The organism is Rahnella sp. WP5 (assembly GCF_000745615.1).
GTDB lineage: Bacteria > Pseudomonadota > Gammaproteobacteria > Enterobacterales > Enterobacteriaceae > Rahnella > Rahnella aceris.
In genome coordinates this window covers 173015-288357 of the sequence record NZ_JQJR01000010.1, presented here as the reverse complement: position 1 = coordinate 288357, position 115343 = coordinate 173015, and the positions used below count along the sequence as shown (strand labels likewise).

Below are 115343 nucleotides of genomic sequence, written 5' to 3'. Positions count from 1 at the left end.
CAAGGGTAAGGCGCAGCATTTCAGCAATCCGGCGGTAATGTGGGAACAACAGACGTGGGACGGACATTGCGAACTGTACAGTCTGATTTTCGATAAATCTGACTATACAGACAATAATGCGGCCCTTCTATAGTAGTGCCGAACCCGAGCAATCAAGGAGGCATTATGCATAGCGACAACTTTGACCTTTCTACTTATTTCCGTCGTATAAACTACACCGGGCATGCAGCCGCCGATACCGCCACGCTGCACGCGCTCATGCGTCATCAACTCTTTTCGGTGCCCTTCGAGAATCTGGATGTACAGGCTGGCAAAGTCGTCTCCCTGGTACCCGAAGACATTGCAGACAAGCTGCTACAACGAGGTCGTGGTGGATACTGCTATGAGGTCAATGGGCTATTTGCAATGGCGTTGGGCGCTTTAGGTATTACCTACCGTTTCGTTGCAGCTCGTCCGATGTTCTACCCGGCACGCCGACCGAAAACGCATATGGCATTAATTGCTGAAGTCGATGACCGCCTGTGGCTTTGCGATCTAGGGTTCGGCAGCTACGGTATTCGCGCACCGATCGCCATAGACATGCCAGATACCGACATCGAACAGGATTTCGACACTTTCCGACTTATCCGTGACGGTAATAACGAGTACCTGCTACAAGCGAAGGTGGAGGGCGAATGGGCCAATCAATACAGTTTTGATCTGTCACCCCAGGAGTGGATTGATTTCGTCCCGGCCAACTACCTCAACTCCACCCATCCTGATGCCATCTTTGTGCAGAAGTTACTGATCGTGCAGCACGTCCCCGAGGGTCGGCTGATTTTGCTAGGGAATGTGCTGAAGACGATCACCGCAGAGGGCGTAGAAAAGCAGCAACTGACGGAAGACGATATTGCCCATGTCCTGAAAAACCGCTTTGCTCTGCCTGCACCGCAATACATCGGGAAGACAGTGTAATCCTGAGCACAGCCTTCCCTCTATTTATCCTCATGAAATATACAGAGGGCTGGCTGGTATACCTGTCGCAGACAACTCATTCAACACAGGATGGTCTGGAGGTGTTTTTAATTCAGTTGCAACACTGATGCTAATAGACCCTTCATTGAGCAGGCAATTAATGTCTGCTCTTTGCTTGTAGCTGCCCTTTGGTACTCCTGTGCCAAAAGCGGAAGTTACCTCTCGGGGGCATTAAAGATTAGCCTTGGTTATTATGATAAATTCATTCAACTGTCAGGGTTCAATTAGGGTGAGAAAAATGCTCTTGGAAAAGCTGAAAGCACTTGAATGCAGTCTTCACGGTGTCCGGCGGAATGATCGGAAATGGCTTGAACAGATATTGCATCCCGAATTTCGGGAAATCACACGGTCAGGTGTAATAGTTGACCGCGCGGAGACGATAGCATCTTTGACTGGCGAATTAAGTCCAACGATCATTCTTAGCAGTGATTTCCGGCTGATCAGCATGGGAGAGTACTGCGCCATTCTGCACTACAAGACGTTTAATTCGGACGGCAGCCGAGCATCCCTACGTTCTTCTTGCTGGGTGTATTCTGACAAGGGGCAATGGGAGTTGGCTTTCCATCAGGGAACACCAGAGGCGGGTGCGGTATAATTTTGGCAATGACACGCTAAAAAACCATCAGCCCGGTGGGTATCTCTTACAGGCATGAAAAGCCAATGTCAGCTCCCCGCTCAAAGCTGAAACTCACCAAAGCCAACGTCGCTTGGGTTCTTGCCAGGCCCCCTGCCAAAGGTCAAAACGCTTGAGTTGTTCAAGTTTCTGTAGAACAACATCTTCACCCACGGATGAGAGAATTCGCTCTGGAATTGAAATGCCGAAAAGGTCTTCAGCGACCGGGAATATTTCACATTCTGATGTAAGTGACCCCAACGATTTTTCTATCTTCTTACGCTCTGCTTTTACAATTAACTGAAGTCCCATCAGCATTTAAACTCCACAATGGCTGCCTGCTCAAACGCTTGTCTGACCTGGGGCAGGACCTGGTCAGGGATTGATTGTCCTCTAATATCATAGACGACCCGGCAAGTTCGAATGTGCGATGGAAGCTGTGATAGTCCGTAAGATATTCTGGCAATATTGTACGCAATACTGAGTTTTATAGATTCCGGGGATGCCAGGCTGTGGCTGGCTACAAGTAGAAACTCTCCATGTTCATCATTAATAAACTCTGGGGTAAACATCACACCTCCCTTTTATTACCTTCGCCGATTTCTATCAATTGAATGCCTTTTCATCAAAAATTTATCATAGCAGGTATCCTGACCGAAAAACGATGTCCGCTTCTCACTGTGCCGGAGGCGGACATCACAAGCAGCACAGCGTATTAGTTGTCGATGGTGAGGAGGCGATGTCCGGATGGCGTGACAAAATATCTCTATTAGTGAATGCTCCGGTTAAGCGGGATACTTACGTATGCAAGCCAGATTTCTTATTCGACACGCTTCACCTCCGGATGACGCTCTGTTGCCGCCTCATGTAAAATGTCATCAAGCCAACCTGGAATTTCTGCCTCTGTCAGATCGTTCGGAATTGCGATGTCGTAAAGCCGGGAAAATTTTCGTTCTGTCAGGTCTGCGCGGAATACCAGCCAGCGCTCCCCCTCACGTTTGATACCAAGGTGTCGTCCAAAAACGTTGTAGATCAGCATTATTAATCTCCTGGCATTTTCATCAAAGTAAAGGTGACAAATTCACAGAGTTTTTTTATTTTAAGCTGATACTATTATTTTTCGCCCATTTTCTTAATCTGCCATTAGCATTGGCATAGGGAGATGATGTGTTAAATGAGATCATTCGCCCCATAGTCCATTTTGTGTACCATGGTTTAGCATACAAAGCGTCATCAGTGAGCCCATCAATAAGTTTCACTATTTCATCTTTTACTTCCTCGAGCTCAGTAATTAACGCGTTATAATCCAATTCGCTATAATCAGAGTAAAATTTTTGCGCCAGAAGCCCAAGTTGATTCCACTTAAAACCGGTTTCTGGAAAATTAACAGGCAATCCTTTCCCGTCGGAAGTGATCCACTTTACAACCAGAGTGTTCCACCCGAGCAGATAGGAAACCAGATCGCGAACACTCATTTCCGTGCCCTTGCAGTGTCCATCCATTGAGTTATCTAAGGTGAGTTCGGGGGGGATGGCATTAAGATAACTGATTAATTTATTGAAATTTTTATCGATTGCTAAAAGCAATTCAGATTTTGTTTGCGGCACATTCATACAGAGTTACCCCGCACTTCAGAAGAGATCCATAAAGACGCCATGTGGTGTTTAAATATCAATCAATTATGTACTTCCTGGCACGAAAGGGGAAGTCCCTGTAAACAGCTATCTCTTTGTTCAAGGCACATGAATCACTCGAGGTTTGAGGCTATCAGGGGCTGCGACAGCAGCCCTGTGCCAGAGGCGGAAATCAAGGTATTTTCGATACATTAAATACTAGGGAGTCGGTTAACTTGCTTTCAAGTATGTTAATGATCAAATCGAGTGGGAAGATTATTTCATCGGTATGTCTGAGCTCTTCTATTGTCCACCAGTAATGATCGCGAATAACATTTTTTTCGTTGCTACTCCACCTTGAGCGATCAATATCTGATTTATTTGTATTAATAATAAAGAAATGCTCTTCAGCAAGAACAGTCTCCCCACCTGGTAGCATCATTGTGAAGGTTCTGGATGCTATCTGCGGTCCTGCATCTGTTCTTATCAGCCCCGTTTCTTCAAGTAATTCGCGTAAAGCAGCCTGCTCGAAAGATTCATTGTGTTCAAGTCCTCCACCTGGAGTTGCCCAGTATTTCTTGCCGCTCAAAGCATCATCTTTATGGCAGAAGTTAAAGAGCAAGACGTGATTTTCAGGCGAAAGAACTATTAACCGAGATGATGGACGAGTTCGCACAAATCCCCCTTAAATAAAGTATTAACCCTGACTTTTGAATTTATATATAACCATAATTTTCAGCCTTCATGGCCTAATAGAGCGGTATTTTCTTGCTGCTATAACCGCATTCAAAGTCTGCTCTTCGCCCATAGCTGCCGGTGGTCTTTCTAGGGCTGCAGAGCGATTTTACTAAAGCTGATAATATATCAATGGGTTGGAAAAGGTGTGCTCGACTCTTTTTCAGAAGCGGACAGAGTAAATCAAAAGTTATCAGCCATAGGATTAAGTCTATGATGAAAAATAGTTTAGGATTTATGTTAAAAGGTAGTGAATGACTGACCATAAAATATACAGAGTGAATGCAATCTGTAGCACCTTAAATGGATATCTTATATAGCGCCATTCGTGGCGTTCTCTGGCGTTGGCTTTTGAGATTGAAGCTTCTAAATTTGGTTTTTTTTTCCTTCTTTTCCGCAGCTCAGCACAACCCCAAACTAAAAGAAGTACTACCACCACAATTTTAAGAAGTACTGAGCTGTCTATATTGAAATGTGTTTCCCAAGTCCAATTAGTATTGTTCATCCTTTCTGACCTTTTACATTTTAGCCTGATCTCAAAGAGTTATAACAAGTAATGACTTGCATATCCACTCAAACAAAATGGTTAATCAAAATTCTTAGCAATGATCATGTCCTTAACAAGTTGCATAGTGAAGTCAGATTCGTGTTGGGTAAATGACTTTCCTACCTTTTTGGGCACGATATCAGGCCCCCGCTCATAGCAGACCTTCAGCGTCACGTGTTTGTCTGCTGCGTGCCAACAGCGGACATTATTTACATCACGGTATTTTAATTGATGAGAGCAGATTCAACGGATATTTTAGAAAATTCATGTGGCCAGCATGAGTCTATTCAATAATGGAGATGCATATATGGATAAACACTTTTTTGTGTGTATTTTCGCGCTTGTCGCTTTTTCTTTGGGTGCTGCAGATGGTGGTGCGGGAGGTAAGGGGGCGTATGGTGGAAACGGTGGGTCTATGTCACAACCTGGTAAACCAGGTGCAGACGGAGGGAGGGGCTCTGACGGCGGCAGTTCAGATAATTCACCAGGTAGGGCAGGATGCCCAGGAGGAACGGATCCTGCTGAGAATGGCACTTTTTATCTCCCAGGAACAAAAGAACAATGCAATCCAGGTCCACAGGACTCAACGAAAAGTGCAAATTTGCTGTAATGCATCCTCGTCGTAACTGATTTTATAATTAATCCGACTGGCTGACAGACTCGGTCGAGGATCCTCATTGGAGATAAAAAATTTGGATATGGAACTCAGTATCCGAGAAGCAATACGTTCTGATCTTGCGATCATTAGTGATTTGGCTCGCGAGCTCAATATCATCCATCATAAAGCGCGCCCAGATATTTATGCTGATGTGACTTTGAATGAGGGAGCAGATGAACCCCATTGGATGGAATTTATTGAAACTGATGATCATGTTGCGTTTATAGCCCGGCATAACTCTCTTCCCATCGGGTTTATTACAGCGAACATATCAATACCAACAAGTCCACTTCTGAAGCCAGTCCCTGGTTGTAGGATTTGCTCAATATGTGTTCTTGAAACATACAGAGGGCAAGGAGTGGGTAAAGTATTGATGAACAGAGTGCGTGAATGGGCTTTGGCACGTAACGCGCAGGAACTCCGACTGGCTGTTTGGCATTTCAACAAGGCAGCAATCCGCTTGTATGAGGAGTTTGGTTTTGAAGTGCGTGCGCTTGAAATGGGCATGCCGATATCTTCTAAGGGGAAGGCCTGAGCGTCGGCTTCGCTCACAGTGGACAGTCCGTCTGCGTGGGGCTGCTATGTGACAGAAACGGGCAGAGCGCGAGTAAATACTCATCAACAAGATGATATTGGGGAACTAACTACCCCTGGTTATATTTGCCAAAATTTAAGATGTCCTATAATGATTTTTTCATAAAAATACGGCTTGTTCCTTCCGGTTGACAGTCAATACGCCCGAACTCTTCCCAGCCATACTTTTTATAAAAATCAGGAGCCTGAAAGCTTATTGTATAGAGAAACGCAGCAGAGCAGCCTCTTTTTCGCCCTTCATCTTCAAAGCGATGAAGGATGTCTGAACCTATCCCCATTTTTCGCAACCCGGGTGGAAGATAAAAAAGATCTATAAACAGGAGTCCCAGCGATGACCGCCCTTGCATTCCGCCAAGTACCTTACCCGTGCGGGTTGATCTGACCAATACAGACAGTGGCTTACGATCGTTTATACCCGTCATAAGATCGTTAAATTCATTGAGCCCTTCTTCAATTAGCAGCAATTGCGCTGCATCTGAATCTTCACCTACCTCAAGACTGATTTCTTCCGCTAAGCTGACCATTCCCTATGCCCTTTCAAAAGTGACAGACCCAATGCCTGAGTAGCCAGTGAGGTTAGCGCGGACAACCTGGATTTACCAGTTGCCCGCCTTTTCAGAATGCATAAACACCTGCCAGGTAATATGAGGTCTTAATGATTTTAACTACCACACCGCGACTCATTATTCGCGCATTCAAACAGAAAGACGCATCGGCACTTTTCGATTACCTGTCTTCACCCCGCACACCTTGTTTTCAGGACGAGAAACTCAATTCACTGGAAGATTGAGGTTGACAGGAGAGCCCGTGATACCAGCCAGTTCGCTGTATGCCTAAAAGAGACTGATGGCATCATCCAGCCTGTTTAATTCAATTCGACGCATTTCTCCCAGCCCATCTGGCCAGCGAACTCAGGCCAGAAAGCGATAAAAGATTCTCATCTTGTTGGATTTTCGCCAAACGAAAACGATCTTCGTGCTAACCCCTGCTGTTCAGCAAAATCGCAAGGCATCGACCGTTTTGTGATCTACATTGCAGTACATAATTAATGCTTTGTACTACAATTTTCATCAAGGTTAAGAACAATAATTGTGAATTGTGCGGTGATCTTGCGACGCATAGGCTCGATACAGGTAAAGTACCCGGCAACTTTTCCTTTTAGTCTTTTGTGGAGCATCTATGAGTAGCCAGGAGTTGAGCAAAACCGATCGCATTATTCTCGAGATAGGGCAGCAAATCGTCACTGGCAAATATGCCCCGGGGTCTGCGCTGCCAGCGGAAACGGAGTTGTGCGAAGAGTTCCAGACGTCACGGAACATCATTCGTGAAGTGCTTCGCTCGTTGATGTCGAAGCGGCTGGTGGAGATAAAGCGTTATCGCGGTGCTTTTGTGGCTTTACGCAACCAGTGGAATTATCTGGATACCGATGTTTTGCAGTGGTCGTTGGCGAATGATTATGACCCGCGGCTGATCCCGGCGATGAGCGAGGTGCGTAATCTGGTTGAACCGGTCATTGCCCGTTGGGCTGCGGAAAGGGCGACCTCCAGCGAATTAGCGGTTATTGAAAAAGCGCTTAACGATATGATCGCCGATCACCAAAATCGTGACGCCTTCAATGAGGCTGATATCCGTTTTCACGAAGCGGTACTGGCGTCGGTGCATAACCCGGTGCTGCAACAACTCAGTGTGGCGATAAGTTCCTTACAGCGTGCCGTATTTGAACGGACCTATATGGCCGATGAAGCCAACATGCCGCGCACATTGAAGGAGCATCAGGATCTGTACGATGCGATACGGCATCAGAACGCAGATGCAGCAGAACAGGCGGCACTGACAATGATCGCCAGCTCGACCAAAAGGCTGAAGGATATTACATGAGAGAAAGTTATATCGCCATTGACTGGGGCTCGACCAACTTGCGCGCCTGGCTCTACCTGAACGGTGAATGTACCGATCACCTGGAGTCAGAAGCGGGGGTTACCCGGCTCAATGGCCGTACTCCTGAACAGGTTTTCCGCGACACACTTTTACCCTGGCAAGCTCATCAGGTACCGGTTCTGATGGCGGGAATGGTTGGCAGCAATGCAGGATGGATGACGGTACCGTATCTGCCTTGCCCGACGCGGCTGACTGATTTCTCCAGACAGTTAACGCGGGTGGAGCAGGCGACACCGTTCAACGCGTGGATTATTCCCGGTCTGAGTGTGGTCAGCGAGGGGAATTGCAATGTCATTCGCGGTGAAGAAACACAGTTAATCGGTGCTTATACAGAATGTCCGGCTTCGCTTTATCTGATGCCGGGAACGCACAGTAAATGGGTACAGATGGACGGTAGCGAGATTGTTGATTTCCGTACCGTCATGACCGGCGAACTCCACCATTTGCTGATGCACCATTCGCTGATTGGTATCGGGCTGACTGAGCAACAGGCAAATCCGGCGGTATTCCAGCAGGGGCTGGAGAGTGGTTTCAAAGAAACCAACATTATTCGCAGTCTTTTTGAGACCCGCGCGGCGCATGTGTTAGGGCAATTAGATAAAAGCGCCGTCAGTGAATGGCTGTCGGGGTTGTTGATCGGCAATGAAGTGTCGCAAATGCAGCGGCAATACGGCATCACTGGCGATCAGCCCATTACCTTAATTGGGAGTCCCAAACTGACCGCACGTTACCAGCAGGCATTGAAGTTTGCCGGACTGACCTGGCAAACGCTGGAAGGCGATCGCGCTTTCCAGGCAGGTATAAGGAGTATTATCAATGAGTTGGAATACTGAACTTCCGTTAATCGCCATTCTGCGCGGTATCACGCCACAAGACGTTCAGGCGCATGTGACAGCATTGCTGGAGGCAGGCTTTGATGCCGTGGAGATCCCACTCAACTCGCCTGACTGGCAGCGCAGCATCAGTGAAACGGTGAAAGAGTTCGGGCATCGGGCGCTGATTGGTGCCGGGACGGTTTTACAACCTGCGCAAGTTGATGAACTGAATACGATGGGCAGCCGTCTGGTGGTCACCCCTAATATTCAGCCGGAAGTGATTCGCCGGGCTGTGGGGTATGGCATGACCGTCTGCTCTGGTTGCGCGACCGCGACGGAAGCCTTCAATGCACTGGATGCGGGCGCTCAGGCGCTGAAAATCTTCCCTTCCAACGCCTTTGGACCGGATTACATCAAAGCGTTGAAAGCGGTGCTACCGCCAGAAATTCCGGTCTTTGCCGTGGGGGGTATCACTCCTGAAAATTTACATCTCTATCTTAATGCCGGTTGTATCGGTGCAGGGCTGGGAAGTGATCTCTACCGTGCCGGACAGTCTGTTGAACGTACGGCACAACAAGCCAACGCCTTTGTTAAAGCTTATAAGGAATCAACCCGATGAAAGTGACTAAACTAACCACCTACCGGCTGCCGCCGCGCTGGATGTTCCTGAAAATAGAAACTGATGAAGGCATTGTCGGTTGGGGAGAGCCGGTTGTTGAAGGCCGTGCCCGCAGTGTGGAGGCTGCTGTGCATGAGCTGTCTGAATATGTGATCGGACAGGATCCGGCGCGCATCAATGACATTTGGCAGACCCTCTATCGCGGTGGATTTTATCGCGGTGGTCCGATTCTGATGAGCGCGATTTCCGGCATCGATCAGGCACTGTGGGACATTAAGGGCAAAGCCCTGGGCGTTCCTGTTTATCAACTGCTCGGTGGTCTGGTTCGCGATAAGATTAAAGCCTACAGTTGGGTTGGCGGCGACCGCCCGGCAGATGTGATTGAAGGCATTAAAAAGTTGAAAGGCATTGGTTTTGATACCTTTAAACTCAATGGCTGCGAAGAAATGGGCATGATAGACAATTCACGTAAAGTTGACGATGCCGTCGCCGTCGTGGCGCAAATTCGTGAAGCATTCGGTAACAGCATTGAGTTCGGACTCGACTTTCATGGCCGCGTCAATGCACCTATGGCGAAGATTCTGATCAAAGAGCTCGAACCTTACCGTCCGCTATTTATTGAAGAACCGGTACTGGCCGAACAGGCAGAATACTATCCTCGTCTGGCTGCTCAGACACATATTCCCATTGCTGCCGGTGAACGCATGTTCTCGCGCTTTGAGTTCAAACGTGTATTGGCCGACGGTGGTTTAGCCATTATCCAGCCGGATTTGTCGCACGCAGGTGGGATCACGGAATGCTTCAAAATTGCGGCGATGGCAGAGTCTTACGATATTTCGCTGGCACCGCATTGTCCGTTGGGGCCGATCGCACTGGCTTCTTGCCTGCATCTGGATTTTGTGGCGCGTAATGCGGTATTCCAGGAGCAGAGTATGGGTATCCATTATAATAAGGGTGCCGAATTATTGGATTATGTCATTAATAAAGAAGACTTTACCATGACGGATGGTTATTTCTATCCGCTGAATAAACCCGGACTGGGCGTTGAAATTAATGAGGAGTTGGTGATTGATCGCAGTAAGAATGCCCCTGACTGGCGCAATCCAATTTGGCGTTATGAAGATGGCGCTGTCGCCGAATGGTAACCTGCTCTATATATTTCAAATAACAGAAGTATCAGGTAAAACTATATCAATAAAGCAATTAATAATAATATCGATATATCCGTATTTGTTTTTCAATCCACATTACGTGGAATGGCCATCTTATGCCCTGACACCAGAGCAGACTCATTAAGGTGATAATAATGAACATCGATCTGTGCTCTACAACACTAAAAAAATTAAACGCAAAAATAATACCTTTCATTATTATTTGCTACTTTGTTGCCAATCTGGATAAAACCAATATATCCGTTGCGGCACTGCAAATGAATGCCGATTTGGGCCTGTCTGCCAGTATGTATGGCCTGGGTGTCGGTATGTTCTATATCTCCTACATTATTTTTGAAATACCCAGTAACGTCATTATGACGCGGGTTGGTGCACGTATCTGGATTGCGCGCATCATGATTACCTGGGGGGTTGTCAGCGCCGGGATGTCACTGGTCCATACGCCGACACAACTGTACGTGATGCGCTTTTTGCTGGGTATGGCAGAAGCCGGATTTACACCGGGGATTATCTACTATATCTCCTGCTGGTTTCCCAAGAGCAACCGCGCCCGTGCCATGTCGTTCTTCTATATGGGATCGGTGCTGGCGTCAGTGATTGGATTACCGATTTCCGGCAGTATTCTCAATATGCACGGCATTGCCGATATCGCGGGCTGGCGCTGGCTGTTTGCGATGGAAGGCATCCCGGCCATCATTCTCGGCTGTCTGGTACTGTTACGTCTGCCGGATACGCCAAATCATGCCACCTGGTTGAGTGCGGACGAGAAAAAATGGCTGAACACCCGGTTACAACAAGAGAATGGTGACGTAGAAGTAGGGAAACATCATTCATGGGCCAGTGCGCTCAGGAATAAAGTGGTATTGATGTTGAGTCTGGTGTGGTTCCTGCAAGCATTTTGCTCAATTGGTATTACACTCTTCCTGCCGCTCATTATTAAAAGTGTGGCTACAGAACAGAGTAATTTCGTTATTAGCGTTTTGTCGGCCATTCCTTTTGCCTTTGCCGCGATATTTATGTACGTGAATGGACGTCATTCGGATCTCACCAAAGAGCGTTCGCTACATCTGGGGGTGCCGTTAATTATTTCCGGCTTACTGCTGGCTGCCTCGATATATACCAGTAACCTCTTTATTGCCTATATTATGCTGGTATTGACCGTCGGCTTTAACTTCGCGCTGACCCCGATATTCTGGGCGGTAACGACCGAAAAATTAGCAGGTGTTGCTGCGGCGGCGTCTATCGCCTTCATTAATGCCATTGCCAACTTTGCCGGTCTGGGATTGCCGCCATTGCTGGGAAAAATAAAGGACGTCACCGGCAGTTTCCATTATGGCTTATTGATCATTGCTACGGCACTGGTTATCGGCGGCATCGTGGGTATTTATGTCGGCCGTCCGGCTAAAGTAATAGCGACAAAATCGTCAGCCTCATCATTATCGCAACACTAAGGTCTTGTTATGAAGAATATCGCGGTTAAACAGAAAATATTGAAGCAGGCATCGCTGCCAGATCAGTTGAATGCACAACTGAACGCGCTATACGATGTGTATGAATACAACGACATGGCCGCCGGGGAGTTTGACCGGTTAGCCGCCGAGTTTCGTGTAGTACTCACTAACGGCGAAGCCGTGGTCAGTCGCGAATTTATGGGACGGCTACCTAACCTTGAACTCATCAGCGACTTTGGTGTTGGCTATGACGGTATTGATGTTGCCGCAGCAAGAGAACGTGAGATCGCTGTGACCCATACTCCCGGCGTACTGACGGATGACGTCGCCGACCTGGCCATGGGGTTGATACTGGCAACGTCACGCCAGATCCCCGCAGCACAACGCTTTATCGAACAGGGAGCATGGCAGAAGGGCGGTTATCCCTGGACCCGTAAAGTCTCAGGGGCGCGGTTAGGCATTATTGGCATGGGGCGTATTGGGCGTGCTATCGCCAAACGCGCTGCGGCATTTAATATGTCGATCGCCTATACGGATCGCGCTGCACTTGCCGACACGGATTACACCTTCCATGCAACATTACTATCGCTGGCCGGGGCGAGTGATTTTCTGGTGGTCTGTACCAACGGTGGTGCCGAAACCCGCGGCCTCGTTAACCGCAATGTATTGAATGCTCTGGGCGCGGAAGGCATTCTGATCAATATTTCCCGTGGTTCGGTAGTCGATGAGCGGGCGCTGATTGAAGCCATCGAAGAGGGGACACTCGGGGGAGCCGGTCTTGATGTTTTCACCGACGAACCGCACGTCCCGCACGCATTGTTACACCGGGCAAATGTGGTGGTCACGCCGCATATGGCCAGTGCTACCTGGGCGACGCGCAAAGAGATGTCGCGTCTGGTGCTGGAAAATGTCAACGCCTATTTTGCTGGCGAGCCGTTGGTGACACCTGTTCCGCAGTAAGCGAGTGAAAACGTATTCTGCATGTAAATCAAAGCGCGGCGTTACGTCGCGCTTATTTATTGCCAGCGTTAAACCCCCATCCGGGAGGGGATAATTGTCCCGGAGCGGAGGGAAGACTGGAAATGCCTGAGGTATTCAATGGCAGAGGCCTTGCCGTAAAGATATAGACAATGTCTATATCGCTTGCGAATAAATCGATTTCACTTTGTTGAACGTCAGACTTATGCTGCTGCGGAAACATTAAGGGCTATCAGGAGAGAATATGGAAACCCAACAACTGGCAGCGTTAGTTGTTCACTCAATTGGCGGCGCGGATAACCTCACTAAAATGACCTACTGTGCCAGTAGGATCCGGATGCAGGTTCGCGATGCTTCCCGGCTCGACAGGCAGGCATTAGAAGCACCGGAGGCCATTCGGGCTGTACTTGAAGTAGAAACACCACAATGCGACACGGAGTATCACCTGGTGGTCGGACCGGGCAATACCCGGTCGCTGTATCAGGCGCTGACGGCGTTAACTCAAAAATAGTCAGACCAGCAGGTGGCTGACCCGCGCCAGATGCTCTTGCATCAATGCCTGCATCTGCACCACGTGCGCCGCATCCATCTTCTCCCGCATCATATAAAAGCCCACGTTATAGCGCGGGCTTTGTTGCGTGGTTTGCAGCGGTATAATGCCGTAAGGCGCAAAGTAGTCCGCCATGCACGTCGGATAACTCAGCATGATGGCGTCGGAATCATTGACCATGTCTATCGCCGCCATCATCGAGTTAGTTGACCAGATCACCCTATCTTCAAGATGCATCTGGTTGCGCGCCAGCCTTTTGGGTTGCATATCTTCGACCATGTGTTGAAAACGCCCTTCATCCGGCGTCAGTTCAACGCAAGGATAGTCTTGCAGCTGGAAGGGGTCGATGACGTTGTTGCCTAACGGATGCCCGCGTCGGACAAACAGGCTGTCGGTGACGCTGAACAGCGGCACAAAGGTGATGCCTGCCCTGGAATTCAGCCCCTGAATCTCATGCCCGATAAAGAGATCGATATCACCGCCAAGCAGTAAGTCCATCAGTCGCAGGTGATTTCCCTGATCAATATGGATATTTACCGTGGGATGCAGCGTGCGGTAAGTGTTGAAACTGTCGCGTACAAACATGTGCCACCAGGCATGCCCGGTGCCCATCCGCAGACTCTGCACCTGACGCGCTTTGATAAGCGCCAGTTTACTCAGCGTATTTTCATAAATACGCTGCATCATCTGCGCCTGCTCCAGCAAAAGATCGCCGTACTCGGTCGTTTTCACGCCCGTTGAGGTGCGCACAAGCAGCTGCACGCCCAGATTCTCCTCCAGCTTCTTCATATTATGCGTAAGTGTCGGCTGACTAAGGCAAAGTTTGTTTGCTGCATGACTCACATTTTTGAACATCGCCACTTCGATAAACTGCCGCAGAATTTTATCCAAGATCACACATTCCTCTAGTGGTATAGATAATTTTTATACCTTAGCAGTGAAAATCAATTTCCACCAATGTCTCCGCTTCGCTATTTTCCTCCTATGACGGTATTCCCGCCACGACCTGAGAGTAAGCCATGAGACGAGTAATCCCGGGACTGGTTGCAGCCACGCTGACCCTGACATCGAGTCTGGTTCATGCCGACACCCTGCGTATGGAATGTCCGCCTGGCAAGGAAAGTCGTCAGTTCTGTAACGACATTAAACAGCAGTTTGAAGCGCAGACCGGTCACACGCTGGAATTTATCGATCTTCCACCGGCCTCGAATGAAAAATTGTCGTTGTTTCAACAGATATTTGCCGCCAAAGATTCGGGCGCGATCGATCTCTTCCAGGCCGACACCGTCTGGATCGGTGTGCTGGATAAACATCTGCTGGATTTAACAGATAGCGTCAGTGATATCCGCAATGATTTTTTCCCGAACGCGTTCCAAAACGACATCGTTAACGGTCGTGTCAAAGCCATTCCCGCTTACATGGATGCAGGCGCGCTGTTTTATCGCAAAGATTTATTGGCGAAATACGGCCAAAAGCCGCCTGTGACCTGGCGCGAGCTGACGCGTATTGCCACGCTGGTTCAACAAGGTGAGCGTGAAGCGGGACATCAAAACTTCTGGGGGCTGGTGTTTCAGGGCAAAGCCTATGAGGGGCTGACCTGCAATGCGCTGGAGTGGGTGGAGTCGCAGAAGGGCGGCAGTTTTATTGATACTAACGGCAATATCACCATCAACAATCAACGCGCCGCACAGGCGCTGGATATGGCCGCGGCATGGATCGGGAAAATCGTTCCACCGGGAGCATTAGGTTACATGGAAGAGGAGTCCCGTCCGGTCTTCCAGAACGGTGATGCCCTGTTTATGCGCAACTGGCCTTATGCCTACACGCTGGCGCAAGACCGCAGCAGCCCGATCCGTGGCAAAGTCGGCGTCATTCCGTTACCCCGGAGCGAGGACGGCACCTCTGTTAGCACCATGGGCGGCTGGCACTGGGCGATCAGCGCTTACACCAAAAATCCGAAAGCCGCGCTGGCGCTGTTAAAAATTGTCAGCAGTGCCGAATCACAGAAGAAAGGGCTGACGCTGATGGGCAGGGCACCGTCGCGCACCGCGCTGTATGACGATCCTGACGTCCTGGCGCAGGCACCCTATCTCGCCGAGTTTAAAGAGATCTTCCTGCTGGCCAGGCCTCGCCCTGCATCGCAGACCAAACGCCAGTACGCGCAGGTATCCAAAGCGATTTATAACGCAACTTACAACGTGCTGCGTGGCGACAGCGACGGGGCGACCGCAGTGGCAGAGTTGCAGCAGCGGCTGGAGAGAATTAAAGCCAGAGGATGGCGCTGAGTTCAGCGTCCCCATTAACGGTCCGGAGTTTGACGCATGAAGCCAGAAACACCCTCACTATCACTTCCTGACGATAACGTTGGCAGCCGCGCGGTGAAGCGCAGCAAGCCCGGTTATCAGCTACGCCGCAGCCGTATCGCCTGGCTGCTGGTGGCGCCATCTCTTCTGTTACTGGCCGCCGTTGCAGGCTGGCCGCTGTTCCGCACACTGTTTTACAGCTTCACCGATGCCATGCTGGATTCGCCCGATGATTACCGTTTTGTCGGCTTCACCAACTACATTGACCTGGCCGACGGTGCCCATTATTACGGCGTCCTGGCCGATCCGCTGTGGTGGAAGGCCGTTGGTAACACGCTGCGTTTCAGTGTGATGTCGGTGTCGCTTGAACTGGTGTTCGGCATGCTGCTTGCCCTGCTGATGAACCAGAAGTTTCGCGGTCAGGGGCTGGTGCGAACCGCCATTCTGGTGCCGTGGGCGATCCCGACGATTGTGTCCGCCAGAATGTGGAGCTGGATGTTCCATGACCAGTATGGGGTGGTGAACAATCTGTTGCTCAGGCTTGGGGTTATTCACTCCCCGCTGGCGTGGGTAGCAGACCCGGGGTTATCCATGTGGGCGGTGGTCATCGTCGATGTCTGGAAAACCACACCGTTTATGGCGCTGATGCTGCTGGCCGCATTGCAGCTGATCCCGCGCGATCTGTATGAAGCGGCGCGGATTGACGGGGCCAATACCTGGCAGCGTTTTCGTCGAATCACACTGCCGTTGATTATGCCGGCAATGATCGTCGCGCTGATTTTCCGCGTCATGGATGCGCTACGGGTGTTTGATCTGATTTATATCCTGACCTCCAACAGTGAAGCCACTGTGTCGGTGTCGGGTTATGCACGAGATTTGCTGGTGAGTTATCAGGAAATGGGATCCGGTTCCGCCGCGTCGGTACTGGTATTCATGATGGTGGCAGGGATTGCAGCCTGCTTCCTGATGCTGGGTCGCCGCCGCAATGGAGAGGAATAATCATGAAACTGAATCGTCAGCAGCAAAAACTCGCACAGCGTTCACTGATTTTTGCAGGATCTGCATTTGCCTGTTTGATCTGTCTGTTCCCGTTCTACTACGCGATTATCACCTCGCTACGTTCGGGGGCAAATCTGTTCACCGTGATCTGGTTGCCCGATGAAATGAACTGGGGGAATTACGTGACCGCGCTGATGGATAACGGCATTGCCCGCAGCCTCTTTAACTCGGCGGTGGTGGCAACGCTCACTGTTGGTCTGTGTCTGCTGGTGTCAATCACGGCTGCTTTTGCGCTGTCGCGCATTCGTTTTACAGGGCGAAAGTATCTGCTGTTTACCATTCTCTGTGTGTCCATGTTCCCGCAGGTGGCTGTGCTGTCAGGTATGTTTGAGCTGGTGCGGTTTATGGGGTTGTATGACTCGCTTGGCGCGCTGGTCCTGTCCTACACCACCTTTTCATTACCCTTCACTATCTGGGTGCTGACCACCTTTATGAAGGCGATTCCCGTCGAGCTGGAAGAGGCGGCAATCGTCGATGGTGCCAGCACCTGGACCATTATCAGCCGTATCTTTGTGCCCATCATGGGGCCGTCGCTGGTGACGACCGGACTGCTGGCGTTCATCGGCGCCTGGAATGAATTTATGTTTGCTCTGACGTTTGTGATTTCCGGCGACAAGCGAACCGTTCCCGTGGCGATCAGTATGTTGCAAGGATCTTCCCAATTCGAACTTCCATGGGGCGCCATCATGGCTTCCTCAGTCATCGTCACGCTTCCCATTGTGGTGCTGGTGCTTATTTTCCAGCGACGCATTGTCAGTGGATTAACCAACGGCGCAGTCAAAGGCTGATGCCTCAATCAGTATCGTCAGGAGACCCGAATAATATGGCTACAAAAATTGTTTTAGTGGGCGCAGGCAGTGCGCAGTTTGGTTACGGTACGCTGGGTGACATTTTCCAGAGCACCGCGCTGTACGGCAGTGAAATCGTACTCCATGACATCAATCCTGCCTCGCTGGCGGTAACGGAAAAGACGGCCCGTGATTTCCTGGCAAAAGAAGATCTCCCCTTTATCGTCAGTGCGACCACTGACCGTGCCACGGCGTTGCGCGGTGCCGGGTTTGTGATTATCTCGATTGAGGTGGGCGATCGTTTTGCCCTGTGGGATCTTGACTGGCAGATCCCGCAGCAGTATGGCATTCAGCAGGTCTACGGAGAAAACGGCGGCCCGGGGGGATTGTTCCATGCGCTGCGTATTATCCCGCCTATTTTGGACATCTGCGCCGACGTGGCCAACATTTGCCCTGACGCCTGGATATTTAATTATTCCAATCCGATGAGCCGCATCTGTACCACCGTGCATCGTGCTTTCCCTGAGCTGAATTTTGTCGGCATGTGTCACGAAATAGCGTCCCTTGAGCGCTATCTGCCTGAAATACTGGGAACCTCCTTCGATAATCTGAATCTGCGTTCGGGTGGCCTCAACCACTTCAGCGTGCTGTTAGAAGCCCGGTATAAAGACAGTGGTAAAGACGCGTATGCCGACGTCAGGGCCAAAGCCCCGGACTATTTCGCAACTTTGCCGGGTTACAGCGACATCCTGGCGTATACCCGCTCCCACGGTAAGTGGGTGGAAACTGAAGGCAGCACCGAACGTCATGCGCTCGGCGGCAAAGACAGCTCGTATCCCTGGGCAGACCGTACGTTATTCAAAGAGATCCTTGAGAAGTTTCATCACCTGCCTATCACCGGCGACAGCCATTTTGGCGAATACATCAGCTGGGCGGGCGAGGTCAGCGATCATCGCGGCATTCTCGACTTTTATACTTTCTATCGTAACTACCTCGGTGAGGTGCAGCCGAAGATTGAGCTTAAGTTGAAGGAGCGCGTGGTGCCCGTCATCGAAGGGATTCTGACCGACTCAGGTTATGAGGAGGCCGCCGTCAACATTCCGAACCGCGGATTTATCAAACAACTGCCAGCGTTTATCGCCGTGGAAGTGCCTGCGATTATTGACCGGAAAGGTGTACATGGGATCCAGATCGATGTCCCGGCCGGTATCGGCGGGTTACTCAGTAATCAGGTTGCCATCCACGACCTGACGGCGGAGGCCATCCTTGAAGGGTCCCGCGATCTGGTGATTCAGGCACTGCTGGTTGACCCGGTGAACAACAAATGCCGTGCTATTCCAGAACTGGTGGATGTGATGATTTCTCGTCAGAGCCCATGGCTTAACTATCTGAAATAAAGACAGACTCTATTGATGCCGGGAGCTTCCGGCATAACAACATCATGGATTCGGAGGGGAATATGGCGCAACTGACCTTGGACAAGATTCAAAAACGCTATGGTGCAAAGACAGAGGTCATCAAATCGCTGGATCTGCACATTAAAAGCGGAGAGTTTGTGGTGATCGTCGGGCCTTCCGGCTGCGGCAAGTCAACACTACTGCGGATGATTGCCGGGCTTGAGGAGATAAGTGGCGGGGGCATGTATATCGACGGGAACTATGTGAACGATGACACGCCAGCAGAACGCGGCATTGGCATGGTATTTCAGTCATATGCCCTCTATCCGCACATGAGCGTCTATCAGAATATGGCGTTTGGGCTGGAGCTTGCGCGCCATCCGGCATCCGAAATCGACCAGCGCGTGCGTGAGTGCGCACGTATTTTACAGCTCGAACCCCTGCTGGCGCGACGGCCAAAAGACTTGTCCGGCGGCCAGCGCCAGCGTGTAGCGATTGGCCGTGCCATCGTGCGTGAACCCCGCCTGTTCCTGTTCGACGAACCGCTTTCAAACCTTGACGCTTCCCTGCGCGTGCAGATGCGCATGGAGGTGTCGGCCCTGCACAAACGTCTGGGCGTCACCATTATTTATGTCACCCACGATCAGGTCGAGGCGATGACGCTTGCCGACCGTATTGTGGTGCTCAATCAGGGCAACATCGAGCAAGTGGGCACGCCGCTGGAGCTGTACGACCAACCTGCCAATGAGTTTGTGGCGCAGTTTATCGGTTCGCCGAAGATGAATCTGCTTCCTGCCACGCTGCGCCAGGCGGGTGAACAACAAAGCGTGGTCGAGCTGGATAACGGCAAGGCGCTGGTTCTGCCTGTTGCCACGCCGGCAGCGGCACAGGGCCGCAGCGTGAACTTGGGTATTCGCCCGGAACATATTCGCAGCGGCAATCGGGAAGAGTGTGAATATCAGGGAGAGGTGATGTTTGTTGAGCAGATGGGCAACGAAACCTTGTTGTATCTGGATAACGGCAATGCCAGTGAACCCTGGGTGGTCCGTCACGCAGAACGTTCAGCCATTCAGGTTGGCGAGATCGTTGGCGTGCGGCTGCCGGTGGAGCGCTGTTACCTGTTCGACAGTCACGGTCGGGCGTTCCATCGCCATCTGACCATGAATCATTAATTCGTTTAGGGAAGAGAAAGTCATGAGTGATATGCACAGCGCACAGCAGTGGAAGGATGCCGTGGTTTATCAGGTCTATCCGCGCAGCTTTATGGACAGTAACGGTGACGGTATCGGTGATCTCAACGGCATCATCAGTAAACTCGACTATTTGCAGCAGCTCGGCATCAACATGCTGTGGCTGTCGCCGGTTTATCGTTCGCCGATGGACGATAACGGCTATGACATCTCCGATTACGAGAATATTGCCGATATTTTTGGCTCGATGGCTGAAATGGAGCATCTGATCGCGGAAGCAAAAGCACGGGATATCGGCATTCTTATGGATCTGGTTGTCAATCACACCTCCGATGAGCATCCGTGGTTTATTGATGCGCTGACATCAAAAAACAGTGCTTACCGTGATTTCTACATCTGGCGCAAACCGGCGGCCGACGGCGGACCGCCCAATGATCAACGTTCCCATTTTGGCGGCAGCGCCTGGACACTGGATAAGGCCAGTGGGGAATATTATCTGCACCAGTTTTCAACGCGCCAGCCGGATCTCAACTGGGAAAATCCCGACGTACGTGCCGCCATCCACGCGATGATGAACCGCTGGCTGGCGCGTGGTATCGGCGGGTTCAGAATGGACGTTATTGACCTGATCGGCAAAGACGTCGATCAACAGATCATGGCAAACGGTAAAAATCTGCATCTTTATCTTCATCAGATGAACCGCGCCACCTTTGGCCCGTACGGCAGCATAACCGTTGGTGAGACGTGGAGTGCAACGCCGGAAGATGCACTGCTTTACAGCGCCGAAGCGCGGCAGGAACTGACGATGGTCTTTCAGTTTGAGCACATCAGGCTTTTCTGGGATGAACATCATGGAAAATGGCGCAACAAGCCCTTTGATCTGCTGCGTTTCAAGGCTGTTATCGACAAATGGCAGACCGCATTAGCACACCGCGGCTGGAACTCGCTGTTTTGGAGTAATCACGATTTGCCACGCGCCGTTTCCAAATTTGGCGATGACGGTCAGTATCGCGTCGAGTCGGCAAAAATGCTGGCCACAGCGCTCCATTGCCTTAAAGGCACGCCTTACATTTATCAGGGCGAAGAGATTGGCATGACCAACGTGCGTTTTCCGCGTATTGACGACTATCGGGATATTGAAAGTCTGAATTTGTATCAGGAACGGGTGGCCGAAGGCGTCAGTCACGAAGAGATGATGAGGGGGATCCACGCCAACGGTCGCGATAACGCCCGAACGCCGATGCAGTGGGACAGCAGTCAGCATGCTGGTTTTACAACATCACTGCCCTGGATTGACGTGAATCCCAATTATAAACAGATAAACGTGGCGGCGGCGCTTGACGATCCCAACTCTGTTTTTTACCACTACCAGAAACTTGTGGCGCTGCGTAAGCAACAACCGCTGCTGGTTCACGGCGACTTCAGGCAGATTTTCAACAGCCATCCGCAGGTTTTTGCCTGGTTACGCACGTCGGGCGACCAGACGCTGGTGGTGATCAATAATTTCACCCGTGAACCTCTGACGCTTGACGTGCCGGACAACCTGCAGTCGTTACAGGGCCATTGCCTGATCAGTAACTATGCGCCACGTGAGCAACTGGATGCGCGTTTACAACTGCAACCCTATGAATCTTTTGCTTTATTAATCGGGAGCCTCTGATGGCAAACTGGTGGAAAGAGGCCGTGGCGTATCAGATCTATCCACGCAGCTTCAAAGACAGCAACCGCGACGGTATTGGCGATATTAACGGCATAACTGAAAAACTCGATTATCTTAAGGATCTGGGGATCGATCTGATCTGGATCTGTCCGATATATCAGTCACCCAACGACGACAACGGCTACGACATCAGCGATTACCAGCAAATCATGGCAGAATTTGGCACGATGGCCGATTTTGACCACCTGCTGAAGCAGGTTCATCTGCGCGGGATGCGGTTGATTATTGATTTGGTCGTTAATCATACTTCTGATGAACATCCGTGGTTTGTGGAGTCGGGTTCCTCCCTCGATAATCCGAAACGCGACTGGTACATCTGGCGCGACGGTAAACAGGGTGGCGAGCCGAATAACTGGGAGAGCATTTTTAACGGATCCGCCTGGAAATATAGCGTGGCCACCGGGCAGTACTTTTTACATCTGTTTTCTGAAAGGCAGCCGGATCTCAACTGGGAGAACCCCGGGGTGCGCTCGGCCATTTACACCATGATGCGCTGGTGGCTTGATAAAGGCGTGGACGGCTTCCGAATTGATGCTATCTGCCATATGAAAAAAGAGCCAGCATTCAGCGACATGCCTAATCCGCAGGGACTCCCTTATGTGCCGTCGTTCGAACGCCATCTGAATTATGACGGATTGCTCGATTACGTCGATGACATGTGTGAACAGGTACTCAGCCGCTACGACATTGTTACCGTCGGTGAGATGAACGGCGTCACCGCTGAACAGGGCGAGGAGTGGGTTGGTGAGCAGCGCGGCAGACTGAACATGATCTTTCAGTTTGAGCACGTAAAGCTGTGGCAGGACGGTCAACACACTAAACCGCTGTCTGGCCTCGATCTGATGGGCTTAAAAGATATTTTCACGCGCTGGCAGACGCTGCTGGAAAATAAAGGCTGGAATGCGTTATACGTCGAGAACCATGATCTTCCCCGCGTGGTGTCAGGATGGGGCGACGCGGAAAACTATCATCGTGAGAGTGCGACTGCCATTGCGGCTATGTACTTCCTGATGAAAGGAACGCCGTTTATCTATCAGGGACAAGAGCTCGGCATGACCAATACGCATTTCGCCAGCCTGGATGATTTTGACGATGTTGCCGCAAGAAAACGTGCGAATGAAATGCGCAGACAGGGCATGGAGGAGTCAGACATTCTGGCAATTCTTAGCCGTACCGGGCGCGATAACTCACGTACACCGATGCAGTGGGATCATAGCATTCATGGCGGTTTCAGCTCCGTGACGCCCTGGTTTCCTGCAAACAGCAATTACCGCGAAATCAACGTCGCGCAGCAGCGCGAAGATAAGCATTCCGTTCTGAATTTTTATCGTGCGCTGATCCGCCTGCGGCGGCAGATGCCAGCGCTGATTGAGGGGAACTATCAACTCCTGTTGCCTTCCCATCCCCATATTTACGCCTATCTGCGTACGCTGGAGAATCAGCAGATCCTGGTGATCGGTAATTTCAGCGCCTGTCCACAAGAAGTTGATTCACAACAGTTGGCGCTGGAAGATGCGCAATTGCTACTGGGTAACTATCAGGAGGAGGGAGCGCTGCACATTTTACGGCCCTATGAGACACGGATTTATCAACGTTAAGCTCTGTCTGCGGGAATATTCTGCGCATAAATAGCCAGAATGCAGGGTTTACCTCCGGTAAGCCCTGGTTCCGTATCAACCCGAATCGAACTCACCTGACCCCAAATCTGACCACCAAATTTCCCGGCGCGGAGGGGAAACTGAAAATGCATCAGGACTATTTTCACACTCACTGATTGCATCAACGCCATACAGGCAGGGGCTCCGGCGTATAAAAAGCAAAAGGCCCGCTTAAGTTTCCTTAAGCGGGCCTTTCTAATATGGCTCCTCTGACTGGACTCGAACCAGTGACATACGGATTAACAGTCCGCCGTTCTACCGACTGAACTACAGAGGAATCGTTGGAACGGGGCGAATAATAGCGACTGCCTGTGGGCATGTCAAAGGGTTAACGAAAAAAGTTGTCTGACTGCTTTCTTAATATTCAACTTGTTGACTATTAAGGCAAAGTGATTAAAACCTCTGCCATTTTTCTGTACGTCACGCCTTTTCACGTCTGTATTGCACTAAAAGCATTCACAAGTTGCCTGATTGTTGTGCAGGGGTTATCGGTAAGTTTTATTCTGGCCGTTATTCTGCAAGTTTTTTGCCAGCCACCGGCCATAAAATCGTCATAAATTCAGATCTGCTGCACAAATTTCACTCATATTTCGAAACTGGCACACCCCGTGCATTGTTATTTCACTAACAACGGCTAGCTTTTTGACAATGAAACAACAGGGGATTAACTGATGCAGCCAGCGCAGGATGTGATTGAACAAATCGAAGCCTCGTTTGCCGGGCAGACACCCACGGGCAAACGCATTGCCAGCTATCTGCTGGCAAATCTTGCACAGATCCCGTTTGAAACGGCGGACAGCATTGCGCGCAGCGCGGCGACCAGTGGCATTTCTGTCGGGCGATATCTGCGCAGCCTCGGCTATCGCAATCTCGATCACTTCAAGCAAACGCTGCGCCTGCAAAGCGGCACGTCATATCAGCCGTGGGTGGTTACCGACCGTCTGGGCGCTTATCGCGAACGCAGCAAACAGCCGCAGCAGGAAAAGTTGCAACAGTCGCTGACGCTCGAACTCGAAGCCATTAATCACGTGTATCAGTTGGCGCAAACTGACAGTTTTGCACAGGTCAGCCGCCGTCTGGCCGATGCGGAGGCGGTGTTTATTCTCGGTATCCAGTCGGTACGCGGCATTGCCAACAACTTCTCCAGTTATCTCGAGTACTTACGGCCAAAAGTCTATTTCGCCGACGGGCTTTCCGGCACCTATGTCGAATCCCTGAATTCGGAATTCGCGCAGCCTTATCTGGTGGTGACCGACACCCGTGCCTATTCGAAGATGGCGCAAACTTATTGCGAAGCTGCCTGTGAACGCGGCCTGAACGTGGCACTGATCACCGACATTTACTGTCCGTGGGCGCGCGATTATCCGGTGGATTTATTGCAGGTGAAAACCGACACCGGCCAGTTCTGGGACTCGATGGCGCCGCTAAGCTGCCTGTTCAATCTGTTGTGCTCGGCGGTGCTCGAACTGCGCGGTCACGATGTAGAACAGCGCCTGGCGAATAACCGCATTCTGCAAAAACAGCTCGGACAATTTGAATCCTGAATTTCTAAACCAGCGGACAGATTTATTGATGAATACGAAAACACCTGATGTTGCCCTGATCGATCTGGCTGAAATTCTGCCCGATGCGGTGATCGACCTGAAATATGCCACCGCCGATAACCTGACCGGTCAGCCGATTTATCGCGAATCCCTCTGCCTGCTGCATCCCGATGCCGCGTCGGCGTTGGTTCGTTGTAACGAAGTCGCGAAACTGGCCGGATTCACGTTGAAAATCTATGACGCTTACCGGCCGCAGGCGGCGCAGGCCTGTTTGTGGGCGGCATTTCCGAATCCGGATTATGTGGTGGATATCAGACTCGGTTCGCACCACAGCCGCGGTGTGGCGGTGGATCTGACCTTGCTGGATGAACAGGGTGAGGTGGTGGACATGGGCGCGGGCTTCGATGAAATGACCGAAGTATCGCATCCGTTTTACCCCGATTTACCGCCACATATTCAGCGTAACCGCTTGCTGCTCAACGCTGTGATGGCGGCGGGTGGCTTTAAGGGTATCACCAGCGAGTGGTGGCACTTTGAATTACCGGATGCCAAAACGTATCCGTTGTTGGAAGAGCGGTTCGGCTGCTATCCGCCGGTTAATGCCGCGTAATTATTGCACGTCTCTTATCACTTTTTGACAGAGCCAGGAGTTCTCAGATGAGCAACACAGCAATCAACACGTTCCGCAAAAATACGAAAACACAGGTCGCCGGTGCCATTTTTCTCGCCTTGTCAGGCTTAAGTTTTGCCACGCAGGCCGCCGTGCCGAAAGACATGCTGGTGATTGGTAAAGCAGCCGATCCGCAAACGTTGGATCCTGCGGTGACTATCGACAACAACGACTGGACGGTCACGTATCCGGCGTATCAGCGTCTGGTGCAGTATAAAACCGAAGATGGCAAAGGCTCGACGCAGGTTGAAGGGGATCTGGCGGCAAGCTGGACGGCATCACCGGATCAACTGGTCTGGACCTTCAAACTCAAGCCGGGCGCTAAATTTGATGACGGTTCCGACGTCAATGCCGATGCGGTGAAATGGTCGTTCGAACGTCTGATGAAAATCGGTCAGGGGCCGTCGGAAGCCTTCCCGAAAGACATGACGGTGACCGTTGTCGATCCGATGACGGTGACCTTTACGCTCAAAACGCCGTTCGCGCCATTCCTGTACACGCTGGCGAATGACGGCGCGGGTATCGTCAATCCGGCGATTGCCAAAGCCAATCCGGCCGATGAAGGTAAGGCGTGGCTGGCGGGACATACTGCCGGTTCCGGCCCGTATAAACTCGATCGCTGGCAAAAAGGTCAGCAACTGGTGCTGGTGCCCAATCCGCATTACAGCGGCACAAAACCAGCCTTTAAACGTGTGACCGTGAAAATTATCGGTGAAAGCGCCACCCGCCGCCTGCAACTGTCGCGCGGGGATCTGGACATTGCCGATTCCCTGCCGATGGACCAGCTGGCTGCCCTGAAAAAAGAAAATAAAGTCGCCGTGGAAGAATTCCCGTCGTTGCGCGTGACCTATCTGTATCTCAATAACGGCAAAACGCCGCTGAATCAGGTGGATTTACGCCGCGCAATTTCTTCTGCCGTGGATTATCAGGGCATGGTGAAAGGCATTCTCGGCGGCAACGCCAAACAAATGCGCGGGCCAATTCCTGATGGCATGTGGGGTTTCGACCCGACGGCGAAGCAATACACCTTAGATCTGACGCAGGCCAAAGCTGACCTGGAGAAAGTCAAAGACAAGCCGCAGACGCTGGACTTCCTGTATTCCGATAACGATCCGAACTGGGAATCCATCGCGCTTTCCGTGCAGGCCAGCCTCGGCCAGGCCGGGATTAACGTGAAGCTGGAAAAACTGGCTAACGCCACCATGCGTGACCGCATCGGGCAAGGTGATTACGACATCTCAATCGGTAACTGGAGCCCGGATTTCGCCGACCCGTACATGTTTATGAACTACTGGTTTGAGTCCGACAAAAAAGGCCTGCCCGGTAACCGTTCCTTCTACTCAAATCCTGACGTGGATGCGTTGCTGAAAAAAGCCGTGTCAGTGACCGATCAGAAACAGCGCACCGACTATTACCAGCAGGCGCAGAAAATCGTTATCGACGAAGCGGCATACGTGTATTTGTTCCAGAAAAACTATCAGGTGGCGATGAATAAAGACGTTAAAGGCTTTGTTTTCAACCCGATGCTTGAGCAAGTCTTCAATGTTGGTCAGATGCATAAGCAATAACCGCAATATCATTCACGAAAACCCCTTTCACGACCTGGAAGGGGTTTTACGGGGAAAAACTATGACTTTTTGGACTCTGATTCGCCAGCGCTGCTGGGGTCTGATACTGGTGATGGCGGGCGTGTGCGTCATTACTTTTATCATCTCGCATATGATCCCGGGAGATCCGGCGCGGCTGCTGGCGGGCGATCGTGCAAGCAATGAAATGGTCGAACATATTCGTGAGCAACTGGGACTGAATCAGCCGCTTTACGTGCAGTTTTTCCGTTACGTCAGCGATTTGTTGCACGGCGATTTGGGCACGTCGATCCGTACTGGTCGTCCGGTACTCGAAGACCTGAAAGCGTTCTTCCCGGCGACCCTGGAACTGGCGGTCAGCGCACTGTTTCTGGCGATTGTGCTCGGCATTCCGCTGGGCGTGTTGTCGGCGGTGTACCGCAATAAATTTCCGGATCATCTGGTGCGTTTGCTTTCCGTGCTGGGGATTTCCACGCCTGCGTTCTGGCTGGGACTGGGCGTCATCATCCTGTTCTACGGGCATCTGAACCTGCTGCCGGGCGGCGGAAGGCTGGATGACTGGATGGATCCGCCCGCCAATATCACCGGCTTTTATGTGCTCGATTCCCTGCTGACCGGTAACCGGGACGCCTTCTGGAACAGCCTGCAACATCTGGCGATGCCTGCGCTGACGCTGGCGTTTGTACACATGGGTATCGTGGCGCGGCAAATTCGCTCGGCGATGCTTGAGCAACTGAGTGAAGACTACATTCGGACGGCGCGGGCTAACGGGTTGTCACGCTGGCGGGTGGTTCTGAGCCATGCCTTGCCGAACGCGCTGATCCCGTCGGTCACCGTGCTCGGGCTGGCGATGGGCGATTTGTTGTATGGCGCGGTGCTGACCGAAACGGTGTTCGCCTGGCCGGGTATGGGCGCGTACGTGGTGAATTCGATTCAGGCGCTGGATTTCCCGGCGGTGATGGGTTTTGCAGTGGTGGTGTCGTTTGCCTACGTCATCGTCAATTTATGCGTCGATTTACTGTATGTGTGGATCGATCCGCGCATCGGCCGTGAGGGGTGAGCCAATGTCTGTGATTGAACCGGGCGTCAATAATCATCGGGCTGACATCGTGGCGCCAGATGTCAAACCGCGCTTTGCCAACTGGCGGCGCACATTCTATTTGCTGAGCCGCAGTCCGCTGACGATGTTAGGGCTGGCGATCATGCTGATTGTGCTTTTCATCATGATCTTTTCGCCGTGGCTGGTGCCGCACGATCCTAACGCCATCAGCCTGACCGACCGCTTGCAGGCACCTTCCGCGCTGCACTGGTTTGGGACTGATGAAGTCGGGCGGGATCTGTTCAGTCGTGTGCTGATAGGTAGCCAGCAATCCGTAGCCGCCGGGCTGGCGGTGGTGATCATCGCGGGCACGACAGGCTCGTTGCTTGGCTGTTTTTCCGGCGTGTTCGGCGGTGTGGTGGATGCGCTGATTATGCGCTGCATGGACATCATGCTGTCGGTGCCGTCGCTGGTATTAACCATGGCGCTGGCCGCCGCGCTCGGGCCGAGCCTGTTTAACGCCATGCTGGCGATTGCGGTGGTGCGCATTCCGTTTTATGTGCGGCTGGCGCGCGGTCAGACGCTGATGCTGCGTCATCAGGCTTATATGCAGGCTACGCGGACGTTCGGCGCGTCACGCTGGCATCTCATTACCTGGCACGTGCTGCGCAATGTGATGCCGCCGCTGGTGGTGCAGGCTTCTCTGGATATCGGTACCTCGATTCTGATGGCGGCAACGTTAGGGTTCATCGGCCTGGGCGCGCAACAACCGACCGCAGAGTGGGGCGCGATGGTCTCCAACGGACGCAATTATATTCTCGATCAATGGTGGTATTCAGCCTTTCCAGGTGTGGCAATTCTGATTACCGCCACCGGTTTTAACCTGTTCGGCGACGGTCTGCGCGACCTGCTGGATCCGAAAAGCAGAGGGCGCTGAGATGACTGAACAATCCCAGGCGCCGGTACTGGAAATCGACAATCTGCAACTGGTCTTTCCGGTTTACGGCGGAGAAGTGAAAGCGCTGAATCAGGTGTCGCTTTCAGTGAACGCTGGCGAAATCGTCGGCGTGGTCGGTGAATCCGGCTCAGGCAAATCGGTCACGGCGATGATGGCGATGCGCCTGCTGCCACCTGACGGTTTTACCGTGACCGGCGGTGCGTTACGCATGCTCGGCACCGACGTGATTCACGCCAGTGAGGAGCAGATGCGTACATTGCGCGGCGCGCGCGTGGCGATGATTTTCCAGGAGCCGATGAACGCCCTGAATCCGACGCGTAAAATTGGCCGTCAGATGTGCGAAGTCATTTGTCTGCACCAAAAACTCAGCAAGGCGCAGGCGTGGCAAAAAGCCATCGGCCTGCTGCAGGACATGCAGATTGCTGATGCTGAACAGGTGATGTCACGTTATCCGTTCGAACTCTCCGGCGGTATGCGTCAGCGTGTACTGATCGCCATGGCATTTTCCTGCGAGCCGGAGCTGATTATCGCCGATGAACCGACCACGGCGCTGGATGTTACGGTGCAGCGTCAGGTTTTGCGTTTGCTCCAGCGCAAAGCCCGTGCCAGCGGAACCGCCGTGTTATTTATCACTCACGATATGGCGGTGGTGTCCCAGCTTTGCGACCGGGTTTATGTGATGTATGCCGGACATGTGATTGAAAGCGGCAACACGGCGGATGTAATTGAATCGCCATCGCATCCCTATTCCATCGGATTATTACAGGCGGCACCGGAAAACGGCGAGCCGCGCAGTTTGCTGAAAGCCATTCCCGGCACGGTACCGAATCTGGCCAAACTGCCGCAGGGCTGTGCGTTTCGTGGCCGCTGCAATCATGCCGATGACCGCTGCATTGCGACACCGGCGCTGGCCTCGTTGCCGCATTTTCCGCAGCAATCTGTTGCCTGCTGGCATCCGCAGCGTCATGCCGGCGAAATCCACATTCAACGCATTGAGGAGCATTCCTGATGATGGCTGAAGCACTGGTAGAGTTGCAGGATGTGCGCGTGCGGTTCCCGGCCAGTTATAACTGGCGCGGTAAACCCACCAGTTATGTGCACGCGCTGAACGGGCTGGATCTCAATATTATCCGCGGCGAAACGTTAGGCATTGTCGGTGAATCCGGTTGCGGGAAAAGCACGCTGGCGCAGTTGCTGATGGGGCTGCAAAAGCCGAGCAGCGGCGAAGTGCACCGTGCACGCCATGACAATTCCTGGTTCGGCTCCGGTATGCAAATGGTGTTTCAGGACCCGCAATCGTCGCTGGATCCGCGCCTGCCGGTCTGGCGGATCATCACCGAACCGGTGTTCGTGCAAAAACACAACAGCAGCCGCGAGCGTCGTGAACTGGCTGCGACGCTGGCAGAGCAGGTGGGGATCCGCAGGGAATACCTCGACCGTCTGCCGCATGAGTTTTCCGGCGGTCAGCGTCAGCGTATTTCTATCGCCCGCGCGCTGTCTTCAGAGCCAGACATCATCGTGCTGGATGAACCGACCTCGGCGCTGGATATTTCAGTGCAGGCGCAAATCCTCAATTTGCTGGTGGAACTGCAACGCCAGCGTAATCTGACTTATGTGCTGATTTCTCACAATGTGTCGGTTGTTCGCCACATGAGTGACCGCGTGGCGGTGATGTATCTCGGGCAAATTGTGGAGCTGGGTACTGCGGAAAAAGTATTGTCCGAACCGCAACATCCTTACACCCGTCTGCTGCTGGATTCGGTTCCCCGCGCCGGTCGTCAGCTTGATGAAGGGATAGTCGATAAGAAAGGTGAATTACCCAGCAACCGTAACCTGCCGATGGGATGTTACTTCCGCGAACGTTGTCCGCTGGCCGGGGATGGTTGTCAGATGCCGCAGGATCTTGTGCATGGGGTGGGCGGCGTGGTGGCGAGGTGTCATCGGGTTATGCCGGAGCGGGTGTAGTTTTTAGCTCCTCCCCCTGCGAAGGGAAGGAAGCACGCCAGTTAAATCTGACCAGAGTTTGGTTTTAGCTCCTCCCCCTGCGAAGGGAAGGAAGCACGCCGGTTAAATCTGACCAGAGTTTGGTTTTAGCTCCTCCCCCTGCGAAGGGGGAGGCGGGGAGGGGGTATTAATGGCGAAACGATTGTTGAAGTATCCGCCGGGTAAAAACGTGCCAAAGCAAACTTCAACGCTATGATTTCTCTGTAATACCCCACCCCAACCCTCCCCTTCGCAGGGGAGGGAGTTGACCGGTTTTCTCCTCCGGTCAGGTGAGAAAGGGACAACTTATTTTCGTAAAAGATCTACTGTCCTCCCCCAGTCAAACGGCTCCAGATCCGTATATCTGACCCCCTTCGCGGCCAGCGCATCCACCAGCCCCTGCTGGGCAAGTACGGTTCCCCGGCTCAGGTTGGGCGCGACGCTGACGTCTTCCAGTGTTTTCACCACTTCACGCATTTCCTCGGCGCGGCGCTTGCCGTGTTCAGCGATGCGGCTGATAAGATAATGCGGAAACGGTCCGTCCCAGCCCAGTGAGGGGAAACTGGCGTGCAACGAGGCCAGCACTTCTTTCTCGACGCCGTATTGCCGCGCAGCACTCAGGCATTCGGCAGTCAGCGCTTCCAGGCCTTTGATCATCACACTGCGGCACATCTTGATCGCCGAGGCCTCGCCGACGCTGGTGCTGTGAACTTTGCTGTTAAATCCGTTTTCATTCAGCCATTCGCTGATGGCGTAAACATGCGTGCCTCCCAGCAACAGCGGCGTTTTCAGGCGGGCAGGCGGGTAAGGCGCCATCACCGCGACGTCGATATAACGGCCACCCGCCTGCTCAATCAGCGCCATCGCTTCGCGTTTGGTGTGCGGCGAAACTGAATTCAGATCGAGAAAGAACTGACCGGGTGCGAGATGCCGGGCGAAGGCACCGGCCACATTCAACGCTTCGGCGGCGGTCACAGCGGAGAAAATGATCTGACTGCCTTTCACGGCGTCTTCCAGTGACGGCGCAAAATGCACTCCGGCGTCACGGGCGCGCTGCCTGATAACCGCTGAATCTGTCAGCTTATCAAACGCCACGATATCCGGTGCCGGATTTTGCTTTTTCAGATCCGTTGCCAGAATGGTGCCCACTTCGCCGAGGCCGATGAGGGTAATGCGGGTGACGTTATTCATGATGAGATCCCTGTTGATCGTCCTGATGACCGTCCCAGACGCTGGCGGGGATGGCGACACGGCCTTCAAAAATCAGCCTTGCGGTACGTAACAGGGCACAGCCAGCCAGCCGTTCTGCCCCTGTTTTTGTCGGATCGAGTTGTAATTCCACGCTGAATTCGCCGGCCGGATGTTCCACGCTGATTAACGGCGTGTTGCCGGACGGCCTATGTGCCAGCCCTTCGGTGATGCTGCCGGGGATCAGGCAGGCGCTGGCGACGCTGACCGCGCCGAGTACGCCAATCGAGGCGTGACAGCGATGCGGAATAAACGTCCGGCTGGAGATGGCACCACCGTTTCGCGGTTCGGCAATCAATGTCATTTTTGGCACGGTGCGCTGCGTGACATCGCCGAGTTTCATTTTCGGGCCCGCCTGTAAGCGGATGGATTCGAGGCGTTTTTTCAGCTCCGTGTCTGCATCCAGCTGTTCACGGCTTTCATAACCACTGCGCCCGAAATCGGCGGCGCGCAGCAGAATAACGGGCATGCCATTGTCGATGCAGGTGACGTCGATACCGTCGAACGTGTCGCGGGCGTTACCGGTTGGCAGCAACGCGCCGCAACTGGAACCGGCGATATTGGCAAATTCCACGCTGATTTTCGCCGCGGTGCCGGGTACGCCGTCGATGCGCAACTCCCCCTGATAGCACACCTGACCCTCTTTTACCGGCACATGCGCGGTCGCAATCTGGCCGGTGTTTTCCATGAAGATCCGCACCGGGGTAATCCCTTCAACCGCGCTCAGCAGTTGCCTTTCAATGGCGAACGGGCCAACGGCAGCCAGGATATTGCCGCAGTTTTGTCCGTAATCCACCACGGCTTTATCGACATTAACCTGCGCAAAAAGATAATCGACGTCGGCGTCAGGGCGTGCCGAAGGGCGGATAATCGCCACTTTGCTGGTCAGCGGATCGGCGCCGCCAAGGCCATCAATCTGGCGCGGATCGGGGGAACCCATCACCGCCAGCAGCACATTGTTGCGTAAGGCCTGCTCGTGCGGTAAATCGTCCGCCAGAAAAAATGCGCCTTTTGACGTCCCGCCGCGCATCAGCAGGCAGGGGATTCGGGTCTGCGGCATATCGGCTCCTCAGCGCCTTGCGGCATTTTCCAGTTCTTCCAGCGAATCGAAATACTTCAGGCCTTTTTCTGCCAGACGCGGGCGCATATTGTAGATATCCAATCCGAGTTCACCGTCAGCCATTCTTGCGCGTTTACTTTCTTCCAGGGCTTCCCGCTCACGGCTGGCCTGTGCCACTTGCGCGACCTCTTCGCGGGGGATGACCACAACGCCGTCATCATCGGCCACAATGGCATCGCCCGGATTCACTAACTGTCCGGCGCAGACAACCGGCACGTTCACGGAGCCGAGCGTTTCTTTGATCGTACCCTGCGCGTGAACGGCCCGTGACCAGACGCGGAAACCCATATCGCGCAGCGTTTTGGTATCACGCACGCCGAGATCGGCAACCAGCCCGACCACACCGCGCGCTTTCAGTGACGTTGCCAGCAAATCGCCGAAGAAGCCGTCGGAACAGGGTGAAGTTGGCGCAACCACCAGAATATCGCCCGGCTGACACTGTTCCACTGCCACATGGAACATCCAGTTATCGCCCGGTGCGGTGAGCACGGTGACGGCGCTGCCGGAAATCGCACAATCCTGCTGTATCGGACGGATGCCCGCATCCAGCAAGCCTTTGCGACCCTGCGCTTCATGTACCGTCGCCACGCCAAAAGCCGCCAGTGCCGACACATCTGCTTTATTTGCCCGTGGAATATGGCGAACCACGACGCCTTTTTTGCCGACCAGACTCATGCTAAATCCTCTGTCACTCGCGGGAAGAGGCTCTGATAGCCTTCGCCGTAAACGATGTTTTTGGCGCTGGTGATCCCGACGTTACGTTTGGCCTGCACGCCGCGCTGTTGGGCGACGCGGGTATAGTATTCCCACAGATGTTCCTGACCGGCCATGCATTGAATTGCCTGATATTTCTTGTCCCAGACATCAGTGATATCGAGCAGAACATCGGGTTTCCAGTCGCACTGTTCCGGCTGATGTGGTTCAAAACAGTAAACCGGTGGCGCGCCGACGATGGTTTCGCCCGGCTTATAGCCTTCTGCCTGCGCGATAATCCGTGCTTCCTGTGCCAGATGCGTCGCCATCGGGTGATCGTAGTTGTACGGGTCTTTCAGCGAATGGGTCAGCACAAAATGCGGCTGTATGCGGCGGTAAACATCGGCCAGACGGAACAACGATTCCTTGTCGGCGCGCAGCGGATAATCGCCCATATCGAAAAACTCGACACTGGCCCCGAGGATTTCGGCGGCGGCCATGGCTTCTTCGCGGCGTGATGCTTTCACGATTTCTTCGGTCATATTGCCCTTGCGCCACAGTTTGGCAGACTCACCGCGTTCACCAAACGACAGGCAAACGATGTGCACGGCGTAACCGGCCTGAGTATGTCTGGCGATGGCACCGCCCGCACGCCAGACGAAATCGGCAGAGTGGGCACTGACGACTAATGCACTTTTAGTGTTCTCTTTTTTTGGCTGAGTCATGGAGATGTCCTTGGTTTTTGTTCTCAAAAAGTCTGAGTTCCATGCTGTCAGTCTGAGTCTGCGACGGGTAATTCATTTGATTGCAGGGGGTATGCGTTTTATTTATATTGCAGGGAAAGGTCACGCAAAAAAAGCTGAAAGGAGAAGGGGATGGCAGAGTCTGAGATGCTGAGTAACCTGATGCAAATCAGAGCATTTTGTCAGGTGGTCGACCAGGGAAGTGTATCCCGCGCGGCTGATGAACTGTACCGCACACAATCTGCGGTAACACGGGCGATACGGGATCTGGAACAGTCACTCGATGTTCCGCTGTTTGAACGTCATGCCAACGGCATGCTACTGACGGATTTTGGTAAATGCGTGCTGCCGCGTGCGCGACGGGCGATTGCCGAATTGCGGCAGATCCCCTCGCAGCTGGCGAAATTACAGGGCAAAAGCGGGCAAAGGCGCGGGGATACCGAACCGCTGTATCTGTTTAACGTCCGGCGTCTGCAAATTTTTATCTCTCTGTGTAAAACCCGGCATATGCAGACGGTGGCCACGCTGCTCGGCCTCAGCCAGCCCGCGGTCAGTGCTGCGCTGAAAGTACTGGAAAACGGTGCCGGTGTTGCGCTGCTGGAACGCACACCGCACGGCATGATGCCTTCACTTGCGGGGCAGGATATCGTGCCGAACCTGCGTCGTGCGCTTAATGAATTGCGTCATATTCCCGCCGACATTGCCGCCCGTCGCGGTGTGCTGGAAGGCACTGTGCAGGTTGGCGCTTTGCCACTCGGGCGCACGCGCTTACTGCCGCAGGCGATTATCGGCCTGACGCAGCGCTACAGCGGCGTGAAAGTGGTGACCAACGAAAGTGCCTTCAGCGCACTGGCGTCCGAGCTGCGGTCCGGCGAAGTGGACTTTATTTTTGGCGCGCTGAGATCCCGTGATTATGCGGCTGATATGGCAACAGAAACATTGTTTACCGAAAGCATGGTGATTCTGGCGAGAAAAGGACATCCGTTGCTGGCAGAAAATGTCACGCAGGAAACTCTGCGCGAGGCGCGCTGGGTGTTGCCGCGTGCTGAAACCCCGGCAAGACACCTGCTGGATAACAGTTTTGCCGCCATGGGGATGCCGCCGCCGGATCCGGTGGTGGAAAGTGGTGATCTGGGGATTGTGCGAGGGCTGCTGCTCGGTTCCGACATGCTGGCAGCCGTGTCAGCGCGCCAGCTTGAGCATGAGCTTGAATCCGGCGAACTGGCCAAACTGCCGCTGGATCTGGCCGATACGCACCGCGCCATCGGCCTGACGTTCCGCGCCGGAAGTCTGCTTTCACCTGCCGCAGAGGCGCTGGTGATGGAGATCAGAAAAGTGTGTGGCAACCCCATTTTCATATGAGAATTTTGATTACGGGTAATTATCGTGTGTGAAATATGAACGATGTTGTTATGTGCTTTGGTTTTGGGGTAATTATTATCCTTAATACAAACAGGATGAATTCCGGTTCGTTGTATAAACAAAATACCTGTATCAGATCGCCCTCGTTTTACAGGCCCTGTCAGTATTGGGAATTCTCTAATTTTTAAGACAAGGTTACGTTTGTGTCTGTTTTGTACATGAATGGCCTGTCATTTTAAGGTAAGATGGCCGCCCTTGTGAAGGGAATGCCTGTTTTTTGATAAACCTTGTATAAATATGTGTTGAGAAATAAAGGTTGAATATTGCTCTCGCGGTTTGAGGGCTGTGAAGAGACTGGACTATGATAACTAAAGAAAAAGAAGTTATTAATAAAAAGAAAATAGTGCTTGTGACAGATTTACTTATCGGGCGTGGCGGCATGGAAAACGTGACCAGCCAGGTAATATCAGCACTCAAAAAGAGTGAAGAGTTTGAGGCGGGTTTTTTTGTCATCAATAGTGGTGAAAAGACGTACTCAAAATCCTGGCTCGATAATGCCGTGCTATTTGAAAGTGTCTGCACACTACGAAATAAAAAAGTAAAAAACTTCATACATACTCTGCGGCTTCTCTTTTTTATCAGAAAATATAAACCAGAACATGTCATTACACTTAATACAATACCCAGCTTAATGGCACGTCGTGCAATTACCTTTTCTGCGCATAAGACTTTTTTATCGACATGGATGCATCTTCCACCCCGGGAGCGGTATCGCCCGCATTATCTGTTATCAGCAGAACATCATTTTGCGATCAGCGATGAAATAAAAAATCAACTGACAGAGTTGGGTGTCGACAAAAATAACGTCGATGTGGTTTTTAACCCCGTGAAAAAAACGGATACGGTTATTTTAAGACCTGAGTCGCTCAGAATCCTCTACATCGGCAGAATACATTTTGAAAGACAAAAGCAGTTAAAAGATCTCTTTGATGCGCTTGCCCGGGTCAGTGTCCGCTGGTCATTAGATATCGTGGGAGATGGTGAAGATTTGGCCATATGTCAATCTTATACGCAACAGTCGGGGATTTCTGATCAGATTACCTGGCATGGATGGCAAAGTGAACCCTGGGAATATGTCGAAAATAATATCAAAGAAGTCACTTGCCTGGTCATGACGTCTAATTTCGAAGGCTTCCCGCTTGTGCTGCTGGAAGCGATATCCCGGGGAATATATTGCGTCTCCTCTGATTGTATCAGCGGTCCGTCAGAAATAATTGAAAACAATATTAATGGGCAACTTTATCCGCAAAATGACATTATTACGCTTTCTCAAATCATTAATAAAATAGGCCGTGATCGGGTATTGCCAGAGCAGGCCGTGATAAAGGAAAGTATCGGGAAGTTTTACGAAGATGCGTATATGAATAATTTTAAGAATATTCTTAATAAGATTGCTGAGGGAAAAGATGAATAGCAAATCTGCTACAGCTCCTTTGAAAATAATTGTTAATGCATCAGTTATTGCTCTTTGCATTTCACTTTCATTGAGCATGTTTATTACCGGATGGCCACAAAAAATATTTTATGTTGTTTCTTACGTCAGTTTTTTTACCACTTTATATGCTATTTACAAAAAGGATATCTCATTTAAGAATGAACATTTTTATCTGGTGATGTTCTTTTCATTGTTTTTTTTAGCCGCAGTCCGTTTTGTCTGGGCAATGATGCTAAAGCATAATGGCATAGATCCCTCGCCGACGAGCGCAGGCATCATTAACAATTATTTAGTAGGGAGCAAAAGGATCCTGCTGGGTGCTTTTGTCATCTTATGCCTTTCTGTGTATGGTTCGCTGACAACTCAAAAAACTATATTCTTAAGTAAAGTAATAATCGTGGTGGGGTTGATTGTTACGCTGGGCTTCGGGTTACATGAACATTTTTATACCGTGAATGACCGGATAAAACTGACGACTGATGCATCGTCAATGTCCTCTTATATGATTATTTTCATATACGCGGCTTATCTGGGGTTAAGCCGGTTAGAAAATCATCGTTATTCAAAGTGTCTGGATTTAGGGGCTTTTATACTGACCTTTATCCTCCTGTATTTATGTGGGACAAGAATTACCATTCTCGCTCTCATATTCGTTAAGCTTACCTTTATATTTTTAGAGTATAAAATAGACTTAAGAAAAAATTGGCAGATGGCGGGGTTGGTCGTGCTCGCTATTGTGACGATTTTAGGCATCACCGGGCATCGCTGGGCCCAGGGTATTAATGATATCCAGAAATATGATGTACAAAGTTCAACATCACTGGGGGCCAGGGTGGCAATCTGGGAAAGTGGTATATACCTGTTACATCACCATATTGGTTTTACTACGCCTGATGAGAGAACCACGTTGGCCAGAGCGTTTATCAAAACGCATCATCCGGAAAACACGGAAGGCTATACCAATGTTCAATATAATATGCACAACGAATTTCTTGAGGTCACTACACTTCAGGGATTATTAGGAACGTTTTCCTTATTGCTGCCTTATCTGGTTTTAATCTATGGGTGGGTGAGGAAAGTTAATATTAAAGGCATGGTGCTTCCATTTATTGCTTTATTCGTTACCGGACTGACGGATTCAGTGATTCTTTATGATCAGACAGCAACATTGTTTGTCATATCGCTGGCGGTCTGCTGTATTGGTACGCGAAAATCTGCTGAATAACATGCCTGAAATACAAGGATTCACACTCTGAATCCTTATATTATTTAAGTTTTACTTTCCAAAAATCTGCTTTATTTATTCAGATTCACCACAGCCTGTCTGATCGCATATTCATAGCCCTGAATACCGAAACCGCAGATTACACCGACGGCGATGTCGGAAAGGAATGAATGGTGGCGGAAGGCGTCGCGTTTATGCACGTTGGTGATGTGCACTTCGTACAGCGGCAGGCTGACGGCGGTCACGGCGTCACGGATGGCGACGGACGTGTGCGTCCACGCAGCGGCGTTGAGCACAATCGCGTCCACTTTGCCACGGCATGCCTGAATGCGGTCAATCAGATCGCCTTCGTGATTGGTCTGAAAGAATTCGATTTTTGCGCCGCAGTTTTCGCCAGTCTGATGACAAAGCTTTTCGATGGTCGCCAGCGTGTCGTGACCGTAGGTTTCCGGTTCACGGGTGCCCAGTAAATTGAGATTCGGGCCGTTGAATACGGCAATGTTGTAGTTCATCAGTGTCTGCCTTTTTTCAGTAATCCGTAAATCCAAACAAATCTTTCGGGGTCTGCCACAAAATCTGCTGGCGGATTTTTTCGTCAGGGAATAATTGTCCGACCAGCATCAGTAACGTGCCGAGATCCATCCGGTGCTCCGCCCGCAGAAACGGCCAGTCGGAACCCCACATGCAATGCTCGGCGCCGAAGGCATCCAGCAGGGCGTGCTGGTAGGCGTGCCCGTCCTGATACGGGAAAGGCTGACGGCTGAATTTCGCTAAGCCCGACAGTTTTACCCAGGTTCTTTGCTGGTCAGCGAGACTGAGCAGTGCCTGAAAAGCCGGTTGTTGCAGGCCTTGCGTGACGTCAGGGCGTCCGGAGTGATCAATCAGCAGCCGCGTTTTGCTGCGGTTGATCAGCGGCAACAATGCCAGAAGCTGATCGTTTTGCACCTGAATGGCGGCGAACATATCCAGTTCGGCAAGACGCCCCATCAGGCCGTCGAGATGCAAAAACGACTCCGTGCCGAGCATCGCGACGTTCATGGCAATGCCGACCACACCGGCATTTTTCAGGTTTGCAAGCTGCTCAATGCCGATGTCAAACGGCACCACGGCAATGCCTTTGAAGCGCCCGCTGCCTTTTGCCAGCGCATCCAGCAGACACGCACTGTCGGTGTTATATCCCGAGGTCGGGCCGACAATCAGCGAGTGGCGGATGTTGTACGCCTGCATCACGGCACGGTAATACTCGGTGGTGCCAATCTCGTGACCTTCCGGACGATACGGCGTGTCCGGAAGGTACGGAAAGCGCGCCGGATCAAACACGTGGTGATGGGTGTCGATCTTGGGTTGCTCAAAAATTGTCATGCTTTCGCTTTACCTGCTACTGAATAGAGAACTTGCTGATTGCGGGTTTTCTGGAATTCTTCCAGCGTTTCGCCCCGCATCGCGGAATAAATATGTAAGTTGGAGACACCGACTACTGCGCCCAGTTTTTCCAGCAGGAAGAAGCTGACGCCGTAATGGATCATGCCGCGCCAGTCGAGTTCGCGCAGCAGCTTTTGTTCCTCCTCCGTCAGTTTGTTTTCAGCAAACATAGCCTTCTGATCGGTAAGGAAACGCTCGCGCCATGCAGGCTGGATCAGACGGTGCAGGAAACGGTTGATGCGCAACGCTTTCAGACTGCGTGCCTGGGTGAACGGATAGGTGCCCGGCAGCTTTTCAACGCCCGCCATTTGTTGCGCGATTTTGTCACGCTGGCGCTGTTGCACATCATACGGCGCTTCACGCGACTGATTTTCGAGGATCAGCGTGGCGATACCGGTCATCGACGGCAGGTAATAAGCCTGATGCAGTTTCTTCACATTGGCTGACAGCGCACCGCGCATCACCAGCCACATGATCACTTCCGCACCTTCCATGCCGCCCAGCGTGGCGAATTCGGCCAGCGTCATTTCGGTCAGACGTTCCGGGTCGTTGACGATCATATCGACAAACTGCTCATCCCAGTCCGGGTTGTTAAACCCGCAGCGTTCGCCGTGAACCTGATGCGACACGCCGCCGGTGGCGACAATCGCCACGTTTAAATCTTCCGGGAAACTTTCAATCGCACGGCGCAGCGCCTGACCGAGTTTGTAGCAGCGGCGGGCGGTGGGAATAGGGAACTGTAGTACGCCGATTTGCAGCGGAACGATTTGTGTCGGCCAGCCGCCTTCATGCGGGAGAAGGGCAGAAAGCGGCGAGAACAAACCGTGATCCAACGGCTTATCCTGAAAGAAAGACATATCGAATTCATCCGCCATCAGGCTGGCACCGATATGCTGCGACAGCGCCGCATGGCCTTTGACCGCAGGCAGATCACGCGGGCCGCCGCCTTCATCGGCCACTTCATATTGCTCGTCGATACCTAACGTAAAGGCGGAATAGTGATCGAAGAAGAACGAGGTCACGTGGTCGTTGAAAATGTAGACCAGCACGTCCGGTTTTTTCTCATCCAGCCATTTTTGCATCGGCGCAAAACTCTCGAAAATCGGCGCCCAGGCGCTTTCATCCTGCTTGTTATGGTCAACCGCAAAACCGATGGTCGGGGTATGTGAAACTGCTAAACCGCCTATGATTTTCGCCATCTTAAATCCTCAATACTTTTTGTAGGGTAACTGCGACACGCACGTCGCGCCGCATTATTTATGGTGATGAATATGTTTCTAATTATCAGGTGGCTAATCCGGAGACTAGCGGATATTCATGGTGCGCGACAACTCCGGGATGTCAGTAATATCAACACCTTTGATCATCTCGGCCGGGTGCGCCGCGCGGTGTAAAAGAATGCTCAGCCCTGCCAGCAACGCAGGCAGCGCCAGAATAATAAAGATCATGTTTTGGCCGGAGAAAACGCCCAGCAGAACGCCGCCCATCGATGAGCTGATAATCGCGCCGCTGCGGCCGATACCGTGCATCCAGCAGACGCCGGTGGCACGCATTTCGGTCGGATAGAAGGCTGGCGAAAACGCCTGCAAACCGGTCTGTGCGCCGTTGATACAGACACCGCTGATGAACACCAGCAGGGCGAGAATATCCGGGCCAAAGTTGCCAATACCTTGCGACAGCAGGCTGACCACGCCCATCATGTAGAAACCCGCAATCACCCGTTTTGCGGTGAATCTGTCCATCAGCCCGCCGACCATCAGGCCACCGAAGGTTCCGCCTAACTGGAACAAACCGGCGACGATAGCCGCGCGTTCCAGCGAGAAACCGCCGTTACGCATAATGGTTGGCAACCAGCCGTTGAGCAGATAAATCACGAACAGGCCCATGAAGTAAGTGACCCACAACACCATCGTGCCTTTGGCGTAGCCGTTGGTGAAAAGCTGGAATACTTTGGCTTTTTTCTGAATAACCGGCGCCTTGAGCACAAATTTGGTTCCTTCGCTGAAAACACCCCCGGCGCGGGTCAGCACTTTGGCAATTTTTTCTTTCGCGACGTTACGCACCACCATGTACATGGCGGATTCCGGCAGGATCCACAGCAGTAACGGCAGCATCAGCAGCGGCAAAATCCCACCGGCAAAAATCACCGCTTTCCAGCCAAAGTGCGGCAACAGACCGGCCGCGACAAATCCCCCCGCGCCGGAACCGACGTTAAAGCCGCTGTACATCACGGTGATCATCAGGCTGCGGCGGCGTTCGGGCATGTATTCCGACACCAGCGTCACGGTATTAGGCATGACCGCGCCTAAGCCGAGACCGGTGAGAAAACGCAGGATTGCCATTTCCATCGGCGTGCGGGCAAAGGTACTCAGCAGACTGAACAGGGCGAAACACAGAATCGACCACATCAGCACCCGCTTGCGGCCGAAGCGATCCGCGTTCGGTCCGGCAATCAGCGCGCCGATCGCCACGCCAAACATGGCGGCACCCAGGATCGGCCCCATTTCCGCGCGGCTGATGCCCCAGTCTTCGATCAGCGCCGGGGCGATAAAGCCCATTACCGCGGCGTCATAACCGTCGAACATGATGATGATGAAACACAGTGACAAAACCACCCATTGATATTTCGATATCGGGCGTTCATCTATCCACGTTTTCACATCCACGATGGTGTTGTTGCTCATAGGGTACGCTCTCTGTTTTTTTTATTAATATGTGATCGGATTAAAACTTTGAACAAAATTTCACTGACCGGTTAAGCACGGAGAACGGCCGTGAGAGGTTTTTATAAGTATTATTTTATTTATTAAACAGTAAGTTGGTTATTCATTGTTGTGTTTCCTGATAACCAACTTAGGGGCATGCAAAGCATGCTGTCTGCCATAAAATCATTATGCAGGTATGAGTTTTGTTTATAGGGGGCGTGCGGAAAGAGCGGCAGACAGGCTGCCGTCAGGAGAGTTTCATGCAAGGGAGGTGAGCCGGGAACGTTCAGCAGGCCAGAATGCTATGCCGGCATATCCCGGAAGCAGTCGTTATCAAGGGTAATTATGGCAATTTTCTGCACCGGGCCACGCATGTTGACCTGAAAGTCGCCGCTGAAACTGATGGCGAGTTTTCCGCCCGGCATATGTACCGTGACATGGTCATCCACCAGCCCGAGTTTGCGCATCGCGCTGGCTGCCGCGCAACTGCTGCTGCCGGAAGCCAGCGTATAACCCGCGCCGCGCTCCCAGATGCCGATGCTGATATTTTTGCGATCAAGGACTTGCGCGAACTGCACGTTGGTACGTTTCGGGAAAATCGCCAGCGTTTCAATCTCTGAGCCGAGTTGCTTTACTAAATCCAGATCCAGTTTGTCCACCCGGATTACGCAGTGCGGATTGCCCATGGATACCAGCGTCGCACTGAGATTATGCCCGCCCGCGACGATGGGTAGCGCGAGAGCTTCATCGCCTTCTACACTGGCGGGTAACGCGGCTGGCGAGAATTTTGCCTGCCCCATATCCACAATCACCTGATGGGCGCCGTCGGTGACTTCGCAACGTACTTGCCCGCCCGGTGTATTCACCAGAAACGGCTCATGCGCGACGCGGCCAATATCAAACAGATAACGGGCGTAAATACGCAGACCGTTGCCGCTTTTCTCAGCTTCTGAACCGTCGGGATTGATAATACGCAGGGAGGGGATATCCGCATCGTCATTGTCGATCAGCAAACCGTCGGAACCGATGCCGTAATGACGATCGCAGATGCGCCGGATTTGCTGGTTACTGAGCAGGGCGGCGACGCGGTGATGGCAGACCAGATAATCGTTACCCAGTCCGTGATAGCGGTGAAAAATCATAATGGTATTTCCTGCATTTTTATAATTGATATGAGTAGCTTTAACAGGAAACATATACCAAATAGAGCGTTTAAGGTGAGTCCGGTGCGAGTTTCGGTTTCTCAATAACGATTATCACACGGCCTTTCGCGCCGAAACCGACCAGAGGGGAAAGGCTTTTCCCCTCTGAACTCCCCTCGCTTTTTCAAACACGTGATCTGCGCGCTGGCTATGTTTCAGGTATCACTGTGACAGGCTGGAAATCTTGTCGCTGCGCGATGCCTTCACTCGGTCCTGAAGCCATAGGTCTTCAGGCCGCTCCGTTCAGCAAGATTTCTGAATCGCCCGCCAGCTATTTAAAAACAACTTTAGTGAAGTTGCGAAGTAAAAGCCTGAGGCCGGTTCCAAAATAACGCCGGAGGGAGAGGTGGAAAACCGCGCGTCTTTTTGCGCGGGTTGAAACCCGAACGGAGGATACCGCGCAGCGGCGGGATTTTGCGGCAATCACCATGCTCGCTGAAACATAGCCTCCAGCGAAGCGCGCAGTAAAAAGAGCCCGGGATTCTCAAGGGTGGTGGCGATAAGCCACCCTTGAGGCCGGTGTGGGTGGCAACCCACGACCTTGATTTTGAATCTAAAAGAGGTCGGAAGGACTCATCCTTCCATCCTCCCCAGTACCGATGCCCCCACTAATCCGCCGTCGGTCAAAAATTTCCCCGGTATCAGCAACGGTTCTGCATAAGTGTGCAGCACAGCGCCGCGTACTTTCACATCCAGCGCCGCGATAAGTTCTTTTGCCGAGGCCAGCCCGCCGCCCGCGACAATACGGGAAGGGCCGAGGATGTTGACCAGCAGCGCCAGCGGTTCGGCGACCAGTTCCAGCCAGGCATTCACGGTCAGCGAACAGTCGGGATGCCCGTTCAGCCAGCCGGTGACAATCTCCAGACTGGTATTTTGCTGGCTATGAAAATGCTGATGCAAACGTTCCATGCCACGCGCACCGCCGAGCATATCGAGGCAGCCAGTCTGGCCGCAGCCACATTTCAGGCGCGGAACGGCGTATTTTTTGTTGTCAATCGTCAGTTCCGTGCGGGTAATCGCACCGTGTCCCCATTCGCCGGTGACGCCGCCGTGACCGCGGACGAGCTGGCCGTTGATCACCAGTCCTCCGCCGACGCCGGTACCTAAAATAATCGCCGCCACGACGGACTGATGTTGCGCATTACCGGCATGGGCTTCAGCGAGGGCAAAACAATCAGCATCGTTGGCGGCGGTGACCGGGCGGTCCAGCGCAGCACTGAGATCTTGCGCCAGAGAATGTCCGGTGAACGCGGGAATGTTGGTGGCCAGCATTTCGCCGGTTTGGGGGGAGACCAGCCCGGCGGTGGAAATCGCCAGTGGTGTGCCAGCCGGTAAATCAGCACCATACGTGTCGATCAGATTTTGCATGGCGTTAACGAAATCATTCCATGAGGCAACGGGTGTCGGCACTTTGCCGCATTCTTCCACTTCGCCGGAATAACGTGAAACACCAAATTTAATAAATGAACCGCCGATATCGGCGCAAAAAACTGCAGAATTCATGAGCGTGTGTCCAGTAAATCTCGCAGTCCGTCGCCCAGTACGTTAAAACCAAGCACGGTCAGCATAATGGCCAGACCGGGGAACAGCGAAAGGTAAATATTAATGCCGAGGAAGTTCCGGCCATCGCTCATCATGGTACCCCATTCCGGCATCGGCGGCTGCACGCCAAGCCCCAGAAATGACAGGCTGGCGGCGGCGAGAATCACTGTGCCGGCAGTCAGCGTCGATTGCACGATAATCGGCCCGATGGCATTGCGCAAAATGTAATGCACGATAATACGGTAATTTGATAAACCCAGCGCCTGCGCGGCTTCCACGTATTCCATCTGCTTTAAACCGAGCGTCAGGTTACGGCTGAGGCGTGCATATACCGGAATGGCAAACAATGAAATCGCGATCAGCAAGTTCACCAGCCCGCCGCCGAGAATACTGACCACCAGAATGGCCAGCACGATGCCCGGAAAAGCAAACAGCATGTCCATAAACCACATGATGATCATGTCGGTATAACGGCCCGCTATGCCGGCGATAATCCCCAGCGGAATGCCGATAATCATCGCCAGCCCGACGCTCAGTACCACTTCGATAATCGAAATCCGCGCACCATAAATCACTCTGGCGAAGATATCGCGGCCATAATCATCCGTACCGAACCAGTGACTTGCATTCGGAGAAAGCAGGGTATCAATCAGGTCTTGTGCGTAAGGATCGTGACGGGTGATCAATGGCGCGAACAAGCCCACCAGCACGATCAGGCTGACAATAAATCCCCCGAAAGTCACGGCCGGATGACGCCATAACCAGCGGAACAACCGCAACGTGCGCGGTTTGCGACGGGGTAATTGCGTGATAATGGCAGACATTAATCGAACCTTATTTTTGGATTCAGGAAAGCAATCAGTAATTCACCGAGCAGGTTCATTACCACCACGCCGCAGACGGCGACCAGCGCCACGCCCTGAATGACCGGATAATCGCGATAACGCACGGAATCCACCAGCAGGCGACCAATGCCCGGCCAGTTAAAGACGGATTCGGTGACGACTGCTCCGCCAATCAGGCTGCCGAAATTGAGCGCCACAATAGTGACAATCGGGATCAGCGCATTGCGAAACGCATGGCTGCAATACACGGTAGTGGCGGACAAACCTTTGGCGCGCGCGGTGCGGATATAATCTTCCGACAAGACATCCAGCATGCTGGAACGCGTCATGCGCGCCATCACCGCCATGGGTAAAACCGCCAGCGTCACGGAAGGCAGAATGTAGCTTTTCCATGATGTCGCGCCGAGCAGCGGCAGCCAGCCGAGATTGACCGAAAAAGTATTCATTGCCATCAGCCCCAGCCAGAAGTTGGCGATGGACGCGCCGGCAATCGCCAGCAACATCACGCCAAAATCCGGCCAGCGGTTGCGGTAAACCGCGCCTATCATGCCCGCCGGAACGCCAACCGCCACCGCCAGAAAGTACGCCAGCACCGCCAGCATCAGGGTATACGGCATTCGTTCCCCGATTTCCTGCGTGACCGGCTGCTGCGACTGTAGCGAGATGCCGAGATTGCCCTGCAACACATCACCGGCAAAATGCAGATATTGCGTCACCAGCGGCTGATCCAGCCCGAGACGAACGCGCATGGCATCGACCGCTTCCTGTGTCGCTTCAGGCCCGGCCATCAGACGCGCCGGATCGCCCGGCAGCGCGCGGATGGACACAAAAATCAGCATCGACACCCCGATCAGGATGACCGGGAAGGCGATGAGCTTTTTGGCAAGATAGGCTTTCATGGCTATTTTCCACTGTAGATACTGCGGTTATTTTTTCTGTGCATCTTTCACCACAATTTGTCCACCCGGGATCATCGTGACGCCTGAAATATTCGTGCCGGTAGCGTACAAATCATTCTGGTAATACAACAGCACCTGCGGTGCCTGCTGGTTAATTTCTTTCTGGGCGTCAACGTAAATCGCGTTGCGGGTGTTTTCATCCAGCGTTGAGGCGGCTTTGTCTAGCATGTCGTCCAGTTTCGGGTCACTGAAGAAGCCCAGATTCGCGCCGCCGGGTGCGAAGCTTTTGCTGTAGTACAGCGGACGGAGTTGCAGATCTGCGCCGTTGGCGCCGGAAGACCAGGAAGCCAGCACCGCACCGGTGTTATCGGCTTTTTTACCGGCCTGATCGGCAAACGCGGCTTTAGTCCACACGCCGCTTTCCATGATCCGCACGTCAAGTTTCACGCCGATTTTCGCCCACATGCTTTGCAGCACCTGACCGATACGGGCGTCCTGACCCTGTACGGCAATCGACATCGTGAAACCGTCAGCCACACCGGCTTCTTTGAGCAGGGCTTTGGCTTTTGCCAGATCCAGCGGATACGGGTTCAGTGTTTTGTCATAACCGGCGGTCACCGGTGCCAGCGGGGAATTCGCCGGTTGTGCGAAACCGGACATGATGGCGCGCACCAGTCCGTCGCGGTCGGTGGCATAGTTCAGTGCCTGACGGACGCGGACGTCACTCAGGGGTTTAAGGTCGGTATTCAGCGCAACCCAGAACACGGCGGCACCCGGGCTTTCATGCAAACTGAATTTAGGATTATTTTTCAGTACGCGGGCAAATTGCGGCGGCACAGGGTTGATGACGTCGGTTTCACCCGCCTGCAACGCCATGTTCATGACCGAAGGTTCAGCGCTCCAGGTCCATTTAATGTCGTCCGGCCCGGCGGCTTTATCACCCCAGTAGCCCGGATATTTTTCTTCCAGCACGAATTCGCCGGTTTTGTACTGCACCATTTTGTACGGGCCGGTGCCGACCGCTTTGCTGTCGAGCGTACCGGTTTTATCCGCTGCAGGGCTGACCATCAGACAGGCGCCGGTAGTCAGTAAATTCAGGAAGGCCGGATAGGGTTTTTTCAGTTTGAACACGACGGTGGAATCGTCGGTTTTGGTGACGCTGTCAAGGAAAGTACGCAGACGTCCGCTGGCGGCCAGCCCGCGTTTGGTATCGAGATGGCGGGCAAAGTTGGCGACCACCGCATCGGCGTTAAACGGTGTACCGTCGTGGAAAGTGACGCCGCTGCGCAGTTTGAAGGTCCACACCAGCCCGCTTTCATCGCTGCTCCACGAGGTCGCCAGCGCCGCTTCCGGTTTGAGTTGCGGCGACATGCGCAGCAGACCTTCATACATTGGATCCAGTACCGTGCCGGTAAAGGTCGCGGTCTGGTTGCCCGGATCCATACTGCGCGGCGCTTCGTTTTGCATCACGTTCAGCGTGGCGGCAAACACCGGCAGCGAAAACGCGGCGAGAAGGGCGCTGCTCAGCAGCGTTAACGGTAAGGGACGCCGGATATAACGGGTAATCTTCATGTTCTGCCCTCTGCGTGAAAAATCGGATTAAGTGGCTCTGGCTCAGTCTGCCGGTTGAGTAAAACGCCGGTTTTAATGACAGTTTGTTTTAACAAAGAGATTTAACAAATAGTTCATATGAAATACTTATATCGGAACATTTAGTTTAATTTGTGAACTAATTGGCATTGATATATCCATTTCTACCGTTTAATGTCAATGCAGATGAGCGAAAACTGAGAGCGCCAAAACGAATATGCTAACAACTTTGCAACGTCAGATTTTGGGCGCAGTGAATGCCGCAGGCGGTTTAAGCCGTACCGAACTGGCGCAGTCCTCAGGAATGAGTAAAGCGGCTATCGGCGGCGTGGTACGCGAGATGATCGAGGCCGGTTTTCTGCATGAGGCAGAAACGGTGCCGGGCAGCGGACAGGGGAGACCGTCGGTACGTCTGGTCGTGCATCCTGACGGCGCGTGGTTTGCCGGTGTTTCTTTGCTGCAAAATCCGGCGCAAATGGCCCTGATCAATCTGCATGGCGAAATACTTTCGCGGGTCTCTTTTGCTGCTGATGCGGATCCGCAACAACTGGCAGCCAATATCGCCAGCGCCTTACCGGCGTTACTCGAGCCTCATCCCGAGGCGGCAAAAAAGCTGGTCGGGCTGGGCGTGACGCTATCGGGCCTCATTGATGAACATCAGTCGACCTGCGTGCAGTCGGCGTTGCTGGGCTGGCGGGATGTGCCGCTGGCCAGGCTGATTTCGCAGGCGACAGGCATGGACGTGGCTATTGAAAATGACGCCAAAGCGCTGGCGGTGAGCGAGAAAAGTTTTGGTCAGGCGCGTGATCTGAGCAGCTTTACGCTGGTCAGCCACGGGGCGGGGATTGGCAGCGCGCATTTCATCGCCGGGCAATTGCATCGTGGTTTACACGGCGGTGCAGGGGAGATCGCGCACTGCACGCTGGAGCTGAACGGTTCCCCATGCCGCTGCGGCAAGCGCGGTTGTCTCGACACGCTGGCCTCCCTCAATGCTATTGCGGAAATGGCCAAAGCTGAAGGGCTGGATGCTTCCACGATCGGCGGGCTGGAACAACTGGCGATGCAGGGCCAGACGGCGGCAATCCGTATTTTGCACCGTGCCGGTTCTGCGCTGGGCCTGGCGATATCGCATCTGATTCAAATCAATGACCCGGACCTGATCCTGATTGCCCATCAGGATGCCGATTTTTCCGGGCTGTTCGGCACGGTTGTACATCAGTCTGTTGAAGCCAATGTGTTGCCGGGCAACGCCGGTAAAACACCGGTTCGTACTTTTACCCTAAACGACGACACCTGGGCGCGCGCGGCGGCGAGTATAGCCGCACATCGCTTTCTGGTCGGTCTGAAGCCTGTCTGAGGAATGAGCAACATGCGTATAGCGGTCAGCGGTATCCATATTGAATGCAGCACTTACAATCCGGTGCTTAACGAGGAAAAGGATTTCACCGTCGTGCGTGATGCGCAGTTACTGGCATCACCGCGCTTTCGTTTTTTGCAGGACTATCCTGCGACGTTTTTACCGACAATTCACGCCCGTGCTATTGCCGGTGGTCCGGTAGCGCGTGCGACGTACGATAAATTCAAAGCGGAAATGCTGGCGGGTCTGGAGGCGCGAAAACCGTTCGACGGTTTGTATCTGGCGATGCACGGCGCGATGTATGTTGAAGGGCTGGAGGATGCCGAAGGTGACTGGATTGCCGCGGCGCGTAAAGCCGTCGGGCCGGATTGCCCGATCAGCGTCAGTTATGATCTGCACGGCAACGTGTCACAACGCATTATTGACGCCATTGATATGTTTTCGACCTACCGCACTGCGCCGCATATTGATGTGGAAGAAACCATGCGCCGTTCTGTCGCCATGCTGGTAAAGCATCTGCAAACCGGCGTAAAACCGACGCTGCTGTGGGTGCCGGTGCCGGTGGTGTTACCCGGCGAGCGCACCAGTACGGAAGATGAACCGGCGAAAAGTTTGTACACCCGTTTGCCGGAAATGGATGAAGTTGACGGCGTATGGGACAGCTCACTGATGGTGGGTTATGTGTGGGCGGATGAGCCGCGTGCGACGGCGGCGGTGATCATGACCGGCACCGACCGTACTGTGCTGGAACAGCAGGCCACTCAACTGGCACAGGCTTACTGGGACGCACGGGAAGACTTTGTGTTTGGCTGCGAAACCGACACCGTTGAGGCCTGTGTGAAAAAAGCGATTGCCAGTGAAACGCGGCCGGTGGTGCTGGCGGATTCTGGCGATAATCCGACAGGTGGCGGTGTCGGTGACCGCGCGGATGTGTTGCAGGAACTGATCAAACAGTATGCGCAAAATACCATTGTGGCCGGGATTGCCGATGCGCCGGCAACCGATGCCGCATTCAATGCCGGTGTCGGGTCAATACTGACGCTGACACTTGGCGCGTCGCTCGATCATTCCAGCCCGCAGGTGAAAGGTGAATTTGAAGTCGTCTTCCTGCTTGACGCACTGACACCGGCTGACCGTCAGGCCGTGCTGCGCATTGGCGGGATTGATGTGGTGGTGTCGGCGCGCCGCCGCCCGTATCACAACATCAGCGACTTTACCGTGCTGGAACTGGATCCACATACCGCAGACATTGTTGTCGTGAAATCCGGCTATCTGTCACCGGAACTGGCACCGATTGCCAGCCCGAACCTGATGGCGCTGTCGAATGGCGTGGTCGATCAGTTTGTCGAACGCCTGCCACGCCATCGCAAACCGCGTAAAACGTTCCCGTTTGACCGTGACTTCAGCTACGTGCCGCAGGTGCAGCTTTCCTCCAGGAGCAAATGAAATGACCCCGACCACCGGACAACCGGAAAACCGTCAGCCCGTGCTGAGCGTGAAACATCTCACTACCTCGTTTCGCGGCGAAGACGACTGGCTGCCGGTGGTACGCGATTTGTCGTTTGATGTCTATCCCGGCGAAACGCTGGCGATCGTCGGCGAATCCGGTTCGGGAAAAAGCGTGACGTCGTTGTCGGTGATGCGCTTGCTGAAAGCACAAAGCAGCCGGATTGAGGGTGAAGTCTGGCTGAATCAGCGCAGTTTGCTGGCGCTTTCGGATAAGCAGATGCGTGATATTCGCGGCAACGACATGGCGATGATTTTCCAGGAGCCAATGACGTCGCTCAATCCTACATTCAGTATCGGCAGGCAAATCGCCGAAAGTCTCAAACGGCACCGGGGCATGTCATCTTCCGAAGCGCGGGCAGAAACTCTGCGGTTGCTGGAAAAAGTCCGTATTCCCAATGCAACCAAAAGGTTTGATGAATATCCCCATCAGTTTTCCGGCGGCATGCGTCAGCGCGTGATGATTGCCATGGCACTGGCGCTGAAACCTAAATTGCTGATTGCCGACGAACCCACGACCGCGCTGGATGTGACCATTCAGGGACAGATTCTGGATTTGATCAAGACGTTGCAGGAAGAAGAAGGGATGGCGGTGTTGTTTATCACGCACGATATGGGCGTGGTGGCGGAAATCGCTGACCGCACGCTGGTGATGTATCGTGGTGAAGCGGTGGAAAGCGGGGCGACGGAGGATATTTTCCATCGCCCGCAACATCCTTATACCCGTGCTTTGCTGGCCGCCGTGCCGAAACTCGGGTCGATGCAGGGGCGTGACTGGCCGTTACGTTTTCCGCAAATCAATCTGCAAACCGGTGAGGCAAGCGTGCCGGGGGAAGTGGCAGGAACGGTCGCTTCGGGGCTGACGCCATTGCTCTCGGTGAAAAATCTCAGCGCACGTTTCCCGGTGTATGGCGGCATATTCAGCCGTCAGGTTGGAGCGGTACATGCGGTAGAAAACATCAGCTTTGATTTATTCCAGGGTGAAACGCTGTCGCTGGTGGGGGAATCCGGTTGCGGAAAATCCACTACCGGCCGCGCGGTAACGCGGCTGCTGAAACCACACAGCGGCGCGATTGATTTCGACGGTTTTGATGTGATGAATCTGGGCAAACGCGATATTTTACAGATGCGGCAGCGGATTCAGATGATATTCCAGGATCCGTTTGCCAGCCTGAATCCGCGTATGCGTATTGGTGACGCGCTGATTGAACCGATGCTGCAACATAAACTGCATAACCGCAGCGATGCAAAAGAGAAAGCCGCGTCGTTACTGCAAAAGGTCGGATTGTCGCCGGACATGCTGCGCCGCTTTCCGCACGAGTTTTCCGGTGGTCAGCGCCAGCGGATTTGTATTGCACGCGCGCTGACGCTCGATCCGAAAGTGATTGTCGCGGATGAATCGGTATCCGCGCTGGATGTGTCGGTGAAAGCGCAGGTGGTGAATTTGCTGCTCGATTTGCAGGAAAGCATGAATCTGTCGTACCTGTTTATTTCGCATGATATGGCGGTGGTCGAGCGGGTGAGTCATCGCGTGGCGGTGATGTATCTCGGGGAGATTGTGGAGATTGGCCCGCGTGCGGCGATATTCGATAATCCCCAGCATGCCTATACGCGAAAACTGATGGCGTCAGTGCCGGTGCCGGATCCGTCGCGCAGAATGCTTAAGCGGCAAATGCAGGTCGATGAGCTGAAAAGCCCGGTGCGCGATAACGGCTATATTCCGCCGCAAAGGCAATATCAGGAAGTCTCAGCAGGGCATTTTGTTCAGGTTTGATAGTTAACTGTAAAGGGACTTTGTACAGAAGGGACTGAGTGGACAACTCGGGAAGATGGTGGTGGGGGAAGGATTACTCGGCCACTGGCCTCGCCCTGCGGGTCGTTGCTGCGCAACGCTGTCTCGCTTCGCTCGGCTCGAACCTTCGTGTCGAAGATTCTTCATCCTTCCCGATTTGAGTTTTTATTTAGTTTGGGATTTTTCGGAAGGTGCGGTTGCACATAGAAGATGGTGGTGGGGGAAGGATTCGAACCTTCGAAGTCGATGACGGCAGATTTACAGTCTGCTCCCTTTGGCCGCTCGGGAACCCCACCACAACTTTTGTGGCATTTACTACATACTTCTTGGCCAAAACCATCATGTGCTACATGGATGATTTTTGTCGCTGCAGCGGTTAGCTGCGAACGGGGCGCATAATACCAAATGATTCGAAGGTGTAAAGCGCTGAAAGCGATAATAAAGTTCGTTTGCGGATTTTTTGCGCTTAACGGTGCTTCTCTGAGCGAAAAGCACCGTCAGAAGGCGGATTACAGAATGACAGTGCGGTTGCCGTAAACAAAGACACGCTGCGCCAGCACGCGATATAAGGCACGGCTGAGCACGTTTTTCTCAACGTCGCGACCGGCGCGCATCATATCTTCCGCCGTATAAGTATGATCGACGTTAATCACGTCCTGCATGATGATCGGACCTTCATCCAGGTTGTCATTCACGTAGTGCGCGGTGGCACCAATCAGTTTCACGCCGCGCTCATACGCCTGATGATACGGGCGGGCGCCAATAAATGCCGGCAGGAATGAGTGGTGAATGTTGATCACCTGATGCGGATAATGCTGCACAAAGCCCGGCGTCAGTACGCGCATGTATTTAGCCAGCACCACATAATCAGGCTGATACTGGTCGATTTGCGCAATCATTGCGCTGTCGTGCTGTTCGCGGGTCAGGCCGTCATGACTGACCAGATGGAACGGAATATCAAAACGTTCGACCAGCGTTTGCAGCGTGTCGTGATTACCGATCACCGCAGCGATTTCAACATCCAGACCGCCGTAAGCCGCTTTCATCAGCAGATCGCCCAGACAATGGGCTTCTTTGGTGACCAGGATAACAATGCGGCGGCGTCCGGTGCTGTTGAGTTCGCGCACGGAACCCGCAGGCAGCGCGCTGTCAAGATCGGCCAGCAGCGTGGTGTCGTTGAAAATCCCTTCCAGCTCGGTACGCATAAAGAAGCGTCCGGTGCGGTGATCGACGAATTCGTTGTTTTGCACGATATTAAGTTCGTGCTTGTAGCAAATATTGGTAATTTTGGCGATCAGACCTTTTGCGTCAGGGCAAATGGTGCGTAGTACCTTGGTTTGTACGTTCTGTTGCGGCATGAGGTTGTGGATCCTGTCCAAGACTTAAAATAGTACGGTTGAATTATTTACCGCAGCACTTCTTATATTTTTTACCCGATCCGCACGGGCAGGCGTCATTGCGTCCTGTCTGCGGTTTAATTCCGTCGATATAGTACCAGCGTTCGTTCAAACGAAGAAATCGCGAACGCTCATGGATCAGATGAATATGTTCGTCGCCGGTTTCGGTAAATCGTGCAGCAAACTCAACGAAACCTTCATCAGCATTGCGTCCCTCTGACTGCGCGATCACCTGTAAACCTTGCCAGTGCGTACTGGTAAAGCCTTCCTGTAAACTCTCACGCCAGCGCCCGGGTTGACAATCCGGATGCCAGGTGGCGATCAGATAACTCGCATTTTTCAGGACGTAGGCGGTGTAGCGCGAGCGCATCAGCGCAGACGGTGTCGGCGCCACTTTACACTCAGCGATGTATGGCTGGCAGCACTCTTCGAAAGAAAGGTTGCTGCAGCATGGGCAAAGTTCTGACACGGAAACTCCTGAATTGCAGGGCTTATAAATTTAACAACGCAGGTTGCGCTATTGAATGCACCAAACCGATATGTTACCTAACAAACTCGCCGGGTGACAACGCGCTTGCCCGTTGATTCTAATGCTATGCGCAATATAAGGTCATCAGATGAGCAGAAAAGTCACCATTGGTCTTGCCCTTGGCTCGGGAGCCGCGAAAGGGTGGGCACACATTGGCGTGATTAATGCCCTGAAGGAAATGGATATCGACGTCGATGTCGTCGCCGGTTGTTCGGTTGGCGCACTGGTCGGCGCGGCCTACGCCAGTAACAGATTGCCTGCAATAGAAAGCTGGGTTCGCTCGTTCAGTTACTGGGATGTGCTGCGACTGATGGACTTTTCGTGGAAGCGCGGAGGATTGCTGCGTGGAGAGCGTGTGTTCAATGCCGTGGGGCAGTTGATCCGCATTGATGAGTTTGAAAAGTGCTCGAAGAAGTTTGGCGCAGTCGCCACCAATCTGAGTACCGGTCGCGAATTGTGGCTGACAAAAGGGGACTTGCATGAGGCTATCCGCGCCTCGTGCAGTATGCCCGGCCTGCTGGCCCCGGTCTGGCACAATGGTTACTGGCTGGTTGATGGGGCGGTGGTGAATCCGGTGCCCATTTCGCTGACTCGCGCACTTGGCGCTGATATCGTTATCGCCGTTGATCTCCAGCACGACGCGCATCTGATGCAGCAGGATTTGCTGACGGTACAACCGACCGGCGAAGCACTGGATACTGAGAAAGAAGTGAGCTGGCGTGACAGAATACGTCAGCGTTTAACCCGTCCAAATGCCAGAAAACCCAACGTCAGCCCCTCGGCGATGGAAATTATGTCAACGTCCATTCAGGTGCTGGAAAACCGCCTCAAACGTAATCGCATGGCAGGCGACCCGCCGGATGTGTTGATCCAGCCTTATTGCCCGCAAATTTCGACGCTGGACTTCCATCGGGCAGAAGAAGCGATCGAGGCAGGCCGTCTTGCCGTTGAAAAACAGAGAGAGCAATTGCTACCCCTGATTAAAAATAGACAGTTCTGAATGGCTTAAAATGTGTTTGGCCTAATCTGACAATTCTGCCAAGCAAAAACAGGCTTTATGAGCCACTATTAGAATAAGAAATTCTGGGGGACCCTGATGGACAAGCCACTTACAAGCAAGCATATTCTCATCGTTGAAGACGAAGCCGTCTTCCGATCCATACTTGCTGGCTATGTAAGTTCCCTCGGTGCGACATTTACGGAAGCCGAAAATGGCCTTGAGGCTTTGTCGCTGGTCGAAGACTACCCGCCTGACCTGATTCTCTGCGATTTGGCGATGCCTGAGATGGGCGGGATGGAGTTCGTCGAAAACCTGCGATTACAGGGAAATAAAATCCCTGTTCTGGTGATTTCCGCCACGGATAAAATGACCGACGTTGCATCAATGCTGCGACTCGGCGTGGAAGATGTTCTTCTCAAACCGATCAGTGATCTCAACCGGTTACGTGAGGCACTGCTTTCGTCTTTATACCCGAAGCTTTTTTCATCACAGGCGATGGAGGAAAGTTCGCTGGTTCAGGACTGGGAAGCGCTGTGCCGTAATCCTAATGAAGCACAGCGTTTGTTGCAGGAATTACAGCCACCGGTTCAGCAGAGGCTGGCGCATTGCCGCATCAACTACCGGCAACTGACATCAGCGGAAAGTCCGGGACTGGTGCTGGATATCGCCGCGCTTTCCTCCAAAGATCTCGGTTTCTATTGTCTGGATGTGACCCGTGCCAACGAAAATGGCGTACTGGCGGCGTTATTGTTGCGTGCTATTTTTAACAGCTTATTACGTGAGCACTTAAGTAATCAGCATCAGCGGTTGCCACAAATGTCGACGCTGCTTAAACAGGTCAACCATTTATTCAAGCAGGCAAATCTCGAAGGACAATTCCCGTTGCTGCTTGGTTATTATCATGCCGAGTATAAGAATCTCATTCTGGTTTCTGCGGGATTACATGCCAACGTGAATACCGGCACCAATATGATTCAGCTCAGCAATGGTGTGCCGCTCGGCACCACTGGGGCAACATACTCCAATCAAATCAGTCAGAAATGTGATGCCTGGCAATGTCAGGTCTGGGGGGCGGGTGGTCGTCTGAGATTAATGCTGTCTGTTGATTGAGCAAATTTATTACTATTGATAATAATTTATTAATAATCCTGAGCATTTTTCCCACACGTCTTTTTGTCTTCCCACTTTATTTCAATCTTCTAAGATGTATCTCAATGCAAAATATGCCTTTGCAGGCGCACTTGCGGCTGAAACTGGTATAATCCGTTCCGGTAAATTTGGCTGTCTATTTTACATTGTTTAAAATAACAAATAGGAATTCGCTGATGAAAGTAACAGTTTTTGGTATCGGTTACGTCGGACTTGTTCAGGCGGCGGTTCTTGCTGAAGTTGGGCATGAAGTTTTGTGTATCGATGTAGATGCAAAGAAAGTAGAAAACCTGAAAAACGGGCAGATCCCAATTTTTGAACCGGGCCTGACACCGCTGGTTCAGAGCAACTATGAAGCAGGGCGCTTGCTTTTCAGCACCAATGCGGCTGACGGTGTAGCGCATGCAACGGTACAATTTATCGCGGTGGGTACGCCACCGGATGAAGACGGTTCCGCTGATCTGAAATATGTGACTGCCGTGGCGCGTACGATTGCTGAGTACATGACCGAACCTAAAGTTGTCATTGATAAATCCACCGTTCCGGTCGGTACTGCGGACAAGGTCCGTGCAGTAATGACCGAGAAACTCAAAGAACGTGGTGCAGATATCAACTTTGATGTGGTATCAAACCCTGAATTCCTCAAAGAAGGTGCAGCAGTCGCAGACTGTATGCGACCTGAACGTATCGTCATCGGTACTGATAACCCGGATGCTATTGATCCGATCCGTGAACTTTACGAACCTTTCAATCGTAATCACGATCGTATGATCCTGATGGATATCCGCAGTGCAGAGCTGACCAAATATGCCGCTAACTGTATGCTGGCGACCAAAATCAGTTTCATGAATGAAATGTCTAATCTGGCAGAAATGCTCGGTGCGGATATCGAGAAAGTCCGCCAGGGTATCGGTTCTGATTCACGCATTGGCTACCACTTTATCTACCCTGGCTGCGGCTACGGCGGTTCGTGTTTCCCTAAAGACGTCCAGGCGTTGATCCGTACTGCTGAGCATATTGGCTATCAGCCTAAATTGTTGCAGGCGGTAGAACAGGTCAATTACCAGCAAAAATATAAATTGCCTGCTTTCATTCAGCGCCATTTTGGCGATGACCTGAAAGGGAAAACCTTTGCACTGTGGGGGCTGTCATTTAAGCCTAATACCGATGATATGCGTGAAGCATCGAGTCGCGTATTAATGGAACAACTCTGGGCTGCAGGCGCGAAAATCAAAGCCTATGATCCTGAAGCGATGAATGAAACGCAGCGGATCTACGGTCACCGTGATGATCTGGAATTGATGGGCACCAAGGAAGCGGCATTGCACAATGCTGATGCGTTGATTATTTGTACGGAGTGGCAGAATTTCCGTGCCCCTGATTTTGATGTGATCAAAAAAGCATTAAAAGAGCCGGTTATCTTTGATGGTCGTAATTTATTCGATCCTGAACGTTTGGAGAAACGCGGATTTACTTACTACGGCATAGGTCGTGGCGCATCAATCAATCCGGTTCTGTAAGGAGTTTTCATGAAATATCTGGTCACTGGCGCAGCGGGCTTTATTGGGTTCTATGTGTCACAACGTTTGTTGGCTGCAGGTCATTCCGTTATCGGCATTGATAATCTGAATGACTACTATGACGTCAATCTGAAACTTGCCCGCCTTGCTCAGCTGGAAAATAAAGTCGGCTTTGAATTTATTAAGCTGGATTTAGCTGATCGTGAGGGTATGGCCGCATTGTTTGCGGAACAGCGTTTTGAACGGGTTATCCATTTAGCCGCGCAGGCGGGTGTCCGATATTCAATCGAAAATCCTCTGGCTTATGCGGATGCCAACCTCATAGGATTTGTTAATGTTCTGGAAGGTTGTCGTCATAATAAAGTCGGACATTTGCTTTATGCCTCTTCCAGTTCAGTTTATGGCCTGAACAAAAAACAGCCTTTTTCAACGGATGATTCTGTGGATCATCCTGTTTCGCTGTATGCCGCAACGAAAAAGGCTAATGAATTAATGGCTCACACTTATTCACATCTTTATAAGATCCCCACGACCGGATTACGTTTCTTCACCGTATATGGCCCGTGGGGACGCCCGGACATGGCATTGTTTAAGTTCACCAAAGCAATACTTGCCGGGCAGAATATCGATGTTTATAACCATGGCGAAATGCGTCGTGATTTTACTTATATCGATGATATCGCCGAAGCCATTGTTCGGTTACAGGATGTTATTCCACAATCTGATCCGGACTGGACTGTAGAAGATGGCTCTCCTGCCAGCAGTTCTGCACCTTATAGTGTTTATAATATTGGCAACAGCAACCCCGTGAAACTGATGACGTATATCAGTGCGCTGGAGAAGGCGTTGGGAATGGTTGCGGGTAAGAATATGCTGCCAATGCAGCCAGGCGATGTACACGAGACCAGCGCAGACACATCACCGCTGGCTAAGGCGATTGACTTCAAGCCTGAGACACCTGTAGAGCAAGGCGTACAGCGCTTTGTGGACTGGTATCGCGACTTTTATCAGGTTTGATTTTGTATTTCTTGCTAAAGGCTGCTGACGCAGCCTTTTTTTATGGAATCAGTTAAATCTTATAGATGTTTATTGAACAGGTTGTATCAATCTGTTTTATCAGTTTTGTATTTGCGGTACGCCTGTTACAGCGTAATAAAAATAAAAAGCCCATCAAAGTGATGGGCTTTCTAGCATTAACAGTAACGTTAATCAGGGCAATTACAGCAGGAAATCGTCCAGTGATTTACCTTGCTCTTCGATTGCTTTCTTGATTACAGCTGGAGTACGACCCTGACCAGTCCAGGTTTTGTTTTCGCCGTTCTCATCAACGTATTTGTATTTAGCCGGGCGTGCTGCACGTTTTGCTTTACCGGTCGCTTTAGTCGCAGCCATTGTCTGCAGCAATTCATTAGGATCAATACCGTCCGCAATCAGCATTTCGCGGTATTGTTGCAGTTTACGGGTGCGCTCTTCAATCTCAGCAGCTGCCTGAGAATCTTCTTCGCGACGCTCGTTCACAACAACTTCTAATTTTTCCAGCATCTCTTCCAGAGTTTCCAGAGTGCATTCTCTTGCTTGCGCACGCAGAGTACGGATGTTGTTCAGAATCTTTAATGCTTCGCTCATTATACTAGTCTCAAATTATATTGGTGGGGGGCGTTTGGCTAATAATAGAATGCTCTTCTGTATTCTGCAATAGCGAATTTGTTTGCTTGACCTTAATTTACGCATTTAAAGCAAATAATGTTTATCCGCAGAGAAATATAGCCAGGTCGCTTAGCGCTATTAATCTGGGGATGATAACCCTAATTTCAATCCTCTGTTGAGGATTGTTGATGCTTTGTGTAAGTGTTTTTTTAAGTCAGCGAGAGTTCACAAAATTAAAGGATCCGTGAAGTCATGTAATGTAAGGATATGGAAAGGCTTGAGAGATGAAGCACAAGATCAGAAAAATGATTCTTTGCCGGTAGCATTTCAATTGTCTTTTTTAATGTATAGACAAACTCTTACTCTGCAATGCAGACATATAAACTGCGCTTTCATTGCGGGTATTCTGCCGTGTCAGCAGGCCATAATTATCTCATGTCGTATAATTTTTATTGTAAGCCTCTGTGATTTCTTTACCGGGAATGAATGCCCGCCCGTGCCAGATGTCAGTGCCACTCTCCGGTTGTTATAGTCTGCCAGGCATGTGATACAATACATGCCGAAAATTTATGCCATCCATTACTTTATGGGATCACTTCTTTATGGCTCAGCTTTATTTCTATTACTCGGCGATGAATGCCGGTAAGTCCACCTCGTTGCTGCAATCTTCATATAATTATCAAGAACGTGGTATGCGCACGCTGGTGTTAACAGCAGAACTCGATAACCGGTATGGTCAGGGTAAAGTCAGTTCGCGAATCGGCTTGTCGTCTCCTGCAGAGCTTTACAACACAGAGACAGAACTCTTCAATCTGGTGGCTCAGGAGAACCGCACACAGCGTTTGAGTTGCGTTCTGATTGATGAGTGCCAGTTTCTCACCAAAGCTCAGGTATCGCAGCTGACGGACGTTGTGGACGATCTGGATGTGCCTGTACTTTGCTATGGTCTGAGAACGGATTTTCGCGGAGAACTTTTTGAGGGCAGTGAATATCTGCTGGCCTGGGCGGATAAACTGGTTGAGCTTAAAACCATCTGCCATTGTGGTCGCAAAGCCAACCGCAACCTGAGACTGGATGAGAACGGTAACGCCTTACATGATGGCGCACAGGTCGTTATTGGCGGTGATGAAAGTTATGTTTCGGTCTGCCGTAAGCATTACAAAGAAGCGATGGCTGCGTTTGATGGCAGGGATGAAAGTAAGACTCTCTAAGTCATGAGCGCTGACTAAGTTCGATGAGCCAGAGTTGAATGATAAATCGCGAATTCGGACCATAAAAAAACCCGCCTTTCAGCGGGTTTTTTACTATCAGTATCTCAGCAGATTATTTTTTGCTGGTTTTCTTTTCAGCTTTTGGCGCAGGAGCAGCAACTTCTTCTGCTACGTCTTCACTGTATTCACGGCCGTAGTAAGTATCCATCAGAATCTGTTTCAATTCGGCGATCAGCGGGTAACGTGGGTTAGCACCGGTACACTGGTCATCAAACGCATCTTCAGACAGTTTGTCTACTTTAGCCAGGAAGTCAGCTTCCTGAACACCAGCTTCACGAATAGAGGTTGGGATACCCAGTTCCGCTTTGATTTCATCTAACCAGGTCAGCAGTTTCTGGATTTTCTGTGCAGTACGGTCACCAGGAGCGCCCAGACCTAAATGGTCTGCAATTTCTGCGTAACGACGACGCGCTTGCGGACGGTCATACTGACTGAAAGCCGTCTGTTTCGTTGGGTTGTCGTTGGCGTTATAACGGATAACGTTTGAAATCAGCATGGCGTTAGCCAGACCGTGCGGAATGTGGAACTCTGAACCCAGTTTGTGGGCCATTGAGTGACAAACCCCAAGGAAGGCGTTAGCAAACGCGATACCCGCGATAGTCGCCGCATTGTGAACACGTTCACGGGCAACCGGGTTTTTAGCGCCATCTTTGTAGCTGGCTGGCAGGTTTTCTTTCAGCAGTTTCAGTGCCTGCAGAGCCTGACCGTCGGAGTATTCGTTCGCCAGTACAGAAACATAAGCTTCCAGTGCGTGAGTGACGGCATCCAGACCACCGAAGGCACACAGTGATTTCGGCATGTTCATGACAAGATTGGCGTCAACGATAGCCATGTCAGGTGTCAGAGCATAGTCAGCCAGTGGGTATTTCTGGCCAGTCGCATCGTCAGTAACAACGGCAAATGGTGTAACTTCTGAACCAGTACCGGAAGTGGTCGTGACGGCGATCATTTTCGCTTTTACGCCCATTTTCGGGAATTTGTAGATACGTTTACGTATATCCATAAAACGCAGCGCCAAATCTTCGAACTGAGTATTCGGGTGTTCATACAGAACCCACATAATCTTCGCAGCATCCATTGGTGAACCACCACCCAGCGCGATGATAACGTCTGGTTTGAAGGAGTTCATCTGCTCAGCACCTTTACGAACAATGCTCAGCGTCGGGTCAGCTTCAACTTCGAAGAATACTTCAGTTTCAATACCATGACCTTTCAGAACGCTGGTGATCTGATCGGCATAGCCGTTATTGAACAGGAAGCGGTCAGTTACGATGAAGGCGCGTTTTGCTCCATCAGTCGCCACTTCTTCCAGTGCGATTGGCAGTGAGCCACGACGGAAGTAGATAGATTTAGGAAGTTTATGCCACAACATGTTTTCTGCTCGCTTCGCTACAGTTTTCTTGTTGATCAAGTGTTTAGGACCGACGTTTTCAGAGATGGAGTTACCACCCCAGGAACCGCAACCCAGCGTCAGAGACGGAGCAAGTTTGAAGTTGTACAGGTCACCGATACCACCCTGTGAAGCCGGGGTGTTGATCAGAATACGTGCGGTTTTCATTTTGTTGCCAAAATAATTCACACGTTCTGGTTGGTTGTCCTGGTCTGTATACAGGCAAGAGGTATGGCCGATACCGCCCATTTCTACCAGTTTCTCTGCTTTAGCGACGGCGTCTTCGAAATTCTTAGCGCGGTACATAGCGAGGGTAGGGGACAGTTTTTCATGCGCAAATGGTTCAGATTCGTCAACAATGGTGACTTCACCGATGAGCACTTTAGTATTCGCAGGCACTTTAATGCCAGCCATTTCAGCAATTTTCACTGCTGGCTGACCTACGATAGCGGCGTTGAGGCCGCCATTTTTCAGAATGATATCTGAAACGGCTTTGAGTTCTTTACCCTGCAGCATGTAGCCGCCGTGAGAAGCGAAACGTTCACGGACTGCATTATAAGCTGAATCAACCACGATGATGGACTGCTCAGAGGCACAGATGACACCGTTATCGAAGGTTTTAGACATCAGGACGGAAGCAACAACACGTTTGATATCTGCGGTTTCATCAACAACGACTGGTGTATTACCTGCACCCACGCCGATTGCTGGTTTACCGGAGCTATAAGCTGCTTTAACCATGCCCGGACCACCTGTTGCCAGAATCAGGTTCAGATCCGGGTGGTGCATCAGTTGGTTGGAAAGCTCTACGCTTGGTTCATCAATCCAGCCAATGATATCTTTTGGCGCACCCGCAGCGATGGCGGCTTGCAGGACGATATCCGCAGCTTTGTTCGTTGCATTTTTAGCACGTGGGTGTGGGGAGAAGATGATGCCGTTACGGGTTTTCAGGCTGATAAGCGCCTTGAAAATTGCAGTAGAAGTTGGGTTGGTAGTCGGAACGATACCGCAAATCAGACCAATTGGCTCGGCGATAGTGATGGTACCGAAGGTGTCATCCTGGCCCAGGATGCCACAGGTTTTTTCATCTTTGTAAGCATTGTAAATGTATTCAGAAGCGAAGTGGTTTTTGATCACTTTGTCTTCAACAATACCCATTCCGGATTCTTCAACAGCCAGTTTTGCCAGCAGAATTCGAGAATCGGCAGCAGCCAGGGCGGCGGCAGCGAAAATCTTATCGACTTGCTCTTGACTGAAGTTGGCATATTCGCGCTGTGCCTTCTTGACCCGAGCAACGAGTGCGTTTAGTTCAGCGACATTTGTTACAGCCATAATGCTCTCCTGATAAAGTTAAACTCTTTTAGTAAATAATCCGCCAAAGACTAGTATAGACCTGCTATCAGTCACCGTGAGAAACTAATTAAATCTAAGATTCTCAATGTGTTGTCTTTGTCTCTTTATTTGCTCAAAGAGCTTTCAGTTGTGAAGCACCGGGTAAAGCAGATGACGTTAAATAAATCACCTTCATCACTGGACGTTTTATCTTTCATGTAACGCTGAGTGACTATGTACTGAGATTACCTATTTGTAGGCAGGGTCAATTTGATCTGGATCACTAAATACTGATGCTGACACCTTTCAGCAACTTGATATTGAGAATGGTTATCAAATTCTCACTTGGATAATACAGTTTTGTATCTAAAGTTATCAATAAAAAATCTGTTTTTTAACAAAAGTTGTATTCACTGCCTTTGTTCAGAAATCTGGTGATAAAAACTATGAAACGACGTGGCGCCTTTACGGGGATTCCAGTACATTAGCGCCCATCAAAACCTTCATCTACTGGCATAGTTATGCGGAGTTCTGCGTGAGCCAATCTTTATTAGATTTTTCAGGGTATATCAAGTTTTTCGTCGGTCTGTTTGCGCTGGTCAACCCTGTGGGGATCTTGCCAGTCTTCATCAGCATGACAAGCTATCAGGCGGCAGCGGGGCGTAATAAAACCAATATGACGGCAAACCTGTCGGTTGCCATTATATTGTCGACTGCACTTTTCCTGGGCGATGCCATTTTGCATCTGTTTGGTATATCGATTGATTCATTCCGAATTGCGGGTGGGATCTTGGTGGTCACCATTGCGATGTCGATGATCAGCGGGAAACTGGGCGAGGACAAACAGAACAAGCAGGAAAAATCAGAAACAGCGATACGTGAAAATGTCGGGGTGGTTCCGCTTGCGCTACCTCTGATGGCCGGACCGGGCGCAATCAGTTCAACGATTGTATGGAGTTCACGCTATCACAGCTGGCCGAATCTGCTGGGACTGACACTTGCGATTATCTTCTTTGCATTTTGTTGCTGGTTACTGTTCAGAGCGGCACCATTGCTGGTGCGATTACTGGGGCAAACCGGGATTAACGTGATTACGCGTATCATGGGGCTTTTGCTGATGTCTCTGGGTATCGAATTTATTGTGACAGGGATTAAAGCTATTTTCCCTGGCCTGCTCTAACCTGCTGGTCACTGAATTATCACGGAAACACGGGTGGGTTTTCGTGATAATTATTACCTTTCCTTATAATGCGATGCATTAATATAGTGCAGCTAATGACTTAATTAAGCGCGTTTGCACCTAAATGTGGCGTAAAGCCACGTCTCATTCTTCTTTTCGAACCAAGTCTTCATTTCTTCTAATAAACTTAGCGAATTTTTAGCTAAATACGCATCTTTACTGCCCGTTTTGACGCTAATTTATCCACATCATTCTGTAAGGCTTGTGCATGCTGTATCGAGATGTTATTAGTGTTAACACCGCAGTTAACAGGTGTTTATCCTTGAAAACATCTTAATGTTAACGGATTGTGTCAGGCGAGTTCTTATGCAATCAGTGACGTTAATTTTGCGCTAAAAATTATCGTAAAAATGCCAATAAACAATGAGTTAACCAAGATTTCCAAATGTTTCCTTGTGGATGACTCATCGAGCTTGTAACCAGTAAAAGAGAATTGCGTAACAAATTTGCAAAATTTATTGGCGCCTGTATCAGGCTTCTGATAATTTTCAAATCGCCTTCAAAAATGGAATTTTGTTAAGCGGGATGCTCTGAGTGAGAACGAATCTTGCTAGAGACAGAAAGATTGAAGCCATTTTATTTGTTTTTGGAGAGTATCGTGTCGCAATGCGTACCACAAAATTATCCTCAGCCGCTTTCTGCGAAAAGAAAGCCGGGCATTGTGCTGGCGACATTACACAGTCTTTTGTTGAGTCTGCCGGTTCTGCAAAACAAACCTTCATCTCTTCTTCTCATTAATTGAATTCAGGCGCTTAACTGCGAAGGGCTTTCTATCGCCGTGAGGCGAATAAGAAAATAATATTGTTAAGGTCAGGAATAACAGTATGTGATTACCTGGTGTGACGCAGAACCTTGTTTTGTTGTGCACGGGGTAAATCAAATGGGGTGGGATCATCCTTAACGATCCCGGAAACAACATGGCGAACAACAGCCTGACGTTTCCAACGTTATTGAGTAATACATGCAGTAATAGGGGACAGCCATCTGCGGGTGGTAACTACATGGGGGCCTTTCTTGAGCAATTCGTTCCTGCTTTTGAAACCCATTGACCCAGCAAGGGTTTATCTTGCACCCAGGCGTGCAAGTTCATAATAAAAACTGGAGTTGAATAAAAATGACCAACATCACAAAAAAAAATCTGCTCGCTGCCTGCATTCTGGCTGCAGTAGGATCTGTTTCAATCAATAATGCATTCGCAGCCAACGTGCCAGCAGGCGTGACTCTGGCCGCCAAACAAGAGCTGGTGCGCAACAACGGTTCTGAAGTTCAGTCTCTCGACCCGCATAAAGTCGAAGGCGTGCCGGAATCTAACGTTATCCGTGATTTGCTGGAAGGCCTGGTAAATACCGATAGCAAAGACGGCAGCGTCATTCCTGGTGTAGCCACCAGTTGGGAAAACAAAGATTTTAAAGTCTGGACCTTCCACCTGCGCCCGGAGGCTAAATGGTCTAACGGCGACCCTGTAACAGCCGAAGATTTTGTCTATAGCTGGCAGCGTCTGGCGGATCCGAAAACTGCATCTCCGTATGAAAGCTATCTGCAATACGGTCATATCGAAAACATTGACGACATCATCAGCGGTAAGAAAAGCCCTGATACTCTGGGTGTGAAAGCGCTTGACGACCATACCCTGCAAGTCACTCTGACCGAACCTGTTCCCTATTTCGTCAAAATGCTGTCTCACACCGCGATGAAGCCGGTAAACAAAAGTGTTGTTGAGAAATTTGGCGACAAATGGACTCAGCCAGAAAACTACGTGAGCAACGGTGCATACAAACTGAAAACCTGGACCGTTAACGAACGCATTGTTCTGGAGCGTAGCCCGACTTACTGGGATAACGCAAAAACCGTTATTAATCAGGTCACTTACCTGCCAATCTCCTCTGAAGTGACTGACGTTAACCGCTACCGTAGCGGCGAAATCGACATGACTTATAACAACATGCCGATCGAACTGTTCCAGAAACTGAAAAAAGAAATCCCGACCGAAGTCCACGTTGACCCGTACCTGTGCACTTATTACTACGAAATCAATAACCAGAAAGCACCATTCACTGATTCACGCGTTCGTGAAGCGCTGAAACTGGGCCTGGATCGCGACATCATCGTGAACAAAGTAAAAGCGCAGGGCGATTTGCCAGCTTATGGCTATACCCCTCCTTACACTGATGGTGCAAAACTGACGCCTCCGGCCTGGTTCAAAGAGACTCAGGAACAGCGTAACGAGCAGGCTAAAAAACTGCTGGCGGAAGCGGGTTATACCCCAGCTAAACCACTGACTTTCGACCTGCTGTACAACACGTCTGATCTGCACAAAAAACTGGCTATCGCCGCTGCCGCTATCTGGAAGAAAAATCTGGGTGTTGACGTGAAACTCGTTAACCAGGAGTGGAAAACCTTCCTGGACAGCCGTCATCAGGGCAACTTCGATATCGCCCGTGCTGGCTGGTGCTCCGATTACAACGAACCTTCTTCCTTCCTGAACACCATGCTGTCTGACAGCAGCAACAACACGGCTCACTATAAGAGCCCTGCGTTTGATAAAGACATCGCGGACACGCTGACCGCGAAAACTGACGAAGAACGCGCAGCGCTGTATCAGAAAGCTGAAACCCAGCTCGATAAAGATTCTGCGATTGTGCCTGTCTATTACTACGTGAACGCGCGTCTGGTGAAACCATACGTTGGTGGTTACACCGGTAAAGATCCACAGGACAACGTCTACGTTAAAGACTTATACATCATCAAACACTAATTAATCAGTGTCAGAGCAAGGCATCCCCGAGCTGCCTTGCTCCTTCTTTATTGATGAAGGTAATGTTTTTAGTGCCGGTTTTCGGTGCTGAAGCAAAGAGCCACCACGGCGGCCATCACCCGATAGTCGCCGTGACCAAGCCAAAACTATCAAGCTGTAGTGACAGGCTTAGAAACAGGTACGGGCAATGTTAAAGTTTATTTTACGCCGCTGTCTGGAAGCGATTCCGACGCTATTCATTCTGATCACCATTTCGTTTTTTATGATGCGTCTTGCACCTGGCAGCCCTTTTACGGGTGAGCGTAATCTTCCGCCAGAAGTGATGGCGAACATTGAGGCGAAATATCACCTCAATGACCCAATGTATAAGCAATATTTCCATTATTTAGAACAACTGGCGAAAGGCGATTTTGGCCCGTCGTTCAAATATAAGGACTACACCGTTAATGATCTGGTTGCGGCTTCTTTCCCGGTTTCAGCGAAACTGGGTCTGGCGGCATTTATCATGGCGATTGTGTTTGGAGTCAGTGCGGGCGTTATCGCAGCACTCAACCAGAACACGAAATGGGATTACACGGTGATGGGCGTTGCGATGACGGGGGTGGTCATACCCAGTTTCGTGGTTGCGCCGTTACTGGTGCTGATATTTGCCATCACGCTTAAATGGTTGCCTGGCGGCGGCTGGAATGGCGGTGGTGCCAAATATATGATCCTGCCGATGGTGGCACTGTCACTGGCTTATATCGCCAGTATTGCGCGTATCACCCGCGGTTCAATGATCGAAATTCTGCATTCCAACTTCATCCGTACAGCTCGCGCCAAAGGGTTGCCGCTGCGTCGCATCATTTTGCGCCACGCGCTTAAACCTGCACTGCTGCCGGTATTGTCATACATGGGACCGGCCTTCGTTGGGATCATCACCGGTTCGATGGTCATCGAGAGCATTTTCGGATTGCCGGGCATTGGCCAGCTGTTTGTTAACGGTGCATTAAACCGTGACTACTCACTGGTCTTGAGCCTGACCATTTTAGTGGGCGCATTGACCATATTATTCAATGCGATCGTCGACGTGCTTTATGCCGTCATCGACCCGAAAATCCGTTATTAATGCCGGAGTACGTCAATGATGTTAAGTAAGAAAAATAGCGACGTCGTGGAAAACTTCAGCGAAAAACTCGAAGTTGAAGGCCGCAGTCTGTGGCAGGATGCACGACGTCGTTTTATGCACAACCGTGCGGCGGTCACCAGCCTGATCGTGCTGGCATTTATCGCGCTATTCGTGGCGTTTGCGCCGATGTTATCCCAGTTTTCCTACGATGATACCGACTGGAATATGATGTCAGCGGCACCTGATTTTGCTTCTCACCACTATTTCGGCACTGACTCTTCAGGCCGTGATTTGCTGGTACGTGTGGCGATCGGCGGACGTATTTCCCTGATGGTCGGTGTAGCGGCAGCGTTAGTGGCCGTTATTCTCGGTACGCTTTACGGGTCGTTGTCCGGTTATCTGGGCGGTAAAATTGACTCCGCAATGATGCGTCTGCTGGAAATTCTCAACTCCTTCCCGTTCATGTTCTTCGTTATTCTGCTGGTGACCTTCTTCGGGCAAAACATCCTGCTGATATTCGTGGCGATCGGGATGGTGTCCTGGCTGGACATGGCGCGTATCGTGCGTGGACAGACTCTCAGCCTCAAGCGTAAAGAATTCATCGAAGCGGCGCTGGTGAGTGGTGTGAGCACGCGCAATATTGTCCTGCGTCACATTGTTCCCAATGTGCTGGGCGTTGTCGTGGTCTACGCATCGCTGCTGGTGCCGAGCATGATTTTGTTTGAATCCTTCCTGAGCTTCCTGGGATTGGGTACACAGGAACCACTGAGCAGTTGGGGCGCGTTGTTAAGCGATGGCGCCAACTCGATGGAAGTTTCACCTTGGTTACTGCTGTTCCCGGCAGGCTTCCTGGTTGTAACTCTGTTTTGTTTCAATTTTATCGGCGATGGCTTGCGTGATGCCCTCGACCCGAAAGATCGTTAAGGAGTGCAATCATGAGCACCATTGAACATTCCACATTTGCAGCCCCCGCCGCGGTTGACGGCAAAGTCCCGCCAATCTTACTTGATGTTCAGGATCTGCGCGTCACGTTCGAGACTCCGGACGGTGACGTTACCGCAGTGAACGATCTGAATTTCGATCTGCGTGCTGGCGAAACGCTGGGCATTGTGGGCGAATCCGGTTCTGGTAAATCACAGACCGCCTTTGCCCTGATGGGGTTACTGGCCAGTAATGGCCGCATCGGCGGTTCGGCGAAATTTAATGGCCGCGAAATCCTCAATCTGCCACAACAACAGCTCAATAAGCTGCGCGCAGAACAGATTTCGATGATCTTCCAGGATCCGATGACCTCTCTCAACCCGTACATGCGCGTTGGTGAACAGTTGATGGAAGTCCTGATCCTGCATAAAAAAATGAGTAAGCGCGAAGCGTTTGAAGAATCCGTACGCATGCTGGACGCGGTGAAAATGCCGGAAGCCCGCAAGCGTATGAAAATGTTCCCACATGAATTCTCCGGTGGTATGCGCCAGCGTGTGATGATTGCAATGGCGTTGTTGTGCCGCCCTAAATTGCTGATTGCCGATGAGCCGACCACGGCGCTGGACGTGACCGTTCAGGCGCAAATCATGACATTACTGAATGAACTGAAATCAGAGTTCAACACAGCAATCATTATGATTACGCATGACCTTGGCGTGGTGGCCGGTATCTGCGACAAAGTGCTGGTGATGTACGCCGGGCGAACCATGGAATATGGCCGTGCACGCGATGTGTTTTATGAACCTTGTCATCCTTATTCCATCGGCCTGCTCAATGCGGTTCCTCGTCTTGATGCCGAAGGTGGCGCGATGATGACTATTCCGGGCAACCCGCCAAACTTGCTGCGCCTGCCAAAAGGTTGTCCGTTCCAGCCGCGCTGTCCGCATGCGATGGATATCTGCTCCTCGGCACCGCCGCTGGAGCGTTTCGGGGATGGCCGTTTGCGTGCATGCTATAAGCCGCTGGAGGAGCTGGTATGACAGACAACACAATCATGAACAGTGCGGCAATGAACACCCACGCGCCAGAGAAAAAAGTTCTGCTCGAAGTGGCTGATCTGAAAGTCCATTTCGACATCAAAGACGGTAAACAATGGTTCTGGCAGCCCTCGAAAACCCTGAAAGCCGTCGACGGCGTGACCCTGCGTCTTTATGAAGGGGAAACGCTGGGCGTAGTGGGGGAATCCGGTTGTGGTAAATCGACCTTTGCCCGTGCGCTGATCGGGTTGGTGAAAGCCACTGACGGTCGTGTCGCATGGCTGGGCAAAGATCTGCTGAATATGTCGGACAGCGAGTGGCGCCACACGCGCAGTGATATCCAGATGATTTTCCAGGATCCGCTGGCGTCCCTGAACCCGCGTATGACCATCGGTGAAATCATTGCCGAGCCGCTGAAAACCTATAATCCGAAGATGCCTCGTCTTGAGGTGAAGGAAAAAGTGAAGGCAATGATGTTAAAGGTCGGGCTGCTGCCTAACCTGATTAACCGTTACCCGCACGAATTCTCCGGTGGTCAGTGTCAGCGTATTGGCATCGCGCGCGCACTCATCCTGGAACCGAAACTGATTATCTGTGATGAGCCAGTCTCTGCACTGGATGTGTCCATCCAGGCGCAGGTGGTTAACCTGCTTCAGCAGTTGCAGCGTGAAATGGGCTTGTCGCTGATTTTCATCGCGCACGATCTGGCGGTGGTAAAGCACATCTCTGACCGTGTTCTGGTGATGTATCTTGGTCATGCCGTCGAGCTGGGGACTTATGATGAGGTGTACAACAATCCTCAGCATCCGTATACCCGTGCCCTGATGTCTGCGGTGCCGGTTCCTGATCCGGACAAAGAGCGCAACAAAGTCATTCAGTTGCTGGAAGGGGAGTTACCTTCGCCAATTAATCCGCCGTCAGGTTGCGTGTTCCGTACCCGCTGCCCGATCGCCGGACCAGAATGTGCGATAACCCGTCCGTTGCTGGAAGGCAGCTTCCGCCACGCGGTATCTTGTCTGAAAGTCGATCCGCTCTGATAAATATTCTCAGACGGAAAGCATAAAAAAACCTGCCAATGGCAGGTTTTTTTCGTCTTCGTCTTCGTCTTCGTCTTCGTTTTCTTTACGTATCGTTCTGCTAAGTCATTCAGATTGGATCAAGGCGGCAATTGAATGAAAGCAGCCAACACAGAGCCAGTCTGAAGGACGACGGAGAAGATTATTCTTTCCAGAGGATATGGCAGAGCTTGTGATCTTTCTCGCGACACAGCAGAACACGGGCGAAAATATCATTGATAGGCTGGTCTTCAGCGTCAGCCAGGCCAATCACCACTTCAGCAAAGAAGTCCGGATTTAAGTCGAAATCCACGTGCTCAACCCAGTCTTCAGCCGGGTCATATAATTCAGCGCCGCCACGTTCTTCAAATTGCAGATTGAAGATCAGGATGTCTGCCGGATCAAGGTTATCTCCGGCCAGTTCCAGAAAGATGTCGTAGGCTTGTTCAAGCGTTTCGTCTTCGGTCAGGCGATTATTCAGGTCCATATCATTCTCGTTTACAGATGAGTGTATTCAGGCTGGTTCAGGCCGGTACTGTGTGTATTACATCATGCCCGACGTGGCTTTTACAGCAGCGGACTGAAAAAGTAGAACAATCGTTCGACGATACGGTGCCAGAAAGGACGTTTAAGCCAGGCTTCCACATCCAGCAAATGCGAGCGGGCAATATAATCTTCCTGCACGCGGCCCAAATCATCGCCAAATCCGGCGTCATCAATGACCAGTGTTATCTCAAAATTGAGCCACAGACTGCGCATATCCAGATTCACCGTGCCGACCAGACTGAGCTGGCCGTCGACCAGAATACTTTTGGTATGCAGCAGGCCGTCTTCGAACTGGTAAATTTTGACACCGGCTTCCAGCAATTCGCCAAAGAACGCCTTACTTGCCCAGTTCACCATCATCGAATCGTTCTTCATCGGTAGAATGATACTGACATCCACTCCGCGCTGCGCCGCTGTACAAATGGCATGCAGCAGATCGTCGCTTGGCACAAGATACGGTGTCGTCATCACCAGTTGTTCGCGTGCAGAATAGGTCGCAGTCAGCAGAGCCTGATGAATCATATCTTCAGGGAAGCCTGGGCCGGAAGCGATCACCTGAATGGTATGGCCGCTTTCCTGCTCGAACGGCATCTGGTTGAGATCCGGTTCCGGCGGTAAAATCCGTTTGCCGGTTTCAATCTCCCAGTCGCAGGAATACACGATACCCATTGTGGTGGCGACAGGGCCTTCCATGCGCGCCATCAAGTCCACCCACTGACCGACGCCGGCATCCTGTTTGAAGAAACGCGGATCGACCATATTCATGCTGCCGGTATAGGCGACATAGTTGTCGATCAGTACGACTTTACGGTGCTGACGCAGATCCATCCGGCGCAGGAACACACGGAACAGATTCACCTGCAACGCTTCAACGACTTCGATACCCGCGTTGCGCATCATGGCCGGGTAAGGGCTGCGGAAAAAGGCTACGCTGCCAGCGGAATCCAGCATCAGACGGCAATGAATGCCACGGCGAGAGGCCGCCATCAGGGATTCTGCGACCTGGTCAACCAGACCGCCCGGTTGCCAGATATAAAACACCATTTCGATGTTACTGCGTGCCAGTCCGATATCACGCATCATCGCGTGCAGCACGTCATCGCTGGTGGTCAGCAGTTGCAGCTGATTGCCTTTTACACCGGCAATGCCCTGACGGCGCTCGCAAAGCTGGAAAAGTGAGGCGGCAATTTCACTGTTCTCAGTGGCAAAAATACGCTTACAGTCTTTGAGATCATTGAGCCAGCGGGCGGTGGAGGGCCACATGGCTTTTGCCCGTTCCGCACGGCGTTTGCCTAAGTGCAGTTCCCCAAACGACAGATAGGCAATAATACCGACCAGCGGAATGATGTAGATGATCAGCAGCCATGCCATTGCGGACGGAACTGCCCGGCGCTTCATCAGAATGCGCAGGGTGACACCGGCAATCAGTAACCAGTAACCGAAAACCAGAAGACCGCTGATTACCGTATAAAATGTTGTCATAAAGGCGAAAAGTCCTGTTCGCAAGCCATCGGCATGAGTGTACGTGAAAGGGGAAACCTTTTAACTAACTTTATCCTGCTAATCAATCAGCTACCTCTGTAATCTGTATCCGATTAATAAAAGAGTCATCGCCCTGACATCAAGGTTAGCTGATAACGTGGAGGAAGGGGGAAAACAAGACTTGGATCACAACGTCATCGGCCTATAATGTCCCGCAGTTTTTCCGCTCAAGACACTTTCTGTAAAAGAAGCGCTTTCGTTAAAGAACCAGCCACGGGCATTACGGGACACAAGTGAATGAAACACAGTAGAAATGAAGTCGGCCGGTGGCGGATGTTACGCCAGACCCAGCGCCGGAGAAGCCGCTGGCTGGAAGGGCAGTCAAGACGCTACCGCCATATTTACCGTATTCGTCAAATCCATCATCAGCAGCACCAGCGCCTTTCATTGTATGCCGTGAACTATGAATGGAATTCCTGATTAACGGGATTTAGGCTGAAAAAGCGCGCCACATTTTTTGCAGACCAGCGTGGCGTTTTTGCGCACTTTCGAGCTCATCTGTTCTGAAACATAACCGCATTCCGGGCAGGTGACCTTCGTGGTCGTGCTGGTTAGAAACTTCAGTCCGTCGAAGAATGACATAATGCTTACCTCATGGGTAGGGGTAAGCATTCTAACACAGAAGAGATGAATGCAATGTGACGGCATTCGGGGAATCACGCCATGAGGTGTGATGTCATGGCGCGTGAGGGGTGAAATCAGTCGAAAAGCTCTGAAAGGAAGCTCTTCTTTTTATAGGGCTTTTGGGACGAGTAATGGCCGCGGTTGTCATAATTGCCTTGCGGCCGGTGATCGTCTCGACGGTCACGTTCCTCATAGCGTGCAGTTGCAGGGCGTTCTGCGGCCTGTAATGTGGCAGATTTCTCGATGATTTTATCCAGCTCACCGCGATCCAGCCATACTCCGCGACAGTCAGGACAATAATCGATTTCAATGCCCTGACGTTCGGACATCACTAACTGACTTTCTTTGCATACCGGACATTGCATATCAGGTTCTCCGCTCGACTGTTAAAGAAAAAAGACGCAGGTAACTGTTTGAGTAACCGAATATTTAGACAATCAACTGACGTAAGCAAAAGTAAAGTTGATTAAAGAGAAGGCGGGAAGGCACAGGGAACAGCGGGCAGCCCGAAAAACTGCCCATAAAACATCAGAATACGCGTTTGAACGGTTTGACAGTCACGGCTTTATACACGCCAGCTTTAACGTACGGATCGGCATCTGCCCATACTCTGGCATCTTCCAGTGTTTCGAATTCGACAATCAGCACGGATCCGGTCATGCCAGCGGCGCCCGGATCTTCGCTGTCAATGGACGGGGTTGGACCTGCAATCAGTACGCGGCCTTGTTCATGCAATTTTTTCAGGCGTTCGATGTGAGCAGGGCGGGCAGCAGCGCGTTTCTCCAGCGAGTCGGAAACATCTTCAGAATAAATAACGTAAAGCATGAGTCACCTTTAATGGGGTTTTAGTGAGCGTTTTTTGGCAGCCAGAGGCTGCCTGACTATTTTACAGAATTAACATAGCTAAACCTGAAGTCCGGGGAAAGCGCTTTGCGTAGGATCAAAACAAGGGTTATTTGAGAATAGTTGTCATCTCGGTGTTGAATATGATTGCTATTTACATTTAAACTTGCGGCTTCACGGGGAAAATGAATCATTATGCCGCTAAAAAAGTTTAGATTTATCCGCAAGGTGACGGTGCCGGTTTTGCTTGCTGTTAGTTTACATGTCGCAGTCATTGCGGGCGTGTTGTATATGACGGTGGGCGAGTCAATCAAATTGCCAAGTCAGGATCAGAAGGTGATGAGTGTAACGATGGTCAATCCGGCCGACTTTGCACCCCCTCCGCCGCCGCCACAACCTGAACCGACACCGCCAGCACCTGAGCCGGAACCGGAAGTCGTGCCGGAGCCACCGCCGCCGCCTGAAGCCGTTGTGATTCCGGAGCCTCCAAAACCTAAGCCAAAACCGGTGAAAAAGCCGGTCGTTAAACCGAAGGTGAAACCCGTTGAACGTCCCGTCGAAAAACCGACGCAAACGGTACAAACTGCCCCCGTAACCAGCAACCAGCCGGTCACTAAACCTGTGAGTCAGCCTCCGGCGTCTACCAATGCGCAGAGCAATACCGGTCCGCGGCCGCTGCAGCGTGGCGAACCTGCTTATCCGGCGCGAGCACTGGCCTTACGTATCGAAGGGCGGGTTCGTGTACAGTTTGATGTGGACAGCGATGGTCGTGTGCAAAACGTACGTGTTCTGTCAGCTGAGCCGCGCAATATGTTTGAGCGGGAAGTGAAACAGGCGATGAGCAAATGGCGCTATGAACCGAAGGCTGCCAGCAATCTCGTGGTGAACCTGGTGTTCAGGATTAAAGGCGGTTCTGCTGTCGAATAAGCCAGGACAGGTCATCACCAGTGATTTCAACGCAAAAAAAGGTCGCCATGAAGGCGACCTTTTTACTTCCAGTCTTTTACTTCCCATCATACAGAACCGATTTAGTCCTGAGAGACACCGTCGGAATCGACGCTGAAATTACTGCGACCATCAGGCAGCTGGCGCGATTTCCCTTCATCATCTACAGCAACATACGTAAACACCGCTTCAGTGGCCCTGTAACGCTGTCCGATGGGCTCAGAAGAGACTTTCTTCACCCACACTTCCACGTTGATGGTGATCGAGCTATTACCGGTACGAATACAGCGTGCGTAGCAGCACACCACATCCCCGACAGCCACGGGTTTAAGAAACGTCATGCCGTCAACGCGTACGGTCACTACGCGACCTTTGGCGATTTCTTTCGCCTGAATCGCCCCGCCCATATCCATCTGCGACATCAGCCATCCGCCAAAGATGTCGCCATTCGCATTGGTGTCAGCTGGCATCGCCAGCGTACGCAACACCATTTCACCATTGGGTAAGCTATGTTTTTCGTTCATACGATAGGCTTCACACAGTTCAACAATTTGAAAAAGTAAGGCCTTTCAAAGAAAGGCCCGTGCAGAAGGATGCTTATTTTTTTTCGTCATCCGGCATATGCCGGTAAATATAGACGCCACTCAACAGGGTGAATACCAGCGTCAGTGCGGTCAGGCCAAATACCTTGAAGTTAACCCAGATATTCTGCGGTAACCAAAAGGCCACATAGATATTGGCCAGTCCGCACAGCAGGAAAAAGATGGCCCAGCTGACGTTCAGTTTATTCCATACGTGATCCGGCAATGTCAGCTCTTTACCCAACATACGCTGGATTAACGGCTTTTTCAGAACCAGCTGGCTGATCAGTAATGCACCGGAGAACAGCATATAAATAACTGTCACTTTCCATTTAATGAATTCGTCATTATGGAAAACCAGTGTCAGGGTGCCGAAAACAGCGACCATCGCGAAGGTGATTAACGTCATCTTCTCGATTTTGCGATACAGAATCCAGGTAATCACTAACGCTAACGCGGTGGCCGCAATTAACGCGCCTGATGCGACAAAAATATCGTAAAGCTTATAAACCACAAAAAAGACAATCAGGGGAAGAAAATCGAGGAGCTGCTTCATACTTCATTCCATGTTTTATGTATGGGATGACTATACCGGAATCATTTCGCGGACAAAAGAAAAGGGCGCCGGAGCGCCCCTGAAAAAGTTATGTCTATATTATGCATGTAATTTCATGTAAAGACGGAACAGATAAATCAGCATAAAGGCGCTGATCAGGTTGCTCACTGCGCCGAGGATCACTGCACCAATCATCGGATTCAGCGCACTCAGTACGCCAACAAACAGCATCAGCACCACCTGCGCCACAATCCACAGCATCACGGCCGGGGCGACCAGACGCACATTGCTGAAGGCCAGGCGGGTGCTCAGGCGCATTGCTTTGAACACGCCGGCATTCTCTTTACAGGAAATAACCGGTGACATTGACCAGGCAATCGCAATCAGGAATGCCGGAACAAACAGCAGCGCCAGACCGATACGGAACATGATGCTGTAAATAAACAGCAAAATGGCCAGACGTGGCAACACCGGCAATGACGCACTCAAAATTTGCGTAATACTGGCGCGAACGCCCTGAGAAATCAGTTGGATCAACGTCAGAACGCCGCCGACCAGAATAACGTTTCCGGCGAGCGTTGACAGCAGAGCGGCCAGGCTGTAACGGAAAATCGCGCTTTGCTGCTCCGGAGTAATCTGCTGCTCAATATATCCCATCATATCGCCGACGCTCATGCCGGTCATGTTACTCATCAGTTGCCCGATGGCCTCGACCTGCTCAGATGAAGGACTTAAAACCCAGCTTAATATGACGGTGATTAATGCGGCCAGAACCGAGAGCGCCAAAACGCTACTCATCTGATTACGCATAAAATTATAACTGTCACGGTACAACGTACTGGCCGTGATAGACATGGACGCTCCTTGGCAAAAAGCAAAAATCAATAAGGCGGGGATTGTACCCTTTAAATACCCTCCGCCGATAGTTTTGCGCTGATTTCCTGTCAGACCCGTCGATCAATCTCTGCTTAAACGCAACTGAGGTGGCTGAGATCAATCGTCGGTAAATTTACATCCAGAGGGGGCAGGCCATACTTCGCACGGGCACGATCGCAGGCGGCATTGCCGATGCCATTCAACCCTGACTGATCGAATTCGCGGCACGGTGTTGGACGGTTGAGATAAACAGAACAGGAAACCGCATGTCCCACTTCACCCTCCAGAGCAACACAGCGCGGCGTTTTACTGTTCGTGCCTTGCATGCAACTCAGAAAAGGGGTGACTTGCTCTGTCAGTGCCTGCGGAACACAGCCGCCAGCCTCTTCAGATTCAGCCCAATAAAATGAAACGCGGAAATAAGCGCAGCATGCGCCACAGGTCATACAAGGATTGTTAATTTCGCCCATCTTGGAAGTTACCGACTCCTTACGGCACCAAACCAAAACTAACTATGAGTATGCAAATTACGCAGCACCATTTTTTTTAGCAACTGAAATATCACCTGTTAACAAAACAACAAAATCTCCTCATTTTTGATGCAGATCAATTCCTTTGTTTTTATAGATTTAGATCGCTTTGCGGAAGATGCATTTTCTTACTTTTTGTTTTAAAGATGTGATCCCGCATTGATCAAACCATACCAAAGAGTAGGTATCATTCGCGCGGTTGATAACTAATCCACACAAAGGGAAGGGACAATGAAAGCAGCATATTGGGCATTAGTGGCAGCAGCGGCATTTCCGGCAGTCTCGAGCGCACATCAGGCAGGGGATGTGATTTTTCGCGTAGGGACAGCCACGGTTCGTCCGACAGAAGGCTCGGACAACGTGCTGGGTCTGGGTTCATTTAATATCAATAACAACACGCAGATGGGATTAACCCTCGGTTACATGTTCACTGACAATATCGGGATGGAGTTGCTGGCAGCCACACCGTTCCAGCACAAAGTCGGTCTGCAAAGTACCGGGACTATCGCAGAAGTGAAACAATTACCGCCGTCTCTGATGGCGCAATATTACTTTGGTGACCGTCAGGACAAATTGCGTCCGTACCTCGGCGTAGGTATCAACTACACCACATTTTATGACGCGGATTTCAACCAGACCGGGCGTGATGCCGGGCTGTCTGATTTAAGCGTCAAAGATTCCTGGGGTGTGGCAACGCAGGCTGGTCTGGATTACAACCTGGACGATAACTGGTTAATTAACATGTCTGTCTGGTGGATGGATATTGATACGGAAGTCAAATTCAAAGCTGGTGGTGAGCAGCAAAACATCAACACCCGGATCGACCCATGGGTCTTTATGTTTGGCGCCGGCTATCGTTTCTGATTTCCGGAAAGACGGTCCAAAAAAAGAGGCGCTTCGGCGCCTCTTAGATTTTCAGTTTGCTACATTCCTGATTATTTCAGTCGCATATCATTCTCAATTGAACGCACACCGGCTACGCCGCGAGTCACTTCAACTGCACGGTTTGCATCTGCTGTTGACGTCACAAAACCACTCAACTGTACGCGGCCTTTAAAGGTCTCGACACTGATCTCAGTGGATTTAATGCTCTTATCTGCCAGCAGGGCAGATTTTACTTTTGTGGTGACGACAGTGTCATCGATGTAACCACCGGTTCCTTCTGATTTTTTGGTCGGCGCACAAGCGGCAACAGCCAGGACCACAACCGCTGCCATGCAGAATGCGGACAATGTTTTGAATAGCTTCATAAAATAACACTCCATGATTTGTTATAAAACCAAAAGAAACAACATGTTAGCTGAGCAGATGATATCTCTCTCATACAGTATCATTGATCTGCAGAGTAATTTTAGTTTGGATTATTGAAATGGGTAATACAAATTAAGCGGGGTAAAAAAAAGTAAGAAATTAAAAGAAACAGAACCTTAGTCACTGTATGACTGAGGTTCTGTCTGAGAGAGGGTTAAGCGCGGGTCGCGGCCTTCATTTCACTGACAAAGCGGGAAAGCTGAGCCAGCATTTCAGAAGGCTGATGCTGATTGTTTTCGATGATACGCACCGTCGCTGAACCGGAAATAGCACCGGCTGCGCCTGCGGCCAGCGTTTCTTTCACCTGTGAAGGTTCGGAAATACCAAAGCCCTGCAAGGGTGGCGCGGCATTGTATTCACGTAACTTATCAACCAAGTGATTCAGCGGCGTCAGCGCGCGTTTTTCAGTGCCTGTCACGCCTGCACGTGACAGCAAGTAAGTGTATCCGCGGCCATGAGACGAAATCTCACGCAGCAAATCGTCAGAGGCATTTGGCGGACAGATGAAGATAGGAGCGATGCCGTGGCGTAACGCGGCCGCACGGAATGGCGCAGATTCTTCAAACGGCACATCGGCAACCAGCACCGAATCGACGCCCACTTCAGCGCAACGCTGATAGAAGGTTTCAATACCATTGTGGAACACCAGGTTGGCATACATCAGCAGGCCAATCGGAATATCCGGATGCTTTTCGCGAATACGGGCCAGCATGTTGAAGCATTGCGTTGGCGTCACACCCGCAGCAAAAGCACGCAGGTTTGCATTCTGAATGGTCGGGCCATCGGCCAGAGGATCGGAGAACGGCACACCCAGTTCCAGTGCGTCGGCACCGGCTTCAATCAGCGTATCGATGATGGACAGTGACAGCTCAACGCCCGGATCGCCCAGCGTGACAAAAGGAACAAATGCGCCTTCTTTTTTGCTTTCCAGACGCTTGAATAATTGCTGATAACGTTCCATTAAATCTCTCCCCGGGCAGTCAGGATGTCGTGTACGGTGAAAATGTCTTTGTCGCCGCGACCTGACAAATTCACGACCAGGATTTGTTCTTTCTCTGGTGTTTCCTTGATCAGTTTCAGCGCGTAAGCCAGCGCATGAGAGGATTCCAGTGCAGGAATAATCCCTTCATGGCGGGACAATTCTTTAAAGGCATCCAGCGCTTCATCATCGGTAATCGACACATATTCTGCACGACCAATACTGTTGAGGAACGCGTGTTGCGGGCCGACGGACGGGAAATCCAGACCGGCTGAAATCGAGTAGGATTCTTCAATCTGACCTTCAGAGGTCTGCATCATCGGTGCTTTCATGCCGAAGTAAATACCGACGTGACCGTGTTTGAGCGGCGCGCCGTGTTGTCCGGTTTCAATGCCCAGACCACCCGGTTCAACGCCAATCAGCTTCACGCTGGTATCGTCGATGAAATCCGCAAACATACCGATCGCATTGGAGCCGCCGCCGACGCAGGCAATCACCGCATCCGGCAGGCAGCCTTCGCGTTCCTGCATCTGCACTTTGGTTTCTTCGCCGATCATACGCTGGAATTCACGCACGATGGTCGGATACGGATGCGGGCCTGCTGCCGTGCCCAGCATGTAGTGGGCTTTTTCATAGCTGCCAGACCAGTCACGCAGCGCCTCATTACAGGCATCTTTCAGCGTGGAAGAACCGCTATGTACCGGAATCACTTCAGCCCCCATCAGACGCATACGGAACACGTTTGGCGACTGACGCTCAATGTCTTTTGCGCCCATATAAATGCGGCATTTCAGGCCGAGCAGCGCACAGGCCAGTGCCGATGCCACGCCGTGCTGACCCGCGCCGGTTTCGGCGATGATTTCAGTTTTGCCCATGCGTTTGGCCAGTAATGCCTGACCCAACACCTGGTTAGTTTTGTGCGCGCCGCCGTGCAGCAAATCTTCACGCTTAAGGTACAGCTTGGTTTTGGTGCCTGCGGTCAGGTTTTTACACAGTGTCAGCGCGGTCGGGCGGCCTGCGTAGTTTTTCAGTAAATCAATGAATTCGGCCTGAAACTCAGGGTCGCGCTGTGCGCTGACAAAAGCTTCTTCCAGCTGAGCCAGCGCAGGCATCAGAATTTGCGGGACATACTGGCCGCCAAATTCGCCAAAGTAGGGATTAAGTAAAGTCATGTTATCGCGTCCTGTCTGTCAATTTTTGCGTCATTGCGTGCGGCTTAATATGCCCGCAATGTCTGGAATACGGCATTAATTTTCCCGGCATCTTTGATGCCCGGCTCGCTTTCAACACCGGAGTTGAAATCCAGGCCTGCGCAACCGAGTTGTGCGGCTTCGACGCAGTTATCTGCGCTCAGTCCACCAGCGAGTAAGGTATTGCTCAAATCCTGACCGGCCAGTTTGCTCCAGTCGAACCGGTGACCCGTGCCCCCTTTGCCGTTGTCCAGGACGTAACGATCCACGTGATTCAGGTCGCGCGCCGGCAATGTTTCTTTGACGCTCAGCGCTTTCCAGATCTGAACCGTTTGCGGCAAGGCTGTGCGCAGGGCATCGATATAAACCTGATCTTCGTCGCCATGAAGCTGCACGGCGGCCAGGTTTAATGTCTGAGCCGTCTGGGCCACTGTGGTGATTTCTTCATCGCGGAACACGCCGACATACTTCAGCGGTGCGCCGTTTTGTACTTCTTTCGCCAGCGTGTGGGTCACAAAGCGCGGTGAGGTGTCGACGAAAATCAGTCCGCCATAAATAGCGCCAGCTTCGTGCGCGGCTTTGGCATCCTGAGCGCGGGTCAGGCCACAGACCTTGTTTTCACCGAGCAGCACGCGACGAACGGCACTGCTCAGGTCTTGTTCCGACATCAGCGCACTGCCAATCAGGAAGCCATTGGCGAAGCGGCTCAGTTCACGGATTTGTCCGTAAGTATTAATACCCGATTCACTGATGACCGTGACGCCATGCGGTACGCGCGGTGCCAGCTCACGGGTGCGGTTCAGGTCGATAGACAAATCGCGCAGATCGCGGTTATTGATGCCAACCACTTTGGCTTTCAGTTTAACGGCGCGATCCAGCTCTTCTTCATTACTGGCCTCCGTCAGCACGCCCATGTTAAGGCTGTGAGCAACTGCGGCGAGCTGAACGTACTGATCGTCATCGAGCACTGACAGCATCAGCAAAATCGCATCAGCCTGATAGAAACGGGCCAGATGGATCTGATACGGGTCGATAATAAAATCTTTGCACAGCACAGGCTGTGTGACGGTTTTGCTCACCAGCGGCAGAAAATCAAAACTGCCCTGGAAGTATTTTTCGTCCGTTAATACGGAGATGGCGGAAGCGTAGTCTTTATAAACGCTGGCGATTTCTACCGGATCAAAGTTATCGCGGATCTTGCCTTTCGACGGAGACGCTTGTTTGCACTCCAGAATAAAGGCCGTTCTTGCCCCTTGCAGGGCATGGTAGAAACTGCGCTGGCTCTGAGTTATGTCGTTCTGAAAGCTGGCCAGCGGTTGCTGATCTTTACGTGCCGCGACCCAAATTTCTTTATCGCGAACAATTTTGTGGAGCACGGTTTCCTGCTGCATCACTTATCCTCTTGCTGCCAATGCCACCACACGCTGGTAGGGTTCACCGCTGCGCATGACGGCCAAAGCCTGTTGTGCATTTTGCTTTAAATCTTCCTGACCGAACAGACGCAGTAACATCGCCACATTAACGGCCACTGCGGCTTCATGGGCCGGATCTCCTTTACCTTGTAATAAGCGTGCCAGAATGTCACGGTTTTCTTCCGGCTCGCCACCCAGCAGGGATTCTATCGGATAATTATCCATACCGAAGTCCTGTGGCGTCAGTTCATAACTGGTTATTTGACCGTCTTTCAGCTCCGCAACCTGCGTTGCCGCGTGGATCGCCACTTCATCCATGCCGCCGCCGTGAACCACCGCCGCACGCTCATAACCCAGTGCCCGCAATGTTTCTGCAATCGGCTGCACCAGTTCGGGGCTGTACACGCCAATCAGTGCCAGCGGAGGACGTGCCGGGTTGATCAGCGGCCCCAGCACGTTAAACAGCGTGCGGGTTTTCAGCGATTTACGCACCGGCATCGCATGGCGGAAACCGGTGTGGTATTGCGGCGCGAACAGGAAACACACACCCAGATCATCAAGCGCGGCCCGGGATTCTTCCGCAGGCATATCCAGACGGATGCCAAAAGCAGCCAGTAAATCCGATGAGCCCGAACGGCTGGACACGCTGCGGTTGCCGTGTTTTGCCACCCGTGCCCCACACGCCGCCGCCACAAAGGCGCTGGCGGTGGAAATATTGATGCTGTTGGTGCCGTCGCCGCCGGTGCCGACAATGTCCGCAAACGGATAGTCAGGACGCGGGAACGGCTCGGCGTGTGCCAGCAATGCTTTGGCGGCGCCGGCGATTTCAGCCGGTTGCTCACCGCGCACTTTCATGCTGATTAATGCACCGGCCAGTTGCGCCGGTTCCAGTTCGCCATTCACGATGGCGGTAAATAGCTGCTGGCTTTCTTCCTGCGTCATTGTCTGAGCGCGGAACAGATTGTCGAGAATGCCGGGAATAGTTTGCGTTTGCATGACAGTTCTCCTTACGCCAAAGCCCAGGCCAGTGTCTGCTCAAGCAGACGGGCGCCCTGTGAAGTTAAAATGGATTCCGGATGGAACTGGAAACCGCAGACGCGATCTTCTTCGTGACGTACTGCCATCACCATATCGCCGTAGCGGGCGTTGACGGTCAGTCCTTCAGGGATCTGGCTGCCGACCAGCGAGTGATAACGCGCCACCGGCAGCGGATTGTTCATACCGGCAAACATCGCTTCGTTGTCATGCGTAATAGAAGAGGCTTTGCCGTGCAGGATTTCACCGGCCTGGCCGACGAAACCGCCGTAGGTTTCCACAATTGCCTGATGACCGAGGCAGATACCGATAATCGGCAACTGACCGCGCAGGCGTTTGAGCAGCTCAGGCATGCAACCGGCTTCGGACGGCGTACCCGGTCCCGGAGAAAGCACCAGCACCGGTTTTTCCAGCTGGCTGAGTTTTTCGATAATCACGTCAGCCGGGATCTGATTGCGATAAATCACCACGTTATGTCCGCTCGAGCGCAACTGATCGACGAGGTTGTATGTAAAGGAATCGACGTTATCGATGAGTAAGATATCGGCCATCTTAAAATACCTCTTTCGCATTATGGGCGGTGGCGATGGCACGCAGCACTGCACGGGCTTTATTACGGGTTTCGTCGGCTTCGGCTTGCGGAACGGAATCGAGCACCACACCGCCGCCAGCCTGTACGGTGGCGATGCCGTCTTCGACATAGGCGGAGCGGATCACGATGCAGGTATCTAAATCACCGTGAGCGGTGAAGTAACCCACCGCGCCGCCGTAGCTTCCGCGACGGGTTTGCTCGGAGGCAGAAATCAGCTGCATGGCGCGCACTTTCGGTGCGCCGGTCAGTGTGCCCATGTTCATCACGGCCTGATAAGCGTGCAGTACGTCGAGGTCATGACGCAGCGTGCCAACCACGCGGGACACCAGATGCATCACGAAGGAATAGCGGTCAACTTTAGTCAGGTCCGCCACGTAACGGCTGCCCGGCTCACAGATACGCGCCAGATCGTTACGCGCCAAATCCACCAACATCAGATGTTCGGCCAGCTCTTTATGGTCAGTCCGCATTTCCAGTTCGATACGGCTGTCGAGATCCAAATCCAGTGAACCGTCAGCACGGCGACCGCGAGGGCGTGTACCGGCAATCGGATAGATTTCAATCTGACGGTTTGTCGCGTCGTATTTCAGCGCACTTTCCGGCGACGCGCCGAACAACGTGAAATCGTTATCCTGCATGAAGAACATATACGGGCTTGGGTTGTTATTTTTCAGCGTTTCGTAAGCGGCCAGCGGAGCAGGGCACGGCAATGAGAAACGGCGTGAAGGCACCACCTGGAAAATTTCACCGGCGCGGATCGCCACTTTCATCTTCTCTACCACGGCACCAAACTCTTCATCGCTCTGATTTACGCTCAGTTGCATTTCCGGCACGCTCTGGTGCGGAATGGCGTGCGGCGGTAGCTGTAACTGGTGCTGCAGTTGTTCAAGGCGGGCTTGCAGACGCTGTTTCTCTTCCGGCGACGGCGTAAACAGGCTGGCCTGCAAACGGCATGAACGGTTCTGATGGTCGAGTACCAGCAGAGTTTCTGCCAGATAGAAGCAGAAATCCGGGCAACGCTGGTCAGACTCTAATGCCGGTAAATCTTCAAAACCGGCGACCAGATCGTAGGCAAACAGGCCTCCGAGGAACATCGCTTCGCGCTCATCGGCAGGCGCTTCAACTGAGGTCAGGATGCTGCGCAACGCATCAAACACGGAACGCGAACGCAGGCGGGCGTCTTCATCCTGCATCTGGTCGATGGACGGGAAACTCAGCTCGCGGCCATTCGGACGCACGTCGTTACGAATTTCAGCCGGTAACGCGGCGTCAATCAGTGAGAGTAATGACGCGCCGTTTGGCGTGAGTGCCTGAATCGAAACCCGGGAACCCAGCGCCGTGATGCGCAGGGCGCTGTCGACAATCAACAGGCTCTTCAGGTTTTCTTTGCTGGTCACTTCGGAGGACTCCAGCAGCAGGGTCGCCGGACGGGCGCCGCACAACTGATGGAAAATGGCCGTCGGGTCGCCGCGGTAACATCCTTCTGCGGTCAGCAATTCTAAACGTGGTTTCTGAATAGTCATTTTGCTTCCTGAAATTTTCTCAACGTTTGTATTAAACGGATTTCAAATTAGACGGCCACAAAAAAGCCCGCATTATGCGGGCTTCGGAAATCTTGCAGCGTCTGATGACAGCTATGCGTGATTACTCCGCCCGACAAGGGGAAGTACGCCACCAGCTGAGAACCGCCATCATGTAAGTTTTCATCATCAGACACTCTTGTTTGTTTATGAAGCTATCGTTTTTAAAACGTAAGCTTTCTGAATCGGTTTGTCACGGTGTTCATTGCTGAGTTATTCCGTGAACTTGCGTACTAGTAAACTAGTTCAGGGATGTAAAGTCAACCCTCTTTTAGCGCAATTTCCCCCTTTGGTGCGGCGACGTTGTGCAAACACTGTTGTTATAGCACTGTAACAGTGCGTAACGGCCGGGTGAAATCATCCCTAACGTGCAACGCACTAACGCGTTATGATATGTGCTGCATTCAGAAACAGGTTAATTCCCCACGTGACGATGACTTTACCAACAAACACTTCGCCTTCAGCAGACGACCAGATAACCCGCAACGCATTTACCCTTTACGATCTCCACAGCCATACCACGGCATCTGACGGCTATTTAACACCGGAAGCGCTGGTGGCGCGTGCAGTAGAAATGCGTGTCGGCGTGCTGGCGATCACCGATCACGACAGCACGGAAGGGCTGGCGCGGGCGGCGCGGGCGATTGCTGACAATCAGCTGCCACTGCAACTGGTAAACGGTGTCGAGATTTCTACGCTGTGGGAAAATCATGAGATCCATATTGTCGGGCTGGGCATCGACCCGGGGCATCCGGCGATGGTGGAATTACTGAAAGTGCAGGCCTATTTGCGTCAGCAGCGTGCGCAGGAAATGGGCCGTCGTCTGGCGAAAGCGCGCATCGAAGGCGCGTGGGAAGGTGCGTTACGTCTGGCCGATGGCGGAGCCGTCACCCGTGCACATTTTGCCCGTTATCTGGTGGAATTCGGCGCGGCTGACAACATTGCGCAGGTATTCAAAAAATACCTCGCCAAGGGCAAGACCGGCTACGTTCCGCCACAGTGGTGTACAATAGAACAAGCGATTGATGCAATTCATCAGTCTGGCGGACAGGCGGTTGTCGCCCATCCGGGACGTTATGAACTGTCCACAAAATGGCTGAAACGCTTACTGGCGTTCTTTGCTGAACAGGGTGGCGACGCGATGGAAGTCGCGCAATGTCAGCAGGCACCCAATGAGCGTGCACAACTGGCGGCTTACGCCCGTGATTATCAGTTGCTCGCCTCACAGGGATCTGATTTCCATCAGCCTTGTTCGTGGATTGAGCTGGGGCGCAAACTTTGGCTTCCCGCAGGCGTAGAACCGGTATGGCAACACTGGCCGGTCGCCGGGAAACAGCCTGAAATTGAACCGGTCTGAAGCCCGACCGCAGAAGAAGAATTAAGAGGGAAAAATGAGTCAATATTTTTATATTCATCCGGAAAACCCGCAGCCCCGCCTGATTAATCAGGCCGTAGAATTGCTGCGCAAAGGCCAGGTTATCGTGTATCCGACAGATTCCGGTTATGCACTGGGTTGCCGTCTGGAAGAGAAAAACGCCATGGAGCGTATTTGCCGGATTCGTCAGCTGGACAGCAACCATAACTTCACCCTGGTGTGCCGTGATTTGTCTGAGCTGTCGACTTACGCCTATGTGGATAACGCAGCTTTCCGCCTGATGAAAAACAACACGCCGGGCAATTACACGTTCATCCTGAAAGCGACCAAAGAAGTGCCGCGCCGTCTGATGAGCGAGAAACGTAAAACGATCGGCCTGCGCGTGCCGTCCAATCCGATTGCGATTGCCTTGCTGGAGGCGCTGGGCGAGCCGCTGATGTCGACCACGCTGATGCTGCCGGGCAATGACTTTGCAGAATCCGATCCGGAAGATATCAAAGATCATTTGGGCAAGGTGGTGGATCTGGTGATTGACGGCGGGTCTATTGGTCAGCAGCCTACCACGGTGGTTGATCTGACAGAGGCTGCGCCCGAAGTGGTGCGTGAAGGCGCGGGCGATCCGACACCGTTCCTCTGAGGCTTGTTTGAAAAATAACCGGACTGCAACGTTTTTTGCAGGATACAAATTGCATATAAATGTGTATAATGGCAGGCTGACTTTTTTCTAAGTCATTGTAATGATACGCAATAACTGAATTTTTGCGGGCAGATGACAAATCAGGTCATGCTGCCGGCTCCCCCCGACGCCTGTGAAGGCGACAAATGAGGCTGCTCAATGAGCGAGAAGTATAATTCCCAGAAGCACACCAGCGACAAATCCAAAGCGTCACGTCCATCTGGTGACAAGCCAAAAAGTGGCAGGAATTCCGGCGCAGCAAAAAGCCGTCCGGAACCGTCGCGGGCTGAAAAGCGCGGCGAAAAGCCACGTACTGACAAACCACGCAGCGACAAACCGCGCAGCGACAAGCCACGTTCAGACAAACCACGTTCTGACGCAGGCCGCAGCGATTCGCGTTCTGAATCCCGTATCGACAATTCACGTATAGAAAAAGCACGCAGCGGCAAACCGGGTCGTCCGGAACATGCACGCGGTGAAAAGCCACGAACGTTGAAACCTCGCGGAACCAAACCTAAAGCTGAAGCACTGTTTGATGAAAACGGTGACGAAGAAGAAGTGAAATACCAGAAGCCGAAGAACGCACTGGACAGCACCGAAGGTCAAAGCGAAAAACTGCAAAAAGTCCTCGCCCGCGCAGGTCATGGTTCACGTCGTGAAGTTGAAGCGATGATCCAGGCTGGCCGCGTCAGCGTTGACGGTAAAATTTCTACGCTGGGCGACCGCGTGGAAGTCACCGGCGGTACCAAAATTCGTCTTGATGGACACGTTCTGTCAGTGATGGAATCTCAGGACACCGTTTGCCGCGTACTGGCGTACTACAAGCCTGAAGGCGAGTTGTGTACACGCAATGATCCGGAAGGCCGTCCGACCGTCTTTGACCGTCTGCCAAAAATGCGCGGTTCCCGCTGGATCGCCGTAGGTCGTCTGGACGTTAACACGTCAGGCCTGCTGTTATTCACCACCGACGGTGAACTGGCTAATCGCCTGATGCACCCGAGTCGTGAAGTTGAGCGTGAATATGCCGTACGTGTTTTCGGTCAGGTTGATGATGAAAAAATTAAACAACTGAGCCGTGGCGTGCAGCTGGAAGACGGTCCTGCGGCGTTCCGCTCGATCAAATTCCAGGGCGGTGAAGGTTTGAACCAGTGGTACAACGTGACCCTGACAGAAGGACGTAACCGCGAAGTTCGTCGTCTGTGGGAAGCTGTTGGCGTACAGGTCAGCCGTCTGATCCGCGTGCGTTACGGTGATCTGAATCTGCCTAAAGGCCTGCCTCGCGGTGGCTATAAAGAGCTGGATCTGCCAGACATCAACTATCTGCGCACACTGGTCGACATGACGGAAGAAACTGTCAGCAAACTGCCGGTTGAGCGTGATCGTCGTCGCGTAAAAGCCAACCAGATCCGTCGTGCTGTGAAGCGCCATACTCAGGTTGCACCGACGCGCCGCACTACCGGCCCGGCAAAACGGGGTTAATCGCTGACAAGCGAGGCACTTGCGTCTATGCTCATAAACCGCAGTCAGTGACTGCGGTTTTTTTTTGCTCAAAATTCAGGGCATAACATTATTCTGCATCCACCCTGTTCATGAATACTCTTCAGTAATACAACGCAAGGAGCTGATTATGATGCTAATCACCGGAGGTGCCCGCAGTGGTAAAAGCCATTTTGCTGAGCAGATAGCAGAGAAACGTGGCGGCGAGGTGCTGTATATCGCCACCTCGGTAGTTACTGATGCCGAAATGGCGGATCGCATCCGTTATCACCAGCAACAACGTCCGGCTCACTGGCATACGTTTGAAAGCTATCGTGATCTGGGGGATGTCGTACTCGCGCATCAGGCGCAGTTTCCGACCATTATTATCGAGTGCATCACGACGTTGATTACCAATCTTCTGTTTGATCTGGCCGGTGAAACGCCGCCGGAACACATGGATTTTGACGCAATAGAACAGCATATTTTTGCGCAAACCACGAAACTGATGGAAGCTGCGCAACATCCTGAATCTGAAGTGATTATTGTCACTAACGAAGTGGGGATGGGCATTGTGCCGGATAACCTGCTGGCGCGGCGTTTTCGTGATATTGCGGGGCGGGTGAATCAGCAACTGGCTGCCGCGGCGGATGATGTGTACCTGATCGTATCCGGCATTCCGGTACCGGTGAAAACATCGGAATAAAACGACTCAGAACAGGGTGTTTATTATGGCTTTATGGCGGCTGTTTCTCGCGACATTGCAGTTTCTCACCCGCATCCCGGTCAGGGATCGCTGGTGCGATGGCATTGAACTGAAAGAGTATGCACGCGGCATTGTCTGTTTTCCGCTGGTCGGGCTGGTTATCGGTTTACTGACCGCGCTGGTGTGGCAGATTTTAATGCCGCATATCGGTGTGCTTCCGGCGGCGATTGCCGTTGTCATTGCACATATTATGCTGACCGGCGGTTTACATCTCGACGGGCTGGCCGACAGTTGCGATGGTTTATTTTCGGTGCGCAGCCGGGAGCGTATTCTCGAGATTATGCGCGACAGCCGGATCGGCACCAACGGCGCGCTGGCGCTGATTGTGGCTGTTCTGTTACGAACCGCACTGGTTTATCAGATGAACGCCGACGGATTGCCGGTGCTGGCGTTTCTTATCGTCACGCCGGTTGTCGGACGGAGCATGATGGCGGTGATGATGTACCGTCAGGCTTATGCCCGCGAGTCGGGAATGGGCAATTTGTTTATTGGTAAGATCAGCGAAGGGCGCTTTGGTATCACATTACTGTTGATGGCAACGCTGGTGCTGCTCATCGGCGGGTTATTCTCCCTGTTTGCATTACTGGTGACGTTGCTGTTTGTTCTCGGTTTCCGGCGTTTTGTCGCCACGCGCATTGGCGGCCAGACCGGCGATACGCTGGGCGCGGCATGCGAATTGAGTGAACTGGTCTTTCTGTTTTTCCTGTTATGGCACTGAGAAAAGGGACAAAATTATGAAACTGTATCTGATACGGCACGGACAAACTCAGGCTAACGTTAACGGCGTTTTTTGCGGCAGCAGCGACATTGCGCTGACCGCCGAGGGTGAGCGGCAGGCGCAGCATGTGGCGCGTCAGCTGGCTTCTACTTCGCTTGATGCACTGATTCACACGGATATGCGCCGCAGCCGCGATACGGCGGGCATTATTGCTTACGGGCGCGAACTGGCAATGGAAACTCAGCCGCTGTTGCAGGAAATGGGGTTTGGCGAGTGGGAAATGCGTCATCACAAAGAACTCGAAGCCTCGCAGGCAGAAGGCTATCAGGCCTGGTGTCAGGACTGGCAAAAGGCCGACGTACCGCAAGGTGAGTCATTTACAGATTTCACTCAGCGTATCCGGCAGGCGTTGCAGCAGTTGCATTTGCGTCCGCAGGAAAGCAGGCTGGCAATAGTCGCGCATCAGGGTTCACTCAGCCTGCTGCTGGCGATGATGCTGAAACTGGCACCGGCTGACATGTGGCGTTTTCCATTTAAGCAAGGCTGCCTGTGTGAAATTGATCTCAGCCCCGGCGCTTGTGTCATTCAGCGTTTTAATGACAGCGGTATTTAACTTTTAAACTGGTAAGGACAACCCGATGGCTTCTCTGGCCAATATTATCCGTCAGATTGCTGAACCCGATGCACAGGCCGCACAAACGGCTGCTGCGCGGCTCGACAGTCTGGTAAAACCTTTAGGCAGTCTTGGCCGCCTGGAACAACTGGCGATTCAGCTGTCATCCATCCGGGGTGATCAGCCTTTGCATTTTCCGAGCAAAGAAGTGCTGGTGATGGCGGCCGATCATGGCGTGTGGCAGGAAGGCGTCACACCCTCCCCGCAGGAGGTAACGGCGATTCAGGCGGTGAACATCGTGCAGGGCAAAGCCGGGGTTTCTGTGCTGGCTCGGGTGGCCGGGGCGCAGGTGACGCTGATTGACTGCGGAATCATTGGGCCGGATATTCCCGGTACGCTGAATCACAAAGTTGCGCAGGGAACCGGCAATATTGCCACCGGCCCGGCGATGACGCGCGAACAGGCGGAATCTTTACTGATCTGGTGTGCGGAACGGGTGATCGCGAAAGCGGAAAACGGTTTATCCCTGCTGGCTGTCGGTGAGCTCGGGATGGCAAACACTACACCAGCGGCGGCGATGGTGGCGGTGCTGACCGGCGCTGCGCCAGCGCAAACCGTCGGGCTGGGTGCGAATCTTCCGCCGGACAGGCTGGCGCATAAAATCAGCGTGGTCGAAAAAGCCATTGCGGTAAATCAGCCGGATCCGTCAGATGCACTGGATGTGATGGCGAAAGTCGGGGGATTCGAACTGGTAGCCATGGCGGGTGCGATGATTGGCGCGGCGGCGGCGGGGATTCCGCTGGTGCTGGATGGCTTCCTTTCTTACGCGTCGGCGCTGGCAGCGTGTCAGTTAGCACCTGCGCTGAAACCCTATCTTATCCCTTCGCATATTTCAGCAGAGCAGGGCGCAACGCTGGCGCTTGAAGCGCTGGGCCTGCAACCGTATTTCGATCTGAATTTACGACTGGGCGAGGGCAGCGGCGCGGCGCTGGCGTTACCGCTGATTGATGCTGCCTGTGCTGTCCATAACGAAATGGCGACGCTGGCGGAGTGTCAGATAGCGCTTTAAAAGTAAAAGCAGGGCGTTACCAGTCGATGCCCTGCTGCGCCATAATTCCGGCGTCAAACGCATGTTTGACCGGACGGAGTTCGCTGACGGTATCGGCCATTTCCAGCAGATCACGATGGCAGCCGCGCCCGGTGATAATCACGGTCTGGTGCGCGGGACGGGCTTTCAGCGCATCCACCACGTCCTGCAAATCCAGATAGCCAAAACTGACCATATACGTCAGTTCATCAAGCACCACGAGATCTAATGATGCATCAGCCAGCATCCGTTTACCGTGCTGCCAGACAGCCTGGCAGGCTTCGGTATCCGTTTCTTTATTCTGCGTTTCCCAGGTAAAACCGGTCGCCATCACCTGAAATTCCACGCCATGAGGCTCGAGCAGATTTTTCTCGCCGTTAGGCCATTCACCTTTAATAAACTGGATCACTGCCGCGCGCATGCCATGGCCGACAGCGCGGGTCACTGTGCCAAATGCCGCCGTGGTTTTGCCCTTACCGTTACCGGTAAATACAATCAGTATTCCGCGCTGTTCTTTGGCGGCGTCAATGCGCGCATCAACCTGTTCTTTCAGCTTTTGCTGGCGCTGTTTATGGCGATCTTCGGTCATCAGAGACTCCGTGATTATTTATTCTGCCGGACCGGCTTTGCGCCCTGGCTGGGCATCAAAACTGATACCTGTTTTACGGCGGCTGTCATCGCCCATCAGATACAGATACAGCGGCATAATATCAGCCGGTGTCTTGAGTTTATCTTTGTTTTCATCGGGGAACGCGGAGGCGCGCATGCTGGTGCGTGTGCCGCCAGGATTGATGCAGTTGACGCGCAGGCCGGTATGCTTATGTTCTTCGGCCAGCACCTGCATCATACCTTCGGTGGCGAATTTTGACACGGCGTAAGCACCCCAGCCGCTGCGGCCTTCGCGTCCGACGCTGGACGTGGTGAACACCAGCGAAGAACTGGCAGATTTCAGCATCAGCGGCAGTAACGACTGAGTCAGCATAAACGTGGCGTTCACATTGACCTGCATGACGTTCATCCAGTCCTGCAACTTAATCTCAGCCATTGGCGTGATGTCAGTCAGCAATCCGGCGTTGTGCAAAACGCCGTCCAGATGCGGCACCCATGCAGCGATTTGATCTGCGACGCGCTGGCAATCCTGCTGACTGGCGGTCTGTAAATCCAGTGCATAAATGAAAGCCGGTCGCAGATTACGTGCGGCAATTTCCTGCTGCACACTGGCCAGTTTACTCTCAGTACGGCCCAGTAAAATCACCTGCGCGCCGAAACGGGCATACGTCAGTGCGGCTTCACGGCCGATGCCGTCGCCGGCGCCAGTGACCAGAATGATACGGTTATTGAGCAAATCGGATTTAGGATGATAATGCACGGTCAGTCCTCTTAAGGGGGGCGGCGATGTGGCGGTAAATGACGTCATCACATCAGGCGCTCTTCATATCAAAAATGGCGGAAACGGGAGATATTGCGCTCAACCAGAGTCCGGCATTTTGGTGAAAATTTTAGCTTTTTCGGGTGCAATCACCGCTTATATGCCTCAAATGAGCATGAGTTTCAATGATTAACCGAAAAGCGGGCAGCTCTTTTGTAACAAAATTGGAACACAGACGCACTCTGTTTTACGTCTGAGTCATGATGTCATCTTCGAACAAGACGTCAGTGCGGCGATTGTTTAGAATGTTTAAGATCTTTCTTACCACGGTTTTATTACCACGTTGAAAAGGCGGTATGTGTGGATTTACTTTCTCTTTATGGACTATTTTTGGCCAAAGTTGTGACCGTTGTGATCGCCATCGGGGCGCTGGTCGTGTTGTTTGTCGGCCTCCGTCAGCGTAAATCTCACGGCAAAGGTGAGTTACAGCTGGTCGATTTAGGTGAACAGTATCGCGAAATGCAACGTGAAATGCGCAGTGCGCGCATGAACCCTGCCGAACTTAAAATTCGCAGCAAGGAACTGAAGAAAAAGGATAAAGCGGAAGCAAAACAGAAAAAACTGCAAGCCAAAACCGGCAGTTCGAAAAGCAAACCTTGCCTGTATGTACTCGATTTCAAAGGCAGTATGGATGCCCACGAAGTCACCTCACTGCGGGAGGAAATCTCGGCGGTGCTGGCCGTCGCAACACCGGAAGACGAAGTGTTGTTGCGTCTCGAAAGCCCGGGCGGTGTGGTGCACGGTTACGGCCTGGCGGCATCACAACTGGTGCGTCTGCGTCAGAGCGGTATTCGTCTGACGGTCGCGGTAGATAAAGTCGCAGCCAGTGGCGGTTACATGATGGCCTGTGTGGCGGACAGGATTGTCGCCGCGCCGTTTGCCATCATCGGTTCGATCGGCGTGGTGGCGCAGATCCCAAACTTTAACCGTTTGCTCAAACGAAATGACATTGATATTGAGTTGCACACGGCGGGCGAGTTTAAACGTACCCTGACGTTGCTGGGTGAAAATACCGAAGAAGGCCGTGAAAAGTTCCGTGAAGATCTGAATGAAACCCATGTGCTGTTTAAAGAGTTTGTTCATCAGAACCGGCCGTCGCTGGACATTGATGCGGTAGCCACCGGTGAGCACTGGTTTGGTACCCAGGCGCGTGAAAATGGCCTGATTGATGCTATTGGTACCAGTGATGATTTACTGATTGCAGAAATGAAAAATCATGAAGTAATTGCAGTGCGTTACAGTCGTCGTAAACGCATGATGGATCGTTTCACCGGCAGCGCGGCAGAGAGTGCTGATCGCCTGTTCCTGCGCTGGTTACAACGCAGTCAGAAACCGCTGCTGTAATCTATTTTTTTCGCAAGGCATAAAATAAAAAGGGACGAATGTCCCTTTTTAATCCTGCGGATTAAGCCCCGCCGTTTACCGGTTGTGTATACCTTTATTAGCGATTGTTTTATCTCAATCTTCGAGATGGTATTTTTCTGAAAAAAGATGAGCCAGGTGTTTAAACATATTAAATACCGCAGTGGTTTTTCTGGTCGGTAAACCGTCTTCATCCATGAAAAACTCCCCGCGGAAAACCAGCACATTGCCTTTCTGCTCAACCTCTGTCGCCAGCATTCCATGCATGTAATCTTCGTGCTCACGGATAACCTTATTCGCTTCGACCAGTAAAGCTTCGCGACTAATTGCCGATGTATTTTCGTGCATGATATTTACTCCCCACTATAATTGCTGACGTTATTGTAATCCTGACGCTGATAAAACCGCAAATCTGCTGGGGGTAATCTGCTTAATCGCTCTGGTTATAATTTGAGCGCCTTTATAAAAAACGCGCGCGTATTGGCGAAAAGGGCCTTTCCGTGTTAATTAGTTTGCGTGACGATTTTTATCAGGTAGAGTGTGGGATTTTGTGGCTTCAGGTGGAATGTTTTGTTTACGCTTGGTCATTATTTGACTTAAAAATGGGCGCATTCTGCTGAGCCCTGTCTGGTTAATCCCTCGCAGAATCAGTGTTTTGAACCTCTGGAAGTCAGTTCGCTCCTTCTTTTAAAGAAATCAGTTGACGTTCTGACTCACTGCCGCAATATAAAAAAAGACGTGATATTGTGCCGCGGCATAACTAGACAAAATCTTCTTCAGATGATGAAGAATCATTCAGGTAAAGGTAATTATGGGCAAAGCTCTCGTAATAGTTGAGTCCCCGGCAAAAGCCAAAACGATTAATAAATATTTAGGAAATGACTACGTTGTTAAGTCCAGCGTTGGTCATATCCGTGATTTACCGACCAGTGGATCCGCTGCTAAAAAGACCGCCGACTCAACCGAAGAAAAAACAAAGAAAAAAGTAAAAAAGGATGAGAAAACCGCGCTGGTTAATCGCATGGGCGTCGATCCGTATCACGGTTGGGAAGCACAATACGAAATACTTCCGGGTAAAGAAAAAGTTGTTGCTGAGTTAAAAGCGTTAGCGGAAAAAGCTGACCACATCTATCTCGCAACCGACCTTGACCGCGAAGGAGAGGCGATTGCCTGGCATTTGCGGGAAGTGATTGGTGGTGATGACAAACGTTTCAGCCGTGTCGTTTTTAACGAAATTACCAAGAACGCGATTCAAAACGCCTTTAAAGAACCTGGCGAACTGAATATTGATCGTGTGAATGCTCAGCAGGCGCGTCGTTTCATGGACCGCGTGGTGGGTTACATGGTTTCTCCGCTGCTGTGGAAGAAAATTGCCCGTGGTTTATCCGCAGGTCGTGTTCAGTCCGTTGCGGTGCGTCTGGTCGTCGAGCGTGAGAAAGAAATTAAAGCGTTCGTGCCGGAAGAATACTGGGAATTGCATGCGGATTTGCTGGCGAAGAAAGAAACTGCGCTGCAAATGGAAGTCACGCATCATCTCGAAAAACCGTTCAAACCGGTCAATAAAGAACAAACTCACGCGGCCGTTTCGCTGCTTGAAAAAGCGCGTTACACCGTGGTGGATCGTGAAGACAAACCGACCAGCAGCAAGCCGGGTGCGCCTTTCATTACTTCCACACTGCAACAGGCGGCCAGTACGCGTCTGAGCTTCGGTGTGAAGAAAACCATGATGATGGCCCAGCGTCTTTACGAAGCCGGTCACATTACCTATATGCGTACGGACTCCACTAACCTGAGTCAGGACTCCGTGGAAATGGTGCGCGGCTATATTGGCGAGAATTTTGGTGATAAATACCTGCCGAAAGCGCCGCTGCAATACAGCAATAAAGAGAATTCTCAGGAAGCGCACGAAGCGATTCGTCCTTCTGACGTGGCCGTGATTTCAGAACAACTGAAAGATATGGAAGCGGATGCTCAACGTCTGTATCAGCTAATCTGGCGTCAGTTTGTGGCCTGTCAGATGACACCGGCTCAGTACGACTCCACTACGCTGACGGTGAAAGCGGGCGATTACTCTCTGCGCGCCAAAGGTCGTACGCTGCGTTTTGATGGCTGGACCAAAGTCATGCCGGCGTTGCGTAAAGGCGACGAAGACAGAACCTTGCCGGCGATCGAAGTGGGTACGGATCTGGAGCTGCAACAACTGCTGCCCACTCAGCATTTCACCAAGCCGCCTGCGCGTTTCAGCGAAGCGTCTCTGGTTAAAGAACTGGAAAAACGTGGCATTGGCCGTCCGTCTACCTATGCGTCGATCATTTCGACCATTCAGGACAGGGGTTACGTTCACGTTGAAAACCGTCGCTTCTACGCAGAAAAAATGGGGGAAATCGTTACCGATCGTCTGGAAGATAACTTCCGTGAATTGATGAACTACGATTTCACCGCACGTATGGAAGACGGGCTGGATCAGGTCGCCAACAACAAGGCGGAATGGAAAGCCGTTCTGGATGAATTCTTCACTGAATTCAGTAAGCAGCTGGAAACTGCTGAGAAAGACCCGGAAGAAGGCGGTATGCGCCCGAATCAGATGGTGTTGACCAGCATTGAATGCCCGACCTGCGGACGTCCGATGGGGATCCGTACCGCCAGCACTGGCGTGTTCCTCGGTTGTTCCGGTTACGCCTTGCCGCCGAAAGAGCGCTGCAAAACCACCATCAACCTGATTGCTGATGCCGAAGTGCTGAACATTCTGGAAGGTGATGAAGCCGAAGCCAACGCGCTGCGTGCGAAACGTCGTTGCGTCAAATGCGGCACGGCGATGGACAGCTATCTCATCGATAATCAGCGCAAATTGCATGTTTGTGGTAACAACCCGGAATGTGATGGCTATGAAATCGAAGAGGGTGAGTTCCGCATCAAGGGTTATGACGGCCCGATTGTTGAGTGCGAAAAATGTGGCTCTGAAATGCACCTGAAAATGGGACGTTTCGGTAAGTACATGGGCTGTACCAATGACGAATGCAAAAACACCCGTAAGATTTTGCGAAACGGTGACGTTGCGCCGCCGAAAGAAGATCCGGTTCCGCTGCCGGAATTGCCGTGTGAGAAATCAGACGCCTATTTCGTGCTGCGTGACGGTGCGGCAGGGGTATTCCTGGCTGCCAACACGTTCCCTAAATCGCGCGAAACCCGTGCGCCGCTGGTGGAAGAACTGAAGCGCTTCAAAGACCGCTTGCCGGAAAAACTCAGCTATCTGGCCGATGCGCCGGTGGCCGATCCGGAAGGCAATAAATCAATGGTGCGTTTCAGCCGTAAAACCAAGCAGCAGTATGTATCTTCAGAAAAAGACGGCAAAGCCACTGGCTGGACCGCTTTCTTTGTCGACGGTAAGTGGGTCGAAGGCAAAAAATAATTATCGCCGTCATACGTTAAGCTGTTAAGCAGTTGTAAAAAACCAGTCTTCCGGACTGGTTTTTTTATTGCATTAAGATCTATCATCGCGGAGTTATGCGTGTTTTTATTATCAGTCTGCGACAGTCCTCGATTATCGTTATGTTCTTCGGGTATACATGACGCCAATAATGGATATAATTGTTATATAAAATTTATTCTTATGCACTTAAGTAATAAGTTAATGCGTCTGGGGCATAAAAACGGTGCGTTCACAGACTTCCGGTAGTCGATAAAAAATCATTTCCAGACTGTTCAGCCAACGGATGAACAGGGATGGCGACAGGGTTTGAAACCAGGGTGGTATGAGATATGAAATTGCAGCAACTGCGCTACATCGTAGAGGTTGTTAATCACAATCTGAACGTCAGTTCGACGGCAGAAGGCCTGTACACGTCGCAGCCTGGGATCAGCAAACAAGTGCGGATGCTGGAAGATGAACTCGGGATCCAGATTTTTTCCCGCAGCGGTAAACATCTGACACAGGTCACGCCGGCAGGGCAGGAAATCATCCGTATTGCCCGTGAAGTATTGTCTAAAGTGGATGCGATCAAAGCTGTTGCTGGTGAGCATACCTATCCGGACAAAGGTTCGCTGTATGTCGCGACGACGCATACGCAGGCGCGTTATGCCTTACCGAATGTGATTAAAGGCTTTATCGAGCGTTATCCGCGCGTTTCATTGCATATGCACCAGGGGTCGCCGACGCAGATTGCTGAGGCAGTTTCAAAGGGCAATGCGGATTTTGCTATCGCCACCGAAGCGCTCCATCTGTATGACGATCTGATCATGCTGCCTTGCTACCACTGGAACCGTGCCGTGGTGGTTCAGCCTGATCATCCGCTGGCAGGTAAAGAGAAAGTCACCATTGAGGAACTGGCAGCTTATCCGATTGTGACCTATACCTTCGGCTTCACTGGCCGTTCAGAACTGGATACCGCGTTTAACCGCGCCGGTCTGACGCCACGCATTGTATTCACCGCCACCGATGCTGACGTCATCAAAACCTATGTCCGCCTTGGGCTGGGCGTCGGTGTCATCGCCAGCATGGCAGTGGATCCGGTTCAGGATCCAGATCTGGTGACCGTGGATGCGAGTGATATTTTCACCTACAGCACCACCAAAATCGGTTTCCGTCGCAGTACATTCCTGCGCAGCTATATGTACGATTTTATCCAGCGCTTTGCGCCGCACCTGACTCGTGATGTGGTTGATACCGCTATTTCCCTGCGCTCCAACGAAGACATTGAAGAAATGTTCAAAGACATTAAGCTGCCGACAAAATAAGTCGTCATCCTCTATTTTTATCTCCCTGAGATCCCGCCGCTATCCTCACCGAAGCGGCGGGATTTTTTTTGCCTGATGATCAGTTTGAGCTGTTACCAAAATGTTAACGATAATTTGTGTTATCTTTAACTATGCACTTATAAGCCAGCGGGTTATTACTCATGGCCACGCTGAGCGCTAAAGGAGAAGCTATGTCGTCTATTCGCAAGAACAGTCTGGATAAGCTGGCAGTCCGGGAGAAAGAATTTTACTACTACAGCCTGCCACTCGCTGCCAAAACGTTGGGTGATGTTCAGCGCCTGCCAAAATCCCTCAAAGTTTTACTCGAAAACTTACTGCGCCACGTTGATGGTGACACTGTCACAGAAAGCGATCTACAGGAACTGGTCGAATGGCAGAAAACCGGTCATGCCGACCGCGAAATTGCTTATCGTCCGGCGCGCGTACTGATGCAGGATTTTACGGGTGTACCTGCCGTGGTGGATCTGGCCGCGATGCGCCAGGCGGTAAAACGCCTCGGCGGGAATGTCGAACAGGTAAACCCGTTGTCGCCTGTTGATCTGGTCATCGACCACTCCGTCACAGTGGATGAATTCGGTGATGATGAGGCGTTTGGTGAGAACGTCCGTCTCGAAATGGAGCGCAACAACGAGCGCTATCAGTTCCTGCGCTGGGGGCAAAAAGCCTTCAATCGTTTCCGCGTAGTGCCGCCTGGCACGGGTATTTGTCATCAGGTCAACCTTGAATATCTTGGACAAACCGTCTGGTACGAAGAGCAGGATGGCAAAACGATGGCCTATCCCGACACGCTGGTCGGAACGGATTCACATACCACGATGATTAACGGGCTGGGGATCCTGGGGTGGGGTTGCGGCGGTATCGAAGCCGAAGCCGCAATGCTCGGACAGCCGGTTTCCATGCTGATCCCGGACGTTGTGGGTTTCAAACTGACCGGTAAATTACGCGAAGGCATTACCGCGACGGACCTGGTGTTAACGGTCACCCAGATGCTGCGCAAACACGGCGTGGTGGGAAAATTTGTCGAGTTCTATGGTGATGGCCTTGCCGATTTGCCGCTGGCTGACCGCGCGACCATCGCAAATATGTCGCCGGAATTCGGCGCGACCTGCGGCTTCTTCCCAGTGGATGATGTGACACTGAGTTACATGAAGCTCAGTGGCCGCAGCGACGAACAAATCGACCTGGTAAAAGCCTATTCGCAGGCCCAGGGTTTATGGCGTAACGCCGGTGACGAGCCGGTCTTCACCAGTACGCTTGCGCTGGACATGGGAGAGGTTGAGCCGAGCCTCGCGGGGCCGAAACGTCCTCAGGATCGCGTAGCGCTGCCTGATGTGCCGAAAGCGTTCAAAGCGGCGACTGAACTGGAGTTGGGTAATAGCAAGCCGGGGCGCAGCGATAAAGAAAGTTTCACGCTGGAAGGGCAGCATTATGCGCTGACCACCGGCGCGGTAGTGATTGCGGCAATCACCTCTTGTACCAACACGTCAAACCCAAGCGTGCTGATGGCCGCTGGTCTGCTGGCGAAGAATGCCGCCGAGAAAGGTCTGACCAGTAAGCCGTGGGTGAAAACCTCACTGGCGCCAGGTTCCAAAGTGGTGACCGATTATCTTAATGCCGCCGGTCTCATGCCGCATCTGGAGAAGCTGGGCTTTAATCTGGTGGGCTACGGTTGTACGACCTGTATCGGTAACTCCGGGCCGTTGCCGGAACCGATTGAGTCGGCGATCAAGGCCGGTGATTTAACCGTCGGGGCCGTGCTTTCCGGCAACCGTAACTTCGAAGGGCGTATTCATCCGCTGATTAAAACCAACTGGCTAGCCTCACCACCGCTGGTGGTGGCCTATGCGCTGGCGGGTAATATGAACGTCGATCTGACGACGGATCCTCTGGGTGAAGGTGCTGATGGCAAACCGGTTTACCTGAGAGATATCTGGCCGTCGGCTAACGATATCGCCAATGCGGTTGCGCAGGTGACGACGGAAATGTTCCATAAAGAGTACGCCGAGGTGTTTAACGGCGATGCCAGCTGGCAGGCGATTCAGGTTGAAGGCACGCCGACCTATACCTGGCAGGAAGATTCCACTTACATCCGCCACCCGCCGTTCTTCAGTGATATGAAGGCGGAACCTGATGCGCTGGAAGACATCAAAGATGCGCGAATTCTGGCGATTCTGGCGGATTCAGTGACCACCGACCACATTTCACCTGCCGGGAATATCAAGGCCGAAAGTCCGGCTGGTTTGTATCTGACCCAGCACGGCGTTGAGCCGAAAGCGTTCAACTCCTACGGCTCGCGGCGCGGTAACCACGAAGTGATGATGCGCGGGACGTTCGCCAATATTCGCATCAAAAATGAAATGGTGCCGGGCGTGGAGGGCGGATATACGCGTCATATTCCGTCGCAGGACCAACTGGCGATTTACGATGCGGCGATGCGCTATCAGCATGAAAGTGTGCCGACCGCGGTGATTGCCGGTAAAGAATACGGTTCAGGTTCAAGCCGTGACTGGGCGGCGAAAGGGCCACGTCTGCTTGGGGTACGTGTGGTTATCGCAGAATCATTCGAACGTATTCACCGCTCGAATCTGATCGGGATGGGGATTTTACCGCTCGAGTTCCCGCAGGGTGTGACGCGCAAAACGCTGAAACTCACGGGCGATGAACAGATCAGCATCAGCGGGTTACAAACCCTGACGCCGGGGCAGGATGTTGCAGTGCATATCACGTTTGCTGATGGTCATACTGAAACAATTGATGCACATTGTCGTATCGATACCGGCAACGAACTGACCTATTTCCAGAACGGCGGCATTCTGCATTATGTGATCCGCAAAATGCTGTAAAACCGCTTCTCCGGCCAATAAAAAAGGGCGCCTTCTTAAGGTGCCCTTAATATTTGGATCGGACTATAAATCCTTACTTGTCGAGCAGATGGCCCATTTTGGCGGCTTTGGTCGACAGGTAGCGTTCGTTTTCCGGATTGCGGCCGACGATCAGCGGGACGCGTTCGGTAATGTTAATACCGGCTTCAGTCAGAATTTCGACTTTCTTCGGATTGTTGGTCAGCAGGCGTACGGAATCGACACCCAGCAATTTGAACATGTCGGCGCACAGCGTGAAGTCGCGTTCGTCTGCGGCGAACCCAAGCTGATGGTTGGCTTCGACGGTGTCGTAACCTTTGTCCTGTAAGGCATATGCGCGGATCTTATTCAGCAAACCGATGTTACGGCCTTCCTGACGGTGATACATCAGGATGCCACGACCTTCTTCGGCGATATGATTCAGTGCGGCTTCGAGCTGGAAACCGCAGTCACAGCGCAGGCTGAATAAGGCATCACCGGTCAGACATTCGGAGTGAACGCGCGCAAGAACCGGTGTTTCACCGGTGATGTCGCCAAAAACTAACGCCAGGTGGTCGTGCCCGGTGGCCAATTCTTCAAAACCCACCATCAGGAAATCGCCCCAAGGTGTTGGCAGATTGGCTTCTGCCACCCGTTTCAGCTGCATTTTATGCTCCAAAAAAACCACAAATAGTCTTTATTTACAGTAAGTATTTTACTTGTTGATGCGCATCCTACTTTCTGATGCGGCCTCTGGATAGGGAATCGGTGCCTTTCCATCACGACAGGGCATCATTTTGCCACAGTTTGGGTCACATTTTAGCGGGAATATTTGAACGATTAGTTCATAACTTATGAATTATAACCGCTTCTTCAACAACTCACGCTAAAGGAATGTTAAGCAATCACAACGTTGATACACTCCAACTCTTTTTACGCATGACTGAAGGGATGACTATGTTTGATATCGCCAGGCGCACCGCTCTCGGGGCTGTTCTTTTATTACTGATGCCCGCAGCAGTGTGGATAAGCGGCTGGATGTGGACACCGGGTGGTAATCCCGCCGTGCTGCGTCCGCTTTATTGGGTCACGGAAACGGTGAGTGAACCATGGGGCATCATGACGACTGTGATCCTCTGTGGCTGGTTTCTGTGGTGCCTGCGATTTCGGCTTAAACCGGCCATCGGGCTGGTGGTGATCATTACCTTGTCCGTGTTGGCCGGTCAGTATGTTAAAGACTTTATCAAAGCCGAAGTCCGCGAACCCAGGCCGTATGTCGCATGGCTGGGGACGGATCATCAGATGAACGTCGATGAATTTTATGCCCGGAAAAGTAAAGCGCGTGCCCGGCAGGTGAAAGAGGTGCTGGGCGACAACGTGCAAATCCCGCACTGGCTGAATAAAAGCTGGCAGAACGACACGGGATACGCATTCCCTTCTGGCCACACGATGTTTGCCGCAACTTGGGCTTTACTCGGTGTCGGGTTATTGTGGCGGCGTAAACACTATAAAACGGTCACCGTGCTGATGGTGTGGGCGGTGGTGGTGATGGGCAGCAGACTGATGCTCGGCATGCACTGGCCACGCGACCTGATGGCATCTTTGGGCATCAGCTGGATCCTGGTAATGCTGGCCTGCTGGTTGACGGAGCGCTATGTCGGGCCGCTAACGCCACCACCGGCAGAAAACCAGGAAATCAGCGAGCGTGAATAATCCCGGTTTTTTGATTTCTTACTGTCTGAAATCTCAGGGGGTTCCTGGTGAACCCTTTAATTCATGGTTTTCATCCCCATATACATTCCATAGCCTTAATTGTCGTGGTGGTCACGACACCATACTAAAGTCGAATGAAGTTGCTACAGACGGCATTTAAACCCTCCGCAATGTTTCCCTGCTTTGTTCGGAAATGCTAACTTATTAGGTCGGGACGCGAGTTTTTGGCATAATTCATCCGGTACACCCGGCATTACAGGAATGAATGTGAAATATCTGCTGATTTTTTTATTTTTGCTGGTCATCGTTGTGATTTCTATCACTCTGGGTGCCCATAACGATCAGACTGTGACCTTCAATTATTTGCTGGCACAGGGTGACTATCGTGTTTCTACACTGCTTGCTGTGCTGTTCGCTACCGGTTTTATTCTTGGCTGGATAATCTGTGGTTTGTTCTACCTGCGTGTACGTCTGTCTCTGGGGCGCGCCCAGCGTAAAATCAAACGCCTGGAGCAGCAAATTGAACCCGCGGCTGTCGTTACGCCGCCAGCAGCATCTTACGATGTCAGCAAGGAATAACCCTCTATGTTAGAACTGCTGTTTCTGTTGTTGCCCGTTGCGGCCGCCTATGGCTGGTACATGGGGCGCAGAAGTTCTCAGCAGGACAAACAGGAAAATGCTAACCGCCTGTCGCGTGAATACGTCGCGGGGGTTAACTTCCTGCTTTCCAATCAGCAGGATAAAGCGGTCGATCTGTTCCTCGAAATGTTGAAAGAGGACAGCAGTACAGTCGAAGCGCACCTGACTCTGGGCAACCTGTTCCGCTCCCGTGGTGAAGTCGATCGTGCGATCCGTATCCACCAGTCGCTGATGGAAAGTGCTTCGCTGACTTTCGAACAGCGCCTGCTCGCCGTACAGCAACTGGGTCGTGATTACATGGCTGCCGGTTTCTATGATCGTGCGGAAGACATGTTCAACCAGCTGGTGAAAGAGCAGGATTTCCAGTTGTTTGCGCTGGAACAGTTGTTGATTATTCATCAGGCCACCAGCGACTGGCAGAACGCCATTGATGTGGCGGAACGTCTGGTCAAGCTCGGCAAAGAAAACCGCCGTAAAGAAATTGCGCATTTCTGGTGTGAACTGGCATTGCAGGCAATGGTGTCTGAAGATTTCGATAAGGCGACCGGCTTGCTGAAAAAGGCTGCGGCAGCGGACAAACTCTGTGCCCGTGTCTCCATTATGCAGGGGCGGATTTTACTGGCGCAGGGCGACTACCGCAAAGCGACAGAGGCCTTACAGCGGGTGCTGGAGCAGGATAAAGAGCTGGTCAGCGAAGCGTTGCCGATGCTGCAGGAGTGTTACCAGAATCTTGACGATACGCTGGCATGGGCCGAGTTTCTCAGGCGTTGTGTGGATGAAAATACCGGCGCTACAGCAGAACTGATGCTGGCCGAAATCATCCAGGATGAAGAAGGGCGTGAGACCGCGCAAAACTATATCAACCGTCAGTTGCAACGCCATCCGACCATGCGCGTGTTTCATCACCTGATGGATTACCATCTGGCGGATGCGGAAGAAGGGCGTGCGAAAGAGAGCCTGGTGTTGCTGCGGGATATGGTGGGTGAACAGATCCGGACGAAGCCACGCTATCGCTGTCACAAATGCGGCTTTACCGCGCATTCACTTTACTGGCATTGCCCGTCATGCCGTGGCTGGGCGACGATAAAGCCAATCCGGGGCCTGGATGGCCAATAAGTTTCCCCGTCATACTTCGGGTTGCAGATGCGTTTGTCGCCTTGCTGCAACGTGAATTATTTAGGGGAAACCGCAGTATATTTTAAATCGACTCTTACTTCTTCTTGCTGCTCGCCTTGCGGGCATTAAGCAACGTCCGCAATTTCTTGATTTCTTTGGTGGTCAGCGCGGGTTCAGTCTCTTCTGCAAGATGCTGATTATCAATTTCGTGTTCTGTGGCTTTAGCGGCTTTTTTACCTTTGGGCGCAGCAGGGTTAAAACTCTCTTCCAGGCGTGCCGCAACTTCTGCACTTAATGAATGTTCTGCTTCCGCAGCGGCGTTTTTGATCAGTTCTTTCAATTCAACCGGAATTTTAACGGTCAGGGTTGTTATCTCACTCATTTTTCTGCCTTTCCTTAGAGTAAAAGTAACAAGCTAAGCCAGCCTTGTTGCATCGTCTAGTGCATCACAAAAATTTAATAAAACTGTCACATTAGGTGTAGCTGTGAATTCAGTGGTTTGCCATGTAAAATATCGGCGGCAAAAATTATATTATTTCTTCCTGACGTAAAAACTGACAAGAGGCTGACGAGATGAAGTCCGAAAATAACACTAACAACAAAGACTTAAATACATCACCGATTGTTGTCGCTCTCGATTATGCCGATAAATCCTCCGCACTGGCGTTTGCTGACAAAATCGATCCGCGTGATTGCCGTCTGAAAATTGGCAAAGAGATGTTCACCCATTTTGGTCCGCAGATGGTCAAAGATCTGCAGACCCGCGGTTTCGACGTCTTTCTGGATCTGAAATTCCACGACATCCCTAACACTACTGCGCGCGCTGTGGCTGCTGCGGCAGATTTGGGTGTCTGGATGGTGAATGTGCATGCCAGCGGCGGTGCGCGCATGATGACGGCGGCCCGGGAGGCGCTGGCACCGTTTGGAAAAGATGTCCCCTTACTGATTGCCGTCACGGTGCTGACCAGCCTGGAAGACAATGACCTGGCGGATTTAGGTATTGAACTTTCTCCGGCTGATTATGCTGAACGTCTGGCGCGCCTGACACGCGACTGCGGCCTCGATGGCGTAGTGTGTTCCGCGCAGGAAGCGACCCGTTTTAAATCTGCTCTCGGGCAGGCGTTCAAACTGGTGACGCCGGGTATCCGCCCGGCTGGCAGCAAAGCCGATGATCAGCGTCGTATCATGACGCCACAGGAAGCGCTGGCGGCGGGCGTGGATTACATGGTGATTGGCCGGCCGATCACGCAATCTGTCGATCCGGCGCAGACCCTGCGTGAAATTCTGGCATCACTGCGCTAAGAAGGAAAAACCATGAACAATGACAGCAACAGCCGTTTAGTGTATTCGACCGACAGCGGCAGAATCGATGAGCCCAAAGTCGTGGCTGAGCGTCCGAAAGGTGACGGCATTGTGCGTATTCAGCGCCAGACCAGCGGGCGCAAAGGGAAGGGCGTGTGCCTGATCACCGGTGTCAGTCTTGATGATATTGAACTGGAAAAACTCGCTGCCGAACTGAAAAAGAAATGCGGTTGTGGCGGTGCGGTGAAAGACGGCGTGATTGAGATCCAGGGCGACAAACGCGATCTGCTTAAACAACTGCTGGAAGCGAAAGGCATGAAAGTGAAACTGGCGGGGGGCTGACCTGTCTGTAAACGATCACTGACCGTTAATAATAAGATGCTGCATCCGCAAAGGTGCAGCATCTTGCTTTAGCTTTTAGAGATATCACAACGCGAAAGCACGTTGTTTGTCATCCATCTGATGACAATAAAGTTGACCTGAAAAACAACCCAATCCTATTTTTAGCTTTATTCGTTGCTTAACGCTTACGTTTTTGATGCCAGTTAAATAGAACTTATCTCCTGGTTGTTTTTACTTACTGACCTGATGTCCGATGATACCACCCACTGCAGCGCCACCTAATGTCCCTAAGGTACTGCCGTCAGTCAGAACTGCACCACCCAGCGCACCTGCACCCGCACCGATAGCGGTGTTACGGTCACGCTTAGACCAGTTACCACAAGCGCTGACAGACATTGCCAGAGTCAGAACCAGTGCGATACTGGCAACACGTTTATTCACGAGCATCATAATTTTTCTCCTATCCAGACGCAGTTGTGCATCCGTTAATTAAAAATAGTGAAATTGATATACATTCACTAGGTGAATAATCTTAATTCACCAAGGATGCTCTTTCTCACCACACAAAAGACTAAAAAGCTGGACAAACATTCAACGGTTTGTGGAACAAATGGGCACTTTTACGTTTGCAGCAGATCTGTACGCACTCTTTAGCGATTTCCCCCATACCTGCACACACCCGTCACCCAGACAATAAAGCCTCGTAATAAGAGGAAACCAAGATGCTAAAGCAACTGAAAGAGCAGGTATTAGAGGCCAATCTGGCACTGCCTCGCCATAATCTGGTGACCTTTACCTGGGGAAATGTCAGCGCCGTTGACCGTAAACTTGGGCTGGTCGTGATTAAACCGTCGGGAGTGGAATACGACCACATGGGCGTGGACGACATGGTGGTGGTGGAACTGGAGACCGGCAAAATCGTCGAGGGCAGCAAAAAGCCTTCTTCCGATACCGATACCCACCGGGTACTGTACCTGAATTTCCCGGAAGCAGGGGGTATTGTTCATACGCATTCGCGTCACGCAACCATCTGGGCGCAGGCCGGTTTGGATATTCCCGCCTGGGGCACCACGCACGCGGATTATTTCTACGGCAACATTCCCTGCACGCGGCTGATGACCGAAGAGGAAATCGCCGGACGTTATGAATGGGAGACCGGTGAAGTCATCGTTAAAACCTTCGCGGAAAGACATCTGTCGCCGGCAGACATTCCGGCTGTACTGGTGCATTCGCACGGGCCGTTTGCCTGGGGGAAAGATGCCGATAATGCCGTGCATAACGCCGTCGTGCTGGAAGAGGTCGCCTACATGGGCATTTTCTCCCGCCAGTTAACGCCGCAGTTGCCGGATATGCAGCCGCAATTACTGGATAAGCATTACCTGCGTAAACATGGCAAGAATGCCTACTACGGCCAATAATCCCCTGAAACCCGAATTATCGGGGGCACAGATAAGGATAGGTCAGCCGACCAGGCTGACCTTAATCCCGGCAGCGGAAAGTTGCTGCTGATATTCAGGGGATAATTTGTCGTCAGTGATGACCCGGCTGAAGGCGCTGACCGGCCCCAGCGGGTTAAGATTTATTTGACCGAATTTCGATGAATCCGTTAGCACGATATTTTCCGCACCTTTAGCCACGACCGCATTCACCACATCAGCACGTAGCATGTCCCGGCCGGTAAAGCCGGTGGTATCGGTGAAGCCGTCGATGCCCATGAACGCTTTACTGAAATTCATTTGTTGCAGACACATTCTGGTCAGCGGGCCGACCACTGTCTGACTGGTTTTCTGATACATCCCGCCGAGCAGAACCACGTCACAGGGCATACTTTTCAGCAAAGAGGCGACATAACCGCTGACGGTAATCACCGTCAGGTTCTTCTTATCGGCAAGATATTGCGCCAGCAAGGCGATACTGCTGCCACTTTCGAAAAATACCGTTTCGCCGTCCTGGATCAGGGATGCCGCAAACTTCGCCAGTTTCTGCTTCTGGGCAAAATTCGACATCATGCGGGTATCCACGTCATCGGTCTGGATAGCGACGGCAAAACCGTGCGCACGGCGCAGATAATGTCGCTGTTCCAGTAGCGTAAGATCGTGGCGGATCGTCACTTCTGACACCTGACAAATCTGTGACAACTCACTGACGCTGATGCGCTGCTTATCGTTTACCCATTGCAGAATAACTTGTTGTCTGTCGTTCATAACCGCCCAAAATACGGGCAGCCTGCGCCGCCCGTTGAAAGTTAAATTCAGATGCGAATTTTAAAGTGAATGTTCTGTACGGGCGATAATATCATCCTGAGCCTCAGGCGATAAGGCCGTAAAGAATGCGGAGTAACCGGCGACACGGACAACCAGGTCGCGATAGTTCTGCGGTTCCTCACGCGCTTTAAGTAATGTCTCGCGGGAAACAATATTGTACTGAACATGCCAGCCGCGATGTTCCTCAAAGAATGTCCGCAGCATTAGCATTAACGTCTCGCGTTCGCTTTCATTTTCCAGCGATGCCGGATTCAGTTTCTGATTGAGCAGTACGCCGCCGAGAATCGCTTCTGTCGGTAATTTGCTCAGCGAATTAAAGACCGCTGTCGGCCCGAGATGATCGGTACCGGATGCCGGGCTGGCCCCTTCCGCCAGCGGCGTAAAGGCTTTACGTCCATCCGGCGTGGCGGTAGTGGCGGCACCAAACGGCACGTTGGCCGAAATAGACGATGTACCCGCGTAATACGTGCCACCGACCGGGCCGCGTCCGAAGCGGGTATTGTGATAATTCGACAGTTCATCGATATAGCACTGATACGCACGCACCAGCAAATTATCGACCTCGTCTTGATCATTGCCGTATTTCTCTGCGCCGTTAATCAGCCGCTGACGCAGTCGTTCGCCGTCCAGTCCCTCATAATCTGAAGCCAGCGCGTTGGCCAGCTCCTGCTGGCCAATCACACCCTGATCGAATACCAGCTTTTTCACTGCCGCCAGGCTGTTACCCAGATTGGCGATCCCGACCTGCAATCCTGAAACCCAGTCGTATTTCGCACCGCCTTGCTTGATGGTTTTCCCGCGTTCTATACAGTCATCGACCAGCGCCGAACACAAAATATCCTGCGCATTCTCTTCCAGAACCGTATCGACCACGCATTCGATTTCGATGGATTTGCGGGTGTAATAACGGATTTGTTCATCCCACTGCGCAAAGACCTGATCGAAATTATCGAAATTCCCTTGCGACAAACCGCGTTCCTGCGGCAGGAAGCGGGTATGGCTTTTCGCGTCGTGCCCCTGTTCAAGCGCGGCGAGCATCACGCGGGCAAAGTTGATGAAACTCATGCCGGTACAACGATAGCCCCACTTGCCGCCGACTGCCGTTTCGATGCAGCCAATGGCGGCATAATCATAAGCATCCTGTTTTTCGACGCCCAGTTTGATGAATTCTGGAATAACAATTTCATCGTTATTAAAGGCGGGCATGCCAAAACCACAGCGGATCACCTGCACGCAGGCATCAAGGAAGTCGCGGCTCATTCCGGCGTGATAGCGCACGCTCAGATTCGGCTGGGTGGATCGCAATTGTCCGCAGGATTCCAGAATGGCGTATGACAGCGGATTGACCGCATCGGATGCCACGTCATTATGCAAATTCTGACCGCCGATGGTGACGTTCTGGTACAACGGGCTGCCCGCCGACGCTTTGGAATGCGTACCGGAGCGGATCTTGTTCACTTCCAGCAATTTCAGCCAGCAGCTTTGCAGCAGTTCGATGGCCTGTTCACGCTCCAGCGTTTGTTCCAGCTCAACGTCACGACGATAAAACGGATACAAATACTGATCCATGCGGCCAAACGACACGGAGTGGCCGTTGGATTCAATCTGCAAAATAAGCTGAATGAAGTAACACAGTTGCAGCGCCTGCCAGAAGTTTTGCGGTGGCTGATGAGCAATGACGTCGCAGTTGGCGGCGATGGTCAGTAACTCGCTACGGCGCTGCTCGCGGGTTTCCGTGGCGGCCATTTCCCGTGCCAGTTGTGCGAAACGCACGACGTGGTCGCTGACCGCTGCCAGCGTGATATCAATGGCTTTCAGCAATTGCTCTTTATGCAAATCTTCCCAGTCAGTCAGCCGAATGCGGCTGCGACGCTCGCCCACTTTACTGCGTAATCCGTCCAGACCCAGTTCCAGCAGCAGCGGGAAATTCACCGCCAGATGGGCATCGCCGGAAGTCATATTGCCTTCGGCTTTTACGATACCGCTGTCGAGCAACGCTTTCTGCTCATCGGTAAACATACCGTAGCAGCGGTCCTGCACGGTCTGCCCGCGCCACCACGGGCAGAGTTCATGCAGGATTTTTTTGTTGGCTTCGCTGACGGCAAAACCTGCGCCCGGCCGGTCAGCAAGCGCGTCAATTTCACTTTCGATCCAGCCCACGGTGTATTCCGGGAAAATCGGTGCAGCGCGCACTTCGCTGGCCTGATTACCGACGATCAGCTCGTCATGTTTGATCCAGATAGTGCGTTTGCTCAGATGTTCAGCCAGCGCCAGCGCGCGGCGTACCGCCAGCGGTTTGTCAGCATGTTGCTGATAAACCTGCGTGTAATGCTGTGCGCGCTCGGTACATACCGGTGGCTTGACGATGTGAATCAGGGCTTCTTTATGAGACCGGATACGGGCGGAAAGGGTGTTCAGATTCAGTTGGGTCATTTTTCT

Annotated in this window: 109 protein-coding genes, 2 tRNA genes, 1 other RNA gene, 2 pseudogenes and 1 other annotated feature (2 of these 115 running past the window's edge); of the genes and pseudogenes, 63 read left to right on the top strand and 51 right to left on the bottom strand. The window is 51.9% G+C overall.

Translation table 11 applies throughout. From position 1 onward, the window contains the following. Positions 1–67, bottom strand: the beginning of a protein-coding gene (locus EX31_RS10390) for an aminotransferase-like domain-containing protein (RefSeq protein WP_051931012.1). It extends 1370 nt beyond the left edge of the window; the window shows 67 of its 1437 coding nt (coding positions 1–67); its start codon is at positions 65–67; its stop codon lies beyond the left edge, outside the window. A 98-nt stretch (positions 68–165) separates the two neighbouring features. On the opposite strand from EX31_RS10390, the gene EX31_RS10385 reads away from it, so the two are divergent. Further along, entirely contained in the window at positions 166–954 is a 789-nt protein-coding gene (locus EX31_RS10385) for an arylamine N-acetyltransferase family protein (protein ID WP_037034582.1), read from the top strand. A gap of 298 nt (positions 955–1252) precedes the next feature. After that, positions 1253–1609 (top strand): nuclear transport factor 2 family protein, encoded by a 357-nt coding sequence (locus EX31_RS10380; protein WP_037034580.1) that lies wholly within the window; start codon positions 1253–1255, stop codon positions 1607–1609. A 93-nt stretch (positions 1610–1702) separates the two neighbouring features. Here EX31_RS10380 and EX31_RS10375 read toward each other — a convergent pair whose 3' ends face one another. From EX31_RS10375 to EX31_RS10355, 4 genes are all read right to left on the bottom strand, one after another. Then, on the bottom strand, positions 1703–1945 hold the full coding sequence (locus EX31_RS10375) for a hypothetical protein (RefSeq protein WP_225444888.1): 243 nt from the start codon (positions 1943–1945) through the stop codon (positions 1703–1705). Positions 1946–2447: 502 nt separating this feature from the next. Further along, positions 2448–2666, bottom strand: a complete 219-nt coding sequence (locus EX31_RS10365) for a DUF7661 family protein (protein WP_013575645.1) — start codon at positions 2664–2666, stop codon at positions 2448–2450. Between the two features lie 55 nt (positions 2667–2721). Next, positions 2722–3240: a ClbS/DfsB family four-helix bundle protein gene (locus EX31_RS10360; RefSeq protein ID WP_013575644.1), complete on the bottom strand. Its 519-nt coding sequence runs from the start codon at positions 3238–3240 to the stop codon at positions 2722–2724. A 193-nt stretch (positions 3241–3433) separates the two neighbouring features. Next, on the bottom strand, positions 3434–3916 hold the full coding sequence (locus EX31_RS10355) for an NUDIX hydrolase (RefSeq protein ID WP_037034576.1): 483 nt from the start codon (positions 3914–3916) through the stop codon (positions 3434–3436). Between the two features lie 1304 nt (positions 3917–5220). Here EX31_RS10355 and EX31_RS10345 point away from each other — a divergent pair. Further along, the gene (locus tag EX31_RS10345) at positions 5221–5715 is read left to right on the top strand and encodes a GNAT family N-acetyltransferase (RefSeq protein WP_197060718.1); all 495 of its coding nucleotides are present in this window, start codon (positions 5221–5223) and stop codon (positions 5713–5715) included. Between the two features lie 145 nt (positions 5716–5860). On the opposite strand, the gene EX31_RS10340 is transcribed toward EX31_RS10345, so the two are convergent. Then, a complete protein-coding gene (locus tag EX31_RS10340) occupies positions 5861–6298 on the bottom strand; it encodes a GNAT family N-acetyltransferase (protein ID WP_037034573.1) in 438 nt (145 codons plus the stop codon). Between the two features lie 131 nt (positions 6299–6429). Between EX31_RS10340 and EX31_RS26315 the strand changes: the two are divergent. From EX31_RS26315 to EX31_RS10305, 8 genes and pseudogenes are all read left to right on the top strand, one after another. Further along, a pseudogene (locus EX31_RS26315) lies at positions 6430–6631 on the top strand (GNAT family N-acetyltransferase); the annotation flags it as partial. A 322-nt stretch (positions 6632–6953) separates the two neighbouring features. Further along, the gene (gene dgoR / locus EX31_RS10335) at positions 6954–7652 is read left to right on the top strand and encodes a D-galactonate utilization transcriptional regulator DgoR (protein ID WP_037034570.1); all 699 of its coding nucleotides are present in this window, start codon (positions 6954–6956) and stop codon (positions 7650–7652) included. Then, a complete protein-coding gene (locus EX31_RS10330) occupies positions 7649–8545 on the top strand; it encodes a 2-dehydro-3-deoxygalactonokinase (protein ID WP_037034568.1) in 897 nt (298 codons plus the stop codon). The genes dgoR and EX31_RS10330 overlap by 4 nt, the downstream gene beginning before the upstream one ends. Then, positions 8529–9146 (top strand): 2-dehydro-3-deoxy-6-phosphogalactonate aldolase, encoded by a 618-nt coding sequence (locus EX31_RS10325; RefSeq protein ID WP_037034565.1) that lies wholly within the window; start codon positions 8529–8531, stop codon positions 9144–9146. Before EX31_RS10330 ends, EX31_RS10325 begins: the two co-directional genes overlap by 17 nt. After that, positions 9143–10291: a galactonate dehydratase gene (gene dgoD / locus EX31_RS10320; protein WP_037034562.1), complete on the top strand. Its 1149-nt coding sequence runs from the start codon at positions 9143–9145 to the stop codon at positions 10289–10291. Before EX31_RS10325 ends, dgoD begins: the two co-directional genes overlap by 4 nt. A gap of 161 nt (positions 10292–10452) precedes the next feature. Continuing rightward, positions 10453–11769, top strand: a complete 1317-nt coding sequence (locus tag EX31_RS10315; RefSeq protein ID WP_013575994.1) for an MFS transporter — start codon at positions 10453–10455, stop codon at positions 11767–11769. A 9-nt stretch (positions 11770–11778) separates the two neighbouring features. After that, complete coding sequence (locus EX31_RS10310; RefSeq protein ID WP_037034560.1) at positions 11779–12729, top strand: 2-hydroxyacid dehydrogenase; 951 nt, start codon at positions 11779–11781, stop codon at positions 12727–12729. A gap of 262 nt (positions 12730–12991) precedes the next feature. After that, on the top strand, positions 12992–13258 hold the full coding sequence (locus tag EX31_RS10305; protein ID WP_037034559.1) for a PTS transporter subunit EIIB: 267 nt from the start codon (positions 12992–12994) through the stop codon (positions 13256–13258). On the opposite strand, the gene EX31_RS10300 is transcribed toward EX31_RS10305, so the two are convergent. Next, positions 13259–14194, bottom strand: a complete 936-nt coding sequence (locus EX31_RS10300) for a LysR family transcriptional regulator (protein WP_037034556.1) — start codon at positions 14192–14194, stop codon at positions 13259–13261. It lies immediately after the preceding gene. Between the two features lie 122 nt (positions 14195–14316). Between EX31_RS10300 and EX31_RS10295 the strand changes: the two genes are divergently transcribed. The 7 genes from EX31_RS10295 to EX31_RS10265 all read left to right on the top strand — a co-directional run bounded on the left by EX31_RS10295 (position 14317) and on the right by EX31_RS10265 (position 23352). Then, positions 14317–15582 carry an ABC transporter substrate-binding protein gene (locus EX31_RS10295; RefSeq protein WP_037034554.1) on the top strand — a complete coding sequence of 422 codons (1266 nt, stop codon included), beginning with the start codon at positions 14317–14319 and terminating at the stop codon, positions 15580–15582. Between the two features lie 36 nt (positions 15583–15618). Beyond that, positions 15619–16599, top strand: a complete 981-nt coding sequence (locus tag EX31_RS10290) for a carbohydrate ABC transporter permease (protein ID WP_037034551.1) — start codon at positions 15619–15621, stop codon at positions 16597–16599. Between the two features lie 2 nt (positions 16600–16601). Then, positions 16602–17447, top strand: coding sequence for a carbohydrate ABC transporter permease (locus tag EX31_RS10285; RefSeq protein ID WP_037034548.1), 846 nt, complete (start codon positions 16602–16604; stop codon positions 17445–17447). A gap of 35 nt (positions 17448–17482) precedes the next feature. Beyond that, positions 17483–18844: a family 4 glycosyl hydrolase gene (locus EX31_RS10280; protein ID WP_037034547.1), complete on the top strand. Its 1362-nt coding sequence runs from the start codon at positions 17483–17485 to the stop codon at positions 18842–18844. A 62-nt stretch (positions 18845–18906) separates the two neighbouring features. After that, the gene (locus tag EX31_RS10275) at positions 18907–20016 is read left to right on the top strand and encodes an ABC transporter ATP-binding protein (protein ID WP_037034544.1); all 1110 of its coding nucleotides are present in this window, start codon (positions 18907–18909) and stop codon (positions 20014–20016) included. A gap of 22 nt (positions 20017–20038) precedes the next feature. Continuing rightward, on the top strand, positions 20039–21694 hold the full coding sequence (locus EX31_RS10270) for a glycoside hydrolase family 13 protein (protein ID WP_037034542.1): 1656 nt from the start codon (positions 20039–20041) through the stop codon (positions 21692–21694). Then, complete coding sequence (locus tag EX31_RS10265; protein ID WP_037034540.1) at positions 21694–23352, top strand: glycoside hydrolase family 13 protein; 1659 nt, start codon at positions 21694–21696, stop codon at positions 23350–23352. The genes EX31_RS10270 and EX31_RS10265 overlap by 1 nt, the downstream gene beginning before the upstream one ends. A 261-nt stretch (positions 23353–23613) precedes the next feature. Here the strand turns inward: EX31_RS10265 and EX31_RS10255 are convergent. Next, positions 23614–23689 (bottom strand) — tRNA-Asn (locus tag EX31_RS10255). Between the two features lie 394 nt (positions 23690–24083). Between EX31_RS10255 and EX31_RS10250 the strand changes: the two genes are divergently transcribed. The 7 genes from EX31_RS10250 (at position 24084) to EX31_RS10220 (ending at position 31174) form a co-directional block, all read left to right on the top strand. Next, positions 24084–24956, top strand: a complete 873-nt coding sequence (locus EX31_RS10250; protein ID WP_013575983.1) for a MurR/RpiR family transcriptional regulator — start codon at positions 24084–24086, stop codon at positions 24954–24956. Between the two features lie 28 nt (positions 24957–24984). Continuing rightward, positions 24985–25566: a D-alanyl-D-alanine dipeptidase gene (ddpX, locus tag EX31_RS10245; protein WP_037034534.1), complete on the top strand. Its 582-nt coding sequence runs from the start codon at positions 24985–24987 to the stop codon at positions 25564–25566. A 47-nt stretch (positions 25567–25613) separates the two neighbouring features. Next, positions 25614–27194 carry an ABC transporter substrate-binding protein gene (locus tag EX31_RS10240; protein WP_037034533.1) on the top strand — a complete coding sequence of 527 codons (1581 nt, stop codon included), beginning with the start codon at positions 25614–25616 and terminating at the stop codon, positions 27192–27194. 61 nt (positions 27195–27255) lie between these two features. Beyond that, on the top strand, positions 27256–28272 hold the full coding sequence (locus tag EX31_RS10235) for an ABC transporter permease (protein ID WP_037034531.1): 1017 nt from the start codon (positions 27256–27258) through the stop codon (positions 28270–28272). 4 nt (positions 28273–28276) lie between these two features. Next, entirely contained in the window at positions 28277–29188 is a 912-nt protein-coding gene (ddpC, locus tag EX31_RS10230) for a D,D-dipeptide ABC transporter permease (protein WP_037034529.1), read from the top strand. A 1-nt stretch (position 29189) separates the two neighbouring features. Continuing rightward, the gene (locus EX31_RS10225) at positions 29190–30218 is read left to right on the top strand and encodes an ABC transporter ATP-binding protein (RefSeq protein WP_037034527.1); all 1029 of its coding nucleotides are present in this window, start codon (positions 29190–29192) and stop codon (positions 30216–30218) included. Next, positions 30218–31174, top strand: a complete 957-nt coding sequence (locus EX31_RS10220) for an oligopeptide/dipeptide ABC transporter ATP-binding protein (RefSeq protein WP_037034525.1) — start codon at positions 30218–30220, stop codon at positions 31172–31174. Before EX31_RS10225 ends, EX31_RS10220 begins: the two co-directional genes overlap by 1 nt. A gap of 324 nt (positions 31175–31498) precedes the next feature. Here the strand turns inward: EX31_RS10220 and EX31_RS10215 are convergent, their stop codons facing one another. The 4 genes from EX31_RS10215 to galB are packed head-to-tail and all read right to left on the bottom strand — an operon-like array spanning position 31499 to position 34978. Next, positions 31499–32383 (bottom strand): NAD(P)-dependent oxidoreductase, encoded by an 885-nt coding sequence (locus EX31_RS10215; protein WP_037034523.1) that lies wholly within the window; start codon positions 32381–32383, stop codon positions 31499–31501. Continuing rightward, complete coding sequence (locus tag EX31_RS10210; RefSeq protein WP_037034521.1) at positions 32376–33500, bottom strand: 4-oxalomesaconate tautomerase; 1125 nt, start codon at positions 33498–33500, stop codon at positions 32376–32378. The genes EX31_RS10215 and EX31_RS10210 overlap by 8 nt, the downstream gene beginning before the upstream one ends. Before the next feature lie 9 nt (positions 33501–33509). Then, entirely contained in the window at positions 33510–34235 is a 726-nt protein-coding gene (locus tag EX31_RS10205) for a 4-carboxy-4-hydroxy-2-oxoadipate aldolase/oxaloacetate decarboxylase (RefSeq protein ID WP_037034520.1), read from the bottom strand. Further along, positions 34232–34978, bottom strand: a complete 747-nt coding sequence (gene galB / locus EX31_RS10200) for a 4-oxalmesaconate hydratase (RefSeq protein WP_037034518.1) — start codon at positions 34976–34978, stop codon at positions 34232–34234. Before galB ends, EX31_RS10205 begins: the two co-directional genes overlap by 4 nt. A 150-nt stretch (positions 34979–35128) precedes the next feature. Between galB and EX31_RS10195 the strand changes: the two genes are divergently transcribed. The 3 genes from EX31_RS10195 to EX31_RS10185 all read left to right on the top strand — a co-directional run bounded on the left by EX31_RS10195 (position 35129) and on the right by EX31_RS10185 (position 39078). Further along, complete coding sequence (locus tag EX31_RS10195) at positions 35129–36358, top strand: LysR family transcriptional regulator (protein WP_037034517.1); 1230 nt, start codon at positions 35129–35131, stop codon at positions 36356–36358. A 361-nt stretch (positions 36359–36719) separates the two neighbouring features. Further along, entirely contained in the window at positions 36720–37832 is a 1113-nt protein-coding gene (locus tag EX31_RS10190; protein ID WP_037034515.1) for a glycosyltransferase, read from the top strand. After that, a complete protein-coding gene (locus EX31_RS10185) occupies positions 37825–39078 on the top strand; it encodes an O-antigen ligase family protein (RefSeq protein WP_037034514.1) in 1254 nt (417 codons plus the stop codon). Before EX31_RS10190 ends, EX31_RS10185 begins: the two co-directional genes overlap by 8 nt. Before the next feature lie 71 nt (positions 39079–39149). Here EX31_RS10185 and aroQ read toward each other — a convergent pair whose 3' ends face one another. From aroQ to EX31_RS10140, 9 genes are all read right to left on the bottom strand, one after another. Further along, complete coding sequence (gene aroQ / locus EX31_RS10180; protein WP_037034512.1) at positions 39150–39590, bottom strand: type II 3-dehydroquinate dehydratase; 441 nt, start codon at positions 39588–39590, stop codon at positions 39150–39152. 16 nt (positions 39591–39606) lie between these two features. Next, positions 39607–40440: an amidohydrolase family protein gene (locus tag EX31_RS10175; protein WP_037034509.1), complete on the bottom strand. Its 834-nt coding sequence runs from the start codon at positions 40438–40440 to the stop codon at positions 39607–39609. Then, complete coding sequence (locus EX31_RS10170; protein ID WP_037034508.1) at positions 40437–41699, bottom strand: gallate dioxygenase; 1263 nt, start codon at positions 41697–41699, stop codon at positions 40437–40439. Before EX31_RS10170 ends, EX31_RS10175 begins: the two co-directional genes overlap by 4 nt. Before the next feature lie 105 nt (positions 41700–41804). Then, a complete protein-coding gene (locus EX31_RS10165; protein ID WP_013575966.1) occupies positions 41805–43184 on the bottom strand; it encodes an MFS transporter in 1380 nt (459 codons plus the stop codon). A 323-nt stretch (positions 43185–43507) separates the two neighbouring features. Continuing rightward, complete coding sequence (gene dapF / locus EX31_RS10160; protein ID WP_037034505.1) at positions 43508–44347, bottom strand: diaminopimelate epimerase; 840 nt, start codon at positions 44345–44347, stop codon at positions 43508–43510. Positions 44348–44980: 633 nt separating this feature from the next. Then, complete coding sequence (locus EX31_RS10155) at positions 44981–45910, bottom strand: ROK family protein (RefSeq protein ID WP_037034504.1); 930 nt, start codon at positions 45908–45910, stop codon at positions 44981–44983. Next, entirely contained in the window at positions 45907–46773 is an 867-nt protein-coding gene (locus EX31_RS10150) for an ABC transporter permease (RefSeq protein WP_037034501.1), read from the bottom strand. Before EX31_RS10150 ends, EX31_RS10155 begins: the two co-directional genes overlap by 4 nt. Beyond that, positions 46773–47693 (bottom strand): ABC transporter permease, encoded by a 921-nt coding sequence (locus tag EX31_RS10145; protein ID WP_037034500.1) that lies wholly within the window; start codon positions 47691–47693, stop codon positions 46773–46775. Before EX31_RS10145 ends, EX31_RS10150 begins: the two co-directional genes overlap by 1 nt. A gap of 27 nt (positions 47694–47720) precedes the next feature. After that, the gene (locus tag EX31_RS10140) at positions 47721–49265 is read right to left on the bottom strand and encodes an ABC transporter substrate-binding protein (protein ID WP_013575960.1); all 1545 of its coding nucleotides are present in this window, start codon (positions 49263–49265) and stop codon (positions 47721–47723) included. A 235-nt stretch (positions 49266–49500) separates the two neighbouring features. Here EX31_RS10140 and EX31_RS10135 point away from each other — a divergent pair, with 235 nt between their 5' ends. The 3 genes from EX31_RS10135 to EX31_RS10125 are packed head-to-tail and all read left to right on the top strand — an operon-like array spanning position 49501 to position 53920. After that, entirely contained in the window at positions 49501–50640 is a 1140-nt protein-coding gene (locus EX31_RS10135) for an ROK family transcriptional regulator (RefSeq protein ID WP_013575959.1), read from the top strand. 12 nt (positions 50641–50652) lie between these two features. Further along, positions 50653–52086, top strand: coding sequence for a M81 family metallopeptidase (locus tag EX31_RS10130; RefSeq protein ID WP_037034498.1), 1434 nt, complete (start codon positions 50653–50655; stop codon positions 52084–52086). 1 nt (position 52087) lies between these two features. Then, positions 52088–53920: an ABC transporter ATP-binding protein gene (locus EX31_RS10125; RefSeq protein ID WP_037034497.1), complete on the top strand. Its 1833-nt coding sequence runs from the start codon at positions 52088–52090 to the stop codon at positions 53918–53920. A 56-nt stretch (positions 53921–53976) separates the two neighbouring features. Here the strand turns inward: EX31_RS10125 and EX31_RS24955 are convergent. The 4 genes from EX31_RS24955 to EX31_RS10110 all read right to left on the bottom strand — a co-directional run bounded on the left by EX31_RS24955 (position 53977) and on the right by EX31_RS10110 (position 55804). After that, positions 53977–54106, bottom strand: a non-coding RNA gene (locus EX31_RS24955) — RtT sRNA. 43 nt (positions 54107–54149) lie between these two features. Next, positions 54150–54234 (bottom strand) — tRNA-Tyr (locus EX31_RS10120). Between the two features lie 213 nt (positions 54235–54447). Further along, positions 54448–55296, bottom strand: a complete 849-nt coding sequence (gene purU, locus EX31_RS10115; RefSeq protein ID WP_013575956.1) for a formyltetrahydrofolate deformylase — start codon at positions 55294–55296, stop codon at positions 54448–54450. Positions 55297–55339: 43 nt separating this feature from the next. Further along, a complete protein-coding gene (locus EX31_RS10110) occupies positions 55340–55804 on the bottom strand; it encodes a YchJ family protein (protein WP_013575955.1) in 465 nt (154 codons plus the stop codon). 148 nt (positions 55805–55952) lie between these two features. Between EX31_RS10110 and rssA the strand changes: the two genes are divergently transcribed. From rssA to EX31_RS10090, 4 genes are all read left to right on the top strand, one after another. Next, positions 55953–56864: a patatin-like phospholipase RssA gene (rssA, locus tag EX31_RS10105; RefSeq protein ID WP_013575954.1), complete on the top strand. Its 912-nt coding sequence runs from the start codon at positions 55953–55955 to the stop codon at positions 56862–56864. A gap of 96 nt (positions 56865–56960) precedes the next feature. Next, positions 56961–57974, top strand: coding sequence for a two-component system response regulator RssB (gene rssB, locus EX31_RS10100; RefSeq protein ID WP_037034496.1), 1014 nt, complete (start codon positions 56961–56963; stop codon positions 57972–57974). Between the two features lie 215 nt (positions 57975–58189). Beyond that, positions 58190–59533: a UDP-glucose dehydrogenase family protein gene (locus EX31_RS10095; RefSeq protein ID WP_013575952.1), complete on the top strand. Its 1344-nt coding sequence runs from the start codon at positions 58190–58192 to the stop codon at positions 59531–59533. Between the two features lie 9 nt (positions 59534–59542). Beyond that, positions 59543–60550 (top strand): NAD-dependent epimerase, encoded by a 1008-nt coding sequence (locus EX31_RS10090; protein ID WP_037034495.1) that lies wholly within the window; start codon positions 59543–59545, stop codon positions 60548–60550. Positions 60551–60751: 201 nt separating this feature from the next. Here EX31_RS10090 and hns read toward each other — a convergent pair whose 3' ends face one another. Continuing rightward, a complete protein-coding gene (gene hns, locus EX31_RS10085) occupies positions 60752–61159 on the bottom strand; it encodes a histone-like nucleoid-structuring protein H-NS (RefSeq protein ID WP_013575950.1) in 408 nt (135 codons plus the stop codon). A 623-nt stretch (positions 61160–61782) separates the two neighbouring features. Between hns and EX31_RS10080 the strand changes: the two genes are divergently transcribed. Continuing rightward, positions 61783–62391: a thymidine kinase gene (locus EX31_RS10080; RefSeq protein WP_013575949.1), complete on the top strand. Its 609-nt coding sequence runs from the start codon at positions 61783–61785 to the stop codon at positions 62389–62391. A 112-nt stretch (positions 62392–62503) separates the two neighbouring features. On the opposite strand, the gene adhE is transcribed toward EX31_RS10080, so the two are convergent. Beyond that, a complete protein-coding gene (gene adhE, locus EX31_RS10075; RefSeq protein ID WP_013575948.1) occupies positions 62504–65173 on the bottom strand; it encodes a bifunctional acetaldehyde-CoA/alcohol dehydrogenase in 2670 nt (889 codons plus the stop codon). A gap of 535 nt (positions 65174–65708) precedes the next feature. On the opposite strand from adhE, the gene EX31_RS10070 reads away from it, so the two are divergent. From EX31_RS10070 to oppF, 7 genes are all read left to right on the top strand, one after another. Continuing rightward, positions 65709–66353 (top strand): YchE family NAAT transporter, encoded by a 645-nt coding sequence (locus tag EX31_RS10070; protein ID WP_013575947.1) that lies wholly within the window; start codon positions 65709–65711, stop codon positions 66351–66353. Positions 66354–66947: 594 nt separating this feature from the next. Continuing rightward, complete coding sequence (locus tag EX31_RS25990; protein WP_134707123.1) at positions 66948–67151, top strand: hypothetical protein; 204 nt, start codon at positions 66948–66950, stop codon at positions 67149–67151. Positions 67152–67527: 376 nt separating this feature from the next. Further along, on the top strand, positions 67528–69168 hold the full coding sequence (gene oppA / locus EX31_RS10065; RefSeq protein ID WP_013575946.1) for an oligopeptide ABC transporter substrate-binding protein OppA: 1641 nt from the start codon (positions 67528–67530) through the stop codon (positions 69166–69168). Between the two features lie 187 nt (positions 69169–69355). Continuing rightward, positions 69356–70276 (top strand): oligopeptide ABC transporter permease OppB, encoded by a 921-nt coding sequence (oppB, locus tag EX31_RS10060; RefSeq protein WP_013575945.1) that lies wholly within the window; start codon positions 69356–69358, stop codon positions 70274–70276. Positions 70277–70291: 15 nt separating this feature from the next. Beyond that, the gene (gene oppC / locus EX31_RS10055) at positions 70292–71200 is read left to right on the top strand and encodes an oligopeptide ABC transporter permease OppC (RefSeq protein WP_013575944.1); all 909 of its coding nucleotides are present in this window, start codon (positions 70292–70294) and stop codon (positions 71198–71200) included. A gap of 11 nt (positions 71201–71211) precedes the next feature. Next, on the top strand, positions 71212–72237 hold the full coding sequence (locus EX31_RS10050) for an ABC transporter ATP-binding protein (RefSeq protein ID WP_037034493.1): 1026 nt from the start codon (positions 71212–71214) through the stop codon (positions 72235–72237). Between the two features lie 29 nt (positions 72238–72266). Further along, positions 72267–73271, top strand: coding sequence for a murein tripeptide/oligopeptide ABC transporter ATP binding protein OppF (gene oppF / locus EX31_RS10045; RefSeq protein ID WP_015690069.1), 1005 nt, complete (start codon positions 72267–72269; stop codon positions 73269–73271). A 181-nt stretch (positions 73272–73452) separates the two neighbouring features. Here oppF and EX31_RS10040 read toward each other — a convergent pair whose 3' ends face one another. After that, on the bottom strand, positions 73453–73776 hold the full coding sequence (locus EX31_RS10040) for an HI1450 family dsDNA-mimic protein (protein ID WP_013575941.1): 324 nt from the start codon (positions 73774–73776) through the stop codon (positions 73453–73455). Positions 73777–73856: 80 nt separating this feature from the next. Continuing rightward, positions 73857–75317: a cardiolipin synthase gene (gene cls / locus EX31_RS10035; protein WP_013575940.1), complete on the bottom strand. Its 1461-nt coding sequence runs from the start codon at positions 75315–75317 to the stop codon at positions 73857–73859. Positions 75318–75614: 297 nt separating this feature from the next. Here cls and EX31_RS10030 point away from each other — a divergent pair, with 297 nt between their 5' ends. Further along, positions 75615–75797, top strand: coding sequence for a YciY family protein (locus tag EX31_RS10030; protein WP_037034487.1), 183 nt, complete (start codon positions 75615–75617; stop codon positions 75795–75797). Here the strand turns inward: EX31_RS10030 and EX31_RS26165 are convergent, their stop codons facing one another. The 3 genes from EX31_RS26165 to EX31_RS10020 all read right to left on the bottom strand — a co-directional run bounded on the left by EX31_RS26165 (position 75798) and on the right by EX31_RS10020 (position 76826). Beyond that, positions 75798–75959 (bottom strand): YnfU family zinc-binding protein, encoded by a 162-nt coding sequence (locus tag EX31_RS26165; protein ID WP_013575939.1) that lies wholly within the window; start codon positions 75957–75959, stop codon positions 75798–75800. Between the two features lie 116 nt (positions 75960–76075). After that, positions 76076–76366, bottom strand: coding sequence for a TFIIB-type zinc ribbon-containing protein (locus EX31_RS10025; RefSeq protein WP_037034486.1), 291 nt, complete (start codon positions 76364–76366; stop codon positions 76076–76078). A 163-nt stretch (positions 76367–76529) separates the two neighbouring features. Further along, a complete protein-coding gene (locus EX31_RS10020; protein WP_037034485.1) occupies positions 76530–76826 on the bottom strand; it encodes a YciI family protein in 297 nt (98 codons plus the stop codon). A 213-nt stretch (positions 76827–77039) separates the two neighbouring features. Between EX31_RS10020 and EX31_RS10015 the strand changes: the two genes are divergently transcribed. Next, a complete protein-coding gene (locus EX31_RS10015) occupies positions 77040–77771 on the top strand; it encodes an energy transducer TonB (RefSeq protein WP_037034482.1) in 732 nt (243 codons plus the stop codon). 101 nt (positions 77772–77872) lie between these two features. Here the strand turns inward: EX31_RS10015 and yciA are convergent, their stop codons facing one another. The 4 genes from yciA to EX31_RS09995 all read right to left on the bottom strand — a co-directional run bounded on the left by yciA (position 77873) and on the right by EX31_RS09995 (position 80272). Further along, complete coding sequence (gene yciA, locus EX31_RS10010) at positions 77873–78313, bottom strand: acyl-CoA thioester hydrolase YciA (RefSeq protein WP_013575935.1); 441 nt, start codon at positions 78311–78313, stop codon at positions 77873–77875. Positions 78314–78386: 73 nt separating this feature from the next. Continuing rightward, positions 78387–78926, bottom strand: a complete 540-nt coding sequence (locus EX31_RS10005; protein ID WP_013575934.1) for a septation protein A — start codon at positions 78924–78926, stop codon at positions 78387–78389. A gap of 99 nt (positions 78927–79025) precedes the next feature. Then, positions 79026–79781: a YciC family protein gene (locus EX31_RS10000; RefSeq protein ID WP_013575933.1), complete on the bottom strand. Its 756-nt coding sequence runs from the start codon at positions 79779–79781 to the stop codon at positions 79026–79028. Between the two features lie 113 nt (positions 79782–79894). Continuing rightward, positions 79895–80272 (bottom strand): YkgJ family cysteine cluster protein, encoded by a 378-nt coding sequence (locus EX31_RS09995; protein WP_013575932.1) that lies wholly within the window; start codon positions 80270–80272, stop codon positions 79895–79897. 291 nt (positions 80273–80563) lie between these two features. Here EX31_RS09995 and ompW point away from each other — a divergent pair, with 291 nt between their 5' ends. Beyond that, entirely contained in the window at positions 80564–81196 is a 633-nt protein-coding gene (gene ompW / locus EX31_RS09990) for an outer membrane protein OmpW (RefSeq protein WP_013575931.1), read from the top strand. A gap of 71 nt (positions 81197–81267) precedes the next feature. Here the strand turns inward: ompW and EX31_RS09985 are convergent, their stop codons facing one another. The 6 genes and pseudogenes from EX31_RS09985 to EX31_RS09955 all read right to left on the bottom strand — a co-directional run bounded on the left by EX31_RS09985 (position 81268) and on the right by EX31_RS09955 (position 88374). Beyond that, positions 81268–81582, bottom strand: coding sequence for a BON domain-containing protein (locus EX31_RS09985; RefSeq protein WP_013575930.1), 315 nt, complete (start codon positions 81580–81582; stop codon positions 81268–81270). 215 nt (positions 81583–81797) lie between these two features. Beyond that, on the bottom strand, positions 81798–82604 hold the full coding sequence (gene trpA / locus EX31_RS09980) for a tryptophan synthase subunit alpha (protein WP_013575929.1): 807 nt from the start codon (positions 82602–82604) through the stop codon (positions 81798–81800). After that, entirely contained in the window at positions 82604–83794 is a 1191-nt protein-coding gene (gene trpB / locus EX31_RS09975) for a tryptophan synthase subunit beta (protein ID WP_037034478.1), read from the bottom strand. Before trpB ends, trpA begins: the two co-directional genes overlap by 1 nt. 44 nt (positions 83795–83838) lie before the next feature. Continuing rightward, positions 83839–85203, bottom strand: a complete 1365-nt coding sequence (gene trpCF / locus EX31_RS09970) for a bifunctional indole-3-glycerol-phosphate synthase TrpC/phosphoribosylanthranilate isomerase TrpF (protein WP_037034476.1) — start codon at positions 85201–85203, stop codon at positions 83839–83841. Between the two features lie 3 nt (positions 85204–85206). Beyond that, positions 85207–86810, bottom strand: a pseudogene (trpD, locus tag EX31_RS26310) (bifunctional anthranilate synthase glutamate amidotransferase component TrpG/anthranilate phosphoribosyltransferase TrpD). A 1-nt stretch (position 86811) separates the two neighbouring features. Further along, on the bottom strand, positions 86812–88374 hold the full coding sequence (locus EX31_RS09955; protein ID WP_037034474.1) for an anthranilate synthase component 1: 1563 nt from the start codon (positions 88372–88374) through the stop codon (positions 86812–86814). Between the two features lie 57 nt (positions 88375–88431). Then, positions 88432–88534, bottom strand: a sequence feature (Trp leader region). A 330-nt stretch (positions 88535–88864) separates the two neighbouring features. Between EX31_RS09955 and EX31_RS09950 the strand changes: the two genes are divergently transcribed. The 7 genes from EX31_RS09950 to cobT all read left to right on the top strand — a co-directional run bounded on the left by EX31_RS09950 (position 88865) and on the right by cobT (position 95124). Continuing rightward, the gene (locus EX31_RS09950) at positions 88865–89788 is read left to right on the top strand and encodes an RNase RNM (protein WP_037034473.1); all 924 of its coding nucleotides are present in this window, start codon (positions 88865–88867) and stop codon (positions 89786–89788) included. 34 nt (positions 89789–89822) lie between these two features. Next, positions 89823–90443 carry an L-threonylcarbamoyladenylate synthase gene (locus EX31_RS09945; protein ID WP_013575922.1) on the top strand — a complete coding sequence of 207 codons (621 nt, stop codon included), beginning with the start codon at positions 89823–89825 and terminating at the stop codon, positions 90441–90443. A 597-nt stretch (positions 90444–91040) separates the two neighbouring features. Then, positions 91041–91961, top strand: a complete 921-nt coding sequence (rluB, locus tag EX31_RS09940) for a 23S rRNA pseudouridine(2605) synthase RluB (RefSeq protein ID WP_223509797.1) — start codon at positions 91041–91043, stop codon at positions 91959–91961. Between the two features lie 148 nt (positions 91962–92109). Beyond that, positions 92110–92664, top strand: coding sequence for a bifunctional adenosylcobinamide kinase/adenosylcobinamide-phosphate guanylyltransferase (gene cobU, locus EX31_RS09935; protein ID WP_013575920.1), 555 nt, complete (start codon positions 92110–92112; stop codon positions 92662–92664). 25 nt (positions 92665–92689) lie between these two features. Continuing rightward, on the top strand, positions 92690–93442 hold the full coding sequence (cobS, locus tag EX31_RS09930) for an adenosylcobinamide-GDP ribazoletransferase (protein WP_037034472.1): 753 nt from the start codon (positions 92690–92692) through the stop codon (positions 93440–93442). Positions 93443–93458: 16 nt separating this feature from the next. Continuing rightward, the gene (gene cobC, locus EX31_RS09925) at positions 93459–94055 is read left to right on the top strand and encodes an alpha-ribazole phosphatase (protein WP_013575918.1); all 597 of its coding nucleotides are present in this window, start codon (positions 93459–93461) and stop codon (positions 94053–94055) included. 25 nt (positions 94056–94080) lie between these two features. Beyond that, positions 94081–95124 carry a nicotinate-nucleotide--dimethylbenzimidazole phosphoribosyltransferase gene (cobT, locus tag EX31_RS09920; RefSeq protein ID WP_037034471.1) on the top strand — a complete coding sequence of 348 codons (1044 nt, stop codon included), beginning with the start codon at positions 94081–94083 and terminating at the stop codon, positions 95122–95124. A 16-nt stretch (positions 95125–95140) separates the two neighbouring features. On the opposite strand, the gene cobO is transcribed toward cobT, so the two are convergent. Both cobO and EX31_RS09910 read right to left on the bottom strand, forming a co-directional pair. Then, positions 95141–95731 (bottom strand): cob(I)yrinic acid a,c-diamide adenosyltransferase, encoded by a 591-nt coding sequence (gene cobO, locus EX31_RS09915; RefSeq protein WP_013575916.1) that lies wholly within the window; start codon positions 95729–95731, stop codon positions 95141–95143. Between the two features lie 18 nt (positions 95732–95749). Next, positions 95750–96511, bottom strand: coding sequence for a YciK family oxidoreductase (locus EX31_RS09910; protein WP_015690068.1), 762 nt, complete (start codon positions 96509–96511; stop codon positions 95750–95752). Positions 96512–96871: 360 nt separating this feature from the next. Between EX31_RS09910 and sohB the strand changes: the two genes are divergently transcribed. After that, the gene (sohB, locus tag EX31_RS09905) at positions 96872–97915 is read left to right on the top strand and encodes a protease SohB (protein WP_037034470.1); all 1044 of its coding nucleotides are present in this window, start codon (positions 96872–96874) and stop codon (positions 97913–97915) included. A gap of 114 nt (positions 97916–98029) precedes the next feature. On the opposite strand, the gene EX31_RS09900 is transcribed toward sohB, so the two are convergent. Beyond that, entirely contained in the window at positions 98030–98281 is a 252-nt protein-coding gene (locus EX31_RS09900) for a YciN family protein (protein ID WP_013575913.1), read from the bottom strand. Between the two features lie 463 nt (positions 98282–98744). Between EX31_RS09900 and topA the strand changes: the two genes are divergently transcribed. The 3 genes from topA (at position 98745) to acnA (ending at position 105531) form a co-directional block, all read left to right on the top strand. Then, positions 98745–101342, top strand: a complete 2598-nt coding sequence (topA, locus tag EX31_RS09895) for a type I DNA topoisomerase (protein ID WP_037034469.1) — start codon at positions 98745–98747, stop codon at positions 101340–101342. A 350-nt stretch (positions 101343–101692) separates the two neighbouring features. Then, the gene (gene cysB / locus EX31_RS09890; protein WP_013575911.1) at positions 101693–102667 is read left to right on the top strand and encodes an HTH-type transcriptional regulator CysB; all 975 of its coding nucleotides are present in this window, start codon (positions 101693–101695) and stop codon (positions 102665–102667) included. Positions 102668–102858: 191 nt separating this feature from the next. After that, positions 102859–105531, top strand: coding sequence for an aconitate hydratase AcnA (gene acnA, locus EX31_RS09885; protein ID WP_037034468.1), 2673 nt, complete (start codon positions 102859–102861; stop codon positions 105529–105531). A 73-nt stretch (positions 105532–105604) separates the two neighbouring features. On the opposite strand, the gene ribA is transcribed toward acnA, so the two are convergent. Then, positions 105605–106195, bottom strand: a complete 591-nt coding sequence (gene ribA / locus EX31_RS09880) for a GTP cyclohydrolase II (RefSeq protein ID WP_015690066.1) — start codon at positions 106193–106195, stop codon at positions 105605–105607. Between the two features lie 290 nt (positions 106196–106485). Between ribA and pgpB the strand changes: the two genes are divergently transcribed. From pgpB to lapB, 3 genes are all read left to right on the top strand, one after another. Beyond that, positions 106486–107241: a phosphatidylglycerophosphatase B gene (gene pgpB / locus EX31_RS09875; RefSeq protein WP_037034466.1), complete on the top strand. Its 756-nt coding sequence runs from the start codon at positions 106486–106488 to the stop codon at positions 107239–107241. Between the two features lie 267 nt (positions 107242–107508). After that, positions 107509–107820, top strand: a complete 312-nt coding sequence (locus EX31_RS09870; RefSeq protein ID WP_013575907.1) for a LapA family protein — start codon at positions 107509–107511, stop codon at positions 107818–107820. A gap of 6 nt (positions 107821–107826) precedes the next feature. Continuing rightward, entirely contained in the window at positions 107827–108996 is a 1170-nt protein-coding gene (lapB, locus tag EX31_RS09865) for a lipopolysaccharide assembly protein LapB (RefSeq protein WP_013575906.1), read from the top strand. A gap of 94 nt (positions 108997–109090) precedes the next feature. Here the strand turns inward: lapB and EX31_RS09860 are convergent, their stop codons facing one another. Next, positions 109091–109378 carry an Arc family DNA-binding protein gene (locus tag EX31_RS09860; RefSeq protein ID WP_015690064.1) on the bottom strand — a complete coding sequence of 96 codons (288 nt, stop codon included), beginning with the start codon at positions 109376–109378 and terminating at the stop codon, positions 109091–109093. A 191-nt stretch (positions 109379–109569) separates the two neighbouring features. On the opposite strand from EX31_RS09860, the gene pyrF reads away from it, so the two are divergent. Next, positions 109570–110298 carry an orotidine-5'-phosphate decarboxylase gene (pyrF, locus tag EX31_RS09855; protein WP_037034464.1) on the top strand — a complete coding sequence of 243 codons (729 nt, stop codon included), beginning with the start codon at positions 109570–109572 and terminating at the stop codon, positions 110296–110298. 12 nt (positions 110299–110310) lie between these two features. Beyond that, positions 110311–110640: a stress response translation initiation inhibitor YciH gene (gene yciH / locus EX31_RS09850; RefSeq protein ID WP_037034463.1), complete on the top strand. Its 330-nt coding sequence runs from the start codon at positions 110311–110313 to the stop codon at positions 110638–110640. 231 nt (positions 110641–110871) lie between these two features. On the opposite strand, the gene osmB is transcribed toward yciH, so the two are convergent. Continuing rightward, entirely contained in the window at positions 110872–111090 is a 219-nt protein-coding gene (gene osmB / locus EX31_RS09845) for an osmotically-inducible lipoprotein OsmB (RefSeq protein ID WP_013575902.1), read from the bottom strand. Positions 111091–111362: 272 nt separating this feature from the next. Between osmB and araD the strand changes: the two genes are divergently transcribed. Continuing rightward, the gene (araD, locus tag EX31_RS09840; RefSeq protein ID WP_015690062.1) at positions 111363–112058 is read left to right on the top strand and encodes an L-ribulose-5-phosphate 4-epimerase; all 696 of its coding nucleotides are present in this window, start codon (positions 111363–111365) and stop codon (positions 112056–112058) included. A gap of 42 nt (positions 112059–112100) precedes the next feature. Here araD and EX31_RS09835 read toward each other — a convergent pair whose 3' ends face one another. The 3 genes in view from EX31_RS09835 to EX31_RS09825 are tightly spaced (at most 60 nt apart) and all read right to left on the bottom strand, a layout consistent with a single transcriptional unit that may run on beyond the window. Then, complete coding sequence (locus tag EX31_RS09835) at positions 112101–112844, bottom strand: DeoR/GlpR family DNA-binding transcription regulator (RefSeq protein WP_013575900.1); 744 nt, start codon at positions 112842–112844, stop codon at positions 112101–112103. A 60-nt stretch (positions 112845–112904) separates the two neighbouring features. Then, entirely contained in the window at positions 112905–115337 is a 2433-nt protein-coding gene (locus EX31_RS09830; protein ID WP_037034462.1) for a formate C-acetyltransferase/glycerol dehydratase family glycyl radical enzyme, read from the bottom strand. Positions 115338–115342: 5 nt separating this feature from the next. Further along, position 115343, bottom strand: partial view of a glycyl-radical enzyme activating protein gene (locus EX31_RS09825; protein ID WP_037034460.1) — a 1-nt sliver only. The gene runs 899 nt beyond the window's last position; just 1 of its 900 coding nucleotides falls inside the window; its start codon lies beyond the right edge, outside the window; its stop codon straddles the right edge of the window (only 1 of its three bases is visible, at position 115343).

Excerpts from the sequence above, each read along its gene's own strand:
- EX31_RS10385 (WP_037034582.1), top strand. The coding sequence starts at position 166 with ATGCATAGCGACAACTTTGACCTTTCTACTTATTTCCGTCGTATAAAC.
- EX31_RS10380 (WP_037034580.1), top strand. The coding sequence starts at position 1,253 with ATGCTCTTGGAAAAGCTGAAAGCACTTGAATGCAGTCTTCACGGTGTC.
- EX31_RS10375 (WP_225444888.1), bottom strand. The coding sequence starts at position 1,945 with ATGCTGATGGGACTTCAGTTAATTGTAAAAGCAGAGCGTAAGAAGATA.
- EX31_RS10365 (WP_013575645.1), bottom strand. The coding sequence starts at position 2,666 with ATGCTGATCTACAACGTTTTTGGACGACACCTTGGTATCAAACGTGAG.
- EX31_RS10360 (WP_013575644.1), bottom strand. The coding sequence starts at position 3,240 with ATGAATGTGCCGCAAACAAAATCTGAATTGCTTTTAGCAATCGATAAA.
- EX31_RS10345 (WP_197060718.1), top strand. The coding sequence starts at position 5,221 with ATGGAACTCAGTATCCGAGAAGCAATACGTTCTGATCTTGCGATCATT.
- EX31_RS10340 (WP_037034573.1), bottom strand. The coding sequence starts at position 6,298 with ATGGTCAGCTTAGCGGAAGAAATCAGTCTTGAGGTAGGTGAAGATTCA.
- dgoR (WP_037034570.1), top strand. The coding sequence starts at position 6,954 with ATGAGTAGCCAGGAGTTGAGCAAAACCGATCGCATTATTCTCGAGATA.
- EX31_RS10330 (WP_037034568.1), top strand. The coding sequence starts at position 7,649 with ATGAGAGAAAGTTATATCGCCATTGACTGGGGCTCGACCAACTTGCGC.
- EX31_RS10325 (WP_037034565.1), top strand. The coding sequence starts at position 8,529 with ATGAGTTGGAATACTGAACTTCCGTTAATCGCCATTCTGCGCGGTATC.
- dgoD (WP_037034562.1), top strand. The coding sequence starts at position 9,143 with ATGAAAGTGACTAAACTAACCACCTACCGGCTGCCGCCGCGCTGGATG.
- EX31_RS10315 (WP_013575994.1), top strand. The coding sequence starts at position 10,453 with ATGAACATCGATCTGTGCTCTACAACACTAAAAAAATTAAACGCAAAA.
- EX31_RS10310 (WP_037034560.1), top strand. The coding sequence starts at position 11,779 with ATGAAGAATATCGCGGTTAAACAGAAAATATTGAAGCAGGCATCGCTG.
- EX31_RS10305 (WP_037034559.1), top strand. The coding sequence starts at position 12,992 with ATGGAAACCCAACAACTGGCAGCGTTAGTTGTTCACTCAATTGGCGGC.
- EX31_RS10295 (WP_037034554.1), top strand. The coding sequence starts at position 14,317 with ATGAGACGAGTAATCCCGGGACTGGTTGCAGCCACGCTGACCCTGACA.
- EX31_RS10290 (WP_037034551.1), top strand. The coding sequence starts at position 15,619 with ATGAAGCCAGAAACACCCTCACTATCACTTCCTGACGATAACGTTGGC.
- EX31_RS10285 (WP_037034548.1), top strand. The coding sequence starts at position 16,602 with ATGAAACTGAATCGTCAGCAGCAAAAACTCGCACAGCGTTCACTGATT.
- EX31_RS10280 (WP_037034547.1), top strand. The coding sequence starts at position 17,483 with ATGGCTACAAAAATTGTTTTAGTGGGCGCAGGCAGTGCGCAGTTTGGT.
- EX31_RS10275 (WP_037034544.1), top strand. The coding sequence starts at position 18,907 with ATGGCGCAACTGACCTTGGACAAGATTCAAAAACGCTATGGTGCAAAG.
- EX31_RS10270 (WP_037034542.1), top strand. The coding sequence starts at position 20,039 with ATGAGTGATATGCACAGCGCACAGCAGTGGAAGGATGCCGTGGTTTAT.
- EX31_RS10265 (WP_037034540.1), top strand. The coding sequence starts at position 21,694 with ATGGCAAACTGGTGGAAAGAGGCCGTGGCGTATCAGATCTATCCACGC.
- EX31_RS10250 (WP_013575983.1), top strand. The coding sequence starts at position 24,084 with ATGCAGCCAGCGCAGGATGTGATTGAACAAATCGAAGCCTCGTTTGCC.
- ddpX (WP_037034534.1), top strand. The coding sequence starts at position 24,985 with ATGAATACGAAAACACCTGATGTTGCCCTGATCGATCTGGCTGAAATT.
- EX31_RS10240 (WP_037034533.1), top strand. The coding sequence starts at position 25,614 with ATGAGCAACACAGCAATCAACACGTTCCGCAAAAATACGAAAACACAG.
- EX31_RS10235 (WP_037034531.1), top strand. The coding sequence starts at position 27,256 with ATGACTTTTTGGACTCTGATTCGCCAGCGCTGCTGGGGTCTGATACTG.
- ddpC (WP_037034529.1), top strand. The coding sequence starts at position 28,277 with ATGTCTGTGATTGAACCGGGCGTCAATAATCATCGGGCTGACATCGTG.
- EX31_RS10225 (WP_037034527.1), top strand. The coding sequence starts at position 29,190 with ATGACTGAACAATCCCAGGCGCCGGTACTGGAAATCGACAATCTGCAA.
- EX31_RS10220 (WP_037034525.1), top strand. The coding sequence starts at position 30,218 with ATGATGGCTGAAGCACTGGTAGAGTTGCAGGATGTGCGCGTGCGGTTC.
- EX31_RS10215 (WP_037034523.1), bottom strand. The coding sequence starts at position 32,383 with ATGAATAACGTCACCCGCATTACCCTCATCGGCCTCGGCGAAGTGGGC.
- EX31_RS10210 (WP_037034521.1), bottom strand. The coding sequence starts at position 33,500 with ATGCCGCAGACCCGAATCCCCTGCCTGCTGATGCGCGGCGGGACGTCA.
- EX31_RS10205 (WP_037034520.1), bottom strand. The coding sequence starts at position 34,235 with ATGAGTCTGGTCGGCAAAAAAGGCGTCGTGGTTCGCCATATTCCACGG.
- galB (WP_037034518.1), bottom strand. The coding sequence starts at position 34,978 with ATGACTCAGCCAAAAAAAGAGAACACTAAAAGTGCATTAGTCGTCAGT.
- EX31_RS10195 (WP_037034517.1), top strand. The coding sequence starts at position 35,129 with ATGGCAGAGTCTGAGATGCTGAGTAACCTGATGCAAATCAGAGCATTT.
- EX31_RS10190 (WP_037034515.1), top strand. The coding sequence starts at position 36,720 with ATGATAACTAAAGAAAAAGAAGTTATTAATAAAAAGAAAATAGTGCTT.
- EX31_RS10185 (WP_037034514.1), top strand. The coding sequence starts at position 37,825 with ATGAATAGCAAATCTGCTACAGCTCCTTTGAAAATAATTGTTAATGCA.
- aroQ (WP_037034512.1), bottom strand. The coding sequence starts at position 39,590 with ATGAACTACAACATTGCCGTATTCAACGGCCCGAATCTCAATTTACTG.
- EX31_RS10175 (WP_037034509.1), bottom strand. The coding sequence starts at position 40,440 with ATGACAATTTTTGAGCAACCCAAGATCGACACCCATCACCACGTGTTT.
- EX31_RS10170 (WP_037034508.1), bottom strand. The coding sequence starts at position 41,699 with ATGGCGAAAATCATAGGCGGTTTAGCAGTTTCACATACCCCGACCATC.
- EX31_RS10165 (WP_013575966.1), bottom strand. The coding sequence starts at position 43,184 with ATGAGCAACAACACCATCGTGGATGTGAAAACGTGGATAGATGAACGC.
- dapF (WP_037034505.1), bottom strand. The coding sequence starts at position 44,347 with ATGATTTTTCACCGCTATCACGGACTGGGTAACGATTATCTGGTCTGC.
- EX31_RS10155 (WP_037034504.1), bottom strand. The coding sequence starts at position 45,910 with ATGAATTCTGCAGTTTTTTGCGCCGATATCGGCGGTTCATTTATTAAA.
- EX31_RS10150 (WP_037034501.1), bottom strand. The coding sequence starts at position 46,773 with ATGTCTGCCATTATCACGCAATTACCCCGTCGCAAACCGCGCACGTTG.
- EX31_RS10145 (WP_037034500.1), bottom strand. The coding sequence starts at position 47,693 with ATGAAAGCCTATCTTGCCAAAAAGCTCATCGCCTTCCCGGTCATCCTG.
- EX31_RS10140 (WP_013575960.1), bottom strand. The coding sequence starts at position 49,265 with ATGAAGATTACCCGTTATATCCGGCGTCCCTTACCGTTAACGCTGCTG.
- EX31_RS10135 (WP_013575959.1), top strand. The coding sequence starts at position 49,501 with ATGCTAACAACTTTGCAACGTCAGATTTTGGGCGCAGTGAATGCCGCA.
- EX31_RS10130 (WP_037034498.1), top strand. The coding sequence starts at position 50,653 with ATGCGTATAGCGGTCAGCGGTATCCATATTGAATGCAGCACTTACAAT.
- EX31_RS10125 (WP_037034497.1), top strand. The coding sequence starts at position 52,088 with ATGACCCCGACCACCGGACAACCGGAAAACCGTCAGCCCGTGCTGAGC.
- purU (WP_013575956.1), bottom strand. The coding sequence starts at position 55,296 with ATGCCGCAACAGAACGTACAAACCAAGGTACTACGCACCATTTGCCCT.
- rssA (WP_013575954.1), top strand. The coding sequence starts at position 55,953 with ATGAGCAGAAAAGTCACCATTGGTCTTGCCCTTGGCTCGGGAGCCGCG.
- rssB (WP_037034496.1), top strand. The coding sequence starts at position 56,961 with ATGGACAAGCCACTTACAAGCAAGCATATTCTCATCGTTGAAGACGAA.
- EX31_RS10095 (WP_013575952.1), top strand. The coding sequence starts at position 58,190 with ATGAAAGTAACAGTTTTTGGTATCGGTTACGTCGGACTTGTTCAGGCG.
- EX31_RS10090 (WP_037034495.1), top strand. The coding sequence starts at position 59,543 with ATGAAATATCTGGTCACTGGCGCAGCGGGCTTTATTGGGTTCTATGTG.
- hns (WP_013575950.1), bottom strand. The coding sequence starts at position 61,159 with ATGAGCGAAGCATTAAAGATTCTGAACAACATCCGTACTCTGCGTGCG.
- EX31_RS10080 (WP_013575949.1), top strand. The coding sequence starts at position 61,783 with ATGGCTCAGCTTTATTTCTATTACTCGGCGATGAATGCCGGTAAGTCC.
- adhE (WP_013575948.1), bottom strand. The coding sequence starts at position 65,173 with ATGGCTGTAACAAATGTCGCTGAACTAAACGCACTCGTTGCTCGGGTC.
- oppA (WP_013575946.1), top strand. The coding sequence starts at position 67,528 with ATGACCAACATCACAAAAAAAAATCTGCTCGCTGCCTGCATTCTGGCT.
- oppB (WP_013575945.1), top strand. The coding sequence starts at position 69,356 with ATGTTAAAGTTTATTTTACGCCGCTGTCTGGAAGCGATTCCGACGCTA.
- oppC (WP_013575944.1), top strand. The coding sequence starts at position 70,292 with ATGATGTTAAGTAAGAAAAATAGCGACGTCGTGGAAAACTTCAGCGAA.
- EX31_RS10050 (WP_037034493.1), top strand. The coding sequence starts at position 71,212 with ATGAGCACCATTGAACATTCCACATTTGCAGCCCCCGCCGCGGTTGAC.
- oppF (WP_015690069.1), top strand. The coding sequence starts at position 72,267 with ATGAACACCCACGCGCCAGAGAAAAAAGTTCTGCTCGAAGTGGCTGAT.
- EX31_RS10040 (WP_013575941.1), bottom strand. The coding sequence starts at position 73,776 with ATGGACCTGAATAATCGCCTGACCGAAGACGAAACGCTTGAACAAGCC.
- cls (WP_013575940.1), bottom strand. The coding sequence starts at position 75,317 with ATGACAACATTTTATACGGTAATCAGCGGTCTTCTGGTTTTCGGTTAC.
- EX31_RS10030 (WP_037034487.1), top strand. The coding sequence starts at position 75,615 with ATGAAACACAGTAGAAATGAAGTCGGCCGGTGGCGGATGTTACGCCAG.
- EX31_RS26165 (WP_013575939.1), bottom strand. The coding sequence starts at position 75,959 with ATGTCATTCTTCGACGGACTGAAGTTTCTAACCAGCACGACCACGAAG.
- EX31_RS10025 (WP_037034486.1), bottom strand. The coding sequence starts at position 76,366 with ATGCAATGTCCGGTATGCAAAGAAAGTCAGTTAGTGATGTCCGAACGT.
- EX31_RS10020 (WP_037034485.1), bottom strand. The coding sequence starts at position 76,826 with ATGCTTTACGTTATTTATTCTGAAGATGTTTCCGACTCGCTGGAGAAA.
- EX31_RS10015 (WP_037034482.1), top strand. The coding sequence starts at position 77,040 with ATGCCGCTAAAAAAGTTTAGATTTATCCGCAAGGTGACGGTGCCGGTT.
- yciA (WP_013575935.1), bottom strand. The coding sequence starts at position 78,313 with ATGAACGAAAAACATAGCTTACCCAATGGTGAAATGGTGTTGCGTACG.
- EX31_RS10005 (WP_013575934.1), bottom strand. The coding sequence starts at position 78,926 with ATGAAGCAGCTCCTCGATTTTCTTCCCCTGATTGTCTTTTTTGTGGTT.
- EX31_RS10000 (WP_013575933.1), bottom strand. The coding sequence starts at position 79,781 with ATGTCTATCACGGCCAGTACGTTGTACCGTGACAGTTATAATTTTATG.
- EX31_RS09995 (WP_013575932.1), bottom strand. The coding sequence starts at position 80,272 with ATGGGCGAAATTAACAATCCTTGTATGACCTGTGGCGCATGCTGCGCT.
- ompW (WP_013575931.1), top strand. The coding sequence starts at position 80,564 with ATGAAAGCAGCATATTGGGCATTAGTGGCAGCAGCGGCATTTCCGGCA.
- EX31_RS09985 (WP_013575930.1), bottom strand. The coding sequence starts at position 81,582 with ATGAAGCTATTCAAAACATTGTCCGCATTCTGCATGGCAGCGGTTGTG.
- trpA (WP_013575929.1), bottom strand. The coding sequence starts at position 82,604 with ATGGAACGTTATCAGCAATTATTCAAGCGTCTGGAAAGCAAAAAAGAA.
- trpB (WP_037034478.1), bottom strand. The coding sequence starts at position 83,794 with ATGACTTTACTTAATCCCTACTTTGGCGAATTTGGCGGCCAGTATGTC.
- trpCF (WP_037034476.1), bottom strand. The coding sequence starts at position 85,203 with ATGCAGCAGGAAACCGTGCTCCACAAAATTGTTCGCGATAAAGAAATT.
- EX31_RS09955 (WP_037034474.1), bottom strand. The coding sequence starts at position 88,374 with ATGACTATTCAGAAACCACGTTTAGAATTGCTGACCGCAGAAGGATGT.
- EX31_RS09950 (WP_037034473.1), top strand. The coding sequence starts at position 88,865 with ATGACTTTACCAACAAACACTTCGCCTTCAGCAGACGACCAGATAACC.
- EX31_RS09945 (WP_013575922.1), top strand. The coding sequence starts at position 89,823 with ATGAGTCAATATTTTTATATTCATCCGGAAAACCCGCAGCCCCGCCTG.
- cobU (WP_013575920.1), top strand. The coding sequence starts at position 92,110 with ATGATGCTAATCACCGGAGGTGCCCGCAGTGGTAAAAGCCATTTTGCT.
- cobS (WP_037034472.1), top strand. The coding sequence starts at position 92,690 with ATGGCTTTATGGCGGCTGTTTCTCGCGACATTGCAGTTTCTCACCCGC.
- cobC (WP_013575918.1), top strand. The coding sequence starts at position 93,459 with ATGAAACTGTATCTGATACGGCACGGACAAACTCAGGCTAACGTTAAC.
- cobT (WP_037034471.1), top strand. The coding sequence starts at position 94,081 with ATGGCTTCTCTGGCCAATATTATCCGTCAGATTGCTGAACCCGATGCA.
- cobO (WP_013575916.1), bottom strand. The coding sequence starts at position 95,731 with ATGACCGAAGATCGCCATAAACAGCGCCAGCAAAAGCTGAAAGAACAG.
- EX31_RS09900 (WP_013575913.1), bottom strand. The coding sequence starts at position 98,281 with ATGCACGAAAATACATCGGCAATTAGTCGCGAAGCTTTACTGGTCGAA.
- topA (WP_037034469.1), top strand. The coding sequence starts at position 98,745 with ATGGGCAAAGCTCTCGTAATAGTTGAGTCCCCGGCAAAAGCCAAAACG.
- cysB (WP_013575911.1), top strand. The coding sequence starts at position 101,693 with ATGAAATTGCAGCAACTGCGCTACATCGTAGAGGTTGTTAATCACAAT.
- acnA (WP_037034468.1), top strand. The coding sequence starts at position 102,859 with ATGTCGTCTATTCGCAAGAACAGTCTGGATAAGCTGGCAGTCCGGGAG.
- ribA (WP_015690066.1), bottom strand. The coding sequence starts at position 106,195 with ATGCAGCTGAAACGGGTGGCAGAAGCCAATCTGCCAACACCTTGGGGC.
- pgpB (WP_037034466.1), top strand. The coding sequence starts at position 106,486 with ATGTTTGATATCGCCAGGCGCACCGCTCTCGGGGCTGTTCTTTTATTA.
- lapB (WP_013575906.1), top strand. The coding sequence starts at position 107,827 with ATGTTAGAACTGCTGTTTCTGTTGTTGCCCGTTGCGGCCGCCTATGGC.
- EX31_RS09860 (WP_015690064.1), bottom strand. The coding sequence starts at position 109,378 with ATGAGTGAGATAACAACCCTGACCGTTAAAATTCCGGTTGAATTGAAA.
- pyrF (WP_037034464.1), top strand. The coding sequence starts at position 109,570 with ATGAAGTCCGAAAATAACACTAACAACAAAGACTTAAATACATCACCG.
- yciH (WP_037034463.1), top strand. The coding sequence starts at position 110,311 with ATGAACAATGACAGCAACAGCCGTTTAGTGTATTCGACCGACAGCGGC.
- osmB (WP_013575902.1), bottom strand. The coding sequence starts at position 111,090 with ATGATGCTCGTGAATAAACGTGTTGCCAGTATCGCACTGGTTCTGACT.
- araD (WP_015690062.1), top strand. The coding sequence starts at position 111,363 with ATGCTAAAGCAACTGAAAGAGCAGGTATTAGAGGCCAATCTGGCACTG.
- EX31_RS09835 (WP_013575900.1), bottom strand. The coding sequence starts at position 112,844 with ATGAACGACAGACAACAAGTTATTCTGCAATGGGTAAACGATAAGCAG.
- EX31_RS09830 (WP_037034462.1), bottom strand. The coding sequence starts at position 115,337 with ATGACCCAACTGAATCTGAACACCCTTTCCGCCCGTATCCGGTCTCAT.